This window comes from Candidatus Enterococcus leclercqii, from assembly GCF_009933135.1.
Lineage (GTDB): Bacteria > Bacillota > Bacilli > Lactobacillales > Enterococcaceae > Enterococcus_C > Enterococcus_C leclercqii.
Genome location: NZ_MAEH01000009.1, coordinates 230,685 through 346,027, shown reverse-complemented (window position 1 = coordinate 346,027; position 115,343 = coordinate 230,685). Strand labels below are relative to the sequence as shown.

Here is a 115,343-nt window from a genome sequence, read left to right as displayed (position 1 = left end):
TGTAAAAATGTCCGGTTCAGGGTTATCGATCAGATTATCGAGAAAAAAAGCGGAAAATTTTGAGTTGTTCAGGCTCCCGCATATTGTACCACCGGTTATTTCCCAGTCTGAGTCAGTTGCTGCGAGGGTGTAAACGGGTGCCGACAGAATGTGGAAATGTTTTGAAAGCGACTGCAACAATCAAGGAGGCCTATAGGAATTGAAATTACTGTACATTATTTTGGGGGCAATCACCCTGGCACTAGGGACACTGGGAATCTTTCTGCCGTTTCTACCGACGACCGTTTTTTATCTGCTGACGGGCTTTTTCTGGCTCCGCAGCTCAGAGAAACTGCATCAGCGTTTTGTCAATTCAGCGACGTATAAACAATATGTGGAGGAGCCGTTGGTAAAGAAAAAAATTACCAATAAAGGCATGGTGCGGATGTTTGCAATGATGGCAGTCGTCTTTGCACTGCCGGGAATTCTGGTGGATAATACGCCGATGCGGATCTGTCTGGTGCTGGTCTATGTCGCCCATGTTATCGGGCTGACTTGGTACCTGAGGATTAAAAAAGGCAAAGTGACCATTGAGAAAGTAGGCGGGATACAAGAATGATCGACAAACGTTTATTTGAATTTACTGACAAGAAGCCGCTGATTTTGTTAGTGGCTTTCCGTTTGGGGCAGTTAGGCTTGTCTATCGGGATGTGGTTATTGCTTGCCTGGAGCGTTTCAGGCTTAATGACCGGTAATCTGCCGCAACAAGGACCGTGGTTTTTGGCCGGTGGTATTTTAATGGGGGTAGCGGGAAAGGCCCTCCTGCATTATTTGATGGAACAGCAGTTGTTTGACTCTTCGGCACGTTTGCGCCTCAGTTTACGCCAGCAAGTAATGGAAAAAGCCTTTCGTTTGGGAGATAGCGAAGACCAATTGGCGCCGTCTGTTTTATCTCAGTTAGCCGTGGACGGCATCGAACAAATCGAAATCTATTATGCTAGATTTTTACCACAACTGTTTTATTGTCTTTTGGCGTCACTGATAATCTTTTTCACCTTGCTGCAATTTGCTTGGCAGCCGGCTGTTGTCTTATTGATAGGAATTCCGTTGATTCCGATTGTCATCATGGCAGTCATGAAAATCGCCAAAAAAATTCTCAGCAAATACTGGGGGGATTACACGAATCTCGGCACGCGTTTTTATGAAAACTTGCAGGGCTTTCGAGTACTGAAAGCTTTTAATTATGATGAAATCAAAGAAAAAGAAATGGTCAAAGAAGCAGAGGGATTCCGCAAGATTACCATGAGTCTATTGTCGATGCAGTTGAATTCCATTACAATCATGGATCTGATCAGCTACGGTGGTGCCGGACTGGGAATTGGTTTTGCGCTTAAAGCCTACGCTGCAAGACAGACGGATTTATTGGGCTTATTGGTCTTTTTATTGCTGAGTGCAGAAGTCTTTATTCCCATGCGACAGCTGGGTTCCCTTTTTCACGTCGCGATGAACGGAATCAGTGGAGTCAGCCGTCTTTTTAACTATCTGGAACTTCCCGAGCAGGTGTATGGCGACGAAACGTTGGCCGAGCCTTTGACAGAGATTCGCGGAGTGGGACTGCAGTTTTCTTATGATGGACAGCAGCCAGCTGTATCCGCTATTGATCTAACCTTAACAAAGGGTAGCTTTACAGCCTTTGTTGGCGGCTCCGGTAGTGGGAAAAGTACGCTGGGGCGACTTTTGGCCGGACGCTTTGGAAATTGGCAAGGAGAATTGCTGTGGAACGGCCGCGAGCTGACCGTCTTCACGAGGGCGACGTTGCGGGATAAAGCAGTCATTATTGATAGCCATACGTATTTGTATCCTACGACAATCAAAGAAAATCTGCTCTTGGGCCTCTCGGAAGCTGATCGTACCGAGCTTTCTGCTAATCCAATTGAGCTGGAAGCGCGTTTGTGGCAAGCTTTGGAACAAGTTTCCCTGGCAGCTGAGGTGAAAAAAATGCCCCAACAGTTGGAAACGCCATTGACCGAAAACGGCGGCAACCTTTCCGGGGGACAGCGGCAAAGACTGTTGGTCGCTCAAGGGCTGCTGCGGGAGGCTGATTTTTATCTATTTGATGAAATCACTTCCGGAGTGGATGCTGTCAGTGAGGAACAACTGCTGTTGACCATCCGCCAGTTGGCTAAAGACAAAGTGGTGCTCTTTATTTCTCATCGTCTTTACAATGTGCTGGCTGCAGATCGGGTGTTTGTCTTGAATAACGGATTGTTGCAAGAACAAGGGACGCCGACACAGCTGCAAGAAGCGGCTGGGTTCTTCAAGGATTACTTTGCACAGGAACAAGCCGTGTTAGGAGGTGCAGCGACATATGAAAAGTGAAGGGAAATTATTAAGCTGGCTGCTGCATTTTGTGGCACCACTGAAAGGCCGGATGCTGTTGGCCGTTCTATTAGGCATCATCAGCAATCTGTCGGTAGTGGCAATTCCTGTGATTGGCTTTTATCAAGGCTGGCAGTTGTTCAATCATCAGCCGGTTTCCTTGACCGCGACGATCTGGGTCTTACTTGCTTTGGGGATTTTACGAGGAGTCACGCGATATGGTGAACAGTATTGCAATCACGATATTGCTTTTCGATTACTGGCGTTGTTGCGCCAGCAAATTTTTCACCAACTGCGAAAATTAGGGCCGGCTCGACTAGTCAGCATCAAAAGCGGCGATTTTATTACCGCAGTGACTTCAGATGTGGAAGCACTGGAAGTCTTTTTCGCCCACACAGTCTCACCGTTTTTTATCTTTATCGGGACAACCGTAGCTACTGTGGGATTTCTGGGGAGTCAGGCCTGGCAGTTGGGGCTGCTCTTGTTAGTGGCGCTGTGTATGGTTGGCTTGGTGATTCCGCTGTGGGGGTATCGTCGCTATCAAGCCGTTGCGGATCAACAGCACGCGTTCTTTACTGAGTTGAATCAGCAGGTGACTGAAAGCATTCAGAGCCTAGCGACGATTCAGCAGTTTGATTTGGGAGCCGAGCGGTTGGAAAAATTAACTACAGCCGGCGAGCAGCTCAATGATTCCTATCGTAAAAAATTGCGTCAGGGAACTCAGCTGGCAGTATCAGGAGAAACGGCCATGATGGCCACAGCAGTTTTGATGTTCTTATTGGGTGTAGCGCTGAATTTGGCACCACAAATTATCGGACTCAGCGTGATTTTGACCCTCAGCAGCTTTGGGCCGGCGTTTTCTATGAATGGCTTGGGAGCAGCTTTACTGACGACCTTCGCCAGTGGTCGCCGGCTTTACGATTTGTTCCAGGAAGAACCGCAAGTGGTCTTTCCAACACAAGAGCCAGTGACTGGGGCAACTACTTTTACAGAAGCTTCTTTTCAACAAGTGACTTTCCGGTATCCCGATGGCGCAAAGCCAATTTTGTCAGATATTGATTTGGCCTTGAGCCCGGGACAAACGGTGGGAATCAGCGGTCCTTCAGGAATCGGGAAGAGTACACTGATCAAATTACTGATGCGCTATTGGGATCCTGAGAGGGGCAACTTGCTTTTGAATCAGCGTTCGCTGCGGCGTTTTACGGAAAGTTCTCTGCATCAGACAGAAGGATTTTTCGAACAAACCACCTTCTTGTTTGAAGATACCGTCGCCAATAATATCCGCTTGGGTAAAGCTGCCGCAACTATGGCAGAAATTCAAGCAGCCGCACAAAAGGCCGCAATCCATGAATGGATTAGCCATTTGCCCCAAGGCTACAATACTCCAATCGGCGGTTTGGCTCGCAGCTTGTCTGATGGAGAGCGTCAACGCATCGGCTTGGCCCGGCTCTTTTTACAAGATGCGCCGCTGTTGTTGTTGGATGAGCCGACCAGCAATCTAGATTATTTAAATGAACTGGCAATTTTGGAGACAATCCAGAATTTTGAAGACAAAGCCATTCTACTTGTTTCCCATCGTGACACCACATTGGCAGCTGCCGATGATATCTTCACACTGGAACAAGGCCGTCTGCAGCTTCGTTGAAGGGTTACAGAAAACAGGAACAAAGAAATTTTGACACAAAAAGATCAGTCTTCCTGCAAAAGAATAGCGACCCGCACTGATTTCGATAAGAAGTATCGAAATCAACGGCGCTCTTCTTTTACGTGGGAGGCTTTTTTGTGGCTGTTAAAGGACTGTAAAAAGTCAGAGTAGCATGCGTTTTGCGATACTGAGAATTTCTTATTGGTAGCAACCTTTGCAGAGCGTATAATTTTAGACAGCAGCTGTTTCAACTGGCTCGTGTCTTGAAGAAAGTCGATGTTGCATGGCGGGAAAATGAGGGCAGCCTCAAAGTAAAAACGAAAACGCGATTATTTTGTGGGTGCCCAGTGCAAAATGCTGAAATGACTGGAAGGAACCCCGCAACAGTAAATAAAAGCAAGGAGGGCGCCTGTATGAGACGGATCACCTATACACGCCGCATAATCTTGGAAAAGACCAAACGCTTTATTATTCAAAACGGCTTTGAAAAGCTGACTGTCCGTAATTTGGCGTTCTATATGAATATGAGTACACAGCCGATTTATAAGCAGTTTGGCTCTATTCAGGGCTTGCAAGATGCTTTGGTGAAAGACTTTTTTCAAAGATTGGCAAACGGCATCAGTCTGGAAAATCTTGAACCAGAGCAGCTATTTGAAGAATATGCCTACTACTTTGTCCACTGGGTCCGTAAAGATTATCAGTGGTTTTCGCAATTGTTTCTCTCGGAAAACCGCAATGAGGAAACAACTAAAAAGCTCAGACAAACCTCTTGTCGTCATTTTCAAAAACTGTGGGAACGCGGGTCAGCTTCACTGCCGGAAACTACGCTGCGCTTGGAGCAGCTCCATGATAATTACCTGTATGTGCTGATTGGCGCTGCCGTGATGACAGGAGCCCGGGTGGATAAAGCGCAATTTTGTACAGCTTTGCGGCCCTTGATTGCAACAGCTTTTCAAGGAGAATTGCTTCAGTTGGAAAGTGTCTGAACTATCGAGAATAGAGAAGCCGCAAAATCCGAATATAGGCAAGAAAATATATGTTAGCAAATAGCTGTGGCAATCCTTCTGTCAAAGTTCGCAGCCGGAACGGTACCCTGAGTATATGAAAGCCAGCGTTTAAAATTTTAACACTAAAAAGCCAAGTCACCTCCACAGTTTAATGGAAGTGACTTGGCTTTTCATTGCAGCTCACTTTTGACAGTATTCGCTTTGGAAAACGGGACAGGATTAGTTGGTCTCCTGGTCTCGCTGTTGATGGTTCAGATCCACCAGCTTGTTGACTAGCGCCATTTTTTGTAAGATTGTCTGACAAATTTCATCAATCTGGCTGCCGACAGAATAATCCGCAGGCGCGATAAAATCGACACGTCGATTGGTGAGGAGGCTTGTGACCCGCTCTTTTTCAGTGTAGACAGCGATGGACTGACCACCATTGACTTTCACCAGTTTCATACAAGGAACATCCGTCATCCCGTCTCCGATATAGATCATATTGCGAAAAGGAATGCGGCGATTACGGTCTTCAACAAATTCATTTAACTGTTCGTCATCGTTCATCGGTAAAACCCCTTTGTTGATGCGAAACAGAAATTGGGTTTTATTGGTGTAATTGACCGTGAGGGCGGGCCAGTCGGCAGCACCCGTCTCATCATAGTGGAACTCGCAGGCGTAGATTTTTTTGAACTCGCTATGAATCGCCGTGCCTTCGATGATCTCAGTCAAGCCACTGGAAATGATGTAGTGTTCGATTTCCAAGCCTAAGCTGGCTCCCAGCTCGTTCATCCGGGAAAACCACGTATCGACACCGGCAAAGAGTTGGACATCTTTACCCAGCTCAACGAAATCTTTGCGCCGGATGGGAAGACCCTCAGCTTTGGCAGATTTAATCATGTAATACATATAGGAAATAATCCGATCCATTTTCTCATTTTCGGCGACTTTGGCCACCTCTTTCCAAAATGACGGGGCATCTACACCCAACTCGGGAATAAAGGAATATTCCTGCATATCTTTGGTACACAATGTCCGGTCAAAATCATACATAAAAGCGACAATCGGTTTTTTCATCAGTCAGCACATCCTTTGTTTAGCAATTGATAATATTCCGCAGTTCAAGACGCGGTGAATCTGTTGTGTTTCAGCGTTACCATTATACCCATAAAATAGGTAGGAAATGAAGCTGCAGGACTGAAACCGACGGGATAACAGGAAAAAGTTGGCCTAGAAGGAAGCAACTGTGGAAAAGCACCGAACTTTAAACAAATTAAATAATAACTGTTTTGCCGAATTATGAAAATATTCGAAAATAGAGAGTTACTATTCTTTTAATAAATATGATCCAAATGCTTGCAATCCATGAAAATAAGCGTATACTGACACAGTGTCACATGACGCGGCGTCATTTTCATAAAATGACAATCATGCAAAGATGGGAGGAACCGATATGCCTAAGGAAACTTTTTTTCATTTGACAGATGAAAAGAAGAGCCGGATCATGAGCGCTGCCAAAAAAGAATTTTCCCGTGTTCCTTTGAGTGAAGCCTCAATTGCCAGGATCATCAAAGATGCGGAAATTCCCCGGGGGAGTTTCTACCAGTACTTTGAAGACAAAGAAGACTTGTACTTCTATTATTTTCAAAGTATGCGGCGAAATTCGCAGCAGGAATTGCAACAAGCGATGCAAGAAGCGGCCGGCGACTTATTTAAGGGGATTGAAATCTACTTTTACAAGTTGGTAAAAGAAGTGCTTCATGGCGACAATGCGGCGTTTTATAAGAACTTGTTCATGAATATGGACTATCGTTCGTTTCATAAAGTTGCCCCCCACATGAATCGAAACGTTCATCACCACGACCACCATCATGGCCCGCTTTCGCAAAAAGATGCGCAGGCATTTTACGAAACGATTGATCTTTCCCGATTGAAAGTTGCTAATCAGGAAGAGCTGGCACTGCTGCTCAAGATGCTAATGCATTTGGTTTTCTCGACAATCGCAGAAGATTACCGCCGCTTGATGGGAACAACAGAGCAAGACACTGGCAAGGCCATTCATGATTTCGATTTGAAATTGAGTTGGCTGAAAAACGGCGCTTTAAAAGAGCCCGACGAAAAATCTAATGAGCAAGGAAGGTATGAGCCGTGAAATTATTCAAATACCTGGGAAAATACTGGTATGCCATCGTAGCAGCACTGATCCTTTTGGGGATCCAGGCTCGCAGCGACTTGACGCTGCCGAGCATTACGTCGGATATCGTTGACGTCGGGATCCAACAAGGCGGGCTGGAACAAGTTGCCCCGGATTCTATCCGCGAATCCACTCTCTCGGCCATCGAATTGTTCATGACCGATGAAGAAAAAGATACAATCAAAGACAACTACAAAAAGACTACTGAAAAAGTCGATGGTAAAGAAGTCGCAGTCTACGAACTGCACTTGCAAAAAGGCATGACCAAAGAGAAGTTATCGAAAATCTTTGAATTGCCGATGACTATGCTGGCAACGTCTCAAACAAAAGATGCCAAAGAAGCTTCTGCCAGCAAAGAGATTCTTGACACCTATCAAAAGATGGGAACGGATGGCAAAAAAGCCCAAGAACTTGGCAGCGAAGCCAAAGAATTAGGCGAACAAGCCAAAACAGCCGGTGCCGATGCCCAAACTGCAGCAGCAGCCGGTGACATGGCAACAGCCCAATCCAAAGGTGCTGAAGCCCAAGAATTAGGGGAACAAGCCCAAGCAAAAGGCAATGAAGCTCAAACATTGGCTGATCAAATTCAAAAAACCAATGACGAAATGCCGGCTAAAGTCGCCGCTGCCCGTAAAGAAATGACGGACAGTCTTGGTGACATGGGGACTGACTCCATGAAAACAGTAGGTATCCAATTGACTTTGGCTGAATACAAAGCATTGGACAAAGATACTAAACAGATCCAAACCGATTACATGATCAAAAAAGGTGCGGAAATGTTGAAACTGACCTTGATCTCTGCTGTTGCAGCGATTTTGGTAGGATTGATTGCTGCATTGGTTTCTTCTGCAGTGGGTCGTAACCTGCGGCTGGGACAATTCGATCAAATCTTGAAATTCTCAAATTCTGAGATGGAAAAATTCTCACCAGCTTCTCTGATTACCCGCAGCACCAACGATATTCAACAGATCCAAATGGGTCTGGTGATGACCATCCGGATGGTGCTGTACGCGCCAATCTTAGGGTTTGGTGGGGTTTACGAAGTTTACAAGACGGGGACTGGTATGGGCTGGATCGTAGGCCTGGCAGTTGCGATGGTTTTGGCATTGGTCTTGACCTTGCTGGCCTTTACAATGCCGAAATTCAAGAGCTTGCAAAAACTGGTAGACCGGGTCAACTTGGTCTCCCGCGAAATCATCACGGGGCTGCCGGTTATTCGGGCCTTCTCTCGTGAAAAATACGAAGAAAAACGCTTTGATGGTGCAAACACTGATTTGATGAAAACCCAGTTGTTTGTCAACCGGGCGATGTCCATCATGATGCCAATCATGATGCTGTTAATGAACGGTATCTCTGTGTTGATCGTCTGGATTGGCGGTCACAACATGGAAGCCGGTCAGCTGCAAGTCGGGGATATGATGGCTTTCATCACCTACACGATGCAGATTGTTATGGCGTTCATGATGTTGTCTATGGTTTCAATCATCTTGCCACGGGCGAACGTTTCCGCTAACCGGGTAGATGAAGTATTGAAAACCAAACCGACTATCACTGATCCAAAAGATCCGCAAGACGATCATGACTTTGAAGGAAAAGTTACTTTTGAAGGTGTGACTTTCCGTTATCCAGATGCTGATGAAGATGTCTTGCATCACATCAACTTCACCGCTAAACCGGGAGAAACGACGGCTTTGATCGGATCTACCGGTTCTGGTAAATCGACAGTAGTCAATTTGATTCCACGATTGTTTGACGTGACGACTGGGCGCATCACCATTGATGGCGTCGATATCCGTCAGATGAGCCTGCACAAACTGCATGAACTCATCGGATTTGTGCCGCAAAAAGGCGTACTCTTTTCCGGAGATATCACATCCAACATCAAGTTTGGGAACGTTGATGGCATTTCAGATGAACAGATGAAAAAAGCAGCAGAAATCGCGCAAGCCGAAGAATTCATCGAGTCAAATGAAGACGGCTATGATCGTGCTATTTCTCAAGGCGGGACCAACGTTTCCGGTGGTCAAAAGCAACGTTTGTCAATCGCTCGGGCACTGGCTAAAGATCCGAAGATTTTGATCTTCGACGATTCACTGTCTGCTTTGGATAACAAAACAGATGTAGCGCTGCGTCGGGCACTAGCAGAAAATGTCAAAGAAATCACCCAAATCATCGTGGCTCAAAAGATTTCAACAATCCTCCACGCCGATAACATCATCGTCTTGAATGAAGGTCGGATCGTGGCGCAAGGGACTCACGAAGAGTTGATGGCGACTTCACCAGTTTATCAAGAAATAGCTTCTTCCCAGTTGAGCAATGCCGAATTAGGTCTGGAAGCAGAATAGGGGGGCGCAGAAAATGGCAGAAAATACACAAAAACAACCACGTGGCGGCCGCGGACCAATGGGCGGCGGCATGGGTGGCGGCGAAAAAGCCAAAGATTTCAAAGGAACCATTAAAAAGTTAGTTTCTTACATGGCCAATTATAAAATCGCCGTCTTGTTCGTTATGATCTTTGCGGCAGCATCGACTGTCTTCAATATCTGGGGACCAAAGATTTTGTCCAAAGCCATCACTGAACTTTTCACCGGCCTGATGAAGAAGTATGAAGGCACCGGCGGAATCAATTTTGATAAAATCGGTCAAACGCTGGTATTCTTGCTGGCGTTGTACCTGATTGCTTCCTTGTTCGGAGTGATGCAAGGTTGGATCATGTCCACAGTCACTCAAAAGATTACCTATCGGATGCGAAAAGAAATTTCCGAAAAGATCAACCGGATGCCGATGAACTATTTTGAAAGTCGGACCACCGGTGAAGTCTTGTCACGAATTACCAATGATGTGGACACGCTGGGACAATCGTTGAACCAGTCTGTGACACAGTTGATCACCTCCACGTTTACCATTGTAGGGGTTATCGTGATGATGCTGTCGATTTCCGTACAAATGACAGGTATCTCTGTTTTGATCGTACCCATTTCCTTAGTTTTGATCCTGTTCGTTGTGAAGTTCTCACAAAAACACTTCGCTACTCAACAAAAATTCTTGGGGATTATCAATGGTCAAGTAGAAGAAACTGTTGGCGGGTACAATATCGTTCATTTGTTCAATGACGAAGAAAATGCATTGAATACATTTAAAGAACAAAATGAAGTTCTGTATAAATCTGCTTGGAAATCACAATTTCTGTCAGGTTTGATGCAACCAATCATGAACTTTGTCGGTAACTTGGGTTATGTGGCAGTTGCGATTATCGGTGGGATCATGGCCTTCAACGGGACAATTACCGTCGGGGACATTCAAGCCTTTATCCAATATGTCCGCAACCTGACACAACCAATCGCACAGTTGGCACAAGTTTCCAACATGCTGCAATCCATGGCAGCCGCAGCTGAACGGGTCTTTGAATTCCTCGGTGAAGAAGAAGAAGCCCAAACCGTTGAAAATCCGGTTAAACTGGATCATGTAGAGGGTATGGTAGACTTTGAACACGTTCACTTTGGATACTCTCCAGACAAAATCATCATCAATGACTTCAGCTCCCATGTGGATCCGGGTCAAATGGTGGCAATCGTCGGCCCTACCGGAGCGGGTAAAACCACGATGGTGAAACTGTTGATGCGTTTTTACGATGTCAATTCCGGTGCCATCAAAATTGATGGACACGATATCAGAGACTTTAACCGCGCCGATTTGCGTAAAAATATCGGGATGGTACTGCAAGACACTTGGCTGTTCAAAGGCACCATCATGGACAACTTACGTTACGGGAATTTGGATGCCACAGACGAAGAAGTCTATGAAGCCGCCAAAGCTGCCCACGTCCATCACTTTATCAAGAGCTTGCCTGGCGGTTACAACATGGAACTGAACGAAGAGTCCTCCAATATTTCCCAAGGTCAAAAGCAGTTGTTGACCATTGCCCGGGCAATTTTGGCAGACAAACCGATCCTGATCCTGGATGAAGCTACCTCTTCTGTCGATACCCGTACAGAGGTCTTGATCCAACAAGCCATGAATAACTTAATGGCTGGCCGGACATCCTTTGTTATCGCTCACCGTTTGTCGACAATCAAAGATGCCGACAAGATCTTGTACATGCAAGACGGAGATATCAAAGAACAAGGAACCCACGAAGAATTGCTGGCTCAAAACGGTTACTATGCCGCTTTGTACAATTCTCAATTTGAAGAATTAGCTGGCTGATTATAAAAAAGCAGTGACATCGTCTTGTTATAGACGGTGTCGCTGCTTTTTTTTCGTACTTTTTGCACCAAAAATGCCGGCAGAAAGCGGCTCACAGAATCAAAAGCTTGACGCTGTGAGTGCACGACTGTCGGCAGTTTTATTAATTTGAAGCTTTCATTGCTTTTGCTGTTTCGGGGAAGTTCTCCGAATACGGAGTTGTAATCAGCGCCAGCCTAAACCTGGAGCTACGTCTTTGATAAAGGTTTCCATCAGATGCACGTTATAATCTACTCCCAATGTGTTAGGAATCGTGATTAAAACCGTGTCGGCTTCTTTCAATGCTTCATCTTGTGCCAATTCTTTCACCAATTGATCCGGTTCGCCGGCAAAAGTACGACCGAAAATCGTCGGATTGCGGTGATAAGCCAAGAAACCTACTTGGTCGTATTTGGAATCGTCATCGCCGCCAAACAAACGACGGTCAAAATCAGTGGTGATGGGTTGAATCGAACGAGTAACCAGTGTCCGGGGTTCGAAGTCGTGACCGGCTTCTTTCCAAGCCTGTTTGAAGGCTCGCAATTGTTTTGCTTGTTGGATGTGGAAAGGTTCATTGGATTCGTTATTCACCAAGGTTGAGGATTGCAAGTTCATGCCGTGTTTAGCTGCCCAGATGGCAGTTTCTTGTGAACCGGCACCCCACCAGATTCGTTGTTTTAGACCTTCTGAATAAGGTTCGATGCGTAGTTTACCAGGAGCTTGTGGGAACATCGGCATCGGATTTGGTTCAGCAAAGCGCTTGCCTTGCAAAAGGTCCATGAATTCCAGCGTCCGTTCTCGGGTAACTTCTTTGATTTCTTCTTCGCTGTAGTCATAGCCGAAATACTTCCAGCCGTCTAACACTTGTTCCGGTGACCCACGGCCCACGCCCAATTGCACGCGTCCTTGAGTGATTATATCCGTCAAACCGGCATTTTCTGCCATCATATAAGGATTTTCATAGCGCATGTCGATTAAGCCGGTACCGATTTCAATCTTGCTCGTTTTGGCACCGATAGCTGCCATCAGTGGAAATGGTGATCCAATCTGAGGGGCAAAGTGATGTACCCGGAACCAAGCGCCGTCAATCCCCAACTTTTCAGCTTCAACCGCCAAGTCAATGGATTGCAGATACGCTTCTTCGGCAGTTTTGACTAATGAGCTCTGATCCATCCAATGACCAAAACTCAAAAAACCGATATTTTTCATTGTCGATTTCCTCCTTCTTTATTGGAAAATCACTTACTTTTGATAAGTTACTGCGATTTTACTATGAATCTGAGAAAAAAGCGAATATTTGTGCCGCAAAAAAATGCAGGGTAATGAACAAAATAAAATTTTACACAAAGGTGGTGAGAATGAGGAATTTATCGGGAGTTCAAAGCGTTTTTTTGATGAAAAATATGATAGACCATAAAAATTTCAATCATTAGCGAAAAAAATTCTATGTTTAACTATTTCCGCAATCGCTATACTGACAATAAATAAAGCGCATACAATGCGCTGAAAGAGAGGAAAAAATGAATATGAAAAAGAGAAATGCGTTTGCTGCTTTGGCTTTAGCTTTGGGGTTGACGGTCAGTCTAACAGCCTGCAGTTCCGGTTCTGAAGGTGGGACGGATGCTTCAAAAGGTGGTGGCGATGCAGCCGCTTCAAAAGTTGCCAACAAGGACAAGCCACTGGTTTGGTTCAACCGCCAGCCTTCCAACTCCTCTACTGGTGAACTGGATATGACTGCTCTTAATTTTAATAAAGATACTTACTATGTCGGATTTGATGCTTCCCAGGGGGCAGAAGTACAAGGAACAATGATCAAAGACTATATCGAAAAAAATATCGATAAGATCGATCGCAACGGTGACGGGGTCATCGGTTATGTATTAGCTATCGGTGACGTAGGTCATAACGACTCTATCGCTCGTACCAGAGGGGTGCGTAAAGCATTGGGCACAGGTGTAGATCAAGGTGGCAGTGTGAATAGCGAACCGATTGGGACGAATGTGGATGGCAAATCCAAAGTTGTACAAGATGGTACTCTAGAAGTTAACGGGAAATCCTATAAGATCCGCGAACTGGCTTCACAGGAAATGAAAAATAACTCTGGTGCTACTTGGGATGCAGCGACTGCCGGTAATGCTATCGGGACTTGGGCATCATCTTTTGCTGAGCAGATTGATGTGATCGCTTCCAACAATGATGGGATGGGGATGTCCATCTTTAACTCTTGGTCTAAAGACAACAAAGTACCGACATTTGGCTACGATGCTAACAGTGATGCTGTGGCAGCCATTGGAGAAGGTTATGGTGGAACTATCAGCCAACACGCAGACGTTCAAGCTTACTTGACACTGCGGGTATTGCGTAATGCTTTGGACGGTGTCGATATTGATACCGGTATCGGTACCAAAGACGAAGCGGGCAATGTGTTGAGTTCAGATGTGTACACTTACAATGCCGATCAACGTTCATACTACGCGTTGAATGTCGCTGTTACTGCTGACAACTACAAAGATTTCACCGATTCTACTAAAGTTTACGAACCAGTTTCTCATCAATTGGACAAAACTAAATCGCCTGAAAAGAAAGTTTGGTTGAATATCTACAACTCTTCCGACAATTTCTTAGGTTCTACCTACCAACCCCTGTTGGAAGCTTATGATGATCTGCTGAACTTAAAAGTGGAATATATCGCTGGTGACGGTCAAACAGAATCTAATATCACCAACCGTTTGGGCAACCCAAGTGAGTACGATGCCTTTGCAATCAACATGGTTAAAACAGATAACGGCGCTTCTTACACCTCTATTCTTAACCAATAAGATCAATAAGGGGATTCGGGGTTGCGACAAAAAAGCTGTTGCAGCCCCAATTTTAAGGAAACATCTGGTAACAGCTGATTAGAAAAGTCAAAGAGCTAGCCATTTAGCCGCAGTCTCACCTGATTTGGTGGGCTAGATGCATCAGTCGAATATAGCTACCGACCACCAAACTTACGCCGCCTGTATCGCCATAAAGAATGGCCAGCGACAGAAGTCCAATAGTCGGATTATCTCAAAGTTCTTTACAGGAGTAGACATCATGACAGAAAACAAAGATGATATCGTATTATCGATACGAGGAATGAGCAAGTCTTTTGGCCGCAACCGCGTGTTAGATCGCATCAATCTAGATGTAAAGCGGGGAACGGTTATGGGGCTGATGGGAGAAAACGGTGCCGGTAAGTCGACGATGATGAAGTGCCTCTTTGGTACATATCAAAAAGACGAAGGAACCGTCTTCTTGGAAAATAAAGAAGTCAATTTTACAGGACCTAAGGATGCGCTGGAAAATGGGATTGCAATGGTCCACCAAGAATTGAACCAAGCCCTAGAACGCAATGTAGTCGACAATTTGTTCTTGGGACGCTATCCCCTTAATTCGTTAGGGATGGTGGATGAAAAACGAATGCGTAAAGAAGCCTCCGAGTTGTTTCGGAAGCTGGGAATTACCGTCAACTTGACGCAACCAATGCGTACTATGTCGGTTTCTCAGCGCCAGATGTGCGAAATTGCTAAGGCGATTTCTTACAATTCAAAAGTTATCGTGTTAGATGAACCCACCTCTTCGTTGACCGTGCAAGAAGTGGAAAAATTGTTCGATATGATGCGGATGCTGCGAGAAAAAGGCATCTCCATCGTCTACATCTCCCACAAGATGGACGAAATTTTTGAAATTTGCGACGAAGTATCCATTTTGCGAGACGGGAAATTAGTTGCGACCAAAGCGACCAACGATACCAATATGAATGAATTAATTGCAGCCATGGTGGGACGTTCCTTGGAAAATCGGTTTCCACCGGTAGATAATACACCGGGAACGAGTATTTTGTCTGTGAGACATCTTTCCACTAAATTTGCACCGCAACTTCAAGATGTGACCTTCGATGTCGGCCGTGGTGAAATTTTCGGCTTGTACGGATTAGTGGGTGCGGGCCGGACAGAACTATTAGAGACGATTTTTGGTATTCGGACCCGAGCGGCTGGGCGGGTCTATTTCAACGAAAAACTGATGAACTTCAACAGTCCGAAAGAAGCGATGGAACACGGATTTGCTTTGATTACAGAAGAGCGTAAAGCCAACGGAATTTTTGAAAAAGGGAATTTGGTCTTCAATACGACAATTGCAAATCTGCCGCAATACAAAGCCGGAGTGGCATTGTCCAACCAGAAGATGGAAAAAGCGACGGTCAATGAAATTAAAGTCATGCGGACCAAAGCGATGGGTCCTCACGATGCTATCGCCAGCTTGTCAGGGGGAAACCAGCAAAAGGTGATTTTCGGAAAATGGCTGGAGCGTAATCCGCAAGTTTTCATGATGGATGAACCAACGCGGGGGATCGACGTAGGGGCGAAATATGAGATCTATGAATTGATCATCAATATGGCCAAACAAGGAAAGACGATTATTGTGGTCTCTTCGGAAATGCCGGAAATTTTGGGGATTACCAACCGTATTGGCGTGATGTCAAACGGCCGACTCTCCGGTATCGTCAATACCACCGATACCAATCAAGAAGAATTGTTACGCCTCAGCGCGAAATACTTATAATTTAAGGAGATATCAGAGTATGGCAACGGAAAAAGGAAAACTGCTGACAGCCGAAGCGGAGTTAAAACTACGTCAACCTATCGATGACTATGTTGGTGGCTTACAAAATCAGATCAACGCCCTGCGATTAGAGGGGACCGACCGCGTAATTTCATTATTGAGCCTGATTGAGACGACTAAACGAGACCGCAGCTTGACAAAAGAGGAAAAGAGTCAACAAATCGCCGACTACAAGCAACAGTTGGAGACAGCAAAAAAAGTTGAAGAACAGAATAAACCCCAAGTAGCTGCTTTAATCAGCCAAGCAGAGAATTATTTGAACGAACACTTTGATAAAGAATATTTTCTGCCAGTCAAAGAGAGTGCTCAACAGGAACGAGTCATTGCGAAAAAAAATTACCAAGATCGGATTCGTTCATTAAATGCTGAACGAGAAGCAGCACTTGCCAAACTATCCGATCATCAAGAGATCAAAGAAGAAAAATATGTCTTTAAAAACCGTCTCTTTGACATCAAGATGGATTACCAAGCTGAAAAACAGCGAGTTAAAGATCGGGAACATGAAGCATTTATCCATAAGTATCATCTGTTAGACCTCTTACGAATGTCGAAATTCAGCATCAAAGAAACCATCGAACAACGTTGGGAAAACTATCGCTATACCTTCAACCGACGGGATTTCTTGCTGCGTAATGGTTTGTATTTTGCCATCATTATTGTCTTCATTATCTTGGCAATCATCACGCCGATTGTCAAAGGGACACCTTTATTGACCTATAATAATATCTTGAATATCCTACAACAGGCATCACCGCAAATGTTTCTGGCGCTGGGGGTTGCCGGCTTGATTCTACTGACGGGGACCGACTTGTCCATCGGGCGGATGGTAGGGATGGGGATGACTGCTTCGACTATCATCATGCACCAAGGAATCAATACCGGGGGTGTTTTCGGTCATATCTTCGACTTCAGTAAGATGTCTTTGGGTGCTCGTGTGGTTTTGGCATTAGTGGTGACTATTATCTTATCGACAATTTTTACGACGATTGCCGGATTCTTTACCGCGAAGTTTTTGATGCATCCTTTCATCTCGACCATGGCCAATACGCTGATTATCTTTGGACTGGTGACGTATGCCACTAAAGGGGTTTCTTTTGGGGCAATTGATCCAGCAATTCCCAATATGATTATTCCAAAATTGAACGGATTTCCTTCCATCATTTTGTGGGCAGTAGCTGCTATCGTGATCGTCTGGTTTATCTGGAACAAAACCACTTTTGGTAAAAACTTGTATGCTGTCGGGGGGAATCCTGAAGCTGCAGCCGTTTCAGGGATTTCAGTGTTTGCTGTAACCATCGGCGCCTTTGTTTTGGCAGGCATCCTGTATGGTTTCGGTTCTTGGTTAGAATGTGCCCGCATGGTAGGCTCTGGTTCTGCAGCTTATGGGCAAGGTTGGGAAATGAATGCTATCGCAGCCTGTGTGGTAGGGGGCGTTTCTTTCACTGGTGGGATTGGTAAAATCTCCGGTGTTGTTGTCGGTGTCACGATTTTCACGGCGCTGACTTATGCATTGACTATCTTAGGGATTGATACGAACTTGCAGTTCGTCTTCTCTGGGGTCATTATCCTTGTAGCTGTTACCTTGGACTGCTTGAAATATGTTCAAAAGAAATAGCCGTTGGAACTGAACGGTTCAAAAAGGGGACTATGGCGCATACCATGGTCCTTTTTTGTTAGTGTGGTCAAAGAAAAGGCAGATGACCTCTTCCTATTTTTTATAAAAGGGTCCATAATGAAAGCGCTTCTTAAAATAGTTGCAAAAAAATGTGCAACGATAAACTAAAAAAAGTGGGAAGGTGACAAAATGAGTAACTACACATTACTTTTAGTGGATGATGAAGAGGATGTCTTACGAGTCATCACCAAAAAAGTTGCATGGGAAGCACTGGGTTTTCGCGTAATCGGTACTGCCAATAATGGGGTTCAAGCTTTGGACATCGTGGAAAAAGAACAGCCGGATGTAATCATGACAGATATCAAAATGCCCTATATGAATGGCTTGGAACTATTTCAACAGGTTAAGGCAGACTATCCAGCGACCAAATTGCTGATCTTTTCGGGATTTGATGAATTCGAGTATGTGAAGGAAGCACTGCGTCTGGAAGTGGGGGATTACATATTGAAACCCGCTAGCTCAGTAGAATTGACAGAGGCCTTCACGCAGCTAAAAATAAAATTGGATAAAGAAGCTGCCGAGAGTCGTAATATCGAGACATTACAGCAATACTATCAGGAATCATTGCCGCTGATGCAGGTGAACTTTTATGCCACTCTTTTGGAAGGTCGCGTCAAAGAAGCCGATCTCCCGCGCTTTTTGACTAGCTATCAAATTCCCTTGAAGGGGCCTTTATACTGTTGCTTGGTTTTGCATACGTCATTGAGCCGACTGACTACCGAAATGAATCCGCTTTTGCTGACAGCGGCTGTGCAAAAGCAAGCCACCGATTTTTTTGACGACAAGTGGCAAGGCGTCTATTTTTCTTATTTGGGAGAAACTGTGATGCTGGCCCAACTGGCTGATGAAAAAGCCATTCCAGAGTTGACCGACGAGTGCGACCGCTTTTGTCGCTATGTGCTGCGTAAACTCAATGCAGTAGTGACCATTGGAATGGGACAAGTGTGTACGACGATTTTGGATTTGGGAAATTCATACAGCAGTGGTCGCATGGCGGTGTCCTATCGTTCAATTTACGGCGCCTCTCGTGTGTTGAATATCAATGAGGTGGCTCCCCAGGAAATGCAAAATGTTACCCTCTCCAATGAAGGCGAATTGGGGGAATTGTTGAAAAAGATCCATGTTGGCCCAAAAGCAGCAGTGGAGCAGGCAGCGAGTGTTTACTTGGAGCATTTGAATGAAACCACTATGAGTTTTTCTCAACACACGGTGGTCATCTCAGAACTTATCGGGGCCTTGTATCGCTTCTCGGTAAATAACAACTTGACTGCTGAAGCACTGACAGACAACATCAAAGAGCTCTACACAAGATTGCCGGAAATGGAACCGGTATCATTGCGAAACTGGTTGCTAGAGACGACGGGAATGCTGTATGAACAGCTGAAAACAGCCCGCAGCCATACGACGAAATCACTGGTATTAAAAGCACAAGAATATGTCCGTAGCCACTATAACGATGAGACGCTATCTTTAGATGATATCTGTCACTTTCTCGGTGTTTCCAACTCTTATTTTTCATCGATGTTTAAAAAGGAGACGGGGACGACTTTTATCGGCTATCTGACGGACTATCGTTTAGACCACGCTTCACGCATGCTTTTAGAAACAGCTGAAAAAAGCTACATTATCGGACAAAAAGTCGGATACACAGATCCCAATTATTTCAGTTATGTATTCAAACGACGCTTTGGATTGTCACCACTAAACTATCGGACGGGGAATGTTGAACGTGTGGGAAAAGTATAAGAAAAAGTTCTCTGACATGGGATTACAGTCAATCTTGATGCTCGTCTTTTCCGCCTTGACGATTTTGATTACGTTGATCACTGGTTGGCTTTTGTACACGCGCTTTTCTCGGCTGGCACAGGAAAAGGAAGTCGAAGCTTCCCAGGAATTGATGCGCCAAACCCGGGATTCTATCGAAAGTTATCTAATGCAGATGCGCCAAATTTCTGACATGGTCTACTATGATGTAATCAAAGAAAATGACTTTGCCACTCAAGATCAAATCATCCATAACGGTATGAATCTACTCTACGAAAGCAGTAAAGATAATCTGGCTAGTGTGGCTATTTACAACAACTACGGTAGCTTGATTGCCGCTGAACCAGTCGCTCTTCAAAAAGAAGACCCCAATATTACCAATCAGGAATGGTTTCAACAAGCACTTTCGAAGATGGAGAACATTCATTTTTCCACTCCCCACATCCAGAATCTCTTTGATAATGGTAGCATGCACTATGATTGGGTGATCTCATTAAGTCGCGCTGTGGAACTCAACAACAATGGCGATAGTCAACTAGGTGTGCTGTTGGTGGATATGAATTACTATCGTGTTTCACATATGATGGAGCAGATCAATCTACCGAAGAATTTGAAATATTACTATTTATGTGATGCAAACGGAAAAATTATCTACCATCCGAAACAGATTCAGATTGAAAAAGGGCTGCTGCATGAAGATACGGCCGCCGCTGCAGAATATAAAGAAGGCAGTTACGACAATTCTTTTCAAGGAATCAAACGTACGGTATTGGTCAATGATATCAGTTATACCGGTTGGAAATTGGTGGGGGTCATTCCAAAAGAAACTTTTCTGCAAGATCGTTTTCGGGTGGGCTTAGTTTTGGCCTTTTATGTGGTCTTGATGGCAATGGTTCTTTTACTGGTGAATCGGTTGATTGCCCTGAGAGTATCCAGTCCACTGCGAAAATTGAATGACTCGGTAGTAGAATACGAAGCTGGAGAAAACTCGGCAATTTATATCGGTGGCTCCTCGGAAATCCGTCACTTGGGACATTCGATTCAAATGTCATATGAACAAAACGAATTATTGATGAAGGAAGTGATTTCGGAGCATAATGAGCGACGAAAAAGTGAATTGGATGCCCTGCAAAGCCAGATTAATCCGCATTTTTTATACAATACACTAGAATCTATCACCTGGATGATTGAAGGAGAACGCAACGACAAGGCAGTCTTCATGGTAACGCAATTGGCGAAGCTGTTCAGAATTAGCCTTTCAAAAGGGCGAACGGTGATTAGTGTGGCTGATGAGCTGCAGCATGCCAGAAGCTATCTAAATATCCAGATGGAGCGCTACCAAGAGAGTGTCTCAGTGAGTTTCGATATTGATCCAGAAGTCGAAAACCAAGCAATTGTTAAGCTGGTTTTGCAGCCGATTTTGGAAAATAGTTTGAACTACGCGCTGACAGGTCTTGATGAAGGTGGTGAGATTCGGATCGTTGGTCGTCTGGTAGAAAATGAGATTCGACTTTCGGTAATAGACAATGGAGTAGGTATGACCAAAGAGCAGGTGGCCTCGTTGTTGACTGATGATGAAAAGGTTGCCAAGATGGGCTCCGGTGTTGGGTTAGTAAACGTTAACAGACGTCTGCAACTATTTTTCGGTAAGAGCTATGGATTACGAGTACAAAGCCAACTGGATGAAGGCACGACTGTCACCATTGTGATCCCTGCGGTAGCGTATACCGAAGAAAATCGCAAACGGCTAGAGCAAGGTTTCCGTTTCAATGATGATGTATTGAAAGCTGAAGAAAAAGGACAGGTGGAACCAGATGAAGAACCATAAAATCTTTATTATGCTGGAATTAGTGTTAGGGGGGATGGCTGTTGTCTTAGCGCTTCTGATGCTGACGGCAGATCCTGATGCCAGTGTGGGGAAAGTTGCGGTTATCTTGCCTGATTCTGATAGTAGTCGGTGGGCTTCTCTGCGCTACGGCTTAAAAATGGCTGCTGCTGATTACAATGTAGAAGTAGTCGTTGCAGATACTGGTGAGACCATGACTGCTGCAAAGCAAAAAAAGTTCATTGATCAGGAAGTAGCCAATGGCGCAGACGCAGTTATTGTTGGTCCGGCAGTAGGAGAAGAGGAAACGGCAATGCTTGCCAAGATTGAGCAAGAACGTCCAGTGGTGATGATTGGCAGCGCTCCTACATCTAATAAAAGCTCTGTGACTAGTGTCGCTCCTGATAATTTAGTGATGGGCCAGGCGCTGGCAGAAGAGCTGTTGCAAGACTATGCTGGTGATCTTGAGGGTAAAACTTTAGGAATCATCTGCGAAGAGACAGATGATTCCAAAGAAGAAGGATTTGAAAGGGCGTTGGCGGACAAAGGTGTAGTGATAAAATGGCGCTGCAAAATCAGTGATGAAATGAAAAAAGATGGGGTTCCAGAAGCATTGGCACCAGTAGATTTGGTGGCAGCGTTGGACGATAAAAGCGTGGCTGCTTATGCAGAAAGTCACAAAAACAGTAACCTGAAAAATGCTGTAGCTTATGGTATCGCGCATTCCACGGAAGCTGTCTATTATCTGGATACCGGTTTAGTAAAAGCGCTGATAGTTCCTGATATTTTCAGTATGGGCTATCTGAGTGTCGGTAAGGCAACACAGCTGTTACAATTTCATTTGGGAAAAATCGACAGTAAAACCGTAGCCTATCAAGTCTTGCGTGGAGAAAACCTATTCACTGAGGACAATCAGAAGCTGTTGTTTACTATGAATCAAAATTGAGAAAGGAGCCCTAACTGTGAGAGTCAAAAGGACAGTATGGCTGATATTCAGCCTTTTGGCAGTTTTCTCATTAGCTGCATGTGCCAGCTCACCAACTCCGAATACCCCCAAAATTTATTGACTGCCGTAACTTTTCCGGAAGCAACAAGTAACGATATTTGTATTTCGGTAGAGACAGGCGACGAGTAAGTCTGTCGGGAAACTGGCAGATAGTGATAAGTAATTTCTTATCCAACAAAGAAACTGAATTGCTGGAAAGCCGTAAAGCTCAGCTGGCCACAACGTAAGGATAGCCAAACCTAAGCGTGACGGCGGTGAAAACAGAAAAAACAGCTGAGATGACATAAGGTTAAAACCTACTTGTCAAAAACAATCGGTGATCAGCAGCGAAGCTCAGAAATGAGAACGTTCAACGACTATTCCTCTTGAGGGAAGTACACGGAAAAGCCCGTGGAAGTGGTTTCGCCTAACCCAAAGTAATTTGGTATGGAGAAGAGATAGTCTGTACTTGTATGAAAGTACAAGAAGTTCATCAGAGAACTGCATGTGGGGTAGCGTCTGCATGTGAACGACACCTTCAGTAGCTGGCTGAGGCATAATTATGGTTTTACTGGTGCTTGGTGAATCAATTGAAGAATAACAAGTTCGGTAAACTGTGAGTGACAGCTTGACTGTAATTTGCGGTTTATCACGAGCATCGGGGCCAAGAATTGTGTGGAGCCGTTTCAGAAGGTCTAGGTGGGGGTCACACGATACGACAAAAGTGATCGGTTTATGAATGAGCTAACGGATAGTATGGAAGAAAAGTTAAAGGAGTTGGGTAAAGAAAAAGAAGTTGAGACAGTGATGACCATTCGAGATGCTTCGGATTCTCAGCGACAACAAAACGAGCAGGTTAAGGAATTGCTGGGTGCTGGCTGTAATGTTCTGCTGGTAAACCTGGTGGATCGGACCAACACTTCTTCTATTATCGAACAGGCTAAAGAACGTGACGTACCGGTGATTTTTTTCAATCGTGAGCCGGTAGCTGAGGATTTAAAGCAATGGAATAAATTGTATTATGTGGGAGCGGATGCCCAAGAGTCTGGTAAGATGCAAGGTGAGTTGGCTGCTGCGGCAATCGCTGAAAATCCTAAAATTGATCGCAATCAAGATGGCAAAATCCAGTATGTAATTTTAGAAGGAGAACCCGGACATCAAGATGCCATTATTCGAACCGAAGAGAGTGTCAATACCTTGAAAAATGCCGGTATCAAATTGGAGAAACTGGGGTATGGCATCGCCAATTGGAACCGGGCTCAGGCAGAAAACCGAATGATGCAGCTCATTGGTCAATATCAAAATGATATCGAGCTGGTCCTCTCCAACAATGATGAAATGGCCCTTGGCGGATTAGATGCTTATGCTAAACTCAATCGCACCGAATCTAGCATTCCGGTGTTTTTCGGAATTGATGGGACTAAAATAGGCTTGCAGGCAGTAAAAGATGACTTACTAGCCGGTACCGTCTACAATGATAAGGATGGTCAAGCTACGGCAATGGCTGAACTAGCAGCTGATTTGGCGTTAGGAAAAAAGAGCCGACTCACAGCAGCCGGACCCCAGATTTACCTGCCCTATAAAAAAATTACCAAAGAAAATGTGGCTGATTTTTAAATTTTAAAACTAGTCTGGCTGTGCTACTAGACAATGCCAAATGGTAGGGGGTTCAGGGGGCTGAAGTTGCCAGAATTATTTCATCCAATTATGAGGTAGTCATATTGTGACTATCTCTTTTTTTATAATCAGAATAGACCTGTGGAGTTTGGTAGGCGGCAGGTTTCCAAAAAATTTGCTGTTCGTTGGCAAGTTATTATTGCTTACATAAAGGCATCCAAACGACTAGTCGCCTTTCACTGATGTGCAGGTATAAATGATTATCGGAAAAGAGGAGATTGGATGTTTGAAGCGGCAAGTAAGACGCAAGACACGCTGTCATTGGCAGAATGGATCATAAAGGGCAGTTGGAGTCAGATGAATGACTACAATCCCTTTATGACATTGGTAAAGGGCGCTGATGGTGACACAAAGCCGTTTATCACAGCTGCCTGTGAGTCTTACAAACGTGCAGTTGAGACTGGTATTGAACCTGAGGGAGGATTCTCCTGGGAAGCACCCGGGGATAACTTGAAATCATTACCGAGTTATGCCAAGCAAAGTGTTTCTTATAAATTCGGCATTCCGGCGTTGTACAGTGGTTCGCTTGAGCAGTCTTCAGTGATTCTCGTGCTGCTTAATCCAGGCGGAACTTACAATGATATGGATTTGACAATCTGGTCGGCGATAAAGCAAGACGGTGGAGATCTGGTGCCTCCTAAAACGGTGGCAGAGTTTATGGAAATCTATGATGAAAATGGCAAGTTTCGTGATCCAAATGAAAATTGGACAATTGATTTAGCGCGATTAAAAGCGTATGTGTGGGATGATCAACGGAACAAGCTATATCAAGAGCTGGCTGATGAAACCAATCGCTATGATGAAGTTCCCTTGTTGACCCGTATGAAAACGGACGGAATCGCGGATTTGAAATCAGCAAAGCAGGAATACTATTATTTTGACAAATACTTCCGAGGATTATTTACACCTATTGGGACCCAAGATCACTTCTTTGACGTGGCAGTTGACAGGTTAGCAGATATTGCAAATAAGTCGGAGGCTGAAGGCAAAGAATTCAAAGAGAAAATCCGCGAGTTGAAAATCGCAACGCTGGATTTATTTCCTTACCGCAGTAAGACCATCACCCTTCCTAAAAAGGAGATTGCTTCAGTCTGTAAGCAAGCCTCCAGTCGCTTTGTAATTTCTGTCATCTTGAAACGGATCTATGAGTATGAACACCGAAGTGAAACTGCAGACCTTGTTCCACCGAGATTTATCATCCGCTCCTATAAGGACAGAAAAGGAAATCCAGGCATCTGGGAATCAGCCATCCAGGAATTTTTGCAGCAAGAAGAAAATCAGAAAATCGATCTTTCCATGGCAACCATTGCAAAATACGTGCTGACGTTTTCTTCTTTTCAAAATGTCGTGATGACTGAAAAGAATCTTCGGCAAGTGACTCCGCAAGAAAAGGGAGCTCAAGTCGCGGCAATCGAAACCGCCGAGTACGAACAATTAATCAAAGTTTCCGGAATTGACGCCCTCTTTAGTAAAGAAGCGGTGGCAATGAAAGGCTGAGAATCTTGGCGGGTGGCTGTCAGTGGCCACAAACGGAGGGCTTGTCACTAATAAAACTGTCATAAGACTATGCTGCAATCGCGGCATGGTCTTTTTTGGCAGGCAAAATATATGCGGTGGTCGCCTGTTTTTGACGAATTTGCGTATTTTTGCTACAATCAATTTGCGAACGTATGTTCTGTTGGAGGTGGAAAGATGGAATTATCAAAGAAGATTGAGATCCTGGCTGAATCAGCCAAATATGATGTTTCCTGTTCCAGCAGTGGGGTGACTGAAAACAATCGCCAAGGAACAGTCGGTAGTACGGCGGCGGCCGGTATCTGTCATTCCTTTACTGCGGATGGGCGATGTGTCTCTTTGCTGAAGCTGCTGTTGACCAATGCGTGTATCTTTGACTGTCACTATTGTATCAATCGCAAGTCCAATCACATTCCGCGGGCAGCCTTTACACCAAGAGAAGTTGCCGATTTGACAATGGATTTTTATATGCGCAATTACATTGAAGGCCTGTTTTTGAGTTCTGCTATTATCCAAAATGTGGACTATACTTGCGAACTGCTGATTGAGACATTGCGGATTCTTCGTCATGAAAAGGGCTTTCGAGGCTATATTCACGTCAAGGCTATCCCGGGAGCAGATGAGCGGCTGATCCAGGAGCTGGGCTTTTTAGCGGACCGGATGAGTGTGAATGTGGAATTGCCTTCACGGGAAAGCTTACAATTACTGGCGCCGGACAAAGATCCTTTAGCGCTGTACAAGCCGATGAAACAAATCGCAACAGTCAAACAGCAGCAACGGTTGCTACTAGCACTCCGCAAAAGTCCGACCTTTGTGCCAGCCGGTCAGTCTACTCAGATGATTATCGGAGCAACTCCGGAAACTGATCGGGCCATCGTAAAAATTGCCGCGAATCTTTACGGGAAATATGATTTGAAACGGGTCTATTATTCTGCCTATATTCCGATGAACAATGACTCACTGCTACCGGCGGTGACGACCGATCCGCCATTATTGCGGGAACACCGGTTGTACCAAGCAGACTGGCTGATGCGTTTTTACAAATTTTCTGCCGATGAAATCCTGACAGAAGAGAAGCCCAACTTCAATTTATACCTAGATCCTAAGGCAAACTGGGCGGTGCAACATTATGAGCAGTTCCCTGTTGATGTGCAAACTGCCTCCTATGAGCGGCTATTGCGCATCCCTGGAATCGGGCCGAAAAGTGCCAAAAATATCGTTAAGGCCAGAAAATACTACCAGTTACAATTATCCGACTTAAAACGTTTGGGTGTGGTGGTCAAACGTGCCCAGTATTTTGTTTCCTGCAATCAGCAACAGCTGGCAGGGTTGATCCGCGACCCCGAGTGGATTATCGCGTCTTTGGTCTCCTCCAAGCAATACAATACCTTGAAAAACTTGAATACCCAGACGACAAGTGAACAGTTGAGCCTGTTTGATGTGGAAAAACTGGCACATCATCAGATGAGTGGAAAGGCGGGAAGCTCATGATTCAATTGCAAGAGCAGGATGTCTTGTGGGAATACGACGGCAGTTTCTGGGGGATGATGACTGTCGTGGACCGCGCTTTTTCCCAAAAAATTCTGCCAGCAGAAATTCTAAATCCTGCTACAACTGCCATCAGTCTATTTCCCAGTGAATGGCTGGCCACTGATGAAAGCCGTGGAAAGCAAATCTGGCGACGCCTACAGCAGAAATTGACCCCGGATAATCAGGCTTTTATCCGAGACGGCTTCAACAGCACGTTGTTGGATAAAGAAAGAGCGCTGTTAACAGCAATCGCCATTGCATTGGAGAGTCGGGACTCGTTAACCAATTTTATCGGCCACCCCCAAGTGCTGGCACTGCAAAAAGCGATCCAGTCGCTTTTAGGAGAAGTACATCTGCTGACCGGCTTTGTTCGTTTTGAATATGTCGGGGCTATCCTTTTCAGTAAAATCGCGCCGAAACATCAGTCACTCCCGTATCTTTGTCCACATTTTGCAGAGCGCTATCCCAATGAACAACTGCTGATCTATGATGAAACCCATCGATTGTTAGCAGTCATCGATCACGGGGCGACTTCATTTATTGAGGATCTCGATTGTCCTTTATCACCAGAAGACGCCAATGAAGTACAGGTCCAAGAACATTGGCAGACCTTTTTAGCAGCCGTGACCATCAAGGAACGCAGCAACCCCACTCTCCAGCGCAGTCACCTGCCACTGCGTTTTCGAGAAAATATGGTGGATTTTGGGAGGGGAAAGCAGCAAACCCCACCGCTTGAATGAAAAAAGGACGAAGCTTAGCGCACAAACCCAACCATCGTTGTGTAGGTACTCTGAGCTTCGCCTTTTTTTGTGAAGCGGCTAGCAATGAAATGCTTTATCAAAGAAGAATGAGGTAGAGAAGTCCCCGCGATATTACGATTTTTTTCTAAAAAGTGTCACTAAATAAGATACGCCAGTGGCAGAGATGGTGATGATTCCTGCAAGTAAAAAGAGCATACCAATAGGCAGCAGATAAAAATTTTCGTGCAGAAAACCGGCAGCATCAATATATTCCACCGAGTGCCCTTTAATAAATAAGAGAGCTAGTCCCAACAGTAGTAAAAAAGCACCAATGGCAGTCGTAATCAGGTTAAGCTTGGCCCTTCTTGTAGTACTCCCGTCTTTGATCAGTTTTTCTGTTAAATTATTATTCACATGAGTTCCTCCTAAAATCAATTCATCAAGTGAAAGGTGAAAAACGTCTGCAATTAGAATCAACATTTCTAGGTCAGGAAGATTTCGATCATTCTCCCAGTTTGAAACGGCTTGTCGGGTGACATTCAGGCGAGTACCGAACTGTTCTTGTGTTAAGTTATTTTTAATACGTAGTGTTTTTATTTGTTCTCCAAATTCCATCATCCTTCTCCTTTCCCAGATGTTTGTTTACCTTAGCTGAAGATTCGGCGGTTTCCAAGCAAGCATTGCTTGCCAGCTGTCAAATCAAGGGAAAGAGCTGCTTGCGACATGCAGAAGCTCCGTTGATTTCAGGTTTTGCCGGCCTTGTCTCCACAGAATAAACAAGTCAAACTAACTGATTTTTTGTAGGAATCGTTGTCATTATATCAAGAAAGTCCAAATTGGAACCAAATTGGTGACTAGTATCTTCTAAAGCAAAGAATTCATCTGGTGCGGATGCAAGGGATGTTTAAATAATTGTAGAAAGCATGAATAGAAACTATATATTGGAAGTAGAAAAACCACATTAGCCAGCATTTCCTTGAAACAAGAGGTCGTGTCTTTTCTAGATTTTTTCCTTATAATGGGGGTAACAATAAGCGATAGAGAAGGTGCAAAATGAACGGGCAGCAAAGACTATTGATGATTTTTATCCGACTGCTGAGTGGTCGAAAAATCACCAAGCGAGAGTTAATGGAAGAGTTCGGTAAAAAGGAGTCCACAATTCAAAGGGATATCGCAATTATCGAGGATGTTCTTTCTGAGGATATCGCAGGAAAAACCATTCGGGAGACTGTGTCAATCCAGCGAGACGGAAAAGGAAATTATCAATTAAAGGATCAAGGCGAATTTTTTGATTTAGAAAGGCTGACTGACGAAGAGTTGTTGATTTTATTGAAAATCCTCTATGGCAGCCGGGTATTCAATCGTCACGAATTAGATAGCCTGCGAGGCAAACTGATGTCCATGGCTCACCAGCCGGAAACCTTGCAGCGTTTCTTGCTGAATGAAGAGTTTCATTACAAAGGCGTGGCACAACCCGATTTATTGGATCGCGTCCCGTTGATTTGTGAGGCAATTCAGGAAAATCGCATGGTGGAATTCACCTATTCTAAAAATGGCGCTACCGAAACCCTCAGACGGACTCCGGAGGCTCTTTATTTCTCAGATATGTATTTATACATGATTTCAGACAATCATCGTGGCAAAGACAACGCCACCTTGTCCGATATGAACAAGTTCCGGATCAACAATATGGAGGATCTGAAGAAACTTTCAAGTTCGGCCCAGCACAAAGAATATACCGAACGTTATGAAGGTGGACTGCTCAGAAATCAAACTGGCAGATTTTCATATTTTGGACGTCCTATCACCATGAGAGTGGAATTCTATTTTGATCCGGTGTATGTCCTGGATCGCTTCCCGGATTCCAAAATCATCAGTCAGAAAGGCAATGTGTACACATTGGAAATGCAGGTGAACGACGGCTATGGTACCAAGATGTGGCTGTTGACCCAAGGAGATATGATCAAGGTGCTTTCGCCAGCATCCATGAAGGAATACACCATCAATGAAATGATCGGTGCTCTGGAGTTATATGGGTATGAGGTCTACAAAGACGGTAAACAAGAACATGTAAGAGATTTGGATAGTGATTGAAAAGTGTGTTTGACACAAACCATCAGATCCAAAAAGATAGTGCAATCACAATGACCGCAGCTACATAAAGATAAAAAAACTCTTAGCAGTAGTGTAGTGACCCCCCAAAGTTAGACTTTTGGAGAGCGGTACCTGGCAGCTAAGAGTTTTTTTATGATTATCACGCGAAGACAGGAAAATATGTAAGCACTTTGTTGATACCAAAAGCCTGCAGCTGTCTCAAAAATGGCGGTTGAAATATCCCTTAAAAACAGGACGTTTCATCATCCAAGCAACCAACAAGCAGGACAGTGTTTTATCTACAATACTATCTGTCACTGCGCCCCAATAAGCTGCTGTAATCATCTTTAGTCAAGAGGCTTTCAAACTGAGAATCAGAAAATCCGTAATTGAATTGGAGAATCCACCAAACATAATTAAGCGAATCGGGGCGCTGACCAGTGAACCAAGTAACGCCAGCAATAGGCCAGTGAGAAAAGCACGCTTGTAGCCAAAGCCTTTTTGTGCCATAAGATTTGTGATGATTGCAATCGTGATGCTAACAAAGATAAATGGCAAAAATAACGGCCCGCTCACGACACTGATCACCAGGCTCGTGACAATAGCGGTCAGAACACCATAATACATTTTGAAATTCGCTGCTATAAAAATCGTGCCCACAACATCCAAGAATAAAAAAGGAATTCGCACGTAAGCAATAAACGTCCCAAAAACAATATTAAAACAAACCGCTAATGCACAAATAGCAAAAGTTTTCGTTGCTGAAAGTTCCTTCATAAGCAGCCTCCTATAGAATAGTTAAAAAGTCAGTCGAATAGACGGCTGACTCAGCGGGTATAAAATGGAAAAATTGGTGGTGCGCTTGCCGGCTATGTTTTGTAGCTGAGAGAAATCTCGCAATACTACATATTGTAGCATCTTTATTCTATCTATGCTTCTTAGTCGACGCGCCATATCTCATTTTGTTCAAAGTCAGCAAATGTTTTATCAGGTGCGCCAAATTCACCATCAACTATCACTATATTTTTCAAGCTATTTAGCTCAGCATCACTATGTTCCGAAAGGTCAATTTCCACCTTTTCTGCATGTGATTTATTAGTTGTTTCAAAATTAGCTAGTAATGAAATATATAAAACACTATTCTCAATGAACTCTGTATATCCATGATACTTGAGACCTTGAGGGACATCGAAGGATAAGTCAATGTGCTCGGCATTGGTCAATTTTTCTGGAATACTCGTCGCGGTTACAATCGTCGGGGACAGATACGTGATCCTTTGATTCTTATACTTTTGACCTGCCCAAAAGGAAATGGGGAGACAGATAATCAATACTAGTGCGACAATCCACTTTAGCTTTCTACCCTTCTTGATATTTTTACTCAAATCTTTTGTCATGGTATGGTCCTCCCTTAATAAAGTATCAAGAGAAATTTCAAAAAGATCACTTAGCCGAACAAGGGATTCTAAGTCAGGATATGTACGACCCACCTCCCAACTTGAAATCGTCGAGCGAGACACTTGTAGTTGAGAAGCCACATAATCCTGTGTCCATTTTCTTTGTACCCTTGCCTCTTTCAGCTTAATTCCGATCTTCATGAAAATCCCTCCTGCACTTTATTATCACTAGACACGCATTAAAATCCTAGAGCTGAAATTAAGAATCCCCCATATACCGCGCGACAAATCTACACAAATGCTTTTTTCTTTCGTTTATTACCATGTCTGTTCATTTATACTGGAATCATTCAAATAGGTGGTGCCTCACTTTCTAATCTATCGTATCTGACTTGAATTGAACAGAATAATTCTGAATTCGTCATAAGCTCAGCAGTCCGTCTTCCTAAACTTATGATGAATTCATATGCTAAAAATCCCGTCAGATTTCACTGGCGGGATTTTGGCGGGAAAGCTAGATTAGTTTTACTTTTCAATCGATTCTAGGCAGCTTGCCCCGGTTTTGATGACTAGGTGAGCTGTCTTTATTTTGAGTAATTAGTCAGTAGACATTATATGTTTAAAAATTGGAAACTTATGATAAAAGGTAGAATTTGTGCAACCATTCCCAGCGTGAGATAAATTTGATAGTAAAATGTCAATTCATTTTTCTTCTTAATTTCAAGCATCACTTTAAAAAGTTTATTTCTTCTTGGTACGATAAGATAATGATCCATTTTTATTTTTTTTAAAATATACATGACTCTGGGAAATTGTAGATATATGCTGCAAAGCATTCCTAAGAGTATAGGAAATGCGTTTTTTAAATCCTCAAGATACAAAAAATAGTATGCAGTACCTGCTAAAAGAAAAGTGCTGACAATTCCCAGCACAGACAAAATAGAATATTTACTATATTTTAGTATATCCTCTTGTGACGCTACCAGTAACTCGTGAAATTGCTTTTTGCGGTAGCGTCGGTATACTTCTTTTTTAAAGGGACGCTCTAGAAACTCTATTCTTAACCGAAGAAATAGGATAACAATAACGCTACATATGTAGAAAAAACCCAACGGATATTGACGTAATAACGCTTCAATAATTTGCATTTTCTTTCCTCCAACTTAATAAATATAATGTTAAACTGCCCAAAATAGCCTTTGTAACTATCCTCAGCTTTATGTCATTACTTATATCTTACAATCGTGCCATTTCGTTATAGATATGTAAAAGAAATAATGACTCGCTATCATTTGAAGATTCATTGGATATTTATAATTCAATCTTCAAGGTACTGGAGAATTAAGATGATTATTTACACGAATTGTGGGAAGAAGTAGTAAATTCAGCTTTAGCCTATTCTAAAATGAGAACCGAATGGAATTATTTTTCAAGGGAAGAAAAACAGGAGAAGGATAAATTAAGAACCAGTCTTCATAATACATTTATTATCAATTTAAAGGCATTTCATAAGTTGGTAGAACAAATGGAACTAAACGGTGACTGGATGGAAAAGCTTAAGTTACCGGAAGAAAGAAAACGATGGGGAGATTTTGCGGGGTATGTTGTGTGCTTTGAAAATATTAGGGCTAGGTAATAAAGGAGTGCAAATCGGATAATTTTTAGTGAAATTTAGATAAGGAACGTACGTTCTAAATAGAGGGACGTCTCTCTTTTTTTATGCTATAATTATTTCTGCAGTAAAAAAGAGAGAGGTATATTTTTTATGGAAAAGAATTTAAAACCCATCTTAAAATGGGCGGGTGGTAAAACTCAAATGTTACAGGTATTGCATGAAAATATGCCTAGAAATTATAATAAATATATTGAGCCATTTATCGGTGGAGGTGCACTTTATTTTTCTGAACAGGCAGAGAAAGCAATTATTTCAGATTCCAATGAAGAACTTATTAATCTATATGAAGTAGTAGCTAATGATGTCGAAAAGCTTATATCAGAGCTTGGAAAATACTATTATGATAAAGATTTCTATTATGAAGTTCGATCATTGAATACAAATGGATTGAGCAATATTGAACGTGCAGCAAGAACAGTATTTTTGAATAGAACAGGGTTTAATGGTTTATACAGAGTTAACAAAAAGGGAGAATTTAATGTTCCTTTTGGAAAGTATAAAAATCCTAAGATATTAGACGCGGTTGCTTTAAGAGCTGCAAGTCAACAGTTGCAAAGAACAAATATTTATAATTCTGACTACAAAGAAGTTTTAAGAGAATATGCTGAGCCTGGGGATTTCATCTTTTTGGATCCACCCTACATGCCTATTTCTGAGTATTCTGATTTCAAAAGGTATACTAAAGAACAGTTTGGCTTAAATGACCAACGAGAATTGGCCATTGAGGTGAAAAGATTAACGGAACTTGGATGCTATGTAATGCTTACCAATTCCGCTCATCCATTGATTTTAGATTTGTATAAAGATTTTGATATACAGGTATTTGAAACGAAAAGAATGATTAATAGTAATGCAGCTAAACGAACTGGGCAAGATATTATCGTAAAAAACTATTCTGGGACTCGTAAATTTGCGTCTTCACCAGTTACGATTCCTGAACAAAATAATAAGTTTCCTTCAACTCGATATATGGGCAGCAAAGAAAAATTACTAAGCTCAATTAATGGAGTTGTGTCCAATTTTGATTATGATTCAGTTCTGGATTTGTTTAGTGGAAGTGGTTCTGTGAGTTATTTATTTAAGACTTTGGGAAAACAAGTTTTTTCTAATGACTATATGACATTTTCTTCTAATATGTCTAAAGCTACTGTTGAGAATAATAATGTTACTGTTACAGGTGATGATATTGATAAAATGATCAATACGCTACCTGAAAAATTGGATACATTTGTTTCGGAAACATTTAAAGGGTTATATTTTTCTGATGAGGATAATAATTTTATTGACCTTATCAGAACTAATATGCATCTTGAAGAAAATGAATACAAACGTTCAATAATTCTTGCTGCATTAACGCGAGCTTGCTTGAAAAAGAGACCAAGAGGGATTTTTACTTATACAGGTAACAGATATAATGATGGAAGAAGAGATTTGAAACTAACTCTACAAGACCAATTTTTGGAAGCTGTATATCAAATCAATGAAAGCATATTTGATAACGGGAAAGAGAATAGAATATTCAACGAAGATGCATTGACTTTAGAATGCGATGCGGATTTAGTGTATATTGATCCACCGTATTTTAGTCCTTTGAGTGATAACGAATACGTTAGGAGATATCACTTTGTTGAGGGGTTGGCAAAGAATTGGAAAAACGTTGAAATGCAATGGGATACCAAGACAAAAAAGTTTAAAAATTATCCAACCGCTTTTAGTACTAAAAAGGGAACTTATGAAGCGTTTGACCAATTATTTAAGAAGTACAGCAATAAAATTGTCGTTGTGTCATATTCATCAAATTCTCTTCCTAATAAGCAAGAAATGATGGAAATAATGTCTCGCTATTTCTCCAATTTGAAAATTATTGAAGTGGATTACAAGTATTCTTTTGGAAATCATAAACATAAAGTTGGTAACAATAAAAATGATGTTTTGGAATATTTATTTGTAGGTTATTAAGGGGTGATTAAATGGCTAAAGTAATGTGGGGGTTTGGCAATACTACAGTTAGAAATCCAAATAGAATTTCCAGTGGTTTGAATACGTTACTAAACTCTCAATATAATGGAAACATTATTGGCGTTGAAAACGAAGCTGGATTTGCCAAAGTATTAGGTGATGGTGGAGTTATTGCCTTAAGTGAAAAAAGCGATATTGATTCTTCAGGCAGAAAATGGAGATCTTGTTTTTCTCAATTAGGTTTTATAACACACAAGTTCTCTCGGAAAGTTACAGAGGATAAAAAAGATGGCGTTATTTTAAAGGTTGTCGATCAGCATCCTGAACTTAATTTAAGTGGAAACCCCTATCAAATCACGCCTCAAGGCTATCGTCTTGCTACAATAGAACATGTATCTGAAGCGCAAGATGTTATGCTTAGAGCTTTGCTTTGCTATGAACTGCCCTCTGCAGTCCAATCCCTAAAGGATGTTAAAGGGAAGTTTAAACCATTTGTGTTTGTCTTACAGGTTTTAAAAAGACTAATGGAAACTGATAATGAAACGAGAGGACTTTCCACATCTGAAATGGTTGCTCTACAGGCAGTATATTCTCATGATGAAATAGATAATGTTATAGAAAAAATTATTGAACATCGAAAAAAACGTGATAAAGTTGAAGGAAAAGTAAAAAAAAGTAGGGTGGATAGAGAGTTCAGAGAAAATATACTAAAGACTTACGGCTTAAAGGTAAAAGAAGATAGTGCTAATACTTATGCTGAACGAAATTTTAGATACCTTCGAGCAACAGGGCTCTTTTCCAGAAAAGGAAGAGGTATCACTTTAAATCTTGATAAGAAGTTAATTATTGATTCGATACTGGCTACTGAACCGACATTTGCTGTTAATGAAGAAATGTACTTATACCACTTATGGAACGGATACCCAATTCCTACAGACGATAAAAAAGTTTTGATTGAAGAAATAATTCGTTTAAGTAAGTATTTTGATGAGTCAATAAATAGAAAACAACTTTTAACTGAAGAAGTTCCTCTGCTTCAGCAGAAAAAAATCAGAATGGAATCTCAAAAAGCTGCAATTGATGAAGAAGATTATGCAGTTAGTCAAAAAACCGATGAAAACATAAAAGAAATTATTGACTATCTTGACGTCATTAACGGAAAAAGGAATGAAGATATTCTTGTAGATGATAAACCAGCTTACTTGGAATGGGCAGTTTGGCGCGCTTTTCTTTCCATAAATAATTTACGAAATAAACCTTATCATGCTAGAAGATTCAAAATTGATCAAGATTTTTACCCTGTCGGAACTGCACCAGGAAATGGTCCAGACATAATTTTTGAGTTTGAAGACTATGTATTAGTAGTTGAGGTTACACTGACCTCCTCATCTAGACAGGAAGCAGCAGAAGGAGAACCTGTCAGAAGGCATATAGCTGTAGAAAAAGACAATTATGATAAACCTGTCTATGGTCTTTTTATTGCAGGTTCTATTGATAATAATACAGCAGAAACATTTAGAATCGGAGTTTGGTATCATGGCGATGTTCCTGATTTTATTAACATCGTACCTATGACGCTAGAACAATTTATTGGGATAATGACTAAATTTCAAAGTAATCAATTTTCGAATGAAGAGTTCAGGTTACTCCTTGATCGGTGCTTACTACCTAGGAATGCACACGCCCCTTTATGGAAAAAAGAAATAAACAAAGAAATTTCAAGTTTTGTTGAATTTGTTTAATTAGTGCATTGAGCACTTGAATATGCTTTACAACAAATTGAAAATACCATCTTGATTATGGTAAATAAAAAAATCCCTGCTACGATGATCCTTAGCAGGGATTTTTTTGGTAGGGAAAATGGTAGGGAACCATTTAATTTTTTATGGAAATCAAGCGTTATAGAAGTTGAAAAACGTTGATTTATCGGCATTCCCCATCCATATTCTGTTGGCTCTTTATTCCCACTCGACCGTAGCAGGTGGCTTGCTCGTAATGTCATACACGATGCGGTTGACGTGGGCCACTTCGTTGACGATGCGGACGCTGATCTTTTGCAGCACATCCCAAGGAATGCGAGCGAAATCAGCGGTCATGCCATCGATGGAAGTGACTGCGCGAATACCGACTGTGTAGTCGTACGTGCGGCCGTCGCCCATAACACCAACCGAGCGAATGCCTGGTAGGACGGTGAAGTATTGCCAGATATCGCGGTCGAGGCCGGCTGCAGCGATTTCTTCCCGCAGGATGGCGTCGGATTCCCGAACGACTTCTAGTTTTTCTTCAGTGATTTCCCCTAATACGCGAATACCAAGACCTGGCCCTGGGAAGGGTTGGCGCCAAACGATATCATCTGGCATGCCCAACTGAGTGCCTAATGCGCGAACTTCGTCTTTAAAGAGGGTGTTCAGTGGTTCAATCAGCTTAAACTGCATGTCTTCTGGCAATCCGCCAACATTGTGATGGCTCTTGATGGTTTGGGCGGTTTCTGTTCCGGATTCGATGACGTCGGTATAGAGTGTGCCTTGAGCCAAGAAGGAAATGCCTTCTTTTCCGGCTAATTTTGTAGCTTCGTCATCAAAGAGATACACAAATTCATTACCGATGATTTTACGTTTTTGTTCCGGATCAGAAACACCGGCCAATTTGCCTAAGAAGCGTTCTTTGGCATCTACCCGGATGATGTTCAAGCCGAATTTGCCGCCTAGTGTTTCCATGACTTGGTCGCCTTCGCCTTTGCGCAAGAGACCGTGGTCGACAAAAATCGAAGTCAGTTGATCCCCGATAGCTCTTTGCAGCAAGACGCCGACAACAGAAGAATCGACACCACCGGAAAGGCCTAATAGGACTTTTTTATCGCCGACTTGTTCGCGGATTTTAGCGATTTGCATGTCGATGAAGTTGTCCATGCTCCAGTCGCCTTTGCATTGGCAAACGTCCAGAGCGAAGTGTTTCAAGAGTTCGTTGCCGTATTCCGAGTTGCGGACTTCGGCGTGGAATTGAATCCCAAATTGTTTTTTATCCAGATTTTGGATGGCTGCAATCGGACAGTCAGCGCTTGTGCCGACCACTTCGAAACCAGCAGGTGCTTGTGTTACCAAGTCACCATGGCTCATCCAGACGATTTGTTTTCTTGGTGTGCCTTCAAACAATACTGCGTCATCCGTCAACACTTCCAATTCGGCTTTTCCGTATTCGCGGTTCTTGGCTGGTTCGACTTTCCCACCAGAGCGGTCGGTCATCAGCTGCATCCCGTAACAGATTCCTAAGACTGGGATGCCCAACTCAAAGATTGCTTCATCAATTCCGAATGCACCTTCGTCATATACACTGTTGGGGCCGCCTGACAAGATGATCCCTTTGGGTGCCATGGCTTTCACTTCGTCGGCGGTGATGCGGTGACTCAATAATTCTGAGAAGACACCGAATTCACGGATGCGGCGGGTGATCAGCTGGTTGTACTGGCTGCCGTAGTCTAGTACGATGATTTTTTCAACGTCCGGCATGTTGTCAACGTTTGTCACAGATTATCCCTCTATTCGTTAGATTTTTTATAGTAAAGAGCTGCCGACAACGAAAGTCTTTCAGCCGTCGGTCCTCTCGATACAGCGCGGTTGGTGGAGCAGTTTGCGGAAAAATTGAAGAGCGACTAAGCTTCTCAATACTTTCGCAGGTAAATCTCGTCAATCAGATGGTGCTTTGTTTTATGGAGAATTATATCTGCTCGACCTCGTGTAGGCAAGATATACTCTTTAAGATTCTTTAAATTTACGTTTTCCCATACGCCGCGAGCCATGTCCAGTGCTTCCTGACGGTCCCCAATTGCAAACTTGTAATAGTAATTGGTGGGGTCCAAAAAGGCCGTTCCTAAAAGTGACTCGAAACGTTCCAAGTACCACTGCTCAATTAATTCAGGTTCAGCATCGACGAAGATTGAAAAATCGAAGAAGTCGCTGACGTAAATCTGCTCGTTTTGGGGGAGCTGCAAGGTGTTGATACCTTCTACGATTAGAATATCCGGGCAGTCGATATATTCATATTCGTCTTCAATCACGTCGTATACGGTGTGAGAGTACCGCGGCACTGGGATGTTGGGTCGGCCAGATTTTACTTCATTGAGAAATTGGATCAAATGCTCCATGTCATAGCTTTCTGGGAAGCCTTTGCGATTCATGATGCCCCGTTCTTTTAAGACGTGATTGGGGTACAAGAAACCATCTGTCGTAATCAATTGAACTTTGCGTCTGGGAAACAGGCGGGACAAAAGGGTTTGGACTAGTCGTGCAGTTGTAGATTTTCCTACGGCTACCGAGCCTGCGATTCCAATAACAAAGGGCGGTGTCTTCAAGTAGCGGTGTAAAAAGAGCCCTTTACTCAAAGTCAGTGATTCCGCTTCTTTCATATATAAATGAACCAAATGACACAAGGGAATATAGACATCTTCCACGTCTTGCATCGAAATTCGGTCGTTCAAACTTTTGATACTATCCAGTTCCGTCTGCGTCAATGGATTGCTGCCGCTGGTGTAAAAGCCCTGCCACTCTTTTCTGGGGATCTGATAGTAGTTCATATTTTCAGCCATCTGTTGCTCCTTGGATGAGTGATCTGCAGAAAAAAGCAGTCCGCAGTAGGTGAAATCAATGAATTTCACACGACAACAGTTTAACACAAAACCTGTGGAAATAGTCGCCGAAGGGTAAATAAATGCGTGGAACCGGCGTCTCGTGCTAAGATGAAAACGACGGGGCACAACATCTGTGTCCCAACTGAAAAAAGTAGAAAGCAGGCTGCCAGTGGTCCATAAAAAAGACGGCAGCCATCAGAGAAAGGGGTAGCAACAATGAAAAAAATCGTGATTATCGGTGATTCTATCGCTGCCGGCTTGTATGAAGGGCAACCCAGTAATGTCTTGGATACCTTCATCATCGACGAATTGGCAGGGATGGGTTTTCCCGGCTATGAAATGGTAAATCTGGGGCAACGAGCAGAAGGAACTACTGAGGTTTTAGCGCGAATTGCGGATGCGGTCAAAGAAGAACCGGACTTTGTCGTGATCAATGCGGGAATCAATGATGCGCTGAATCAAAAGGGGATTGAAGCTTTTGCTGCTAATCTCAGTGAGATGATTGAAAAATTTGCACCTGAAAAGGTCATTTTGATAGGACTAGGAATCGTGGATCGGCAAAAACGGCCGGAAGCAGATCCTGTGATTATTCAAGAGTACAATGATCGTGGGAAAAAAGTTGCCCTTCAAGCGGGTGTCAATTTTATTGATATGTATCACCATGAGATGGTTTATCCTGAGCCTTTGGAATTTATTTCTGAGGACGGTTTACATCCTTCGAAATTCGGGTATCATTTGTATGGCGGGTTAATCGCTCGCGACATTAAAAATAAATTGATTGGATGATCTGTATGACCAACCATTATTATTCCGAAAATCCTGATCTGCCTCATGATTATGAAGAATGGGATTTTCAATTGCGGGACCGCCGTTTTCATTTTGTGACTGACAGTGGTGTGTTTTCACGAGATACTGTCGATTATGGTTCCCGGGTATTGATTGATGCCTTTGATTTTGATGAATTGCCGCAAGCAGGGGGCATTTTGGATGTCGGCTGCGGCTATGGGCCCATTGGTCTAGCGCTAGCGGCAGTGGGCGAGCGTTCGGTAGAAATGATCGACGTCAACCAGCGGGCGGTAGATTTGGCTCAGCGAAATGCGCAGCGCAATCAAATCGAAAATGTCACGATTCACGTTTCCAACATCTACGAAGCGCTGACGCAGGCACCTTATGCAGCCATCGTCTCAAATCCGCCAATCCGGGCTGGAAAAGAGGTCGTGCATGAGATTCTTACTGGCGCCTATGAACACCTGCTTGTGGGGGGCACGCTGACTATCGTGATTCAGAAAAAACAAGGGGCGCCCAGTGCCAAAAAGAAGATGCTGGATGTTTTTGGCAATTGCGAGACGGTCATCAAAGACAAAGGCTATTACATTTTGCGTAGTACCAAAGAATAAGCCATTTGAGGCAGCTTTCTCATCTTTGCGGAGAAAGCTGTTTTTTCATTGGGAAATTTGATACACTGGGGCTGAATTACCGGCGAGAGCGAGCAACCAGATGAAGTTGCGTGAGAAAACCTGTTATAAGCAGAAAGGAAGCAGCCCGTCGGTGTGAAGGAGATGTGTCGAAATGAAATTGACGATCAAACAGATTGCTGAAATGGCCGGGGTTTCCGTTACGACGGTTTCCCAAATTTTGAATAACAAAGGAACCCGCTTCAGCCAAGAGACTCGCCAGCGCGTGTGGGAAATCGTCAATAAATACAATTACAAGCCGGATTTTTTTGCTTCCAATTTGATTAATCGACGCTCCAAGACGATTGGTATGATTATTCCAGATATTACCGATTATTTTTTCTCTAAGATTGTGGAAGGTGCCGAGCAGTATGTTAATGCTTTAGGCTACATGGTCGTGATGTGCAACTCGCAACAAAGCCAAGAAAAAGAGCTGGGCTACTTAGAAGAGCTGCGGCACCGTTCTGTGGACGGGGTTTTATTTGCGACGCCTCACCAACTGCCGGAAGCTTATGCATTGGGCAGCGATTTTTATCGGGGCATGCCGATTATTCTTATCGACCGGGGGATCAACCAGCGGGAAAATGGTCGCTTGATTGTAAAAGAATACGAGGGTGCGTATCAGGCAGTCACTTATTTGCTGAGGGAAGGGCATCGAGAGATTGGGATGCTGAAAGAGAGCACGGGATACTATCAGCTAGAAGAGCGTTTCAACGGCTATCGAAATGCTTTGAAAGATGGCGGCATCCCTTTTAAAGGTCGCTATGTTGCTACTGGAGAGTTGACGGTGGAAGGTGGTTACTTGGCTGCGAGAGAGCTGTTGCAGCAAAAGGAACTGACAGCGATTTTTTGTAGCAATGATGCGATGGCAATCGGTTGCTACCAGGCCATTTATGAGCTAGGCAAAAAAGTGCCGGAAGATATCTCGGTTATCGGTTTTGACAATTTGAACCTGGCACAATACATCACGCCACCTTTGACTACTGTAGAACAGCCTAGCTTTGAAATTGGTTTTCACGCGGCAAAATTTTTGATTGATGCCATTGAGTTTCCGGAACGGCGGATTGCCAATAAAGTATTTGATACTAAATTAATTCTTCGTGAGAGTGTGAAGAGGTTGACAAACTAATCATAACGCTGTATATTGCTTTTGTAAGCGCTTAAAGATTAAAGGAGTGCGAGGTAAACTGTTTTACTAAAGTGGTTTACTCAGCGATATTTTCATGTATAATAGCACCGAATCGACTGTGGCTTTGTAATTTAATCAAGTGACGGCTGATATTCGGTCAGCAGAGATTTCGCTTTTGACAAGTTCTGAACTTTGGCAAAAGCATCGTTCAAAACGCTGTAGTTTCAGGTAGCTTTCTCTTTTAGAAGGAAAGGATGAAGCAAGGCGAATGACTGACTAGGAGGAATAGCCATGCGAATGGTGGATTTGATTGAAAAAAAACGTGATGGTCAGGTGTTATCAAAAGAAGAGATACGATTTATCATCGACAAGTATACCGATGGCACGATTCCAGATTACCAGATGAGTGCACTCTTGATGGCTATCTATTTTGAGGATATGACGGATGAAGAAATTACGGAATTGACGTTGGCGATGGCCCATTCTGGAGAGGTCATTGATCTGTCCTCTATCGAAGGAATCAAAGTCGACAAGCATTCAACCGGTGGTGTCGGTGATACGACAACTTTGGTCTTAGCTCCCTTGGTGGCGGCAATCGGTGTACCGGTAGCCAAAATGTCAGGTCGGGGTTTGGGCTTCACCGGAGGCACCTTGGATAAGCTGGAAGCCATTCCGGGTTTCCAGATTGAGATTGCAGATGAGGATTTCATTCGCATCGTTAATGAAAGCAAAGTTGCTGTCATCGGTCAGTCGGGAGATTTAGCACCGGCGGATAAAAAACTGTATGCATTACGAGATGTGACTGCCACTGTCAGCTCGATTCCGCTGATTGCAAGCTCGATCATGAGTAAAAAAATCGCAGCTGGCGCCGATGCAATCGTGCTGGATGTGACTACCGGCGATGGGGCCTTCATGAAAAATATCGAAGACGCCAAACGTCTGGCTCACACCATGGTGCGTATCGGCAAATTAGCAGATCGCCAAGTGATGGCGGTGGTTTCTGATATGTCTCAGCCATTGGGTGAAGCCATCGGAAACAGCCTGGAAGTCGTAGAAGCTATCGAAACACTGCAAGGAAACGGCCCGGCTGACTTGTTGGAAATGTGCTATGCGCTGGGTTCGCAGATGGTTGTCCTAGCCAAAGCAGCTGAGACCTTAGCAGAGGCGCGGCAAATGCTGCAAGAGGCGCTAGAATCCGGTGCTGCCTTAGAAAAATTCAAAGAAATGATCCGCAATCAAGGCGGGGATGACACCGTGGTGGACCAACCGGAGCGACTGCTCACAGCCAATTATGAGATCGAATTGCCGGCCCAAACTGCTGGTGTAGTCACCAAATTGGTAGCCAACGAAATCGGTGTGGCAGCCATGCTTTTGGGTGCCGGCCGCAAAACGAAAGAAGACAGTATCGACTATGCTGTGGGTCTGAAACTTCATAAAAAAGTTGGTGATCCGGTGGCAGCAGGGGAATCACTGTTGACGATTTATGCCAACTCAGAAGACGTGACCGAGGTGAAAGAACTGCTCTATGCCAATATCGAGATTGGGGCTTCTGGTGAGGAGCCTGAGCTGATCCATGATATCATTACAGAGTAGCAGGCAGTGGGAAACGACTGTATTTAACAAATCAAAGGAGCTGTTTTACTAATGGAATTGAACCGCATGATGGACCACACACTTTTAAAAGCAGATGCATCAGAAGAAGCTGTTTTGCGTATCATCGAAGAAGCAAAGAAATATCATTTTTACTCAGTTTGTATCAACCCGACTTGGGTGAAGCTTGCGGCTGAAAAGCTGGCTGGCGAACCCGTCGCTGTTTGTACGGTGATTGGTTTTCCTCTGGGAGCCAACACTTCTGAAGTCAAGGCTTATGAAACGACAGATGCCATCAATAACGGGGCAGATGAAGTGGATATGGTCATCAACATCGGAGCTTTGAAATCAGGGCAATACAAAAAAGTACAACAAGATATCGAAGCTGTGGTCAATGCTGCCAAAGACCGCGCCTTGGTCAAAGTAATCATTGAAACCGCCTTGTTGAACAATGAAGAAATCGTCAAAGCTTGTGAGCTCGCTCAAGCAGCAGGTGCAGACTTTGTGAAAACTTCTACTGGTTTTTCTACCGGCGGTGCCACAGTAGAAGATGTTCGGTTGATGCGTCAAACAGTTGGTCCTAATATGGGCGTCAAAGCTTCCGGCGGGATTCACACGGAAGCAGATGCGATGGCAATGGTAGAAGCCGGTGCCACTCGTTTGGGAACCAGCGCCAGCGTAGCTATCATTACTGGTGGCAAAGGCGCAGGCTATTAAACAAACACGAGGTAATCTTATGAAAGCTGAGCAAGAATGGCTGGACATTGCCATAGCAGCATTGGACAAAGCCTATGTGCCCTATTCTCATTTTCCGGTGGGGGCATGTCTGGTCACTGAAGCAGGCAAGGTCTATCAAGGATTGAATATCGAAAATGCGTCTTATGGACTTTCTAATTGCGCGGAACGGACCGCCTTTTTTAAAGCAGTATCTGAAGGCGAACGGCATTTTCAACACTTGGTGATTGCCGGACATACACCGGACCCAATCTCCCCATGTGGCGCTTGCCGCCAAGTTATGGCAGAGTTTTGTCCGCAAGAGATGCCGGTAACTCTCGTAGGTGACAACGGTGTCATCAAAGAAACGACAGTAGGCGAATTACTGCCTTATTCATTTACAGACAAAGATCTTTAAGCGAAATTGTCGCCGATTTTCATTCATGAAAATTGCGACCACAGAGTCCGCCGAGGCGGCTCTCAAACCACGTTCTTTCAGTTCTCTGATTTATCAGCAGACTGTTGAAGAAAAAAACTAATCAAATTTAGGGGGCTTTACAGAAATGAAAAAAGCGAACAAGTGGCGTTTAGGAGCAGTAGCGTTGGCAAGTGTAATGGTACTCGGCGCATGTGGCAACGGTGGCGGCAACAGTGCCAGCTCAGGATCATCAGCTGGTGAATCTGAAGCAACCGGGTCAAGTGCAGCAGCAACTGGTGACCACAGTGTGGCTCTGATCACCGATACTGGTGGTGTAGATGACAAGTCTTTCAACCAATCAGCTTGGGAAGGTTTGCAAGAGTGGGGCAAGGAAAACAATCTTAAAGAAGGTGCCGGCGGATATGCTTACTTCCAATCACAAGATGCTGCCGACTATGCCAACCACATCAACACAGCCGTAACTAACGGCTTCCACACAGTATTTGGGATTGGCTACCTGTTGAAAAATGATATTGAAGCAGGTGCAGAACAATTTCCTGATACGAACTTCGGTTTGATTGATGATGTAATCGAAGGCAAAGACAACGTTGTTTCCGCAACTTTCAGTGATCACGAAGCTTCTTATTTGGCAGGGATTGCAGCAGCTTATACTACCAAAACTGACAAAGTCGGCTTTGTAGGTGGCGAAGAAGGCGCAGTTATCGATCGTTTTGAAGCCGGCTTTACCAAAGGTGTGGAAGACACTGCTAAAAAACTGAACAAAGAAATCAAAGTAGATGTACAGTACGCAGCTTCTTTCAGCTCACCTGACAAAGGTAAATCAATCGCAGCTTCTATGTATAACAATGGCGTAGACATCATTTTCCACGCTTCCGGCGGTACTGGTGTAGGTGTGTTTGCAGAAGCAATCGCGAAGAATGAACAAAAAACCAAAGCAGAACTGGAAAACGACAAAGTTTGGGTAATCGGCGTTGACCGTGACCAAGATGCTGACGGTAAATTCAAAACAAAAGACGGTTCAGAGGACAATTGTACATTGACATCTACTCTGAAAGGTGTTGGCGCAGCGGTTAAAGACATCTCTACTCGTGCTATGAATGATGACTTCCCTGGTGGCGAACACTTGACTTACGGCTTGAAAGATGGCGGTGTTGATTTGACTGCTGGTTACGTTTCAGATGATGCTAAAAAAGCAGTCGAAACTGCTAAGCAAGAAATCATTGACGGTAAGATCGAAGTTCCGGAAAAACCTTAATCAAGATTTCTCTAAGGTCTTGTCTGTTTGACAGGCAAGACCTTTTCCTTAGGTTTTTGTCTTTATGACAGCAGCTTTTTTCAAAGCCGCTGTCATAAGGAGGGGTGGATTCCCCAACTGAAAACAGCATTACCGCAATCATTGATCATTGGTTAAAAAGCAGTAACAATTTGGTGCAATCAGAGACGCAAAAAAACGGCAGCGCATAAATGTTCGCCGGGCCCTTTCTACTGAGGCTGTGTCTCGCAGAGCAAGAGAAAAGGATGTGAAGAGAGTGGCAGAATCAGAAAAATATGTTATCGAGATGCGGCATATCACGAAGGCCTTTGGAACCTTCAAAGCAAACGATGACATCAATCTGCAAGTTCGTCCGGGAGAGATTCACGCACTGTTGGGGGAAAACGGTGCAGGAAAATCTACTTTGATGAATGTATTGTCCGGACTATTGGAACCGACTTCCGGTGACATTCTAATCAACGGTGAAAAAGTTCGAATGACTAGTCCCACTGCAGCCAATCGTCTAGGAATTGGGATGGTCCACCAACACTTTATGCTGGTAGATGCCTTTACTGTCACTGAGAATATCGTTCTCGGCAGCGAACCCAACCGTCTAGGGGTGTTGAATAAAAAAGCCGCAGCTGCTGAAATCAAGCGATTGTCCGAGCGATACGGGTTGGCTGTCGATCCCAACGCCTATGTCCGAGACATCTCGGTGGGGATGCAACAACGGGTGGAAATCTTGAAAACTTTGTATCGGGGAGCCGATGTCTTGATTTTCGATGAACCGACTGCCGTTTTGACACCACAAGAAATCGAAGAACTCATTAAGATTATGAAAGAACTGGTCGCTGAAGGAAAATCAATCATTTTGATCACCCATAAGTTGGATGAAATCAAAGCAGTAGCAGATCGCTGTACGGTTATCCGCCGTGGTCGCGGGATTGGTACTGTGAACGTGAAAGATGTCAGCTCTCAGGAATTGGCGGATATGATGGTGGGACGGTCAGTTTCATTTAAGACAGAGAAAACACCCGCTCATCCGAAAGAAGTCATCCTTTCTGTGGAAAATATCACCGTTAAAGAAGGTCGCGGCTTAGATGCAGTGAAAAACCTCAGCTTGGAAGTTCGTGCTGGAGAAGTTCTCGGTATTGCGGGAATCGACGGCAACGGTCAATCAGAGTTGATCCAAGCAATCACTGGGTTGCGTAAGGTTGAAAGTGGCCGCATCACAATTGACGGAGATGACGTGACCAACAGACGTCCGCGTTATATCACTGAAAAAGGTGTAGGACATGTACCGGAAGACCGCCACAAATTTGGTTTGATTTTGGAAATGTCTTTGGCAGAAAATATTGCCTTGCAGACGTATTATCAAGTACCGATGAGCAATCACGGTATTTTGAACTATGGTGAGATCAATGAACACGCTCGCGAACTGATTGAAGAATTCGATGTACGTACGACCAATGAGTTGGTACCGGCCAAGGCGCTTTCCGGCGGGAACCAGCAAAAAGCGATTATCGCCCGCGAAGTCGATCGAGACCCGGATCTTTTGATTGTGGCTAACCCGACTCGCGGCTTGGATGTAGGGGCCATTGAGTTTATCCATAAACGTTTGATTGAGCAACGGGATAAGTACAAAGCAGTACTGCTGGTCAGCTTTGAATTGGATGAGATTCTGAATGTTTCCGATCGAATCGCAGTTATTCATGGCGGTGAAATCGTAGGGATTGTGGATCCAAAAGAAACCAGTGAAAATGAACTGGGGCTTTTGATGGCGGGTTATTCATTGGAAGAAGCCCGGGCCCAGTTGTCTCAGAAATCGGAAGAGCCCCAAGCAAACGCCGCTGTGAATCAATCGGCTAAAGAACAGAAGGCAGGTGTCAGCAATGAATAATCGTTCAGAGACGATCCGCAATATTATGGTGCCTATCATTGCTGTGCTGTTAGGATTTATTCTGGGTGGCGTTATCATGGCTGCTTTCGGATATGATCCAGTCAACGGCTATCGGCAAATGTTCAGCACCGTATTTTTGAACCCGCAAACCAAACAGATTAACCCTCGTAATATCGGGGAAATCTTTGTAACTGCGGGCCCATTGATCTTTACTGCATTAGGATTTTCCGTTGCCAATTCCGCGGGTTTCTTCAACATCGGGCTTTCCGGGCAAGCATTGTGCGGTTGGGTGGCAAGTATCTGGGTGGCCCTCTCGATGCCAAATGCACCAAAAGCTGTGGTAGTTCCAGCAGCATTGATTGTAGGAGCATTGGCTGGCGCTGCGGCTGCGGCTGTACCGGGGATTCTCAGAGCATTCTTTGGTACAAGTGAAGTAATCGTTACTATTATGATGAACTATATCTTGCTGTACACGGCGAACCATATCGTGACCCATGTGATGTCTAAAGATTTGATTTCAAATACCGGCGTTTCCAATCGTGTGGGAGCTAACGGGACTTTGCAGACTGAATTTTTGCGAAGCATCTCCAATAACTCTCGCTTAAATATCGGTATTTTCCTGGCCGTTGCTTTTCTAGTGCTGGTTTGGTTCCTGATGAAGAAAACAACTTTAGGATACGAGATTCGCGCAGTAGGTTTGAACCCGGATGCTTCCGAGTATGCCGGTATGAGCAGCAAGCGGACCATCATCGTTTCCATGATTATCTCGGGTTTTTTGGCAGGACTGGGCGGCGTTGTTTACGGCTTGGGAACTTTCCAAAACTACTTTACGCAAGGGGCCTCATTGAGTATCGGTTTTGACGGGATGGCCGTTTCCTTGTTGGGGAGTGGCTCATCTGTCGGTATTTTACTGTCAGCCTTGTTATTCAGTATTTTGAAACTTGGCGGTCCCGGGATGCAGATGGTCAACATTCCTTCAGAATTAGTGGATGTGGATATTGCCATCATCATCTTCTTTGTCGGAATCAGCTTTGTTATTCGCTTCCTGCTGGCCAAAATTTTTGGCGGCAAAAAAGAAGTAGCAGTTGTTGAAGATGTCGAAAGTAAACCTGCTGACCAAGATGAAGAAGGGGGGACGTTGTAATGGATCTCAATCAAATCGCCTCGATTTTTACACAAACGTTGATTTACTCTACACCGTTGATTTTGACGGCATTAGGCGGTGTTTTCTCTGAGCGCAGCGGGATCGTAAACGTCGGCTTGGAAGGAATCATGGTCATGGGGGCCTTTACATCGGTGGTCTTCAACTTGGAATTTGCCAACCAGTTTGGCGCGATGACACCATGGCTGGGAATGCTTGTCGGTGGATTGGCGGGCGTCTTGTTCGCCTTACTACATGCAGTGGCTACCATCAATTTCCGTGCCGATCATATCATCAGTGGTACCGTGATGAATATGCTGGCACCATCACTAGCTATCTTCTTGGTAAAAGTGCTGTACAATAAAGGGCAGACAGATGGTATTGAACGTCGCCTGGGGTATTTTAGTTTTCCAGTTTTGGAAGACATTCCAGTGATCGGGCCAATCTTATTCAAGGATACCTTCTTGCCGGCCTATTTTGCCATTTTAGTGGCAATCTTGGCTTGGTTCGTTATTTTCAAAACAAAATTTGGCTTGCGCTTGCGTTCAGTTGGTGAACATCCGCAGGCAGCCGATACATTGGGAATCAACGTCTATGTCATGCGTTATGCCGGCGTCTTAATTTCTGGTTTTCTTGGAGGTATGGGGGGTGCAGTCTTCGCACAGTCCATCTCCGGACGGTTTGCCATTACCACTATCGCCGGTCAGGGGTTCATTTCCATGGCAGCTATGATTTTTGGTAAATGGAATCCACTAGGTGCCATGGGTGCGGCGATCTTCTTCGGCTTTGCTCAGAACATCAGTATCGCCGGCAAAAACATCCCTGTGATTTCTTCTATCCCGGATGTATACTTGCAAGCAGCGCCATACGCTTTGACCATTTTGGTGCTGGTTCTCTTCCTCGGAAAAGCTTCAGGACCAAAAGCTAACGGTACCAACTATATCAAAACTAAATAGAGTCTTGTTCAGAGAAACAAGACGTTGCCTAGCTACTTGCAGAAGCAATCTGTGAGTAGCTGGACTGTAAAAAGGGCGGGACTAAGGGACAGTGTTTCTTTGTCTTGCTCTTTATTTTTGCAGAACTGTTGCTGGAGCATGTCTTGTCTGTTTTCAGAGAGGAGCATTCTGAAAACGCGATGAGTAGTCAATGACGAAAGCTGGACGTGGACGCGTTGCTGCAAAAATATTTATTTTGCAGAACTGTTGCTGGAGCGTGGCTTGTCTGTTTTTAGAGAGGAACGTTCTGAAAACGTGATGAGTAGTCTGTGACGAAAGCTGGGCGTAGACGCGTTGCTGCAAAAATATTTATTTTGGCAGGATTGTTGGGCTGCAACGTGGCTTGTCTGTTTTTCTTAATGGTATGTTCAAGTTTGGTATCAAAGACTTTGCAAATGAGACTGCTTGGCGCAGAGATTTTGGATAGCTGAGACGGGTCATTTTGAGAGTTTTTTTGTAAGATAAGAGTGTAGAAAATGTCTGGTTTAACAAAAAAGGAAAGAGGTTTTTAATGATGTTTAAACGTGTACATTTAATCGTAATGGATTCAGTAGGGATTGGCGAAGCACCAGATGCCGAAAAATTCGGTGATAAGGGTTCCGATACGTTGGGACATATTGCCAAAGAAGCTGGGCTGAACATCCCGCATCTGGAACAATTGGGCTTGGGGACCATTCGTCCTCTAGAAGGTGTGACAGCAATCAATGGTCATGACGGCTATGCTACGAAGTTAGAAGAAATCTCGGTGGGTAAAGATACGATGACTGGCCACTGGGAAATCATGGGCTTGAATATTCAAAAGCCCTTCCGAGTTTTTCCTGATGGCTTCCCGGAAGAACTGCTAAAACAGATTGAAGACTTTTCCGGTCGCAAAATAGTCTGCAACAAACCATATTCCGGCACTGAAGTTATCAATGACTACGGCGAACATCAGATGAAAACCGGCGACTTGATTGTCTATACATCTGCCGATCCAGTCTTGCAGATTGCAGCCCACGAGGAAATCATTCCATTGGAAGAACTGTATCGTATTTGCCAATTCACCCGGGATATTACAAAAGATGAACCTTATATGATTGGCCGTATTATCGCTCGTCCTTATGTGGGTGAACCAGGCAACTTTACCCGGACGCCAAATCGTCACGACTATGCGTTGGATCCTTTTGGTAAAACGGTTTTGGATTCACTGAAAGACAATGGCAAAGATGTGATTGCCGTCGGAAAAATCAACGATATCTTTAACGGTCAAGGCATCACAGCGGCAGTCCGAACCAAGAGCAATATGGATGGTGTTGATAAATTGCTGGATGTGATGAAGCAAGACTTTACGGGTCTGAGTTTTACCAATTTGGTAGATTTTGATGCACTTTATGGCCATCGCCGCGATGTGGTGGGGTATGCCCATGCTATCGAAGACTTCGACTTGCGGATTCCTGAATTGTTGGCAGCTATGGCGGAAGATGACCTGCTATTGATCACGGCCGATCACGGCAATGACCCCACCTTCCCAGGAACAGACCACACGCGGGAATATGTGCCACTTTTGGCTTACAGCAAGAAATTCAGCGGCCAAGGCGCACTGCCACAAGGGTACTATTCTGATATTGCTGCAACGATTGCTGAAAACTTCAGCGTACCGGCAACTGAAAATGGCAAGAGCTTTTTGGCAGATTTGAAATAAGCATCATTTGCAAAGAGGATTTTACTACTTGAAATACGAGAGCCTATCCCGCATGGATAAGTGGAGCAATGTGGGTTAGGCTTTCGATATGTGGATAAAAGTTGTGACAAAAGAAAAAAATCTGGAGGACATTATGACTGAATTAAAATTAGCCATCAAGGAAACCACAGAATTTATTAAGAGCCAAGGTGTTGGCGAAGTTACTTTCGGACTGATTCTGGGTTCAGGATTGGGAGAGTTAGCCGAAGAAATCGAAGACAAAGTAGTGGTTCCTTACAATGAAATCCCCCACTTTCCGGTATCAACGGTAGTGGGTCATGCAGGACAACTCGTTTACGGGACACTTTCTGGTAAAAAAGTATTGGCGATGCAAGGTCGTTTCCATTTTTACGAAGGGCATTCCATGCAGACCGTGACTTATCCAGTGCGGGTGATGAAAGCATTAGGCGCCCATTCATTGATTGTGACCAATGCCTGTGGCGGGGTCAATGAAAACTTTGAGCCAGGAGACTTGATGCTGATCACGGATCAAATCAACTTTACTGGAACAAATCCATTGATCGGACCAAATGATGAAGAATTGGGACCGCGCTTTCCTGACATGAGTAATGCTTATACTCCAGCGTATCAAGAAGTTGCTAAAAAAGTTGGTCAAAAAAGCGGCTTGCATCTAAAAGAAGGCGTCTATATGGGCTTTTCAGGTCCAACTTATGAAACGCCGGCTGAGATTCGGATGGCTCGGACTATCGGTGCAGATGCTGTGGGGATGTCCACTGTTCCGGAAGTTATCGTGGCCGCCCACAGTGGTTTGAAAGTTTTGGGAATCTCTTGTATCACCAATCTGGCTGCCGGTATGCAAGCCAACCTCAATCATGAAGAGGTAGTTGCGACTACTGAACGGGTGAAAGGTGAATTCAAAGACCTGGTGAAAAAGACATTAGCTGAACTATAAAAAAGAAAAGAGGTCATGACAATGAGCGTACACATCGGCGCCAAAGAAGGCGAAATTGCAGATAAAATCTTACTCCCAGGTGATCCATTGCGAGCAAAATACATTGCGGAAACCTTCCTGGAAGACCCCATTTGTTACAATGAAGTCCGCGGCATGCTGGGCTACACGGGTATCTACAAAGGGGAACGAGTTTCAGTACAAGGAACTGGGATGGGGATGCCCTCTGCCAGTATCTATGTCCATGAGCTGATTAACTCTTACGGCGTGAAAAAGCTGATTCGTGTGGGAACTTGCGGCGCCATCTCAGAAGATGTTCATGTGCGAGATTTGGTGATTGGTCAAGCAGCGGCAACCAGTTCCTCCATCGTGCAAAAGAATTTCCAAACCTTCAACTATCCGCCTATCGCTGATTTTGATCTGTTGTTGAAGGCCTATGAAATTGCCAAAGCAAAAGGCTTCACGACCCATGTGGGCAACCTTTTATCAGAAGACAGTTTTTACAAAGATGATATGACAGAGACGTTGAAGTTGGCTGATCTAGGCGTGCTGGGAGTAGAAATGGAAGCTGCTGCGATGTATTACATTGCTGCCAAATACCATGTGCAGGCGTTGGCGATTTGTACGGTGAGTGATCACATCATCACCGGCGAAGAAACCACGGCAGAAGAACGGCAAACAACATTTAACGAGATGATTGAAGTCGGACTGGAGACGGCAATCGCCGAATAAAAAGCAAGGGGCTGCGACAATCGTCAATCTTCCGGTCACTGTCCTTCGAAGCGAGGGATACTACAGGTGAGCTCCGAAAAGCCAAGGCATTTCCATTAAAAACAGTGGAAGGGCCTTGGCTTTTTAGTGTCAAAAATTTCAAACACAGGCTTTCCTTATTTACTATTTAAAAATGAGTCTCCCTACAGGAAAAAAGGAGGCAGCTTGCAGCTGACCTATCCGCAGGTGGGCTTTCAGTGGAAAACCTAAAGAAATCCTTAACTGATGCGTTTTTCATGAAAGTTACATTGTAGAAAGCATTGACAGAAACAGTTTCTCTCTATATAATAGGGAGATGCAAAAACTATCTGATTGACACAAGGAAGCAGGAACGATCTATTGTCCGTTCCGGCTCCAGCACAGGAAAACAAAAGTTGCAAGACGAAAATTTCGCTTTCTGCTTTTGTGTTTTTTTGTGCCCAAAAGCCGCAAAAAATGCTTTTTGTTACAGTAAATTAATATTTGTAAAAAAACTGTAACGAAATCCGATAGCCTTTTTGAAAGAAATTTTGAGGGGTGAAGAGCTTGGCTGGACACGTAGTAAAATACGGGAAACACCGCGAACGCAGAAGTTTCGCACGTATCAGTGAAGTATTGGAATTACCGAATCTGATCGAGATTCAAACGGACTCTTACCAATGGTTCTTAGACGAGGGCTTGCGGGAAATGTTTGAAGACATTTTGCCGATCGACGACTTCAACGGCAACCTGTCTCTGGAATTTGTGGATTATGAACTGAAGGAACCGAAGTATACGGTAGAAGAAGCACGGGCTCACGATGCCAACTACTCGGCACCATTGCACGTTACATTGCGTTTGACTAACCGGGAAACCGGCGAAATCAAAGCACAGGAAGTCTTCTTCGGCGATTTCCCACTGATGACTGAGCAAGGGACATTCATCATCAACGGGGCTGAACGGGTTATCGTATCCCAGTTGGTACGTTCTCCTGGGGTGTACTTCCATGGCAAAGTCGACAAAAACGGTAAAGAAGGTTTTGGTTCAACTGTTATCCCTAACCGGGGAGCATGGTTGGAAATGGAAACCGACGCCAAAGATATTTCTTACGTGCGGATTGACCGTACCCGTAAGATTCCTTTGACTGTTTTGGTACGGGCATTGGGCTTTGGTTCCGATGACACGATTTTTGAAATTTTCGGCGAAAGCGAATCATTGCGCAATACGGTCGAAAAAGATCTGCATAAAAATGCTAGTGATTCCCGCACAGAAGAAGGCTTGAAAGATGTCTACGAACGGCTGCGTCCAGGGGAACCTAAAACCGCCGACAGCTCTCGTAACTTGTTGAACGCGCGCTTCTTCGATCCAAAACGTTACGACTTGGCAAATGTTGGTCGTTACAAAGTTAACAAAAAGCTTGATCTGAAGACTCGTCTGTTGAATTTGACATTGGCGGAAACGCTGGTGGATCCGGAAACTGGTGAGATCCTTGTTGAAAAAGGCACTGTTTTGGGTCACGCTGAAATGGACAAGTTGGCACCATTCTTGGAAGCCGGCTTGAACGCAGTAACTTACTACCCTTCAGAAGATGGTGTAGTGACAGAACCAATGACTGTTCAAGTCATCAAAGTCTTCTCACCAAAAGATCCTGAACGGGAAATCAATGTGATCGGCAACGGCTATCCGGATGCTTCCGTGAAAACTGTTCGCCCTGCAGATATTATCGCCTCTATGAGCTACTTCCTGAACTTGATGGAAGGCATCGGCAATGTGGATGATATCGATCACTTGGGTAACCGCCGGATCCGTTCCGTAGGTGAATTGTTGCAAAACCAATTCCGTATCGGCTTGGCTCGTATGGAACGGGTAGTTCGTGAACGGATGTCAATTCAAGACACCGAAACATTGACACCGCAACAATTGATCAATATCCGTCCGGTAGTGGCAAGTATCAAAGAATTCTTTGGTTCTTCCCAGTTGTCCCAGTTCATGGATCAAACCAATCCACTGGGTGAATTGACGCATAAACGTCGTCTGTCTGCCTTAGGGCCTGGCGGTTTGACTCGTGACCGTGCCGGTTATGAAGTCCGCGACGTTCACTATTCTCACTATGGCCGTATGTGTCCAATCGAAACCCCTGAAGGTCCGAATATCGGGCTGATCAACTCGCTGGCGTCTTATGCGAAGGTCAACAAATACGGGTTTATCGAAACACCTTATCGCCGTGTCGATCGTGCCAATGGTCGGGTTACTGATATTATTGACTACTTGACTGCTGACATCGAAGACCATTACGTTGTCGCCCAAGCAAACAGCCCATTAAACGATGACGGCAGTTTTGCTGAAGAGGTCGTAATGGCGCGTGCAACTTCTGAGAATATCGAAGTATCCATCGATAAAGTCGATTACATGGATGTTTCTCCTAAACAGGTAGTGGCAGTAGCGACTGCATGTATTCCTTTCTTGGAAAACGATGATAGTAACCGGGCCTTGATGGGTGCCAACATGCAGCGGCAAGCGGTGCCTTTGATTAACCCTAAATCACCTTGGGTTGGTACCGGTATGGAATACAAATCCGCCCATGACTCAGGTGCTGCCCTGTTGTGTAAGAACCCAGGTGTGGTTGAATACGTGGATGCATCTGAAGTTCGCATTCGTCGTGAAGATGGTGCGTTGGATGTCTACTCTGTTACTAAATTCCGTCGTTCCAACTCCGGGACTTCTTACAACCAACGTCCAATCGTGACGTTGGGTGAAAAAGTTGATAAAGGCGATACGTTGGCAGACGGTCCTTCCATGGAACAAGGGGAATTGGCATTGGGTCAAAACGTGCTGGTTGCCTTTATGACTTGGGAAGGCTACAACTATGAAGATGCCATCATCATGAGCCGTCGTTTGGTCAAAGATGATGTGTACACTTCTGTCCACATTGAAGAATATGAATCAGAAGCCCGCGATACTAAATTGGGGCCTGAAGAAATCACTCGCGAAATCCCGAACGTCGGGGAAGATGCGTTGAAAGACTTGGACGAAATGGGGATCATCCGCATTGGTGCCGAAGTCAAAGACGGTGACTTGCTGGTAGGGAAAGTCACTCCAAAAGGGGTAACTGAACTGTCTGCTGAAGAACGTTTGCTCCATGCAATCTTCGGTGAAAAAGCCCGCGAAGTTCGCGACACTTCTCTGCGTGTGCCTCACGGCGGTGGCGGGATTGTCCACGACGTGAAGATCTTTACCCGTGAAGCCGGCGATGAATTGTCACCTGGTGTCAATATGCTGGTGCGGGTCTATATCGTGCAAAAACGTAAGATTCATGAAGGGGATAAAATGGCCGGACGTCACGGGAACAAGGGTGTTGTTTCTCGGATTATGCCGGAAGAAGATATGCCTTTCTTGCCAGACGGCACACCAGTGGATATCATGCTGAATCCATTAGGGGTACCTTCTCGTATGAATATCGGGCAAGTATTGGAATTGCACTTGGGGATGGCCGCTCGTCAGCTGGGCATCCACGTGGCAACACCAGTATTTGACGGTGCCAACGATGAGGATGTCTGGGCAACAGTGAAAGAAGCCGGGATGGCGGCTGACGCGAAGACTGTCTTGTACGATGGTCGGACCGGGGAACCATTTGACGGCCGGATCTCTGTCGGTGTCATGTATATGATCAAACTGGCCCACATGGTTGATGACAAACTCCATGCGCGTTCCATTGGACCATACTCACTGGTTACACAACAACCGTTGGGTGGTAAAGCACAATTTGGTGGACAACGTTTCGGGGAAATGGAAGTTTGGGCACTGGAAGCTTACGGTGCGGCTTATACCCTGCAAGAAATCCTGACTTACAAGTCAGATGACGTTGTTGGACGTGTGAAGACCTACGAAGCTATCGTGAAGGGCGAACCAATTCCTAAACCAGGTGTTCCGGAATCCTTCCGCGTATTAGTGAAAGAATTGCAATCTCTTGGTTTGGATATGCGGGTCTTGGATATCGACAACGAAGAGATCGAGCTGCGGGATATGGACGACGATGACGATGATTTGATCACTGTCGATGCGTTGGAAAAATTCGCACAGCAACGCCAGTCCGCTAAAGAGCTGGAAGAACAAGCCGCACAACAAGTCAAAGAAGATGAAAATGAGCTGAACGATCAGATCGAAACAGTCGAAGATCGTCAAGACATCGAAGACTGATAACGTGCGCTAAAGAGACACCGCTCGGAAAAACATGGTACTGCTCGTCTTTTTCAGATAGGAAAGATGCGACAGTACCGGAAGCTTTCCGCGTCTCATCATTGATCCGCTCTCTTTACACAGTGACGGGCCGTTGTTTTCTTAGGAAAATAGCGGCAAAGGGGCACTGTTTGTAGATACGGGTCTTGCGGCCATGAAATGAAATGGAGGGAACCCCTTTTGATCGATGTAAATAAATTCGAAAGTATGCAAATAGGTCTGGCTTCTCCCGAAAAAATCAGAAGCTGGTCATACGGGGAAGTCAAAAAACCCGAGACCATCAACTATCGTACGTTGAAACCTGAACGGGAAGGTTTGTTTGACGAGCGTATTTTCGGCCCTACCAAAGACTGGGAATGTGCTTGTGGGAAGTACAAACGGATCCGTTACAAAGGCATCGTCTGCGACCGCTGCGGTGTAGAAGTAACCCGTGCCAAAGTTCGTCGTGAACGGATGGGCCATATCGAATTGGCAGCACCGGTTTCTCATATCTGGTACTTCAAAGGTATCCCATCTCGGATGGGTCTGGTTTTGGATATGAGCCCACGGGCCTTGGAAGAAGTGATCTACTTTGCTTCTTACGTGGTCATTGAACCAGGCGATACGAGCTTGGAGAAAAAACAATTGCTTACAGAACGGGAATACCGTGAAAAACGTGAACAGTACGGTCAAGGCTTCAATGCAGCCATGGGTGCCGAAGCCATCAAGCAATTGTTGGATTCTGTCGACTTGGATGCAGAAGTTGCTGAACTGAAAGAAGAATTGAAAACTGCTTCCGGCCAAAAACGGACCCGCGCGATTCGTCGTTTGGATATTTTGGAAGCTTTCCGTAAATCTGGCAATAAACCTGGCTGGATGGTCATGGATGTTATTCCTGTCATTCCTCCAGACTTGCGGCCAATGGTCCAATTGGAAGGTGGGCGTTTTGCGACATCTGACTTGAACGACCTTTACCGTCGTGTCATCAACCGTAACAACCGGTTGAAACGCTTGTTGGACTTGAACGCACCAAACATTATCGTCCAAAACGAAAAACGGATGCTGCAAGAAGCCGTAGATGCGTTGATTGACAATGGTCGTCGTGGCCGTCCGGTAACTGGTCCTGGTAACCGTCCGTTGAAATCTTTGTCTCACATGTTGAAAGGGAAACAAGGTCGTTTCCGTCAAAACTTGCTGGGTAAACGTGTTGACTATTCCGGTCGTTCCGTTATCGTCGTTGGTCCTTTCTTGAAAATGTACCAATGTGGTCTGCCAAAAGAAATGGCCATTGAATTGTTCAAACCTTTCGTAATGAAAGAATTGGTTCAACGCGAGATTGCATCAAATATCAAAAATGCCAAACGCAAAATCGAACGTATGGAAGATGAAGTTTGGGATGTTTTGGAAGATGTCATCAAAGAACACCCTGTTCTGTTGAACCGGGCACCGACTTTGCACCGCCTGGGTATCCAAGCTTTCGAACCTGTTTTGGTAGAAGGCCGGGCAATCCGTTTGCACCCATTGGTTTGTGAAGCCTACAACGCCGACTTTGACGGTGACCAAATGGCGGTTCACGTACCATTGAATGAAGAAGCACAAGCGGAAGCACGGATGCTGATGCTGGCTGCTCAAAACATCTTGAACCCGAAAGACGGCAAACCAGTCGTTACACCATCTCAAGATATGGTCTTGGGTAACTATTACCTGACGATGGAAGAAGATGGTCGTGAAGGGGAAGGCATGCTTTTCCGTGACATGGACGAAGCAGTAACCGCATGGCGCAATGGCTATGTCCATCTGCATTCACGAATCGCTGTCGATCCTAAGAAATTAGGTGACAAACCATTCACTGACGAACAACGTTCTAAATTGATGGTAACCACAGTAGGTAAGGTGATCTTCAACTCCATCATGCCATCTGAGTTCCCTTACTTGAACGAACCGACTGACTTTAACTTGACTGTTCAAACACCTGACAAATACTTTGTGGAAGCCGGAACAGATATTCCTGCCTTTATCAAAGAACAGGAATTAGTTGGACCATTCAAGAAGAAAAATCTCGGAAATATTATTTCTGAAGTCTTCAAACGTTTCAAAGTCACTGAAACTTCTCACATGTTGGACCGTATGAAAGACTTGGGTTACAGCCATTCAACAATGGCGGGTATCACTGTGGGGATCGCCGATATCATGGTTTTGGCTGAAAAACATGACATTATCGATACAGCCCATGGGCAAGTGGCCAACATTACTAAACAGTTCCGTCGCGGGTTGATTACTGACGACGAACGGTACGAACGAGTTATCGGTGTCTGGAACGCTGCCAAAGACGAAATCCAACAAAAACTGATGGAATCCTTAGATGCTAAAAACCCAATCTTCATGATGTCCGATTCCGGAGCCCGTGGTAACATCTCCAACTTTACTCAGTTGGCAGGGATGCGTGGGTTGATGGCCGCGCCAAATGGCCGAATCATGGAATTGCCAATCATCTCTAACTTCCGTGAAGGTTTGACTGTCTTGGAAATGTTTATCTCTACTCACGGGGCTCGTAAAGGGATGACCGATACCGCCTTGAAGACTGCCGATTCAGGTTATCTGACTCGTCGTCTGGTAGACGTGGCCCAAGATGTCATCATCCGTGAAGAAGATTGTGGTACGGATCGTGGTTTGGAAATCGCAGCTATTCGTGAAGGAAACGAAATCATCGAATCGTTGGAAGAACGTTTGGTGGGTCGTTACACACACAAATCTGTGATCAATCCGCAATCTGGCGAAGCAATCATGGGTAAAGATCAATTGATTACCGAAGACTTGGCAAAACAAATCGTGGACGCTGGAATTGAAACTGTTTCAATTCGTTCCGTCTTCACATGTAATACCAAACACGGTGTATGTAAACATTGTTATGGCCGTAACTTGGCAACTGGTTCAGAAGTTGAAGTTGGTGAAGCAGTCGGTACAATCGCTGCCCAATCTATCGGTGAACCAGGGACTCAGTTGACCATGCGTACCTTCCATACCGGGGGGGTTGCCGGTGATGATATCACTCAAGGTTTGCCTCGTGTCCAAGAAATTTTCGAAGCTCGTAATCCGAAAGGGCAAGCAGTCATTACAGAAGTTACCGGTGAAGTCATCGATATCTCCGAAGATGCTGCAACTCGTTCTAAAGAAGTAACTATCAAAGGAACCACCGATACCCGGACGTATACCGTACCATTTACTGCCCGCATGAAAGTGGCAGAAGGGGACTATATTCACCGGGGTGCGCCATTGACAGAAGGTTCAATCGATCCGAAACAACTGCTGCAAGTTCGCGACGTCTTGTCCGTTGAAAACTACTTGCTGCGAGAAGTTCAACGGGTCTACCGGATGCAAGGGGTAGAAATCGGTGACAAGCATATCGAAGTAATGGTTCGTCAAATGCTGCGTAAAGTCCGCGTCATGGATCCAGGGGATTCTGATATTCTGCCAGGAACATTGATGGATATCGCAGACTTTAAAGACCGTAACTACACTACGCTGGTTTCCGGCGGTGTACCTGCAACGTCTCGTCCGGTTCTTTTGGGGATCACTAAAGCCTCATTGGAAACCAATTCCTTCTTGTCAGCTGCTTCCTTCCAGGAAACAACTCGTGTCTTGACCGATGCAGCAATCCGCGGCAAGAAAGATCCACTGTTGGGTCTGAAGGAAAATGTTATCATCGGGAAGATTATTCCTGCTGGTACCGGTATGGCTCATTACCGCAACATGGAGCCAAAAGAAGTGACTGTAGCCAGCGAAAATGTTTACAGCATTTCCGACATCGAAGCCCAAATGGCGGCAGAAGATGCATTGAACGAACAAAACTGATTTTGAGAACAACTAAAAAGGCCTGTTTTCCGACACTTGTTGGAAGACAGGCCTTTTTTTGAATGGAAGTAAGACGGCATTCACAGCAACTAGCTGTCATCAGAAGTTGGTGGTTCAGGGAAGCCGGGGTTAGGATGGGCTCACCAGTTGAACTGTAAAACGAGCCACAAGCCAACTGCTAAAAAGGGGATGAAGGGCAGTTCTTTTTTTGCTAGTGGCTGTGTAGTGACTGCTGACAGTTGAAAAAAGCCGTATGCAACTAAGCCAGTGCCACTAGCAAGGATTAGTAGTAGGCAAAATTGCCGCAGCTCTAGCCAAGGACTCCAAGAAAGCAGCAATAAAACGTCTCCGGCACCAAAGCGTCCTCTGAGAAAAAGCGTCAGAAACAGTAAAATCCCACTACAATACAGCAGTGTCTCCCAGTGAAACAACTGGCCCAGCCCCAGCTTCCCGCCCCAAAGAATCACCAGGCTGGGATAAAAAATTTTCGGCTCTAAAATCAGATAGAAACAATCCGCCAATGCCAACAAAAACGCGGCTGTCAGCCAAAAAAAGTTTAGCGACGCTGCCCCTGTGAAAGTCAGTGGAAAAGACAACAGGAACAAGGTGCCGCACAAAAATTCTGCAGCAAAACTGCTGTAAGAAAAATGCTTGTGACAATAACGACAGCGAAAGCGCAGTCGCAAAGCCGAAACCAATGGAATCAGATCCCGCCATTTCAAAAATTCTCCGCAGCTGGTACAGTGAGAAGCCGGTGTCAGGATTGATTTGTCTTGTGGCCAACGCTGAGCGACTACGCAAAAAAAGGAACCCAGGCAGGTCCCCAATAGGAACAAAAGTACGTTTATGGTCATATCTCATCACCCCTTTCTTAAAAAATTACGCAATTTGATTGCAAAAGTAGACAATTGCCGGATTTTTTCTGATAATGGAACAAGGAAAAGGCAATGCCTCTTTTGCCAAAAGATGCTGCTAGTGTGTGAAGTTAAAGGAGAACAAGATGAAAAAAATGATTTTACCGATCATATTCGGTCTTTTGCTGTTGGCGGGCTGTGCCCCGAAAGCTATTCCAGTGGAGGAGGCTGCCGACTTATTTGTAGAGCAGCTCGTCTATCAAAAAGAAGATACTGATTTTGAAGACAATTTCCAAAATGGAGCAGATCTAAAAAAAGGCTTTGAAAAAAATACGACAGCTTTTCGTGACACGTTTGCTACCGGTCTAGTGGCGGCAGATGGGGATGTCAGTGAAGAGACGGCTAATGAGATTACCGCTTTGTTAATGGATAAGGTAAAAAGCGCCACGGATTATCAGATCAAAGTCGGTGAGGCAGAAGACGGCGATAGTATCCGTAACGTGACCTATCAAGTCCACGGCTTGGATTTGGTGACCGTGATGAAGCAAACGACGCAATTAGTGACGGCTGAAATGCTGAAAAACACCGCGTTGGCCAAAGATGAAGCCAAGTTGCAAACAGAAACTGTCAAACAGTTAAAGCATGTACTGGAAGCTCCGCCGGTCAAAGCAGAAGCGGTAAATGTCATGTTGGAGATGAAGCCGGAAAAAGGCCAGTGGGTCATTGTCGGCGGACAGCAGGCCCAATTAGAGGGGCTTTACTTGGCTTTTGTGGCAGGAGTCAAGGATGCGGACACCTTATCGACAAATTGGCAGGCGGCACAAGCAGAGCTGACCAAAGAGCTGGAAAAACAATTGCAGAAGTAAGCGGTGGTGGATCACAAGTGGGAAACTCTTGTGATCCGTTATTTTTATTGCAGGAGAACGCCTTTCTCTTACAAATTGTCAGTGTGGTGCAGATTATTGTACTTTTTATCACATTCATACTAACATAGGTAATGGAAGCCGGTGAGGTGGGGCAAGACCCACAGCTTACCGACAAAAAACCGATGTAGGAGGACTTGAAATGAAATACGAAAAGACCAAAGAAGTACTGAACCAATTAGTAGCCGACTTGAGCCAAATGGCAATGGTCATCCACCAAACCCACTGGTATATGCGTGGCCCTGGTTTCTTGACTCTGCATCCATTGATGGACACCTATATGGATGATATCAACGACCAATTAGACGAAGTATCCGAACGCTTGATCACATTGGATGGTTCACCATTTTCAACGTTGAAAGAAATGGCTGAAAATACTAAGATCAAAGACGAAATCGGCAGCTGGGATCGCTCAATGGAAGAACGCTTGGCAACTTTGGTAGAAGGCTACCGTTACTTGGCTGACTTGTATCAAAAAGGGATCGAAGTAAGTGGCGAAGAAGGCGATGATCCAACACAAGACATGTTCATCGAATTCAAAACAGCAACTGAAAAACGTATCTGGATGGTCCAAGCACACCTTGGTAAAGCACCAGAAATCGACAAATAAGCAAAAACAAATACCCGTAGAACCGCTTTTAGCAGCGGTTCTGCGGGTATTTTCGTTTGCCGTAAAATAAAGAGCTGTACTACCTTGAGCTTTTTTCCAGGTAATGATGAGGTACTGCTGATGTCGACAAAAGGAGCAGCACTCGAATTGCTGGTTAACAAGTGCCGGTAAAGTCAGCTAGCTCATTATTCTGCTGCCAGCTGTGCTTTAGCGAGCTGAATCTGGTGTGCCACCTGATCAAATCCAGTACCACCGAGAGAATGGCGGTTTTTGACAGCGTTGAAAGAATCCAGTTTCTCGTAGACATCGGCTTCGATAACTGGCGTGATGGCTTGGTATTCGTCCAGGGGAATATCTTGGAGGTAGCGCCCTTTGTGGATGCCGTCAATCACCAGCTTGCCGACGATTTCATGGGCTTCTCGGAAAGGGATACCTTTACTCGCCAGATAATCAGCCAGCTCAGTCGCATTGGAGAAGTCTTTTTCAGTGGACTCCAGCATGTGTTCTTTGTGTACTGTCATGGTATGGATCATCCCCGCCATGATTTCTAGGCTGGTGAGCAGGGTTTCGGCAGTGTCAAACATGCCTTCTTTATCTTCTTGGAAATCCTTGTTATAAGCTAGCGGCAGGCCTTTCATCACCGTCAAAAGGCCGAAGAGATTTCCATAGACACGCCCGGTTTTTCCGCGAATCAGTTCGGCCATGTCAGGGTTTTTCTTTTGAGGCATGATTGAACTGCCGGTAGAGAAGGTATCGGTGAGCGTAACGAATTGAAACTCATGGCTGCACCAGAGAATCAGCTCTTCACAAAAGCGTGAAAGATGCATCATCAAGATCGATCCGTTGCTGAGAAATTCCAAAATAAAATCCCGATCACTGACTGCGTCCATGCTGTTGGCATAAACGCCGGCAAAGCCTAATTCCTGTGCGGAAAACTCTCGATCAATGGGAAAAGTAGTTCCGGCTAAAGCAGCTGCCCCCAGCGGTGAAAGGTCAGTGCGTTTGAGACTTTCTGTGAAGCGTTCTTGATCTCTGGTCAGCATGCTGTAATAAGCCAGCAAATGTTGCCCGAAGCTGATGGGTTGTGCGTGTTGCAGATGGGTATAACCTGGCATCACGGTATGGATATTTTCTTCGGCTTTTGCCACCAGTACACTGCGGAAAGTCTGGATTTTGTCGATTACCTGATGCAAGGTATCCTTCAAATACAGATGCATATCTGTTGCTACTTGATCGTTGCGGCTGCGGGCCGTGTGCAGCTTGCCGGCGACAGCTCCGATTTCTTCGTGCAAATACGTCTCGATATTCATGTGGATATCTTCGTTTTCAATGGTAAAAGTCAGTTCACCGGCATCTAGTTTGGCTTTGATTGCCTCCAGTCCGGCGATGATCTGATCGGCATCAGCTTGTGGAATGATTCCGGTGTGAGCCAGCATTTTTACATGGGCTAGACTGCCGAAAATGTCCTGTTGTGCCATCTTTTGATCGAAGGGGATAGAGGCTCCAAATGCATCAATCCACGCTTCATTTTTGCCGTCAAAACGGCCGCCCCATAATTTTGCCATAATCGCTTCACCTCTAAATAGAATTGTCACGGGCTGCAATTTGAGAACAGCTCCCGCTTGTCGTATTACTTCAAGTATACCAAATCCAGTACTAATAGACAGAAAAGGCATAAGCAAGCAAGACCCGCTTATGCCTTTTCTTATGATCTCCCCAAGCACGGCTCGCTGTACGCGTCATCAGGAAATGTGATTATTTAATCCTCACCTGCGGCTCACTGTACGCAGCATCAGGAAAAATCCCTATTTATTTGACGAGGTTCTTTTCGTTGACCTTGCTTTGGACTTCGGCATGAACCTTAGTTGGCAGACCGAAAAGCTTGATAAAGCCGACTGCCGCATGTTGGTCAAAGGTATCCGCAGAAGTATAGGTGGCCAAGTTTTCATTGTAGAGGCTGTTTTCTGATTTCCGTCCTTCTACAATGGCGTTACCTTTGAAAAGTTTTACCCGAACAACGCCGTTCACGTATTTTTGGGTCTCTTTCAAAAAAGCAATCAGGGCATCTGTCAATGGATTGAACCACAAGGCATTGTAGATGACATCGCTCAACTGATTTTCAATCGTTGGCTTGAAGTGAGCCAACTCAGTCACGAAAGTCAGATCTTCCAACTCTTTGTGAGCTTTCATCAAAGTAATGGCTCCTGGACATTCGTAGACTTCCCGGGATTTAATCCCCACCAACCGGTTTTCCACATGGTCGATCCGGCCGATACCGTGCTTGCCAGCGACGACGTTCAACTCGTCAATAATCTCATAGAAGGACAGCGCTTCGCCATTCAAAGCCACAGGCACACCCTTATCAAAAGTGATTTCCACGATATCCGCGGTATCCGGAGTATCTTCCAACTCCGCTGTAATGGCATACGCTTCTTTAGGCGGCGCAGCCCAAGGGTCTTCCAAAATCCCACATTCGCAGGCCCGGCCCCAGACATTTTGGTCGATAGAATAAGGGTTATCCAGATTCGCCGGGATCGGCACACCTTTTTCAGCGGCATAGGCAATTTCTTCTTCCCGGGACCATTTCCACTCCCGAACTGGAGCGATGACTTTCAAATGCGGATCCAGAGAAGCAATCGCAACTTCGAAGCGTACTTGGTCATTGCCCTTGCCGGTACAGCCATGGGCCACAGTCGTTGCGCCGGCTGCGTGAGCCACTTCCACCAGTTTTTTAGCGATCAGCGGGCGAGAAAGAGCCGAAACCAATGGGTAGGATTGTTCATAGAAAGTATGTCCTTGTAAAGCAATCAACGCATACTCGTTGGCAAACTCATCTTTGCAATCCAAAGCATAAGACTCAATTGCGCCGACCTGCAACGCTTTGTCTTTGATGAACTGCATATCGCGGCCTTCTCCGATATCCAAGCAACAAGCCACGACATCATATCCTTCATCTACCAACCATTTGATAGCAACGGAAGTATCCAAACCTCCGGAATAAGCCAATACTACTTTCTCTTTCATAGTTATACACCCTCGCTTTAAGTCGTTTGTCGATTAACTGATGCCATCGTAACAAATATTCATACAGGTTGCAAGGGAAAAATAAATAAATATACATAAAAAGTTGAAGAAAGACAGAAAATATACAAAGACGAGCGGTTATTCATAGTTTTTTGTATAATCAGGTAAAATTATCCGTGCACTTCTTAAGAAAGAGTGAACACTCGAAAATTGTTTCTCGCTGGAAACAGCGGCATGCAAAATGAAAAAGGAAGGGCAGTAAAACGAGTAAAAACTATACAATAGAAACAAATTTTTAGAAGACGGCCTGTGGTTAGAACAAACAAATGCGTGGCTTACCTTAACGCCAAAATCCAAAGCGCCTGCAGCTAACCTGTTCCAGAAGACAGTAGTAAACACCAAGCCCAGAATCAGTGTGAGATTGTGAAAATGGCTTTTAGACTCCAAAAATTGGCGGTAATATTCACCACTGACAGAACTTGATCTGACAAGTTTTCCATTGGTTCACGATGGTTTTTAGCCGTGGAGTTCGATTTAAAAGAAATCGTGAAAGATTTTCCGAAAGCTAGGGAAAACTTAGAGATTTTCGTTGACTTTGACTGGCGCAGAAGGTATTATGTTAAATGGTATTGTTTACCCCACAAAGAGCCCCGGAAACTCACGTGATTGTAAACATTCGAAATCGAAATTGGAGGAAAAAATCTTGCGTACAACATATATGGCCAAAGCTGGCGAAGTAGAACGTAAATGGTATGTCGTTGACGCGACAGATGTCCCTATGGGTCGTTTGTCTGCAGTTGTAGCATCTGTATTGCGCGGTAAAAACAAACCAACATTCACCCCTCATGTGGATACTGGCGACTTTGTGATCGTGATCAATGCGGACAAAGTAAAATTGACTGGTAACAAAGCAAGTGACAAGATCTACTACCGTCACTCAAACTTCCCTGGCGGATTGAAACAAATCTCTGCTGGCGAATTGCGTGCTAAAAATTCTCGTCGTCTGATCGAAACTTCTGTAAAAGGCATGCTTCCTAAAAACACTTTGGGCCGTGCTCAAGGCATGAAGCTGCACGTTTACGGTGGCGCTGAACATCCACATGCTGCTCAAAAACCAGAAGTTTTGGACATCACAAACTTAATCTAATAGGAGGGAATTTCATTGGCACAAGCACAATATACCGGCACAGGCCGTCGTAAAAATGCAGTAGCTCGCGTACGTTTGGTACCGGGTACTGGTAAAATCACTGTTAACAACAAAGCTGTTGAAGAATACATCCCACACGCTGACTTGCGTGAAGTTATCAACCAACCATTTGGCGTTACCGAAACCAAAGGCGCTTACGACGTATTCGTAAACGTAAACGGCGGTGGCTACGCTGGACAATCAGGCGCGATCCGTCATGGTATCGCCCGCGCATTGCTGGAAGTAGACCCTGACTTCCGTTTGGCTCTGAAACGCGCTGGTCTGTTGACCCGTGACGCTCGTATGGTCGAACGTAAGAAACCAGGTCTTAAGAAAGCTCGTAAAGCTTCTCAATTTTCAAAGCGTTAATATCCCTTGTATATCAACGTTTCTGGCACTTTCCAATTTTTGGAAAGTGTCTTTTTTTTTGTACGCTTAGGTACGAAAAAATGTACGAGATTTTGAATCGGCTGTTTTTAAGACCTAGGTTAGACACTATATAATCGTTCTTTTTAGGATGCTTGAGTGTTATTTTAATTTGTTGTTTATTTTGCTTGTCGCGCTTCATCCAGGCGTTTCTCGAATTTCTCATAAGTGGAAAGATCGACAACATTTGAAGTATTAACATATATTTCTGTCGTTTTAATATCCGAGTGAGTTAGGGCTTGAGAAATTTGAGCCATTGTTGCACCACCTTCACGAGATAACGTACTAAAGGTATGCCGTAGCTTGTGTGGATTTGTCTGAATCAGTTCCTCATGTCTTCGCCGGATGGATTTTAGCCGATAATTTAAGTAATCCACATGAACCGGAATATTTATTTCGCTCACATGTACTAGAGGTTGGATTGAATAAAAATTTAAAACGATATATGTGATTACGTTGATGCCGGGCTCAAGCATTGTATGATTAATTGACATGTATGTTAGAATATATGAGAACATATTTTCTTTTTTGGAGGGTAAAATAGTGATGGAAAAAGATGTGATTCAGAAAGTTAAATTTAAAACACTCGATATTAATGATCCTTTTTTTACGTCTCTTCGCCAAGCTTACGCACCAAACTTTGAACAATGGTTTCAGAAAAAAGATAATGAAGATGCCTATATTTTCATAAATAATGGCGTTCTTGATGGATTCCTGTATCTCAAGGATGAAGATGAAGGAGACTCAAGTGTCCAACCTCCTTTGATTAAAAAAAGAAGATTAAAAATTGGTACTTTCAAAATCAATTCCCATGGGACCGTTTTAGGGCAAAGATTTATTAGTATCATTTTGTCCAGAATGATTCAAGAGGATTTTTCTGAAGTTTATGTCACATTTTTTCCAAATCAGAAAGGTTTGATTAAACTTTTTGAAAAATTTGGTTTTAAATTGCACGGGAAAAAAAACAATGGAGAGCTAGTATATGTGAAACTGCTTGATTTTAGCGATGACCCTCACTTGGATTATCCAAGAATAAAGATTGACGGCTGTAAAAAGGTTTTGATGAGTATTTATCCTAAATTCCATACAAAAATGTTTCCCGATGCTCGTCTCAATACTGAACGAAATCATATCGTAGAAGACTTATCTTTTACAAATACTGTAGAAAAAATTTATTTATCTAAAATGAGAGGTATTTCTGATTTAAATAAAGGAGATCTTATTGTAATTTATAGAACAAAGGATAATCAAGCACAGTCTGCTGAATATAGTTCTGTTGCAACAGCTGTTTGTACAGTTTTAGATGTGAAAAATATGGCTGACTTTAAGGATATAGATGAGTACCTTATGTACTGCGGCAGAGGTTCAATTTTCACAGAAGAGGAGTTGAGAAGATTTTATTTAAATAAACAGTATCCTTATATCATTAAGATGTTGTACAATTTTCCTTTAAGAAAACGAGTGATTCGCCAAAAACTTATTGAAAATGCCGGAATAGATAGAAATGCTTATCCTGGATTTATGCCATTAAATGAACAACAATTTAGAAAAATTATTGAATTAGGTGAGGTTAATGAAAGTTTTATTATCGATTAAACCGGAATTTGTGGAAGAAATAGTAGAGGGCAGAAAAAAATTCGAGTATAGAAAAAGTATATTCAAACGTAATGATATTTCTTCAGTAATAATCTATGCGACAAAGCCATACGGAAAAGTGGTTGGGGAGTTTGAGATAGAGAAAATTATTCAGGATCGGCCTTCAACCATTTGGAAGCAGACAAGTGAATTTTCCGGAATATCAAAGGATTTCTTTAATGAATATTTTTCAGGTAGAGATATTGGGTTTGCGATAGGGATAAAGAAATTTATTGCTTATGATACACCAATGGATTTGAATCAAATAGATAGTAGTATAAAGGCTGCGCCTCAATCATTTTGTTATATAAGAGGGTGAAAAAACTGAATTATATTTTTTTATCAGGTATACATGGAGTTGGAAAATCAACATTGCTCAGAAGAATCAAGGAAATAATACCAATTGATTATTCTTCAGTTAGTGATTTGATAAGGCAAGCTGGGGAAAATATTGACTCAAGAGATAAATATACTAAAAAAATTTCAGAAAATCAGAATTTATGGAAAAAAGAATTGAAAAAGCTAAGTGTTCCACCGGAAAATTTGCTGGTGCTAGATGGTCATTTTGCACTAATAAACAAGAAAGGTGAGATAACTATATTACCTAGTGATACCTTTTCTGAGACTGAAATGACAAAAATAATTTTAAAAAAGGAAATTCCAACAATTATTCAACAGAGATTACTAGATAGAGATGGCATTCTGTGGGACATTGAACAATTGACTGCATTTCAAGATGTTGAGGAACGGGAAGCAAAAAAATTTGCATCAGATAAATCTCTGCCGTTGTTTGTTTATGAAAGTGATGATCAATTTCATAAATTATTAGATTTCATAGGTAGAGGTGATGATTATGAATCATGACCTTAAAATTGATGAAAAATATTTTAACGACGTAAAAAAAGGATTAAAGAAATTTGAAATACGCTTTAATGATCGGAACTATCGTGTAGGAGATACTATCAATTTGTTCGAGATAACACAAGAAAGAAAATATACTGGTAGAAAAGTTTCTGGTGTTATTACTTATATAACAGATTATGAACAAAAAACAGGTTATATAGTTTTTGGATTTAGTTTACTTGAAGACTGATTATTTTGATGCCAAAAATTTTTCAAAGAATATGAAGAGTATAGCTTTAAGTATATAGTCAGAGCTGAAAGAGAGAAATCTTTTTCAGCCTTTTAGTTTTCTTAAATCTGAAAAAAGAGTGATATGAGACTAGTCCATTGCTGGTGCGAGTACCCCAAGTCGTCCTCCTTCGTAAAGAGTTCGTTTTGAATGTGAGTGGGCGCAACTCGCGATGGAAACTGGTAATTTAGTATTAGAAGATTATAGCTTTAGGTTTCCGATAGAACGGACTCTAACGTGTATGGAAGCGGTATAGTAGTAACTAGAATGTTGGATAAGGGGTTGAGCTATATGTCTGATTATAAATATTCTATAAAAAATACCACAAAAATTGAGCGGGAAAAACTACAAAATATTGCTTTGAGTTACTCAACTTTAGATGCTGCGGCACCCTCAGAAGATACGATGAAATTAGTAGAAGAGTATGTTGTTGGAAACATTGAAATTGCGGATGCTTTAGAATCGGTTATTGAAAAATACCGAGACATGGGTTTACAAAATGTTTGATCCCTATGTAACTCTTGGTACAACTTGCTAAGCCGTTGTTGATTCATCCTTTTCGAGAAGGGAACACGCGGACAATCATTCAGTTCGCTGGATTGTTTGCAAACGCGAAAGGCTTTCCGATAAACTCCAAATTTTTACGAGACCATTCAAACTATGTAAGAAAATCATTAGTTCTATATTGTGTTGAAGAGGCTCCAGAAAAGGGCTGTTTCTTAAAAATCATGGTTGAAGCAATTAATAGTTTTTAGAATAATTATCTGTTATTTATGAATAGTAGCCATGTTCTGGTTTGCGTATTTTTTTGATGTGCGTTTTAATGTACGAGTTGCTTAAAATCGATTGAAATTGATTGATATAAAGATTTTTAAAAAATCTATAGAAACCTTGAAATAAAACGATAAACAACCGTTTTATGTTATTTATAAGCAAAACCAGGTCTTAAGAAAGCTCGTAAAGCTTCACAATTCTCAAAACGTTAATCAGTTCTTTATTGTATCAACGTTTACAAGAGTTTTTTGGTTCAAGTTGGTTCAAATTATCAATTTGACAAAGAATTTAAGAGGTTTAAAGCATCAGCATCTTGCTGGTGCTTTTTTTCTGGCATCAATTCAAGATAATAGTTCTGCGTTGTTTGAATATTGATATGACCTAAGCGTTTTGATACATAGGCAATATCAATATCTTGTGAAAATAGAAAAGAAGCATGAGTATCTCTTAGGCCGTGGAAGGTAGTTTTTGGAATATCTAGTTTTTTCAGTAATCTGGCGAGCTTAGCAGATTGTTGAAAGCCGTCAGGATCAAAAAAATATCCATTATCCTTAACCGGGACAGATTTTAGAATATCGTAGACTTCTTGATTAATGGAAATATCTCGTCTTGAATTTTTAGTTTTTAACGAAGTATCTTCAGAAGTTGGACTAAGAGAACGTCTGACATGGATACCATATTCAAAGAGGTCTTCGGGACGTATACCTAAAAGTTCTCCGCGTCTCATACCAGTTTCTAATGCAAGGAGTACAAGAATGTTAAACTCATTTTCTCGATGATTAATGACATAAGTACGCAGTTTCTTTAATTCGGTAATGGAAAGTGCACGGTTTCTCTTATCCAAAACTTTCCCTCGTGTTTTGACTAAATTTGCAAAATCGGTAGCAAGATAGCCACGAGCATAAGCATCACGTAATGCCGTTTTGATTTTCAATAGTACTTCATGAGTGGTTTTACGAGAATGAGTCTCCGCATACTTATCTATTTTTCGTTGTACTACAATATCGTTCAAATCCTTTAACTGTATATCGCCAAATAATTTCTTCACCACTTGAGCAGTCCTTTGATAATTTTGAAAAGTCGTTTCTTTTACATCATTTTTCTTTATGATATGAATCCAGTTTTCAAAGAAGTCAGCAAATGTTGTTGTACGCTCTGCTAATTGTTTTCCATTTCCTTTCTCCAATTCATTTTCTAAGGCCCAACGAGTTGCTTCTTTCTTAGAGCTAAATGATTTTGTCAATTTCTTATGTTGACCATGGTTGTAAAGTGAAATCTGAGCTCTATATGAGTTACCACGTTTAATTATACTAGGCATTTATAACAAATCCTTTCACTGAAAGATGGTTGATAAATGCTAGTTGAATACACCGCCATTCTACATGGCACAGAGCACCTAATCAACCATCCTACGATATTTTAGCTAGATAGAGTGCGTCTTAATAAAATTAATGAGGGAAGTGACAGTGTATCGTTCTTGTCTTCCTATCATAAAACGCTCTAATTCATCGTTTGCGCGAACGAATTTATCAAAAGATTTTGGATCAATCCCTAAAAACTGAGAAGCTTGTTCTCTAGTAAGTAGATAGGGCAATTCATAAGTAGTTATTGTATTTTTCATAGGTTATTTCCTTTCCAAAAATGTTTTTTGGCTGACACAAGGAAATGTGCTATACTCAACTTGTCTAGGGCGGAGTACGTTTATACATTTTAATGTGTAAGCTGTGCTTTGCTTTTTTTGTGTATTTTTTCTGCCTTCATATTTTGAAGACACTGGATATAAAATTCTACTTCTTCCTGATAATAATCAGGCTCAGCAATCAAATTTTCTAATGTTTTTTGCTGTCGTGAACTAAGCTCCCCGCAGCTAATAATCTCGTTAATCAAATTTGAATCAAAATGATTATCTACCTCTTGAATAAATGCGAGGGTGGGAGAAACGCTGTGAATTAACCAATTCATACTTTTTTCAAAGCTTTGAGGAGTGGTCTCTAAAGAAATGGTGATTGCGCCATGATTGCCAATAAAGGCTGCCCATTTTTTATCGACTTTTGCACCTGGCTCATTTGGATCACGGTCATAAAAACAAATTGCGCCATTAAGTAACTCAAAGAACAGTTTGGTTAAATCATGGGTTCTTGAAATAATCTTTGCCAAGCTTTGCGCTTTCTCTTTTCGATACCGTAGTTCAAAGCGATTTTTCACTTCTGCCTCCTCTAAAGGAATTCCTCGTCTTTTGCGTTGTTCATAATCCTTCTGATAAAAACAAAAGCGACACTGACTCTTCTTTGAGCCTAAATACAAGGTCTCACCATTTGACTCATTGTTTATGATATCCGTCCCGCCATGGGATTCACTCACTTGAAAAGTGGTCCACACATGGCCTAGCGTTACCTTACACTTCAGTTCTGGAATACTGAGACTCCCCACAAAATCATCTAAAGTAAAATCAATCCGTGTAAAGTTTCCCTGATAAGCTAATACCTTACGGAAGAACTCTTGCCAGTTTGATTTTGCGGTATTCAAACGCATGGCAAGATGTTTACAGCCTTGACCTGAAAACTCCATCACGGTTCCTTTTACCGTATCGTCAATGGAATACCGAATTGTGATTACTTGATTCCACACGTATTGGCCAATATAGCCCTTTGGCGCATAATCCAGTTCCTCAAAGCGTTCAATAGGCATGCCAATAATCTCTTCAATCAACTTTAAATGTTGATTCGAGAAAAAGTGAATGGTTAGATAATCAATCAAAACACGATTAACGGGAACAACTGCTTCTTGCAAACTATCCAGTATAAGATTCAATTTTTCTTCACTTAATTGTCTCGTTCCTTTTTCTACCTTTGATAATAACGATCTCGAAATCCCTACTTTTTCTGCTAAATATCGCTGGGTCCACCCCCTTTCTTCTCGAGAAACTCGAATCGATTCCCCGAGATCATGTTGATTCACTTGATTCATAGAAAAACCTCCTTCTGCTATTTACTTGTCAAAGAACCGTATGACTTATTTTAAGTACATATTAATTGTACGCTTGTATTTATTTTAAGTCAATATGTTTTGACTTTTTTTAAGTACGCTCGTATACTAAATTTAAGAATTCATCCTGAGGAGGAGTTTTCATGGAGATAGACAAGCAAGCAGTGGGCAATCGAATTCGGCAGATTCGCCAAGAGTTAAAGTTGAGTATGGAGAAATTTGGCAAACTAATTGGTGATTTACCACGAAGTACAGTCAATAACTGGGAACGTGGGATTAACCTTCCAAAAACCGAAACACTTCACCAAATTGCAGAAATAGGCCATGTCACCAACGAATATCTTTTGTATGGTGAGCAAGAAAACCAATACATTTTAGAAATGCTTCAAAAGAAGGCAGGTAAGCTTGATCCTGAGATTGAAGGACTGATAGTAGACGAACTGAACCAAGCTGGTCTTGTTAGTGAAAAAGAAATGGATCGAATGATTGAATTTTTTATTACAAACCTCATTCCACCAACTGAACAAGATCAGTTTACTTTTCAATGTATCGATGAGAAAAAGCAGCTTTACCTTGGTTCAACCAATTTTGGTAAAGAAGCGCAGCTCTATTTACAACATGATAATCAAAATCATATTCTGCACATGATGCCCTTTACCTTCTCCAACTTTAGTGTGGATCGCTTACTCGTCTATTTAGCAAATCAAGAATCCTATTCCTATTTTGGGAAGCACTTGCCAAAGAAACTTCTTGAAAAAGCCATCCTTCTATACTCGATCAATCAATCAACCGGTGATGTGCGAATTGCCCCGTTGGTCTATTCAAAAGAAACAGCTTCTTATCAGTACACAGAGGACAATCAATATCTACTAGAACAACAATATCTTTATCTACCATTCGTGATGGAAGTCGAGAAAGAACGTCTGTTAAACGCAGCGTATCCATCATCAAAATAAGGTGACAAGATTGATAAGCACGTGACAAAGAAAATACTGCCAGGACACTCCCCAATGGGTAGTTGTCACAGTTTCCTGTGCTTTGTTAGCCCCCTGTTAGAACCGGGGGCTTTATTCACGCATAGCGGCTGCGCCGTTATGCAATAGGCAAAATCACCACGAAGGGTAAGTTCGCCTTGGGCGAAACCCTTCGTGGTGATTGCCTAATAATAGAATAAAGTAGTTGTAAATTATCATTACTGCTGTTAGCCTCAGTTAAATAAGTAATTCAGTATATTTTAGAAATTTTTTCTAGTTTACTTATTACTTTTTCTTAAATGTTTAGGCAACATTTTGTCTAATTCTTCTTCTTCAAAAAATTGCTCCTCTTCATTTTTCAAAGCATTCTGAGCTTCAGAATAACTATTACTATCTGTTTTTGGTGATTCCATGTAAATCACATGGGTTTCATCTCTTAATTGGTTTCTTTCTAGAGAAATCTCATCTAAAGATAAAGTTTCTAAATCTGTTAATAAAGTGATGTACTTTTCTCTAATAAGCCAAAGCTTATCAGAAGCGATTTGATGTTGCTTAGCTTCCTCAGCCAGTTTAAAGTCCTTAAAATAGAGGTTTAAGCCGAGAGAAATTGCGGATACCAGTCCAGCAATAAAAGTTAATATCCTTTCATCAAAAATAAGAGTACCTAAAAAACCGCCAGTGGTAATTGCAGACAGAGTAATTTGTACAGACTTTAAACATTTATTTTTTTTTTCAAGTCTGTTCATGAGTTTTAGATGAGCGGTATAGGTATATGTTACACGGCCATAGGCCTCTCGAAGTTGGACTTCCAAGCTGTGTTTTTGTTGTATGGTATCCATATTAGCCCTCCAAATAATTATAGCGCTATTTTTTTAATGACTTTTTCTAAGCATTCAATACTACTAGAAGCATCTACAAGTTGATTACCACCAGGAGATAATAAGTTTATTTTCCCCCAAGTTCGATTGCTATTGTAGTAATTCAACAAAACATTTTCATAGTCGCCTCTATTGGAAGCCGAGTTATTTCCTTCGTCAAGATATTTCCAGTTTCCCATGGCGGTGTAAACAAAACTATCTATTACAATTCCAGAAAGGTGGTAGCTGCTAAAATAAGTATCTCTGACATAACGGAAATGTTTGCATGTTGCATACAAAAGTCCGTTGCTGTAGTTCGAACCATTTTTTGTCTTCATTGCGTTTTGTTCAATTTTTGGATTTGTGGCTTTCCAGTTCCCACCCATATTTGAATCTGGATAGATGTATCCTTCGGGATTCCCCCAAAAATCAGACTTTAAAAATGCTGGTAAAATTTCAAATTTAATTCCATCATGGAAATTAATTTTGACTACTTGACCATCGGCTCGAACATCACTTCTAGGATAAACAGTTTTAATTGTATTTCTGATGGACTGTAATAAACGTGAAGGTCCGTTTCCAGTTGATGATTTGAATTTATCGTACTCAGTTAAAGGAATTTCAACTAAAATATCTATATCACTAGTACTAATCGCAGTCCCCCGTCCATAAGAACCAACATAGAAGCTATGAGCGGAATCACTAACGGAATTCCAGAATTCTTTATTAATGGCTTTAGTTATCACATGGTATCTTCCAGAAATCTTTTTTCTAATTTCTAATGGAATAAAGTATGAATTAGTTACGAAAATGCTCATATTAATGATACCCCTTTACATTGTAAAATTTTCCGTTCCTTTAATTATTCATTATAGCATAATTAGGGAACGCTTGTTTGTTATGTTTTTAAAAATTTTCTTTGTAAGGATTAATGTCAAGGATAAAGAATTTTAAATATTTAATGTTTTCAAAATACAGTTATAATATTATTTAATAAAAGTTATACAAACAGGAGGGTTAATATGGATGAAATTATGGAAGAGTTACTTGTTTCAGAGACACCTTGGGAAGTTTTTAAAGATAACTATTACTTAGCACAAGATATTAGATTAATTTGTTTTGATAATAACTCTAATAATCTTGGATCAGATTTTATGAAACAAGACATTGAAAAATATGTGGTTCAAAGCTTTTCTAATATGGAAAACACGTTATTAATTGATAAATACAATTTCGAGTCCTATTTGAGAAGAATAGAAGTATATAGATGTTTTGATTTCGATTCAAATATTGTTGGCTATCTCAGAGATTTTCTTTTGTATAAAAGAGCAAGCGACTCTTTTAAAAAGTTTTTATCTTATATAAAAGAAAAGGAAGTTCAAATAAGTTGTGGACCGTATATTTTGGAAGTTGTAGCCAATAAACATGAGATAGATAAAAATTATGTTCGTGAAAGCTTGGTGTCTTTTTTTGCATTTGATAAGTCACGAACTTTAGAGGAATTCGAGAGCTTTGAACTAGAGACCCTAGCAAAAGACAGTGATATTGAAAATAAGGTCAGTCAAGCATTGAGGACTATTCGTGAAGGTATTGCAGATAAAGACTTGAATCAGTATTATTTAATATACTGTATTCTGTTAAAAATGTATGAGATCAATTTTAAATCTAACAAAAATAGTAAAAACAAAATGATGGAACTTATCCAATGCGTGAATAAAGAATTATATGCCTATGCTGAACAAGAACTATTTTTAGCATATTTACTTTTTTCAAAAGATAGTAGAGTGAATTCTTTTTTTGGAGCAATTCAAGCTAATTCTAAAAATGTTATCTCAAAAATAAGAGGCATGGCTTGGGATTTATTTCATCTTCGTAGCTTGGAATCTCAAGTAGCAGACAGAAATAGCAACACTAAACAAATGTATATGCATTATTTTTGTTCTAGAGATAATGGGATTAACGATATTTTATCATTGAATCCAATAAAGCGAATGATTATTAAGGATGGAAGATGTTATCCGCTACATGAGCAGAATATTTTTCAAACTGAATTTGGGAATGCTATTTATGAAAGTCTAAATGAATATAAGCGTTTTAGAAAAGATAATAGTAAAAATGCTAAATTGTTTAAAGTAGCATCCAGATATGAACAATCATTAATTAATCAACTTGGAAAATAACTAACTGACCATTCAATTGAGCTTAATGTTCAATTTGAATGGACTGAGATTAGTGTGGAAGATATGACTCCTTTATTCTCAGATTTAGTTGCTCGATTATGGTTGACTCATCCGTTTAGAGAAGGAAATACTAGGACAGTTATGCGGTTTGCAGGGCTATTTGCAAATGCAAAAGGGATCCTGCTGAATTCAAAACTTTTACGTGACCATGCGAATTATGTAAGAAATTCATTGGTACTCTATTGTGTTGATGAAGCACCGGAGAAAGAACACTTTTTACAAATTATGACCGATGCGATCAATGATTTTTAGATCAAGATTTACTAACAGAAATTGTATTCAACTATCATCTATCTTGGTTCAAATTGGTTCAACTACTGCCTATAGGAATCCTTTTTTATCAATTTGGATGTAGGATGCATACTACTGAAACCTTTATATAAAAGGATTCCTATGGATTGAGATTCATAATTATTACATTTTTCTCTTTTCAAAACGTTAATCGTTGTTACGTCAACGATTTCAAGCACTTTCCATTCAGTTGGAAGGTGCTTTTTTTATTGACCAAAACAGGTTAGTAGGCAGCGTCTAGTAATCAAGAAAAGTAAAAGTGAAAGGTACAGGCATCTAGCCCAGTCATTGAATAGTGGTATAATGGGACACCTACATTATCAGATAAAGGCGGTTAATTATGAGAAAATGGCAGAAAATCTTACTAAGTGTACTGGGAACGATTATTGGAATACTCCTACTGATAGTCCTTGTGTTTCAGCTTTCGCCACGGCCGGGAGCAATGGTGATTGGGCACTTGTTCAATGGTCCGATAGAGATTATGGATGCAGCTACCTATGAGAAAGCTAAGCCTCAGGTAGAAGTGAAACGTGATATTGGCTATCAATCTCAGTATAGTAAGGCTAACTATGATCTCTATTTTCCTAAAGCACAAAAAGGAAAGAAAATACCTGTTTTGGTCTGGGTCCATGGTGGTGGGTACGTTGCTGGGAGTAAAGAGGGTGTCAAAGAATTTGCTACCCGTATTGCAGCAGATGCACAGATTGCGGTGGTAGCGATGAACTATCAAACGGCTCCCGATTTACAATATCCGGGGCAGGTGATCCAGACCGAGGAATTGATTGCTGACTTGAAAAATCATGATCAAGGACTGGATTTGAAGCGTTTGTTTTTTGGAGGGGACAGCGCAGGGGCACAAATTGCTTTACAATATACAGCGACTCAAACAAACCAAAAATATGCAAACGAGGTGGGAATCTCGCAGCAATTGTCGCCAAAGGTGCTCAAAGGTGTAATCTCTTATTGTGGGCCAGTGGATCTTCAACAGATGGCTACGCAGCAGTCAGATAGTTTGTTTATGAAATTTTTCGTTAGGACAGTGGCGTGGTCGCTAATTGGTACTAAGAATTGGCAAAATAGTCCACTGTTGCGCCAAGCTAGCCTGGTAAAGCAATTGACAACCGACTTTCCGCCAGCCTATGTGACAGATGGCAATGCTTTTTCCTTTCAAAATCAGGGGATTGCTTTGGTGAAACGCTTGAAGAAATTGAATGTGCCCGCTCAAGGTCTGTTTTTTGATCAAGTGGAAAAAGAAGTGACCCATGAATATCAGTTTAACTATCAGACTGCCGAAGCCAAACGATGTTATGAGGAGACGTTGGCATTCTTGCTGGCACAACTTGGCTCTTGATAAGCAACGTTAAAAAAAGACCTTCAAAAGTGGATGAAAATCCCAATTTGAAGGTCTTTTTTATTGAGCAGTGGCTCTATCAAGAATGATAACGAAATTTCTCAGAAACTACCCCTGCAATCACACCATGTCCGGCTGCTGTTGGGTGGACGCCGTCGATACCTGTCAGATATTGTGGTCCGGTGATGGCAGCTGTCTCGTTCAAGCGACCATCCAAGCAGAGCAGTTCACAACGAAATTCAGAGGCCAGGTTGCGCAGAATTTGAATTTTAGGATCAAGATCACTGCGCCACGACTGCCGGTCTTCGGGAAAAGGTAGGACAAAGGGTTCCAGCAACAAGATTCGTTTGATTCCAGCTGCGGTTACTCGGTTTAAAAATTCCCGATAGCTTTTTTCAAAGGCTTCTGCTGCAGCAACTTTACCAAATTCAGGGCCACCGACATTGTGCCAAGTGTCGTTGATACCAATCATGAAGATCAAAATATCTGGTTGTAGGGACAGGCAGTCTTCATCTAGCCGATTTAAGACATCTTGAATTTTATTGCCACCGATGCCGCGATTCAAGAAAGTGAGCTGTGCCTCCGGATGACGAGCGGCCAATATGCCGGCAGTCATCAAGACATAACCTTTACCTAAGTCGGTGGGGTTTGTGCGATCCCGGTCGCAATCTGTAACGCTGTCTCCTAAAAACAAGAGTCGGTCATTTTTACGAAGTTCCATTGTTTCACCTCACAAAAGTTGTAAACGATTTCTTTTTTGTTGCTAAAAGAAACCAGTCGCAATGACTGGTTTCGGTAAAGCTGTGTGGGATTGTGGACGGATCTTACAAGTAGTATTTTTTAGCTACAGTCAAATCGTCGTTCAATTCGTAGACCAATGGTTGGCCGGTAGGAATTTCCAAGTCCATGATATCGTCGTCGGAGATACCTTCGATGTGTTTAGCCAATGCCCGCAGTGAATTGCCGTGTGCAGCAACCAGAACAGTTTTGTTGTCCCGCAAAGCCGGAGCGATTTCATCTTGCCAGAAAGGCAGTGCTCGTTCCAAAGTTACTTTCAGGTTTTCGCCGCCAGGGATATCACGAGGATCCAAGTCAGCGTAACGACGGTCTTTTGCTGCAGAACCTTCGTCGTCAACACTCAACAATGGAGGCAATGTGTCATAAGAACGACGCCAAATGTGTACTTGTTCGTCGCCGTATTTTTCAGCAGTTTCTTTTTTGTTCAACCCTTGCAGAGCGCCGTAATGACGTTCGTTTAAGCGCCAAGATTTAACAGTTGGTACCCACAATTGGTCAGATTCTTCCAAGATGTAGTTACAAGTTTTGATGGCACGTTTCAAGACAGAAGTGTAGGCAACATCGAATTCGATGCCCGCTTCTTTGATTTTACGGCCGCCTTCTTTGGCTTCTTCCACACCTTCTGGAGCCAGATCAACGTCGACCCAACCGGTGAATTGGTTCAAAGCGTTCCATTCGCTTAAACCGTGACGAGAGAAAACTAATTTTGGCATGTAAAACTCTCCTTTGTGGTTTCAGATTTCTGAAATTTTCAATTTCTTGTTTATTGTACAATGTTTTCCAGTATTTTTCCATTGTTACAAAGAAAAAAGTCGCTGACAAAAGCGGGAATCCTTTTGAAAAATGCCCAAGATGCAAGTGTTTGAAACAGCCGGATAAAACGAGGCGTACTCTGCGAAAAAGCGACTGAAAATCGGCTTTTTATTTACAAGATAGATCTTGTCAAAATACAAAACAGCTGTTGCAAGTAACTAGACTCTGATTATAGTCTCAATAGTTTATGGTTGTTTGACGAAGACTATGTTGTGGCAGTAAGGCGTATCTTCAAAAATGAAAAAGTCCCGGAGTCAGCTCCAGGACTTTACGACTATTTGGTCAAAATTTTAGCAACATCTTCTTCCGGCAGGTTGATGTATTTGTAGCAGGTGCCGACAGAAACACCACACTTGGAAGAAATGTACTGAATCGTTTCTTTCTTTTCAAAATACAGTTGGCGAATGCGTCGGACAACTTTAGGGTCAATCTTAGGGCGACCGCCAATTTTGCCTTTTTTACGAGCGTTGTTTAAGCCTACAAGGGTCCGTTCCTTGATCAAAACGCTTTCCATCTCCGCCAGGCCATCCATCAATTTAAAGTAAAATTTGCCTGAAGGTTCGCGAGTATCGATGCCTTCTGCCAAACTCACTAAGTGGATGTTGCGGGCTGCCAACAGGCCAGTGAGATCTGTCAATTGCCGAGTGGAGCGTCCCAAACGTGACAGGTCGGTCACAACCAGAGTGTCTTCTGGTTGCATTTGAGCCACGACGGTATCTAGTTCTCCTGGCTGCAACGGGCAGTCGGTCTTGTCGAAGGAATCAAAAAAAATCTCATCGCAACCAAAGTCTGTCAACTGTCCCTGTTGGCAGAGGTAATCATTGTCCGTAATCGTCGTCCGTACATATCCAATCTTTTTCATCGGTATTCCTCTCTGTCCATTTAGGTTATTAACAAAAATTTAGCACAAAACATACAGAAATGATACCATTTTTTTCATTTGAAATTATTAAATTGACGTAATATGAACAAAAGTCGACAATTGGCACATGTGAAAAAAGTATCAAAGTTGAGGATTCTCAAGGATTTGCGGCCCGTTTTCGTATCCTACAATAACACGCTTAACCATATTTAAAAACAAGCCGTGTTCTACGACGCCTACCATTTTTGTGAGTTCTGCGGCCAATTGTTCGGGATTTGGTATAGTTTGCAAGTGCAAGTCGATGATCAGATTGTTGCTGTCTGTTCGAAGGTACTCGCCGTCAGTATTTTTACGAATCACAGGTCGGTAGCCTTTTTCTTGAAAGCGGTTGAAGACCTGCTGACTGCCAAAGCGAATGACTTCGACTGGCAGCGGAAAGGCGCCCAGAGTCTCTACCATTTTGGATGAGTCCACAATCCAGATGACTTCTTTGGAGTAAGTGGCGACGATTTTCTCGTAAAGAAGGGCAGCACCGCCACCTTTGATACCTTGAAAGTCTTTGCTGATTTCGTCAGCACCGTCGATTGTCAGATCCACATAAGGGACTTCGTCGATGCTGCGCAGGGGAATACCAAGTTTTCGGGCATGGATTTCAGTTGCGTTGGAGGTAGTAACCCCAGTGATCTTTAGGCCTTCCTCTTTGATTTTCCGTGCGACTTCTTCTACCATATAGTAGGCTGTCGATCCGGTCCCCAATCCGACAATCATATCGTCTTTGATAAATTTTGCAGATTCGACTCCTACCAGTTGCTTCAAATTCATCTTCGTCACCTCATCATTAGTTTCAGCAGCCTTCGATCTTCAAAGAGAAAAGAAATCTACCGTTTCGGCTTTATTGTAATGGGTTTTGTTATGAAATGGTAGTGTTTCTCCCTTTATAGTATAGATAACTGAAATCTGACAGGCCCTTCCGAAAACAGCTGCAACGAACAGAAATTGTATCTATTATAATGTAGCAATCATTTCAGATGAGTACTGCGAATCAGTTGAAAAAAAGAAATTGTTGACTTGCCGCACCAAATTTAAACAGTCTGAGGGTTGACACTGGCATTTAGCCATGATATTCTATCAAAGGTGCTTTGTGTACAGGTCTCTCTTACGGGACGTGCTGACTGACAGATCGCACACCTGATAAGGATGCAGTAATGCATTATTTTTTATCGCAAAAAAAGAACCACCTGGATGTGTGGAACTAGAAAGCGAATCAAGGAAGGAGGAGATTAGGGGATGCCTACAATTAACCAATTAGTACGGAAACCTCGTAAATCCAAGGTTGAAAAATCAAATTCACCTGCATTGAACAAAGGATATAACAGTTTCAAAAAGACTCAAACGAACGTGAACTCACCTCAAAAGCGTGGGGTTGCAACTCGTGTGGGGACAATGACACCGAAAAAACCAAACTCAGCTTTACGTAAATTTGCTCGTGTTCGTTTGTCGAACTTGATCGAAGTAACAGCTTATATCCCAGGGATCGGCCACAACTTGCAAGAACACAGTGTTGTCTTGCTGCGCGGGGGCCGTGTAAAAGACTTGCCAGGGGTACGTTACCATATCGTTCGTGGTGCGTTGGATACTGCCGGTGTGAACGATCGTAAACAATCTCGTTCTAAATACGGTACAAAACGTCCTAAAGGATAAGAACACTAACAAACTAACATATCGTAAAGGAGGAGTTACGGATGCCTCGTAAAGGTCCTGTTGCAAAACGTGATGTTTTACCAGATCCTATTTATAACTCAAAATTAGTGACTCGCTTAATCAACCGCGTCATGGTTGACGGAAAACGCGGAATCGCTGCAAGCATTATCTATGATGCTTTTGAAAATATTAAAGAATCTACAGGGAATGATCCATTGGAAGTTTTCGAACAAGCAATGAAAAATATCATGCCTGTATTGGAAGTAAAAGCTCGCCGTGTCGGTGGGTCAAACTACCAAGTTCCAGTTGAAGTGCGCCCTGAACGTCGTACGACTTTGGGTCTGCGTTGGTTAGTGAACTATGCTCGTCTGCGTGGCGAACACACTATGGATCAACGTTTGGCTAAAGAAATCATGGATGCTGCCAACAACACTGGTGCCTCTGTGAAAAAACGCGAAGACACACACAAAATGGCAGAAGCCAACCGTGCGTTCGCACACTATCGTTGGTAAGATCTGCAGCGTTCATTTCATTGAGCGTATAGCAGTCTACTGATCCGGATAGACCTACGACAGAGAGGAGTACAAAGCAGCATGGCTAGAGAATTTTCCTTAGAAAAAACTCGTAATATCGGTATCATGGCCCACGTCGATGCTGGTAAAACTACCACTACCGAACGTATCCTGTATTATACCGGTAAAATCCATAAAATCGGTGAAACCCACGAAGGTGCTTCACAGATGGACTGGATGGAACAAGAACAAGAACGTGGGATTACCATCACTTCTGCAGCAACAACTGCACAGTGGAAAGGCTACCGCGTAAACATCATCGATACACCAGGACACGTAGACTTCACAATCGAAGTACAACGTTCTCTGCGGGTATTGGATGGTGCAGTTACAGTTTTGGACTCACAATCAGGGGTTGAACCTCAAACTGAAACAGTTTGGCGTCAGGCAACTGAATACCGTGTTCCACGTATTGTATTCTGTAACAAGATGGACAAAATCGGTGCAGACTTCTTGTATTCAGTACAAACTTTGCACGACCGTTTGGGCGCTAACGCTCATCCAATCCAATTGCCGATTGGTGCAGAAGATGACTTCACTGGTATCATTGACTTGGTAACGATGAAAGCTGAAATCTACACTAACGACCTTGGTACAGAAATCCAAGAAACTGAAATTCCTGAAGATTATCAAGAACTCGCTGAAGAATGGCGTGACAAATTGGTAGAAGCAGTTGCTGAAACTGATGAAGACTTGATGATGAAATATCTGGAAGGCGAAGAAATCACTCAAGATGAGTTGAAAGCGGGTATCCGTCAAGCAACAATCAGCGTAGACTTCTTCCCAGTATTGGCTGGTTCAGCCTTCAAAAACAAAGGTGTTCAATTGATGTTGGATGCGGTCCTTGACTACTTGCCTTCACCATTGGATATCGAAGCAATTAAAGGGATCGACTCAAAAACTGACGAAGAAGTTACTCGTCCGGCTGATGACGAAGCACCATTTGCGTCTCTGGCCTTCAAAGTAATGACTGACCCGTTTGTTGGTCGTCTGACTTTCTTCCGTGTTTATTCCGGTGTCCTTGAAAGTGGTTCATACGTATTGAACGCTTCTAAAGACAAGAAGGAACGTATCGGTCGTATCCTGCAAATGCACGCCAACAGCCGTACTGAAATCGATAAGGTTTACTCCGGCGATATCGCTGCTGCTGTCGGTTTGAAAGACACGACTACTGGTGACACCTTGTGTGCACTGGAATCTCCGGTTATTTTGGAATCTATTGAATTCCCTGATCCGGTTATTCAAGTAGCCGTTGAACCAAAATCAAAAGCTGACCAAGATAAGATGGGTGTGGCACTGCAAAAACTTGCAGAAGAAGATCCTTCATTCCGTGTTGAAACCAACGTTGAAACTGGTGAAACAGTTATCTCCGGTATGGGTGAATTGCACTTGGATGTCTTGGTTGACCGGATGCGTCGTGAATTCAAAGTTGAAGCAAACGTTGGTGCGCCTCAAGTATCTTACCGTGAAACATTCCGTGCTCCTGTAACACAAGCTGAAGGTAAATTTGTCCGTCAGTCTGGTGGTAAAGGTCAATACGGTCACGTTTGGGTGGAATTCACTCCAAACGAAGAAGGTAAAGGCTTCGAATTCGAAAACGCAATCGTCGGTGGTGTGGTTCCTCGTGAATACATCCCAGCGGTTGAAAAAGGTTTGGCAGAATCTATGGATAACGGTGTCTTGGCCGGCTATCCATTGGTAGATATCAAGGCAAAACTGTATGACGGTTCTTACCACGATGTCGATTCCAATGAAACTGCCTTCCGTGTCGCAGCTTCTATGGCTTTGAAAGCCGCTGCGAAAAAAGCCAACCCAGTAATCTTGGAACCAATGATGAAAGTTACTATCACTGTTCCAGAAGACTATCTTGGCGATATCATGGGCCACGTTACTGCTCGTCGCGGACGCGTCGAAGGTATGGAAGCACATGGTAATTCACAGATCGTTAATGCGATCGTTCCATTGGCTGAAATGTTCGGTTACGCAACAACTTTGCGTTCTGCAACACAAGGTCGCGGTACCTTCATGATGGTATTTGACCACTACGAAGATGTACCGAAATCTATCCAAGAAGAAATCATCAAGAAAAACGGCGGTAAAGCTGAATAATCTTGTGGCTTCTAAGGATGCTCCATACGAACTTCTGAAAAGGCTGGTTTTTTTCAGAGATTCGTGTAAAATAAACTCGATGATAAGGGCTGGGAGTCGTTTTGACGGCTTCCTACCTATCAAAAAATAAACTAAACTGAACTTTAGGAGGAACATTCTAAAATGGCTAAAGAAAAATTTGACCGTTCGAAACCACACGTAAACATTGGTACAATCGGACACGTTGACCATGGTAAAACAACTTTGACTGCTGCTATCACTACAGTTTTGTCTAAAAAAGGTTTGGCTCAAGCATCTGCTTACGACCAAATCGACGGTGCTCCTGAAGAGCGTGAACGTGGGATCACTATCTCAACTGCTCACGTTGAATACGAAACAGAAGCTCGCCACTACGCTCACGTGGACTGCCCAGGACACGCGGACTACGTTAAAAACATGATCACTGGTGCTGCTCAAATGGACGGCGCGATCTTGGTAGTATCTGCTGCTGATGGTCCTATGCCTCAAACTCGTGAACACATCCTGTTGTCTCGTAACGTTGGTGTACCTTACATCGTCGTATTCTTGAACAAAATGGATATGGTTGACGACGAAGAATTGCTGGAATTGGTAGAAATGGAAGTTCGCGACTTGTTGAGCGAATACGACTTCCCAGGCGATGACACTCCAGTTGTTGCTGGTTCTGCTTTGAAAGCTTTGGAAGGCGACCCTGTCTACGAAGAAAAAATCTTGGAATTGATGGCTGCAGTTGACGAATACATCCCAACTCCAGTTCGTGACACTGACAAACCATTCATGATGCCAGTGGAAGACGTATTCTCAATCACAGGCCGTGGTACTGTTGCTACAGGTCGTGTTGAACGTGGACAAGTCCGCGTCGGCGACGAAGTAGAAATCGTTGGTATCGCAGAAGAAACTGCTAAAACTACTGTAACTGGTGTTGAAATGTTCCGTAAATTGTTGGATTACGCTGAAGCAGGCGACAACATCGGCGCATTGTTGCGTGGTGTGGCTCGTGAAGACATCCAACGTGGTCAAGTATTGGCTAAACCAGGTTCAATCACTCCACATACAAAATTCTCTGCAGAAGTTTACGTTTTGACTAAAGAAGAAGGCGGACGTCACACTCCTTTCTTCACTAACTACCGTCCTCAGTTCTACTTCCGTACAACTGACGTAACCGGTGTTGTTGAATTGCCAGAAGGTACTGAAATGGTAATGCCTGGCGATAACGTAACTATCCAAGTTGAATTGATCCACCCAATCGCGATCGAAGACGGTACTCGTTTCTCTATCCGTGAAGGCGGACGTACTGTTGGTTCAGGCGTTGTAACAGCTATCCAAGCTTAATTGGAAAGACTTACGACTATCTGAGCAAATCAGAACTCAAAAAAGCAGTCGCAATTGCGGCTGCTTTTTTTGCTTTATCCAGCTCTTTAACGTGAGCGGTATGGCAAAATCATCTTAGCGCTATCCTCTAAGTCTGCTCACGTGTATGTTGCTCAAAAAAGAAGCGACTTCTGTTTTTTAACGGAAGCCGCTTCTTTTTTCAAACAGTCATTGCCGCATTTGAGTTGTTAAACTGTTCGCAAGTTACTATTCAGAAATAATTGAGGTCAGCGCGCGTTCTTAAATCGTTGGGGGGAGTGTTAGAAAACGAATCTGAAACTGGAAAGGTTGTCCGTGTTAATCCAGCAGTTTTTGCTTTTTGAGAAAGGCGTCGACTTTTTTGCTAGTTGGACGGCTGAAAGTATCTGCGAATTTTTGGGTCCAATTTTTGGTTTCTCTGAGTTCGCCGAATTTCTTCATCGTAGCATCGTAGTCTTCAATCAAGGAATAATCATAATCTTGATACGTATCGAAATGAACGACGGCTGCTTGTGGCAATCGCGGCTTGATCTGCATGTCCACGATAGGTTTACCGATGCTTAGACCAGCCACTGGAAAAACATAGTCTGGCAAGTGGAGCAGTTCGGCAATTTCATCAATATTGTTGCGAATGCTGCCGACAACAACACTGCCTAAACCCAGCGCTTCTACCGCAGTAACCGCGTTTTGCAAAGCGAAGACGGCGTCAGCAGTAGCTACCAATAGCGGGTCGATGCTTTCGCCCACTCGGTAAGGGACTTTTTTGTCTTCGGCAACTTTTTGTGTCCGTTTCAGATCTGCTAAAAAGATCAAGAAGACGGAGCTGTCCTTCATGTGGGGATTGCCGGGATTCCAAGAAACCAGTTGTTCCCGAATCTGAGGGTCTTTGATTACTAAAATCGAATACAGCTGTCCGTTCATCCAAGTCGGGGCTTGGCGGGCGCTGTCTAAGATCTGTTGCAGCTGCAGATCAGAGAGCTGGTAATCTTTATCAAATTGTCGATAGGTGCGGTGGTTTTGCAATAAGTCGATGGTTTCCTGTGTCATGGGGTTACTCCTTTTGTTTTAGTTTTTCAGTGACGGTGATAAATCGGCGGGCAAAAACCTGCAATTGGTCGGGGTCCATCCGGGTATAGTTGATTCTCATAGACATTGTATCATTACTGAAGAGAAACGACGGGGCAACTAGTAGTTTTTCTTGCAAAAAGTATTCCCAGTCCCGGCGAGTTAATGGCTGGTGCCGCCAAGTGAGCCAAGTGTAAAGGCCGCCTCTGATTTTGCGCAATTGCCAGTCTGCTGTCGCAAAAGAGAGAGCCTCAGAAAAGGCTACTCTCCGCCGTTTTAGTTCGGTCATCAGCTGTGCGTGATTGGTGGTATATTCTGGTGAGCGAAGGGCACTGTCAGCGAGCAGCTGCGGGAAGATATTGGTTTCGACGTCCATCCGCTGTTTGGCGGCTGCCAGATTGTGAATCAAATCTTTCGGACCTAATAACCAGCCAATTTTGATGGAAGGACCAAAGATTTTGGAGAGAGACCCCAGATAGATGACTTGATCGGCAGCTAACGTTTTTAGTTTTGGCAACGGAGAACTAAAATCTAATTCACCAAAGACATCATCTTCAATAATGGGAATGTAGTGTTTGCGACAGACGGCGATGATCGCTTGCCTGCGCACCAGACTCATCAAGCGGCCGGTAGGATTTTGAAACGTAGGATTGAGGTACAAAAAGCGAATCTTCTTTTGAATAATACAGCGCTCCAAAGCTTCAGGTAAGATGCCTTCTTCATCACAGGCAATTCCTTCCAGATGAATCCCCAGTGGTTGAAACAAGGGCAGTGAGAATAGAAAGGAAGGTTCTTCAGTGGCGATAGTTTCTCCGGGGGCCAATAAGGTCTGCAAAATCAAGGAAATCCCTTGGGAAGAGCCGGAAGTAATCAACAGGTCTTGTCCGGTGCTGTCGATCCCATAATTTTCAAAAAGCCGTTGAAGGATAATCTCTTTTAGCGGGGCATAACCAGTAGGGCCGGTGCGACGTTCGGCTGCCAGAATATTTTCCCAGCGCATTGCTGGAAAGCGAAAGTCCGGAATCAATGAAGCGGGCAATTCCCCCGTGTAGAGATCCAATGCATCCGGCTCTGCCTTCCAAGTATTCAGCCCTGAGAGATAAGGATCCGGCGCAAAAGGAGTTTGGCGGAGCAGCAGCTGCCATTGGTATTGAGGTGCTTGACGACTGCCCCAACGTCCTTTGGCTACTTCGGTTCCGCTGCCTTGACGACGGGTGATCCAGCCCAGACTGACCAGCTCCTCCAATGCGTGGTTGACGGTTGAACGATTGACCCCATAGAGGGCAGCCAATTTGCGTTCCGGCGGCAGCTTATCTCCAGGGGTGAGTTGGCCCTCTTGAATATAACGGATAATCTGGGCGATGATTTGTTGGAACAAAGGAGCTTTGTCGCTGCGATCCAATTGCCACATGAGCATTCCTCCTTAAATCGTCAGAAAATTTAATTGGTTGGTTTCAAAATAAACCAATTGGTTGTTTTCGTCAAGCTTTCAGTGAACTATACTTCTTAAAAGAAGGGTGTAAGTACAAAGTTGTCCTTTGAATGAGAGGACGGCTTATCAAGAAAGGCAGAGGTGTTGGGAATGAAAAAAGTATTGACCATTGCAGGTTCGGACTCTACCGGTGGTGCCGGTTTACAAGCGGACTTGAAAACATTTGAAGAGTACGGAGTCTTTGGCTTCTCCAGCTTGACGTCGGTGGTAACAATGGATCCAGATTCTGGTTGGTCCCATGAAGTTACTGAAATGCCGGTAGATCTGCTGGAAAAACAGCTGATCTCAGTTTTTGCCGGTGGTCCTGTGGCGGCGTTAAAAACCGGAATGATGGGCAACGAGGCCAATATTGCCCTCGCCAGCGAATACATTGGCAAGTATCCTGAAACCAAAGTAGTGATTGACCCCGTAATTGCTTGTAAGGGGACGGCTCAGATTCTACAGCCGAAAAGTGTTGCAGCGATTAAAGAATACCTTTTGCCGCAAGCTTTGGTGACTACACCTAATTTAGTAGAAGCGGGAATCCTTTCAGAGTTGGGTGACCTGACCTCTGTGGCAGATATGAAAAAGGCCGCACGCAGCATTTTTCAACAAGGTGCTAAACATGTCGTGGTTAAAGGCGGCCATCGTTTAGGCTCAGAAAAAGCGGTGGACTTGTTGTATGACGGTCAAGATTTTATTGTGCTAGAAAACGAACTCTATCAAACCGATCGCAATCATGGTGCCGGCTGTACATTTGCTGCAGCAATCACGGCAGGTTTGGCAAAAGGACTCTCGGTAACGGCAGCGGTGAAGCTTGCTAAAGACTTTGTCGCGGCAGCTATCAAAAATGGTGTCGAGGTCAATCCTTATGTGGGCCACGTTTGGCACGGTGCCTACAACGCTGCTGAACATCGCATCACACCGGAACATCAGTGATTTTTTTCTATCGAGAGTTGGCGTAGTAGTAGTTTTATTCAAAGGTGCCGCAAACTGAGGTGTGGCAGCAGCTGTAATTTTGCTCACTTGCTGCTGGTGTCAGTTCGGCAGCCCCTCTTGATGGCTTATTATAATAGAAGGAAGTGTAAAAATGAAAAAAGAAATCAGTATCCAAAGTATCGTATTGGTGGCGCTGTTCACTGCGTTGACGGTAATCGGTACGACAATCAAGATTCCCTTGCCGACGGGGGCTTTCGTGCATTTGGGGAATGCAGTTTTGCTGCTGTCTGTTTTGTTGTTAGGCTACTTTAAAGGCTCACTGGCAGGGGGATTGGGCTTTTTCATCTTTGACATCATGAATGGCTATGCGACAGAAGCCCCTTATTTTATTTTGGAAAGCTTTATCGTTGGTGCAGCTGCTTATGCCGCGTTTCGTTTTTTCAAGAAAAATCCTACGCATATCTGGCAGGTTATCGTTATCGGCATTGCTACCGGGATTGCTAAAATCATCATGACACAAGTCAAAAACACGGTGATGAATTTAATCGCTGGCGCTAGCTTTGGTCCGGCATTTGCCGGGGCATTTGCCAAATTGCCGGCAACGCTGATCAATGTCAGCTTGACGGTTTTGATTGTTGCTTTGGTGTACTTCCCCTTGAAAGCAGCGATGCATCGAACGTTCAGAAGAGAATTTGTCTGAGATTATCCATTTGAGCATCTGAGCCACAAAGCGGTTATTGCCCTTTGTGGCTCTTTTTGTAGGAAAAGACTGGCTGTATCTCCGTGGGTTTCTGGCTCTGGGGGGCTGGCTATTATATAATGAAAGAAAATAGCGGAAAAAGGAGGAAAGAAAATTTGGAGATTTTACAAGATGAGCAGCTTAGTGTGCGTCCGGCGACGACATCAGATAGTCAACTGCTGGCCGATTGGTGGAACGATGGCAAGGTGATGGCTCATGCCGGGTTTCCAGACGGTGTACATACTTCAGCAGCAGAAGTGGCTGGCAAGTTGACAGCAGACAGCGATGAAACAGGGCGGCGCCTGATTCTCATGAAAGAGACCGAAGCCATTGGTGAAATGGACTATCAAATAGTCGCTTTTGGTGTGGCGGAGATTGGCATCAAAATCTGTCGCGAGGATCTTCGGGAAAAAGGTTATGGTCGCCGGTTTCTGACGCTTTTAATCGATTATCTAATCGCTGCAGGCAATCAGAAGATTCAGCTGAGTACTATGATCGAGAATAAACGGGCACAGCACGTCTATGAGCGTCTGGGTTTCCAACAAGTTGCAACCCGAGAAGCGGTTTGGCAAGGCCCCACTGGCATCTGGCATACCGCGGTGTATTATGAACTGACCGCTGAAAAATGGTTGACGCAAAAAATTACGATTGAATAGAGTCTAATTCTAATTACAGGATAGTAGAACAATCGTGATAACTCGCGGGCATCAAAATCTCAAAAGCCGTTCAAAAAAATCCCGACTAAGTCTGGGATTTTTTTTGTGCTTAAAAGAAAATTTAACTTGTCAAAGAGTGAAAACGATTACCCCCGGGAGTTGCGAAAAACCTTGTAAAACCAACAAAAAATGCTTGCCATCAAGGTTAGGATGTACTATAATCAGAAAGGTGCTGTTTACGGAAACGTGAAAAGTACTGGTGGGATAAGGTTTTATTCTGCCGGCTGTGAAATGAGAGGTTGCGACACGCCCGGACGCTTTGCCACGGAAAGGCGTGACGGAAATTTTCATGGAGCCATGTCTACTTTTAAAATAGGCGAAGGAGGGAAAATAATGGCAAAACAAAAAATTCGTATCCGATTAAAAGCGTATGAACACCGTATTCTGGATCAATCCGCGGACAAGATCGTTGAAACGGCAAAGAGAACTGGGGCTTCTGTGTCAGGTCCAATTCCGTTGCCAACTGAACGCAGCTTGTACACTGTTATCCGCGCGACTCACAAATACAAAGATTCACGCGAACAATTCGAAATGCGTACTCACAAACGTCTGATTGACATTGTGAATCCTACACCAAAAACAGTTGATGCTTTGATGAAGCTTGACTTGCCAAGCGGTGTAAACATTGAAATCAAACTATAATCATTAAAACAAAGATGGAGGTGTAATCATGACCAAAGGAATCTTAGGGAAAAAAGTGGGAATGACTCAAATCTTCACTGAATCTGGCGAATTGATCCCAGTTACTGTTGTTGAAGCTACGCCAAACGTAGTGCTGCAAGTTAAAACTGTAGCAAACGACGGTTACGAAGCGATCCAAATCGGTTACCAAGATATGCGTGAAATTTTGTCTAACAAACCTGCGAAAGGTCATGTTGCAAAAGCAAACACGGCTCCTAAGCGCTTCATTCGCGAATTCAAGAATGTAGAGCTTGAGGGCTTGGAAGTCGGTTCAGAAATCAAAGTTGACACATTCGCTGCAGGCGATATTGTTGACGTTACAGGTACTTCGAAAGGTAAAGGATTCCAAGGCGTTATCAAACGTCACGGACAAAGCCGCGGCCCAATGGCACACGGTTCTCGTTACCACCGTCGTCCTGGTTCAATGGGTCCAGTAGCACCTAACCGGGTCTTCAAAAATAAACACTTGGCTGGTCGTATGGGCGGCAACCGCGTAACGATGCAAAACCTTGAAATCGTACGTGTTGATGCTGAACGTAATGTTATCTTGATCAAAGGTAACGTACCAGGCGCGAAAAAATCATTGATTACGATCAAATCTGCTGTTAAAGCGAAATAATCGAGAGAGGGAAGGAGGAACTAAGGAATGCCAAACGTAGCATTATTCAAACAAGATGGTAGCCAAAACGGCGAAATCACATTGAACGAAGAAATTTTCGGTATTGAACCAAATGAAACAGTTGTCTATGATGCAATCATCATGCAACGGGCTTCATTGCGTCAAGGCACACACGCGGTAAGAAACCGCAGTGCAGTACGTGGCGGTGGCCGTAAACCATGGCGCCAAAAAGGTACTGGTCGTGCCCGTCAAGGTTCAATCCGTTCACCACAATGGCGCGGAGGTGGCGTTGTCTTCGGACCAACTCCACGTTCTTACAGCTACAAGCTGCCTAAGAAAGTCCGTCGCTTAGCTATGAAATCTGTATTGTCTGAAAAAGTTGCTTCAAACAACTTGGTAGCAGTTGATGCTTTGAGCTTCGACGCACCTAAGACAAAAGAATTCAAACAAGTGCTTGCTAACTTGGATATCGATGCCAAAGTATTGGTAGTTGTAGAAGCCGGCAACGACTTCGCAGCATTGTCTGCCCGCAACTTGCCAAACGTTTCTGTTGTTACTTCTGACAACATCAGCGTATTGGATATCGTTTCCGCAGCTAAAATGTTAGCAACTCAAACTGCTCTTACTCAGATCGAGGAGGTGCTTGCATAATGAACTTACTAGACGTTATCAAACGCCCAGTGATCACTGAAAAATCCATGCTTGCTATGGATGAAAAGAAATACACTTTCGAAGTGGACACTAAAGCGAACAAAACATTAGTAAAACAAGCTGTTGAAGCAGCTTTTGATGGTGTGAAGGTAGCAAACGTGAACATCGTCAACGTGCGTCCGAAATTCAAACGCATGGGCAAATATGCAGGATATACAAAAAAACGTCGTAAAGCTATTGTGACGTTGACTGAAAGCTCAAAAGAAATCCAACTGTTTGACGCTGCTGAATAAGCGGTTGTTCAAAACATTACTATAGGAGGGAATAAGACGTGGCGATTAAAAAGTACAAACCTACCTCAAATGGTCGTCGTAACATGACAAGCTCTGACTTCGCTGAAATCACTACTTCAACGCCAGAGAAAACACTGTTGGCACCATTGAAAAACAACGCCGGTCGTAACAACAACGGACGCATCACTGTTCGTCATCAAGGTGGCGGCCACAAACGTCAATACCGTTTGATCGACTTCAAACGTAATAAAGACAACGTTGTAGCGGTAGTTAAAACTATCGAATACGATCCAAACCGTTCAGCTAACATCGCGTTATTACATTATACTGATGGGGTTAAAGCATATATCTTGGCTCCTAAAGGTTTGGAAGTTGGCATGACCGTTGTTTCCGGTCCAGATGCCGATATCAAAGTGGGGAACGCATTGCCATTGGAAAATATTCCAGTCGGTACTGTTATCCACAACATCGAAATGAAACCTGGCAAAGGCGGACAATTAATCCGTTCAGCTGGTACTTCTGCTCAAGTATTGGGTAAAGAAGGCAAATACGTATTGATCCGTTTGAACTCCGGTGAAGTACGCATGATCTTGGCAACTTGCCGTGCAACAGTTGGTGCTGTCGGTAACGAACAACACGAACTGATCAATATTGGTAAAGCCGGCCGTTCTCGTTGGATGCGCAAACGTCCTACTGTCCGCGGTAGCGTAATGAACCCTAACGATCACCCACACGGTGGTGGTGAAGGCAAAGCTCCAATCGGGCGTAAAGCTCCTGTATCTCCATGGGGTCAACCTGCATTGGGTTACAAGACACGTAACAAAAAAGCCAAATCTGACAAACTTATTGTTCGTCGTAAAACTAAATAATTTTATTGACCATGTGTCAACATTTTGTAAAGGAGGTTCACCATGGGTCGTAGTTTGAAGAAGGGGCCTTTCATTGACGAGCACTTGATGAAAAAGGTCGAAGCACAACAAGGCGCAGAAAAGAAAAAAGTGATCAAGACTTGGTCACGTCGTTCCACGATTTTCCCGAATTTCATCGGCTTTACTATCGCTGTCTATGATGGACGTAAACACGTTCCTGTTTACATCCAAGAAGACATGGTAGGACATAAACTAGGTGAATTCGCACCAACAAGAACTTACCGTGGGCACGCTGCCGACGATAAGAAAACAAGACGCTAATCTTGAGAGGAGGATTTTACAATGGCTGAACAAATCACATCAGCAAAAGCAACTGCCAAAACAGTTCGCGTGTCTCCTCGCAAATCTCGTCTAGTGATCGATTTGATCCGAGGAAAAAGCGTTGCTGACGCAATTGCAATCTTGAAATTCACACCAAATAAAGCTGCCGGAATCATCGAAAAAGTTTTGATGTCAGCAGTAGCGAATGCAGAAAATAACTTTGACTTAGATGTTGAAAACCTGTTCGTTTCTGAAGCCTTCGTCAATGAAGGACCTACTATGAAACGTTTCCGTCCACGGGCGAAAGGGTCAGCTTCACCAATCAACAAACGTACAAGTCATATTACTGTAGTCGTATCAGAAAAATAAGGAGGGACAATCAGTGGGTCAAAAAGTAAATCCTATTGGAATGCGTGTAGGCATCATCCGCGACTGGGATGCAAAGTGGTATGCTGAAAAAGAATATGCCGACTTCCTGCACGAAGATTTGAGAATCCGTAAATTTATCGCGACTAAACTTGCTGATGCTGCTGTGTCTAAAGTTGAGATCGAACGTGCGGCTAACCGCGTGAACGTTTCAATCCATACAGCTAAGCCAGGCATGGTCATCGGTAAAGGTGGATCTGAAGTCGAAAACCTGAGAAAAGAATTGAACAACCTGACCGGCAAACGTGTCCACATCAACATCGTGGAAATCAAAAAACCGGATCTGGATGCTAAATTAGTAGGCGAAGGGATCGCACGTCAGCTGGAAGCTCGTGTTGCATTCCGTCGTGCCCAAAAACAAGCAATCCAACGCACAATGCGCTCTGGCGCTAAAGGTATCAAAACAATGGTATCTGGCCGTTTGAACGGTGCGGATATCGCGCGTTCTGAAGGTTATTCAGAAGGCACTGTTCCTCTTCATACATTGCGTGCCGACATCGACTACGCATGGGAAGAAGCAAACACTACCTACGGAAAACTGGGAGTGAAAGTGTGGATCTATCGCGGCGAAGTATTGCCTGTGAAGAAGAACGCTCAAAACACTGAGAAAGGAGGGAAATAAACATGTTAGTACCTAAACGTGTTAAACACCGTCGTGAGTTCCGCGGAAAAATGCGCGGCGAAGCTAAAGGCGGTAAAGAAATCGCATTTGGTGAATTCGGTTTGCAAGCTGTTGAATCTCATTGGATTACCAACCGTCAAATCGAAGCATCTCGTATCGCCATGACTCGTTACATGAAACGTGGCGGGAAAGTATGGATCAAAATTTTCCCTCACAAATCATACACATCTAAAGCCATCGGCGTACGTATGGGTAAAGGTAAAGGGGCTCCTGAAGGTTGGGTTTCTCCAGTTAAACGCGGCAAGATCATGTTTGAAATCGCCGGTGTACCTGAAGACGTAGCTCGCGAAGCATTGCGTCTTGCCTCTCATAAATTACCCATGAAAACTAAAATCGTGAAACGCGAAGAAATGGGTGGTGAATCGAATGAAGGTTAAAGATATCCGAGAATTAACCACTGCCGAAATGCTTGATCAAGAAAAGCAATTGAAGGAAGAGTTGTTCAACCTGCGATTCCAACTTGCAACTGGTCAATTAGAAAACACTGCACGTATCAATGAAGTACGTAAATCGATTGCACGCATCAAAACTGTATTGCGTGAACAAGCGAACTAATATTGGAAGGAGGCCATTAAGCGTATGACTGAAGAAAGAAATCAACGCAAAGTTTACCAAGGACGCGTGGTATCTGACAAAATGGATAAAACCATCTCTGTAGTGGTTGAAACCAAAAAGAATCACCCAATCTACGGCAAACGCATGAACTACTCTAAGAAATACAAAGCCCACGATGAAAACAACGAAGCAAAAGTTGGCGATATCGTGCGCATTATGGAAACTCGTCCATTATCAGCTACTAAACGTTTCCGCTTGCTGGAAATCGTTGAAAAAGCAGTGATTATCTAATCACACGAGATTTTCCTATATAGATTGGTATTGAAAATCTGAAAGGAGGATACACATCGTGATCCAACAAGAAAGCCGCTTAAAAGTTGCTGACAACTCAGGTGCCCGCGAAATCTTGACGATTAAAGTTCTTGGTGGCTCTGGCCGCAAGACTGCGAACATCGGTGATGTGATCGTTGCTACGGTTAAACAAGCAACGCCAGGTGGGGTTGTCAAAAAAGGTGACGTCGTAAAAGCCGTTATCGTTCGTACAAAAACAGGAGCACGTCGTACAGACGGTTCATATATCAAATTTGATGAAAATGCTGCGGTAATTATCCGTGACGATAAGAGCCCTCGTGGTACTCGTATCTTTGGCCCAGTTGCCCGCGAATTGCGTGAAAACAACTTCATGAAGATCGTTTCCCTGGCACCGGAAGTACTGTAACAGCCACTTATTCCCAAAGGAGGTGCGAAACAAAAATGTTTGTTAAAAAAGGCGATAAAGTTAAAGTTATCACTGGTAAAGACAAAAACAAGGAAGGCGTCGTATTAGAAGCTTTCCCTAAAAAAGACAAAGTGATCGTCGAAGGTGTCAACGTTGTGAAGAAACACCAAAAACCTTCACAGGCTGCTCCTCAAGGCGGGATCCTTGAAATCGAAGCACCAATCCATGTTTCCAACGTGATGGTGATCGATCCTTCAAACGGTCAAGCTACCCGTGTCGGCTACAAAGAAGTTGACGGCAAAAAAGTCCGCGTTTCTAAAAAAACCGGCGAAGTTCTGGATAAATAATCAGCTAGGAAAGGAGGAGCAAACGAATGAACCGCCTGAAAGAAAAATACTCTAAAGAAGTTGTTCCAGCTTTAATGGAAAAATTCAACTATTCTTCTATTATGCAAGCACCGAAAGTTGACAAGATTGTAATCAACATGGGTGTGGGTGATGCAGTATCCAATGCTAAAAACTTGGATAAAGCAGTTGAAGAATTGGCTTTGATCTCTGGTCAAAAACCATTGATCACTAAAGCAAAAAAATCTATCGCAGGTTTCCGTCTGCGTGAAGGAATGCCAATCGGTGCCAAAGTTACTTTGCGTGGCGACCGGATGTACGAATTCCTTGATAAATTGGTCAGCGTTTCACTGCCTCGTGTCCGTGACTTCCACGGCGTCAGCAAAAAGGCATTTGACGGTCGCGGCAACTACACTTTGGGTATCAAAGAACAATTGATCTTCCCTGAAGTCGATTATGATTTGGTAGACAAAGTCCGCGGGATGGATATCGTAATTGTGACAACTGCACAAACAGACGAAGAATCTCGTGAATTGTTGACCCAACTCGGCATGCCATTTGCAAAATAATAAAAGGAGGCGAACTACGTGGCTAAAAAATCAATGATTGCTAAAAACAAACGCCCTGCTAAGTTCTCAACTCAAGAATACACTCGTTGCGAACGTTGCGGACGTCCACATTCAGTTTATCGTAAATTTCATCTTTGCCGTATTTGCTTCCGCGAACTTGCCTATAAAGGTCAAATTCCCGGCGTGAAGAAAGCTAGCTGGTAAACCAGAAAACTCGCATAAAGGAGGTAAATCATCCAATGGTCATGACAGATCCAATCGCAGACTTTCTGACACGTATTCGTAACGCCAACATGGTGAAACACGAATCCCTGGAAGTGCCTGCATCAAAAATCAAACGTGACATCGCTGAGATCCTGAAAAAAGAAGGATTTGTTCGCGATGTTGAGTATATCGAAGATGACAAACAAGGCGTGATCCGCGTTTTCTTGAAATATGGGAAAAACGGCGAACGCGTCATCACCAACTTGAAACGTATCTCCAAACCAGGCTTGCGGGCTTATGTCAAAGCTGACGAAGTGCCAAAAGTATTGAACGGTTTGGGTATCGCGATCTTGTCTACTTCTGAAGGTGTTATCACTGATAAAGAAGCTCGGGCGAAAAATATCGGCGGCGAAGTTGTCGCTTACGTATGGTAATCCAATAATTACACAAGGAGGTGTCTTCAAGTGAGTCGTATCGGTAATAAAATCGTTGTGCTTCCTGCTGGCGTCGAAGTCAAGCAAGACGGCAACAACATCACTGTCAAGGGTCCTAAAGGTGAATTGACTCGTCCTTTCTCTTCTGATATCAAAATGAATATCGAAGGAAACGAAGTAACATTCACTCGTCCTAACGACAGCAAAGAAATGAAAACAATCCACGGAACAACTCGTGCCAACTTCAACAACATGGTCGTAGGTGTTTCCGAAGGTTTCCAAAAAGCATTGGAACTCCAAGGTGTCGGTTATCGTGCTCAATTGCAAGGTAAAAAACTTGTATTGGCAGTCGGTTACTCTCATCCAGTAGAAATCGATGCACCAGCTGGGATCGAGATTGAAGTACCAAGTAACACTTCAATCATCGTGAAAGGAATCAATAAAGAAGTTGTCGGCGAATTGGCTGCCAACATCCGTGGCGTTCGTCCGCCAGAACCTTATAAAGGCAAAGGGATCCGCTATGTTGGCGAATTCGTGCGTCGTAAAGAAGGTAAAACCGGTAAATAATCGTTTGCATAAAAGTCCGTTTTCGTTTGGCGGCCAACTGGTCACAGACGGGGACTTTTGCTGTGAGCGAATCGCGGCTTAGGCCAGCAAATACAAAGAGGTGACAATTGTGATTACAAAACCAGATAAAAACAAAACACGTCAAAAGCGTCATAGTCGTGTACGTAACAAAATCTCTGGTACTGCTGAGTGCCCACGCTTGAACGTTTTCCGTTCTAACAAAAACATCTACGCGCAAGTAATTGATGACGTAGCGGGTGTGACGCTAGCAAGTGCCTCTACCTTGGATAAAGAAATTTCAGGTAGCACAAAAACCGAACAAGCACAAGCTGTCGGAAAATTAGTTGCAGAACGTGCTGCAGCCAAAAATGTTAAAGTCGTTGTCTTTGACCGTGGTGGGTACCTTTACCATGGCCGTGTGCAAGCTTTGGCTGAAGCTGCACGCGAAAATGGACTTGAATTTTAAGAGAAGGAGGAACACCATTCATGACTTACATTGATCCAAAGCATTTGGAATTGGAAGATCGCGTTGTTGCCATCAACCGCGTTACTAAAGTAGTTAAAGGTGGACGTCGTCTGCGTTTTGCGGCTCTGGTAGTCGTTGGTGACAAAAACGGTCATGTGGGCTTTGGTACCGGTAAAGCACAAGAAGTACCAGAAGCAATCCGCAAAGCTATCGAAGCTGCGAAGAAAAACCTGGTCGAAGTGCCAATGGTCGGTTCTACTATCCCTCACGAAGTCATCGGCGTATTCGGCGGCGGTCGCATCTTGATGAAACCAGCAGTAGAAGGTTCTGGAGTTGCAGCCGGCGGACCAGTTCGTGCGGTCTTGGAATTGGCCGGTGTTGTGGATATTACATCCAAATCACTTGGCTCCAACACACCAATCAACGTAGTACGTGCCACTGTTGAAGGTTTGAAACAATTGAAACGGGCTGAAGAAGTTGCAGAACTTCGCGGCAAATCCGTTGAAGAATTGATCGGATAAGGAGGACAAGTATAATGGCTGAATTGAAAATTACTTTGAAGCGCAGCATTATCGGTCGTCCTCAAAACCAACGGGACACCGCTAAAGCATTGGGCTTGAACAAAATCAACGCTACTGTAGTGAAACCTGCCAATGAAGCAATCAAAGGCATGGTTAACACTATTTCCCACTTGGTAGAAGTCGAAGAAGTTTGATTCTTTGCTTCACGCTATTTTGATTAAGGAGGTGCCAACCTATGAAACTTCATGAATTGAAACCTGCAGAAGGTTCTCGTCAAGTACGTAATCGTGTCGGTCGCGGAACTTCATCCGGTAACGGTAAAACTTCCGGACGCGGACAAAAAGGTCAAAAATCCCGTTCAGGCGGTGGTGTACGTTTAGGCTTTGAAGGGGGACAAACTCCATTGTTCCGTCGTTTGCCAAAACGCGGCTTTACTAACATCAACCGTAAAGAATACGCAGTGATTAACTTGGATGTCTTGAACCGATTTGAAGACGGAACTGAAGTAACCCCTGTTACTTTGGTAGAAGCTGGAATCGTGAAATCCGAAAAAGCTGGAATTAAAGTTCTTGCTAACGGCGAATTGACTAAGAAATTGACTGTGAAAGCAGCTAAATTCTCAAAAGCAGCTGAAGAAGCTATCGTCGCTGCCGGCGGATCTATCGAGGTGATCTGATGATTAAGCTGTTGCGGGACTCGTTTAAAGTCAAAGAGATCCGTTCGAAGATTTTCTTTACGATCTTTGCCTTGTTCGTCTTTCGTCTTGGTGCCCACATTACGGTACCGGGCGTAGACGCCAGCCGTCTGCAAAGCATCTCAGAACTGCCTTTTTTGAACATGTTGAATATCGTAAGTGGTAGCGCAATGCAAAACTTCTCGATCTTCGCCATGGGGGTTTCACCTTACATTACGGCTTCGATTGTAATCCAACTCTTGCAGATGGATATCATTCCGAAGTTTGTAGAATGGTCGAAACAAGGGGAAGTCGGTCGTCGCAAGTTAAATCAGGCGACACGGATCTTGACCCTGATCCTGGGCTTTATCCAGTCTATCGGGATCACATTTGGTTTTAATTCCTTCACTCAGTTGGGCTTTGTCAAAGACACAACGGTTACGAATTTTGCTGTGATCGGACTGATTTTGACTGCCGGGACGATGTTCGTTACCTGGCTGGGGGAACAAATTACTGAAAAAGGCGTCGGAAACGGCGTATCTATGATCATCTTTGCCGGGATTATCTCTCGGGTGCCAACAGACGTCAAGACACTGATTGAAGATTACTTCATTAACATTGAGTCTTCTGAAATCTGGAAATCGGCGATCTTTATGGCAGTTTTGATCATTGCGATCTTGGTTATCGTGACCTTGGTGACATATGTGCAGCAAGCGGAACGCAAGATCCCAATCCAATATACAAAACGGGTGCAAGGTGCGCCAACTAGCAGCTATCTGCCAATCAAGGTGAATGCTGCCGGCGTTATCCCGGTCATTTTTGCCAGCTCTTTCATCGCTACTCCGAATGCAATTTTGCAAGCAGTGGCGACTAACCATCAAGGTGAAGGTTGGTATGAAGTGATGACCCAAATCTTCAGCTACAACACGGTTCCCGGTGCTATTATTTACACCGTACTAATCGTTGCGTTTACTTTCTTCTACGCGTTTGTACAGGTTAACCCTGAGAAATTAGCGGAAAATCTGCAGAAACAAGGCAGCTACATTCCAAGTGTGCGGCCAGGGAAAGGAACTGAAGATTATGTCTCCGGACTGTTGATGCGTTTGAGCGCTGTTGGTGCTGTATTCCTCGGTATGGTAGCTTTGCTGCCAATCGTGGCGCAGATGGTTTGGAATCTGCCTCAATCCATTGGTTTGGGGGGAACAAGTTTATTGATCGTTATCGGTGTCGCGTTGGAAACTGCTAAACAGTTGGAAGGCTTGATGTTGAAACGGAAATATACTGGTTTTATCAATTAACGTTGCAGCGGGTTGAGGAATCTTCCTCAACGCCGTTACACCGCTACAGGAGGAGTTAGCATGAACCTTGTATTGATGGGTCTGCCAGGTGCTGGCAAAGGGACTCAGGCAGAACGGATCGTTGCTGAATTTAAAATTCCCCAAATTTCAACTGGCGATATGTTTCGGGCGGCAATGGCCAACGAAACTAAGCTAGGTATGGAAGCTAAGTCATACATGGACAAAGGTGAGCTGGTTCCAGACGATGTCACTAATGGTATCGTGAAGGAACGCTTAGCACAACCGGATACAGAGAACGGCTTTTTGCTGGACGGGTTTCCGCGAACATTGGATCAAGCACAAGCGCTGGATCAAATGCTCACAGACCTGGGTAAAAAACTGGACGCTGTTATCGAAATCCATGTCCCTGAAGAGATCCTCGTTGAGCGTTTAGCCGGACGCTATATTTGTCGCAACTGCGGCGCTACCTATCACAAGATCTTCAATCCTACCAAGGTAGAAGGCACTTGCGATCGCTGCGGTGGCCATGAATTTTACCAACGGGAAGATGATAAGCCTGAGACGGTCAAAAATCGTCTCGCTGTCAATATCAAAAGTAGTGAACCGATCTTGAGTTATTATAAAGACCAAGGTTTATTGCAGTCTATTGATGGCGATCGTGAAATCGATGCTGTATTTAACGATGTTAAAAAAATCATCGAGTAACGAATGCTGCCACAGCCGACTTGCAACCCTAAAACTTTCTCTTGCGAAGTTTGACATAGTGTGATAAAATATGTCAGTCCGACTTCTAGCGTTTGTTAGAAGCAACTTTTTTGAGAATCTCAGGTGGGAACCCCGGTGTTTCCGCCATTTTATCGTGTGAAAATCACAAGTACAAGGAGGTACTGTGCGTGGCAAAAGAAGATGTGATCGAAATCGAAGGTACAGTCGTCGAAACTTTGCCGAATGCAATGTTTAAAGTGGAGTTGGAAAACGGACACCAAGTGCTGGCTACAGTTTCCGGAAAGATTCGGATGCACTACATCCGTATTCTGCCTGGTGACAAAGTGACTGTGGAGTTGTCTCCATATGATCTTTCCCGCGGCCGAATCACTTACCGCTTTAAGTAATTGTACTCCGTAAAACTACAGGAGGTATTATCATGAAAGTAAGACCATCAGTAAAACCAATGTGCGAACATTGTAAAGTGATCCGTCGTAAAGGTCGGGTCATGGTGATTTGCCCAGCAAATCCAAAACATAAACAACGTCAAGGATAATCGGAGGTGTAACAAAGTATGGCTCGTATTGCAGGAGTAGATATTCCTCGTGATAAACGCGTAGTCGTTTCCCTTACTTATATTTACGGTATTGGTAACACTACTGCGAAACAAGTTTTAGCTAATGTTGGTGTTTCTGAAGACGTACGTGTTCGTGATTTGACTAACGAACAAACAGACGCTATCCGTGCTGAAATTGATAAATTAAAAGTTGAAGGTGACCTTCGTCGTGAAGTCAACCTGAACATCAAACGATTGATGGAAATCGGTTCATACCGTGGTATCCGTCACCGTCGCGGCCTGCCTGTTCGTGGTCAAAACACTAAGAACAACGCACGTACCCGCAAAGGCCCTTCTAAAACAGTGGCTGGTAAGAAAAAATAATTCCTAAGTGAAGGAGGTTAAAACTTCATGGCAGCAAAAAAAGTGAGTCGCAAACGCCGTGTGAAAAAGAATATTGAAGCGGGTATCGCGCATATCCACTCAACATTCAACAATACAATCGTTATGATCACTGATGTTCACGGAAATGCATTAGCATGGTCATCAGCTGGTTCTCTGGGCTTCAAGGGTTCTAAAAAATCTACGCCTTTCGCAGCACAAATGGCAGCAGAAACTGCTACTAAAGCCGCAATGGAACATGGTTTGAGAACTGTAGAAGTAACCGTTAAAGGACCTGGTTCAGGACGTGAAGCAGCAATTCGTTCTTTACAAGCAGCAGGTTTGGAAGTATCTGCTATCCGTGACGTAACTCCAGTTCCTCATAATGGATGCCGCCCTCCAAAACGCCGTCGTGTTTAATGAGTGCTGCTCATCTTGAGTGCAACAAAGTAACGTCATTAAGCAGGACACTTTTCGTTTTGAAAGGGGTAAAAGATAAGAATGATTGAATTCGAAAAACCAAGAATCGCTAAGATTGATGAAGAAAAAGATTATGGCAAGTTCGTTGTAGAACCTCTGGAAAGAGGCTACGGGACTACTTTAGGCAATTCCCTGCGTCGTATTTTACTTTCTTCTTTGCCAGGTGCAGCAATCACAAGCATCCAGATCGATGGTGTTTTACACGAATTCTCAACTGTCAAAGGTGTACGGGAAGACGTGGCACAGATCATCTTGAACATCAAAGGCCTCGCCCTGAAGATGTACACGCAAGAAGAAAAAACCCTTGAAATCGACATTACCGGACCAGCAACCGTAACTGCCGGCGATATTATTGTCGACAGCGATGTAGAAATCTTGAATAAAGATATGTACATCTGTTCTGTTTCCGAAGGTGCGACTTTCCATGCTCGTTTGACTGTCAAACCGGGACGTGGCTATGTTCAAGCTGACGAAAACAAAAAAGAAGATATGCCTATTGGCGTTCTTCCGGTTGATTCAATCTATACCCCCGTTCATCGTGTTAACTATCAAGTTGAAAATACACGGGTCGGACGTCGGGATGATTTCGATAAATTAACGATGGAAATCTGGACAGACGGATCCATTTTGCCATTAGAAGCTATGAGTCTGGCTGCGAAGATCATGACTGAGCATTTGGATATTTTTGTGAATCTGACGGATGAAGCGAAAAACGCTGAAATCATGATTGAAAAAGAAGAAACACAAAAAGAAAAAATGCTGGAGATGACCATCGAAGAACTGGACTTGTCCGTTCGTTCCTATAACTGTCTGAAACGTGCCGGAATCAACACCGTTCAAGAATTGACCAACAAGTCTGAACCGGAAATGATCAAAGTACGTAACCTGGGCCGTAAATCTCTTGAAGAAGTCAAAGCAAAACTGCATGACTTGGGACTTGGTCTGCGTAAAGACGACTAGGAAAGTAATTTGGAATAGGAGGAAACCCACGTGAGTTACCGCAAATTAGGACGCACATCCAGCCAACGTAAAGCGATGTTGCGTGATTTGACTACTGATTTAATCATCAACGAACGCATCGTGACGACAGAAGCTCGCGCGAAAGAAGTTCGCTCAACTGCTGAAAAAATGATCACTCTTGGGAAACGTGGAGATCTGCATGCTCGTCGCCAAGCTGCTGCTTTCGTACGTAACGAAGTCGCAAGCATTCGCGAAGAAAACGAAGAAATCGTTATCGAATCTGCTTTGCAAAAGCTGTTCAATGACGTTGCCCCTCGTTATGCAGAACGCCAAGGTGGATACACTCGTATCTTGAAAACTGAACCACGTCGCGGCGATGCTGCACCAATGGTTATTTTGGAACTGGTTTAAAATCACACTTAACATCACTTTATGGATGAACTTTCAGAGTGTTATGATGTTGGAAGGCTTGATATCTTTCCGAGTCTAGCTCAGCGCTGCATCCCGGCTTTTGTCGGGATGTATGCACTCATCATAAAGTGCTTTTTTTTTGCTCTCAATCTGTGTCAAGACAGCTGTTCTTTGTAAGATACCTGTCTGCTGAAACTTGTTTTGAGCTGTCCGATGTTTGCCGTTTCTTTAAACATTTTGGTGGCTGCCTACATCGGAGAGCTTAAAAAGGGCAGATATATTTGAAATGAACGACTTTTTTTGGTAGATTGATGAAGTATGTAAGTGGTTGTGAAAAAGTGGCGGAAGGTTACGAAAATCACCGTCAAAAGTGTATCTAAATATAGGAGAATGACTATGGATCCGATCATCGAATTAGCAGATATCACATTTAAATATGATCCCGAAGATACTCGACCAGCCTTGAATGGGGTCTCACTGACGATTGAAAAAGGCGAGTGGGTTGCGATTATCGGCCACAACGGCTCTGGTAAATCGACGTTGGCAAAGACGATCAACGGACTATTGCTGCCGCAAGCCGGTACGGTAAAAGTCGGGGGACTAGCCCTCAACGAAGAAAATATTTGGGAAATCCGTAAAATGGTAGGGATGGTGTTCCAAAATCCCGACAATCAGTTTGTCGGCTCCACTGTTGAAGATGATGTCGCCTTTGGGATGGAAAATCAAGGAATCCCACGAGAAGATATGCTTCTGCGGGTCCAACAAGCCTTGGAACAGGTGAAGATGACTGATTTCAAAACACGGGAACCAGCCCGGCTATCCGGTGGTCAAAAACAGCGGGTCGCGATTGCCGGTGTGGTGGCACTTAGCCCAGATATTATCATTTTGGACGAAGCGACCAGCATGTTGGATCCTGAAGGGCGAGAAGAAGTCATCGCTACGATTCAAAAAATCAAGGAACAAAACGATTTGACCGTGCTTTCCATCACCCACGATATCGACGAAGCAGCCAATGCCAGCCGTGTCCTGGTGATGAAAGAAGGCGAGTTAATTGATGGAGGAACGCCGGAAAAAATCTTTTCTGCCGGACCGAAGCTGATTGAATTGGGCTTAGACCTGCCGTTTCCTGAAAAATTAAAAGCGGCCCTGAAAGCTCGCGGCATACAAGTTCCTCAAGAGTATTTGACAGAAGAAAGGATGGTGGACTGGTTATGGACATCCGTTTTGAAAAAGTAGACTATACTTACCAGCCCGGTACACCTTTTGAAACGCGGGCGTTGTTTGATATCGATTTGACGGTTCTGGAAGGCTCCTACACGGCTTTGGTGGGTCATACCGGCAGTGGCAAGTCTACATTGCTGCAACACCTTAATGCGCTGTTAAAGCCGACTTCTGGTGTTGTTAAGATTGGTGATCGGACCATTACACCAGACACGGACAATAAAAATCTGAAACCAATCCGTAAAAAAGTCGGAATCGTCTTCCAGTTTCCGGAAGCGCAGTTGTTTGAAGAGACAGTCGCCAAAGATATCGCTTTTGGCCCTAAAAACTTCGGTGTCTCTGAGGAAGAGGCTGTCAAATTGGCAGAAGAATATCTGGGGCTGGTAGGATTGGATGCTAGTTATATGGACCGCTCCCCCTTTGATCTTTCCGGTGGACAGATGCGACGGGTAGCGATTGCCGGTGTTCTGGCGATGGAACCAGAAGTGTTGGTTTTGGACGAGCCGACAGCGGGTCTTGATCCCCAAGGCCGTAAAGAAATGATGGAGATGTTTTGGCGGCTGCATGAGGAAAAGCAGATGACTATCGTCTTGGTCACCCATCTGATGGATGATGTGGCAGATTATGCAGACTATGTCTACGTTTTGGAAAAAGGCCGTATCGCCAAATGCGGTACCCCTCAGGAAGTCTTTGAAGATGTCCGCTGGGTAGAAGAAAAACAGATTGGCGTGCCGACCGCAACAGCCTTTGCTGAAAAATTGCAGGAAAAAGGGCTGACTTTTGACCATTTGCCGTTGACTGCAGATGCGTTGGCGGACCAATTGCTGCGAATGGGAGGACTGTCCCATGATGAATAAACTGATTTTTGGCCGCTATATCCCTGGAGATTCTGTTATCCATAAACTGGATCCCCGGGCCAAGCTGGTTGCCAGTTTTTACTTTATTGGTATTATTTTTCTGGCGAATAACTGGCAGACCTATTTGTTTGCGGCAGTCTTTACGCTGGTTTGTGTGTTGTTATCCAAGATTAGCCTCAGCTTCTTTATTCGCGGCGTGCGACCGCTAATTTGGTTGATTCTCTTCACAGTGGCGCTACAGATGTTCTTTACTGTCGGTGGCACCGTTTATTGGAGCTGGTGGATCTTTACACTGACTGAATTTGGTTTGAAAAATGGGATTTTCATCTTCTGTCGTTTCATTCTGATCATCTTCATGTCAACCTTGCTGACGTTGACGACAGCGCCATTGGAATTGTCAGATGCGATTGAGTACATCTTGCGGCCATTGAAAGTGATTCGTTTTCCGGTTCATGAGATTTCTTTGATGCTGTCAATTGCGTTGCGTTTTGTACCGACCTTGATGGATGAAACAGAGAAGATCATGAATGCACAGCGAGCACGGGGGGTAGATTTTGGTGAAGGCAATCTGATCCAAAAAATGAAGGCAGTTATCCCGCTGTTGATTCCGTTGTTTGTATCTAGCTTCAATCGGGCAGAAGACCTGGCAACTGCCATGGAAGCGCGGGGGTATAACGGCGGTGAGGGGCGGACAAAATATCGCAAGCTGGATTGGCATCTGCGAGACAGCGTGACGATTTTACTGTTTGCGGCCTTTACAGCAGTGCTGGTCTTTTTACGAAATTAACCAATCGGATAGCACGCAGTCGGTTGCTTTTGGGCCGGCTGCGTTTTTTGCAAGATGAAAACTATTTCTTGTGATGAATCATGCTCAAGGGCTGACTGGACTATTTTGCGGTAATCCAATTGTTAGAGAGCACAAATCACGCAGGTATACTTTGATAGGAGGGAAAAATAAATGGTACGCTATAAAGCAATCATCATGTATGATGGGACAAATTTCAGCGGATTTCAGCGGCAACCCAACGGACGAACCGTACAAGAAGAGTTGGAGAAACTGCTGACAAAGATGGCAGATGGGACGCCGATTATGGTGCATGGTTCCGGTCGAACCGATGCAGGGGTCCATGCCTTGGGTCAGGTGATTCATTTTGATTTTCCTTATGAACGGCCACTGGAGAGGATGCGCTTTGCATTGGATACCCAGTCACCGGAAGACATCGCTGTCAGACAGGTGGAGCTGGTGGATGAGAATTTCCACGCCCGCTACTTAGTGACGGAAAAAACGTACCAGTTTAAGGTAGATATCGGTAAGCCTCGGAGCCCTTTTCGGCGAAATTATGCGAGTTACTACTCTTATCCACTAGATTTAGAGTTGATTCGTCGCGCGTTGCCGGATCTTTTGGGAACCCATGATTTCACCTCTTTTTGTGCTAGCGGCAGCTCAGTAGAAGACAAGGTGCGAACCATTCATGAAGCGAGCATGTCGGTAAATGAGGCCGGCGATCAGTTGACGTTTACTTTTCGTGGGGACGGCTTTTTGTATAAGATGATCCGGATTCTGGTGGGAACTTTGCTGAAGATTGGCAATGGTCGTCTAGCAGCAGACAGTCTGCCGGCAATTCTTGCTGCGAAGGATCGTAATTTGGCAGGACCAACGGCGCATCCAGAGGGGTTGTATTTGGTAGAAGTGCGTTATGATGGTGTAAAAGGGATTGACCGCCAGATGCTGTCAGATCGCAAATAAGAAGTCTCAGGCAGTCTATAGTCTTGAAAAAATCTGCTGCCGGCAAAAAATCTTTTGCAGTAGCAAGATGCGCTCATTTACAATGGCAGTTTTACGGAGAGCTGCCCCACGAGAAAGTGTCATAAATAATTTTAAAGTGCTAAACAGCGGATGTTAACCACAATTAATAAAAAGGATACGGATGAGGAACATTTGTGACAATTTTCATGTCCTAGTCTGAAATGAGAACATCACCGTACGTGTCAAGAGAAGTGAATGACGCTGACCTCCCTTGATGAAATCAAGGTTAGTAGCTTTTGAAATTTTTAGCAAAGAAAAGCCGACGCTCTTCCACTGCGTTTAATGGAAGAGCGTCGGCTTTTGGAGTCTCACAGTTGGTAGTGTTCGCTTTAGAAGACGGTGAATCAGCTATTGTCACAGCCCCAGGTTGTTTAGTAACAGATTTAAAGTCAATGCTTTGCAGTCGTGTCTGTCACTAATTCTAAAGTTTTTTTTCGTCTGCTGCGCCATTTGCTATAGCCCAGATCAAAGAGGCCAAACAAGAGGGTGCAACCAAAGAATAGAGCGACGCCAGCTTTGAAGCCTTGTGGTGCATAATGAAAGGCGATGTCGTGTTTACCCGCAGGCACCGTGACGGAGACAAAGGCATCCTGAAAGGCGGTTACAGTTGCAGGTTTGCCGTCTACAGTAACGCTCCAGCCTTTTTCATAAGGGATGGTAGTCACCAGCAGCTGTTCTTTATCAGCAGTGACTGTACCGGTAGCGTCTTGTTTACCGACTTTTAAGTCAACCCCTTTGGCCTGTAATGTATCCATTGCCTCTTGATAAGCTGTGGTATCCAGGAAAAGGGCTTGCGGGTTTTGGAAGCTGATCTCAGAAGTACCGTAAAAGCTGGCGGTGAAGGTGACGGTCGTTTCTTTGTCATAATAGCCCAGATCGTAATATTGACCGGTGATATTGATCTGGCTTTTTCTTTGGGTGCCGTTGACAAAGAGTGTAACTGTCGAACTTTTTAACTGGCCAAAATCTTTCGGATACAAGCTGAGGTAGGCCTGTTTGTGAGCGGGTACTGTGACTTCCCAAGTAACATCTTTGGCAGCATTCGGATTTTCTTCCTTGATGCTTGTGTAAATTCCGCTAGTGGTGACGGTGGCATTGGCAGTCTCCTTTAAAACCAGCGGCTGGAAGGTAAAATACTGCAGTTCTAGCCCGGATAAACCGTTCAAGAGGTTGGTTTGACAGGTCAGGTTATCATTTTCCGGTTGCAAAATATCGGCTGCGTTAGGATCGGTCAGCAGCCCCAACGGCAGCGCATTTGTATTTTCGTAAGACAAGTAGTTTTTAGTCTCGCCGTTTTTGGTAAAGCCGTATTTAGACAGGGCTTCTTTAGTTAAATTGTACTTGATCCCCAGCAAGCTGTCGCCAATCAGTGTGTTGTTGGCATAGCGGATATTCAGATTAGTTCCCCGTGAACGAAAACCCAGCTTGTCCAGATAGCCGGAGGAGTGTCGGTTACGGATGGAAGAAAACATGCTGATGCCACTATAGCCATAGTTCAAGCCGTCATTTGAGGAAACGCCGTCGAGGTTTTCCATTCGAAAGAAGCTGTCATTGGCGGCGGTATTCTTATCTACCAGCGCTTTGATTTCGGGATAAGGTTCGGTATATAAGCTGCGAGAGGCATAGTTCCAATCTTGCAAAATCCCTCGTACCATGCCGCCGGTGTTCAACGCCACTTCGCCACAGACCGTTACTAACAGCACAATGGTAAAGACCTTTTGACTCATAGCGCCGATTTTTTGACAGGTGAATAAGGCTAGATACAGCAATACAAAACAAAGCGTCAAAAGGAAAGAAGAAAATTTTAGATAGTCGTAACTGCCTTGCGGGCGCATCCCAAAAGCCAGGCAAAATGCTGCTGCTAATAAGAGGAGCAAAGCCGCAAAAGTTTGCCAGTCTTTCAGCTTCAATTGTTCCCAACCGTAACCTGCCAACATCACCACCAAAAAAGAAAAGAGAAAAGCGTAGCGGAATAAAAACATGTTGGGGGCATGCATGCCGTGCCAGAACAGATTCAAAGGTGCCAGATAAAAACTGGCAATCAAAACAGCAAAGATTCCGGCATACAATAGCTTGTCACGTAAGCGGATTTTGCGACTGATGAAATAAAACAGACACAGCGCCAACGGTAAAAGGCCGGCATAAATAAAAGGGATGGAACCGTATTTGGTCGTGTCGTAAACCCCAATCATATTTTTGATCAAAAGATCCAGTGGAGCCGTCGCTTCGGTTTTCAGCTTGGTAATGGAAGACAGCGTTTCACCGTTTGCCGCCAAATCCATAACTGCCGGCAAAATCATAATCATAGAAGCACCGCCAGACAAAAGGGCGGTCAGACCATAAGGGAGTACGTAGCGTAAGTTGTGCTTAGGAGCCATAAAGAAGTGGGCGATGAAATACAGCGCCGAGAAGATTGCAATCATAAAGCCGGTATAAAAACTGGTAACAAACATCAGCAAGTAGCTGAAAAACAGCAGCCGGGGGCCTTTGCCGGCTAAGATGCGGTCGATGCCCCAGATAATTAGTGGCAACCAGACAAAAGCATCTAGCCACATAATCAATTCCGAGTGGGCGGTGACAAAGGACATCAAGCTGTAAAAAATAGCGAGAATCACATGATAGGCTCGCGGCAGCTTAAAGGTGTGTTTTGCGTAAAACCAGAAAGCCAAACCAGCCGAACCGATCTTGATCAATGTTAAAAAGTAAAGAGCGTCTGGCATCATGCGATTGGGAAAGAAGATTACAAGGGGGGTGAACAAGCCTCCCAGATAATAAGAGACCAAAGACAGGTAATTTAATCCCAAAGAAGCATTCCAAGTATAGAGGGCCCCTTGCTTGCCCAATAACATATTGCGATAGCTGGCATGAAAGTTAGAAAACTGGGAGAAGGCATCGCTAGCCAGGACACTGCGGGAGCTGCCGGGATAAATGCCGATGGTCAGATAGACCAATGCCATAATAGCAAAAGGAATAAAAAAGCTGGCCGCCAGATAGCGGCGGTTGTCTTTAATGAAGCGTCGTTGTTTGGAAAACATATCGTCACCCTTTGTGTATGATTGCAGGCATTGACAGGAAAAAGTTCGTCACCCCTGCTTGTTGTGG

112 protein-coding genes and 1 pseudogene are annotated in these 115,343 nt (G+C 43.6%); 89 read left to right on the top strand and 24 right to left on the bottom strand.

Going from position 1 to position 115,343, the window contains the following annotated elements; translation table 11 throughout:
* The first annotated feature begins 199 nt into the window (after nucleotides 1–199).
* The 4 genes from BAU14_RS03850 to BAU14_RS03835 all read left to right on the top strand — a co-directional run bounded on the left by BAU14_RS03850 (nucleotide 200) and on the right by BAU14_RS03835 (nucleotide 4,989).
* Nucleotides 200–598 carry a YbaN family protein gene (locus BAU14_RS03850; protein ID WP_161898751.1) on the top strand — a complete coding sequence of 133 codons (399 nt, stop codon included), beginning with the start codon at nucleotides 200–202 and terminating at the stop codon, nucleotides 596–598.
* Complete coding sequence (locus BAU14_RS03845; RefSeq protein WP_161898750.1) at nucleotides 595–2,358, top strand: ABC transporter ATP-binding protein/permease; 1,764 nt, start codon at nucleotides 595–597, stop codon at nucleotides 2,356–2,358. The genes BAU14_RS03850 and BAU14_RS03845 overlap by 4 nt, the downstream gene beginning before the upstream one ends.
* Nucleotides 2,348–4,003: an amino acid ABC transporter ATP-binding/permease protein gene (locus BAU14_RS03840; RefSeq protein WP_161898749.1), complete on the top strand. Its 1,656-nt coding sequence runs from the start codon at nucleotides 2,348–2,350 to the stop codon at nucleotides 4,001–4,003. Before BAU14_RS03845 ends, BAU14_RS03840 begins: the two co-directional genes overlap by 11 nt.
* Nucleotides 4,004–4,416: 413 nt before the next feature.
* Complete coding sequence (locus tag BAU14_RS03835) at nucleotides 4,417–4,989, top strand: TetR/AcrR family transcriptional regulator (protein WP_161898748.1); 573 nt, start codon at nucleotides 4,417–4,419, stop codon at nucleotides 4,987–4,989.
* Nucleotides 4,990–5,229: 240 nt separating this feature from the next.
* Here BAU14_RS03835 and BAU14_RS03830 read toward each other — a convergent pair whose 3' ends face one another.
* Entirely contained in the window at nucleotides 5,230–6,069 is an 840-nt protein-coding gene (locus BAU14_RS03830) for an HAD family hydrolase (RefSeq protein ID WP_161898747.1), read from the bottom strand.
* Between the two features lie 376 nt (nucleotides 6,070–6,445).
* On the opposite strand from BAU14_RS03830, the gene BAU14_RS03825 reads away from it, so the two are divergent.
* The 3 genes from BAU14_RS03825 to BAU14_RS03815 are packed head-to-tail and all read left to right on the top strand — an operon-like array spanning nucleotide 6,446 to nucleotide 11,392.
* Nucleotides 6,446–7,144: a TetR/AcrR family transcriptional regulator gene (locus tag BAU14_RS03825; RefSeq protein WP_161898746.1), complete on the top strand. Its 699-nt coding sequence runs from the start codon at nucleotides 6,446–6,448 to the stop codon at nucleotides 7,142–7,144.
* Nucleotides 7,141–9,531, top strand: coding sequence for an ABC transporter ATP-binding protein (locus BAU14_RS03820; RefSeq protein WP_161898745.1), 2,391 nt, complete (start codon nucleotides 7,141–7,143; stop codon nucleotides 9,529–9,531). The genes BAU14_RS03825 and BAU14_RS03820 overlap by 4 nt, the downstream gene beginning before the upstream one ends.
* A 13-nt stretch (nucleotides 9,532–9,544) precedes the next feature.
* Nucleotides 9,545–11,392, top strand: a complete 1,848-nt coding sequence (locus BAU14_RS03815; protein WP_161898744.1) for an ABC transporter ATP-binding protein — start codon at nucleotides 9,545–9,547, stop codon at nucleotides 11,390–11,392.
* A 204-nt stretch (nucleotides 11,393–11,596) separates the two neighbouring features.
* On the opposite strand, the gene BAU14_RS03810 is transcribed toward BAU14_RS03815, so the two are convergent.
* Nucleotides 11,597–12,619, bottom strand: coding sequence for an LLM class flavin-dependent oxidoreductase (locus BAU14_RS03810; RefSeq protein WP_161898743.1), 1,023 nt, complete (start codon nucleotides 12,617–12,619; stop codon nucleotides 11,597–11,599).
* Between the two features lie 317 nt (nucleotides 12,620–12,936).
* Here BAU14_RS03810 and BAU14_RS03805 point away from each other — a divergent pair, with 317 nt between their 5' ends.
* From BAU14_RS03805 to BAU14_RS03760, 10 genes are all read left to right on the top strand, one after another.
* A complete protein-coding gene (locus tag BAU14_RS03805; RefSeq protein WP_161898742.1) occupies nucleotides 12,937–14,229 on the top strand; it encodes a substrate-binding domain-containing protein in 1,293 nt (430 codons plus the stop codon).
* 259 nt (nucleotides 14,230–14,488) lie between these two features.
* Complete coding sequence (locus BAU14_RS03800) at nucleotides 14,489–15,997, top strand: sugar ABC transporter ATP-binding protein (RefSeq protein ID WP_161898741.1); 1,509 nt, start codon at nucleotides 14,489–14,491, stop codon at nucleotides 15,995–15,997.
* Between the two features lie 19 nt (nucleotides 15,998–16,016).
* Entirely contained in the window at nucleotides 16,017–17,672 is a 1,656-nt protein-coding gene (locus tag BAU14_RS03795) for an ABC transporter permease subunit (protein WP_161898740.1), read from the top strand.
* 189 nt (nucleotides 17,673–17,861) lie between these two features.
* On the top strand, nucleotides 17,862–19,478 hold the full coding sequence (locus BAU14_RS03790; protein WP_161898739.1) for a response regulator transcription factor: 1,617 nt from the start codon (nucleotides 17,862–17,864) through the stop codon (nucleotides 19,476–19,478).
* Between the two features lie 16 nt (nucleotides 19,479–19,494).
* A complete protein-coding gene (locus tag BAU14_RS03785; RefSeq protein WP_202622153.1) occupies nucleotides 19,495–21,324 on the top strand; it encodes a cache domain-containing sensor histidine kinase in 1,830 nt (609 codons plus the stop codon).
* On the top strand, nucleotides 21,311–22,267 hold the full coding sequence (locus BAU14_RS03780; RefSeq protein WP_161898737.1) for a substrate-binding domain-containing protein: 957 nt from the start codon (nucleotides 21,311–21,313) through the stop codon (nucleotides 22,265–22,267). Before BAU14_RS03785 ends, BAU14_RS03780 begins: the two co-directional genes overlap by 14 nt.
* A gap of 738 nt (nucleotides 22,268–23,005) precedes the next feature.
* Nucleotides 23,006–23,923 (top strand): galactose ABC transporter substrate-binding protein, encoded by a 918-nt coding sequence (locus tag BAU14_RS03775; protein WP_202622152.1) that lies wholly within the window; start codon nucleotides 23,006–23,008, stop codon nucleotides 23,921–23,923.
* Between the two features lie 282 nt (nucleotides 23,924–24,205).
* Nucleotides 24,206–25,480 carry a hypothetical protein gene (locus tag BAU14_RS03770; RefSeq protein ID WP_161898736.1) on the top strand — a complete coding sequence of 425 codons (1,275 nt, stop codon included), beginning with the start codon at nucleotides 24,206–24,208 and terminating at the stop codon, nucleotides 25,478–25,480.
* A 195-nt stretch (nucleotides 25,481–25,675) separates the two neighbouring features.
* Complete coding sequence (locus BAU14_RS03765; RefSeq protein WP_161898735.1) at nucleotides 25,676–26,989, top strand: putative DNA modification/repair radical SAM protein; 1,314 nt, start codon at nucleotides 25,676–25,678, stop codon at nucleotides 26,987–26,989.
* Nucleotides 26,986–27,768, top strand: a complete 783-nt coding sequence (locus BAU14_RS03760; protein WP_161898734.1) for a TIGR03915 family putative DNA repair protein — start codon at nucleotides 26,986–26,988, stop codon at nucleotides 27,766–27,768. Before BAU14_RS03765 ends, BAU14_RS03760 begins: the two co-directional genes overlap by 4 nt.
* Before the next feature lie 132 nt (nucleotides 27,769–27,900).
* On the opposite strand, the gene BAU14_RS03755 is transcribed toward BAU14_RS03760, so the two are convergent.
* A complete protein-coding gene (locus tag BAU14_RS03755; RefSeq protein ID WP_161898733.1) occupies nucleotides 27,901–28,383 on the bottom strand; it encodes a DUF3955 domain-containing protein in 483 nt (160 codons plus the stop codon).
* Between the two features lie 438 nt (nucleotides 28,384–28,821).
* Between BAU14_RS03755 and BAU14_RS03750 the strand changes: the two genes are divergently transcribed.
* Nucleotides 28,822–29,862, top strand: coding sequence for a helix-turn-helix transcriptional regulator (locus tag BAU14_RS03750; RefSeq protein ID WP_161898732.1), 1,041 nt, complete (start codon nucleotides 28,822–28,824; stop codon nucleotides 29,860–29,862).
* Between the two features lie 351 nt (nucleotides 29,863–30,213).
* Here the strand turns inward: BAU14_RS03750 and BAU14_RS03745 are convergent, their stop codons facing one another.
* The 3 genes from BAU14_RS03745 to BAU14_RS03735 all read right to left on the bottom strand — a co-directional run bounded on the left by BAU14_RS03745 (nucleotide 30,214) and on the right by BAU14_RS03735 (nucleotide 32,407).
* Nucleotides 30,214–30,639 (bottom strand): ECF transporter S component, encoded by a 426-nt coding sequence (locus tag BAU14_RS03745; protein WP_237580399.1) that lies wholly within the window; start codon nucleotides 30,637–30,639, stop codon nucleotides 30,214–30,216.
* Between the two features lie 161 nt (nucleotides 30,640–30,800).
* Nucleotides 30,801–31,460 (bottom strand): helix-turn-helix domain-containing protein, encoded by a 660-nt coding sequence (locus BAU14_RS03740; RefSeq protein WP_161898731.1) that lies wholly within the window; start codon nucleotides 31,458–31,460, stop codon nucleotides 30,801–30,803.
* Between the two features lie 410 nt (nucleotides 31,461–31,870).
* On the bottom strand, nucleotides 31,871–32,407 hold the full coding sequence (locus tag BAU14_RS03735) for a hypothetical protein (RefSeq protein WP_161898730.1): 537 nt from the start codon (nucleotides 32,405–32,407) through the stop codon (nucleotides 31,871–31,873).
* A 215-nt stretch (nucleotides 32,408–32,622) separates the two neighbouring features.
* On the opposite strand from BAU14_RS03735, the gene BAU14_RS14200 reads away from it, so the two are divergent.
* From BAU14_RS14200 to BAU14_RS03720, 3 genes are all read left to right on the top strand, one after another.
* A complete protein-coding gene (locus BAU14_RS14200; RefSeq protein WP_237580398.1) occupies nucleotides 32,623–32,895 on the top strand; it encodes a hypothetical protein in 273 nt (90 codons plus the stop codon).
* Between the two features lie 129 nt (nucleotides 32,896–33,024).
* Nucleotides 33,025–34,893, top strand: coding sequence for a Dam family site-specific DNA-(adenine-N6)-methyltransferase (locus BAU14_RS03725; RefSeq protein WP_161898729.1), 1,869 nt, complete (start codon nucleotides 33,025–33,027; stop codon nucleotides 34,891–34,893).
* Between the two features lie 11 nt (nucleotides 34,894–34,904).
* Nucleotides 34,905–36,635 (top strand): AlwI family type II restriction endonuclease, encoded by a 1,731-nt coding sequence (locus tag BAU14_RS03720; RefSeq protein ID WP_161898728.1) that lies wholly within the window; start codon nucleotides 34,905–34,907, stop codon nucleotides 36,633–36,635.
* Between the two features lie 216 nt (nucleotides 36,636–36,851).
* Here BAU14_RS03720 and guaA read toward each other — a convergent pair whose 3' ends face one another.
* Nucleotides 36,852–38,417 (bottom strand): glutamine-hydrolyzing GMP synthase, encoded by a 1,566-nt coding sequence (gene guaA, locus BAU14_RS03715; RefSeq protein ID WP_161898727.1) that lies wholly within the window; start codon nucleotides 38,415–38,417, stop codon nucleotides 36,852–36,854.
* A 134-nt stretch (nucleotides 38,418–38,551) separates the two neighbouring features.
* Nucleotides 38,552–39,475, bottom strand: coding sequence for a type I pantothenate kinase (gene coaA / locus BAU14_RS03710; RefSeq protein WP_161898726.1), 924 nt, complete (start codon nucleotides 39,473–39,475; stop codon nucleotides 38,552–38,554).
* 258 nt (nucleotides 39,476–39,733) lie between these two features.
* Here coaA and BAU14_RS03705 point away from each other — a divergent pair, with 258 nt between their 5' ends.
* The 15 genes from BAU14_RS03705 (at nucleotide 39,734) to rpoC (ending at nucleotide 61,557) form a co-directional block, all read left to right on the top strand.
* Nucleotides 39,734–40,303 (top strand): SGNH/GDSL hydrolase family protein, encoded by a 570-nt coding sequence (locus tag BAU14_RS03705; protein ID WP_161898725.1) that lies wholly within the window; start codon nucleotides 39,734–39,736, stop codon nucleotides 40,301–40,303.
* A 5-nt stretch (nucleotides 40,304–40,308) separates the two neighbouring features.
* On the top strand, nucleotides 40,309–40,914 hold the full coding sequence (locus BAU14_RS03700; RefSeq protein ID WP_161898724.1) for a class I SAM-dependent methyltransferase: 606 nt from the start codon (nucleotides 40,309–40,311) through the stop codon (nucleotides 40,912–40,914).
* A 172-nt stretch (nucleotides 40,915–41,086) separates the two neighbouring features.
* A complete protein-coding gene (locus tag BAU14_RS03695) occupies nucleotides 41,087–42,100 on the top strand; it encodes a LacI family DNA-binding transcriptional regulator (protein WP_161898723.1) in 1,014 nt (337 codons plus the stop codon).
* Between the two features lie 291 nt (nucleotides 42,101–42,391).
* Entirely contained in the window at nucleotides 42,392–43,693 is a 1,302-nt protein-coding gene (locus tag BAU14_RS03690) for a pyrimidine-nucleoside phosphorylase (protein ID WP_161898722.1), read from the top strand.
* A 51-nt stretch (nucleotides 43,694–43,744) separates the two neighbouring features.
* Complete coding sequence (deoC, locus tag BAU14_RS03685) at nucleotides 43,745–44,407, top strand: deoxyribose-phosphate aldolase (protein WP_161898721.1); 663 nt, start codon at nucleotides 43,745–43,747, stop codon at nucleotides 44,405–44,407.
* Between the two features lie 19 nt (nucleotides 44,408–44,426).
* Complete coding sequence (locus tag BAU14_RS03680) at nucleotides 44,427–44,822, top strand: cytidine deaminase (protein ID WP_161898720.1); 396 nt, start codon at nucleotides 44,427–44,429, stop codon at nucleotides 44,820–44,822.
* A 145-nt stretch (nucleotides 44,823–44,967) separates the two neighbouring features.
* Nucleotides 44,968–46,098, top strand: coding sequence for a BMP family lipoprotein (locus BAU14_RS03675; protein ID WP_161898719.1), 1,131 nt, complete (start codon nucleotides 44,968–44,970; stop codon nucleotides 46,096–46,098).
* A gap of 304 nt (nucleotides 46,099–46,402) precedes the next feature.
* Nucleotides 46,403–47,995, top strand: a complete 1,593-nt coding sequence (locus BAU14_RS03670) for an ABC transporter ATP-binding protein (protein ID WP_161898799.1) — start codon at nucleotides 46,403–46,405, stop codon at nucleotides 47,993–47,995.
* Nucleotides 47,988–49,139 (top strand): ABC transporter permease, encoded by a 1,152-nt coding sequence (locus tag BAU14_RS03665; protein WP_161898718.1) that lies wholly within the window; start codon nucleotides 47,988–47,990, stop codon nucleotides 49,137–49,139. Before BAU14_RS03670 ends, BAU14_RS03665 begins: the two co-directional genes overlap by 8 nt.
* Nucleotides 49,139–50,092, top strand: a complete 954-nt coding sequence (locus tag BAU14_RS03660) for an ABC transporter permease (protein ID WP_161898717.1) — start codon at nucleotides 49,139–49,141, stop codon at nucleotides 50,090–50,092. The genes BAU14_RS03665 and BAU14_RS03660 overlap by 1 nt, the downstream gene beginning before the upstream one ends.
* A 553-nt stretch (nucleotides 50,093–50,645) precedes the next feature.
* Complete coding sequence (deoB, locus tag BAU14_RS03655) at nucleotides 50,646–51,812, top strand: phosphopentomutase (RefSeq protein WP_161898716.1); 1,167 nt, start codon at nucleotides 50,646–50,648, stop codon at nucleotides 51,810–51,812.
* A gap of 133 nt (nucleotides 51,813–51,945) precedes the next feature.
* Nucleotides 51,946–52,764, top strand: a complete 819-nt coding sequence (locus tag BAU14_RS03650; protein WP_161898715.1) for a purine-nucleoside phosphorylase — start codon at nucleotides 51,946–51,948, stop codon at nucleotides 52,762–52,764.
* Nucleotides 52,765–52,785: 21 nt separating this feature from the next.
* A complete protein-coding gene (deoD, locus tag BAU14_RS03645; protein ID WP_161898714.1) occupies nucleotides 52,786–53,493 on the top strand; it encodes a purine-nucleoside phosphorylase in 708 nt (235 codons plus the stop codon).
* A gap of 564 nt (nucleotides 53,494–54,057) precedes the next feature.
* Nucleotides 54,058–57,687: a DNA-directed RNA polymerase subunit beta gene (gene rpoB / locus BAU14_RS03640; RefSeq protein ID WP_161898713.1), complete on the top strand. Its 3,630-nt coding sequence runs from the start codon at nucleotides 54,058–54,060 to the stop codon at nucleotides 57,685–57,687.
* Nucleotides 57,688–57,906: 219 nt separating this feature from the next.
* Nucleotides 57,907–61,557 carry a DNA-directed RNA polymerase subunit beta' gene (gene rpoC, locus BAU14_RS03635; RefSeq protein WP_161898712.1) on the top strand — a complete coding sequence of 1,217 codons (3,651 nt, stop codon included), beginning with the start codon at nucleotides 57,907–57,909 and terminating at the stop codon, nucleotides 61,555–61,557.
* A gap of 140 nt (nucleotides 61,558–61,697) precedes the next feature.
* Here rpoC and BAU14_RS03630 read toward each other — a convergent pair whose 3' ends face one another.
* A complete protein-coding gene (locus tag BAU14_RS03630) occupies nucleotides 61,698–62,411 on the bottom strand; it encodes a prepilin peptidase (protein ID WP_161898711.1) in 714 nt (237 codons plus the stop codon).
* A 146-nt stretch (nucleotides 62,412–62,557) separates the two neighbouring features.
* Between BAU14_RS03630 and BAU14_RS03625 the strand changes: the two genes are divergently transcribed.
* Nucleotides 62,558–63,277 (top strand): DUF5105 domain-containing protein, encoded by a 720-nt coding sequence (locus BAU14_RS03625; protein WP_161898710.1) that lies wholly within the window; start codon nucleotides 62,558–62,560, stop codon nucleotides 63,275–63,277.
* A 199-nt stretch (nucleotides 63,278–63,476) separates the two neighbouring features.
* The gene (locus BAU14_RS03620) at nucleotides 63,477–63,944 is read left to right on the top strand and encodes a Dps family protein (RefSeq protein WP_161898709.1); all 468 of its coding nucleotides are present in this window, start codon (nucleotides 63,477–63,479) and stop codon (nucleotides 63,942–63,944) included.
* Between the two features lie 185 nt (nucleotides 63,945–64,129).
* Here the strand turns inward: BAU14_RS03620 and argH are convergent, their stop codons facing one another.
* Both argH and BAU14_RS03610 read right to left on the bottom strand, forming a co-directional pair.
* Nucleotides 64,130–65,509 carry an argininosuccinate lyase gene (gene argH, locus BAU14_RS03615; RefSeq protein ID WP_161898708.1) on the bottom strand — a complete coding sequence of 460 codons (1,380 nt, stop codon included), beginning with the start codon at nucleotides 65,507–65,509 and terminating at the stop codon, nucleotides 64,130–64,132.
* A 244-nt stretch (nucleotides 65,510–65,753) separates the two neighbouring features.
* Nucleotides 65,754–66,968 carry an argininosuccinate synthase gene (locus BAU14_RS03610; protein WP_161898707.1) on the bottom strand — a complete coding sequence of 405 codons (1,215 nt, stop codon included), beginning with the start codon at nucleotides 66,966–66,968 and terminating at the stop codon, nucleotides 65,754–65,756.
* Nucleotides 66,969–67,668: 700 nt separating this feature from the next.
* Between BAU14_RS03610 and rplM the strand changes: the two genes are divergently transcribed.
* Together rplM and rpsI are read left to right on the top strand one after the other, a co-directional pair.
* Entirely contained in the window at nucleotides 67,669–68,115 is a 447-nt protein-coding gene (gene rplM / locus BAU14_RS03605; protein ID WP_337248032.1) for a 50S ribosomal protein L13, read from the top strand.
* A gap of 15 nt (nucleotides 68,116–68,130) precedes the next feature.
* Nucleotides 68,131–68,523 carry a 30S ribosomal protein S9 gene (gene rpsI / locus BAU14_RS03600; RefSeq protein WP_161898705.1) on the top strand — a complete coding sequence of 131 codons (393 nt, stop codon included), beginning with the start codon at nucleotides 68,131–68,133 and terminating at the stop codon, nucleotides 68,521–68,523.
* 176 nt (nucleotides 68,524–68,699) lie between these two features.
* Here rpsI and BAU14_RS03595 read toward each other — a convergent pair.
* A pseudogene (locus BAU14_RS03595) lies at nucleotides 68,700–68,978 on the bottom strand (tyrosine-type recombinase/integrase); the annotation flags it as partial.
* Nucleotides 68,979–69,126: 148 nt separating this feature from the next.
* Here BAU14_RS03595 and BAU14_RS03590 point away from each other — a divergent pair.
* The 5 genes from BAU14_RS03590 to BAU14_RS03570 all read left to right on the top strand — a co-directional run bounded on the left by BAU14_RS03590 (nucleotide 69,127) and on the right by BAU14_RS03570 (nucleotide 71,854).
* Nucleotides 69,127–70,176, top strand: a complete 1,050-nt coding sequence (locus tag BAU14_RS03590) for a hypothetical protein (protein WP_161898798.1) — start codon at nucleotides 69,127–69,129, stop codon at nucleotides 70,174–70,176.
* Nucleotides 70,154–70,534 (top strand): ASCH domain-containing protein, encoded by a 381-nt coding sequence (locus BAU14_RS03585; RefSeq protein ID WP_161898704.1) that lies wholly within the window; start codon nucleotides 70,154–70,156, stop codon nucleotides 70,532–70,534. The genes BAU14_RS03590 and BAU14_RS03585 overlap by 23 nt, the downstream gene beginning before the upstream one ends.
* A complete protein-coding gene (locus tag BAU14_RS03580; RefSeq protein ID WP_161898703.1) occupies nucleotides 70,531–71,079 on the top strand; it encodes an ATP-binding protein in 549 nt (182 codons plus the stop codon). The genes BAU14_RS03585 and BAU14_RS03580 overlap by 4 nt, the downstream gene beginning before the upstream one ends.
* Nucleotides 71,069–71,308, top strand: coding sequence for a DUF3850 domain-containing protein (locus BAU14_RS03575; protein ID WP_161898702.1), 240 nt, complete (start codon nucleotides 71,069–71,071; stop codon nucleotides 71,306–71,308). The genes BAU14_RS03580 and BAU14_RS03575 overlap by 11 nt, the downstream gene beginning before the upstream one ends.
* A 330-nt stretch (nucleotides 71,309–71,638) precedes the next feature.
* Nucleotides 71,639–71,854: a hypothetical protein gene (locus tag BAU14_RS03570; protein ID WP_161898701.1), complete on the top strand. Its 216-nt coding sequence runs from the start codon at nucleotides 71,639–71,641 to the stop codon at nucleotides 71,852–71,854.
* A 538-nt stretch (nucleotides 71,855–72,392) separates the two neighbouring features.
* On the opposite strand, the gene BAU14_RS03565 is transcribed toward BAU14_RS03570, so the two are convergent.
* The 3 genes from BAU14_RS03565 to BAU14_RS03555 all read right to left on the bottom strand — a co-directional run bounded on the left by BAU14_RS03565 (nucleotide 72,393) and on the right by BAU14_RS03555 (nucleotide 75,088).
* Nucleotides 72,393–73,439: a tyrosine-type recombinase/integrase gene (locus BAU14_RS03565; RefSeq protein WP_161898700.1), complete on the bottom strand. Its 1,047-nt coding sequence runs from the start codon at nucleotides 73,437–73,439 to the stop codon at nucleotides 72,393–72,395.
* Nucleotides 73,440–73,544: 105 nt separating this feature from the next.
* A complete protein-coding gene (locus BAU14_RS03560; RefSeq protein WP_067626993.1) occupies nucleotides 73,545–73,742 on the bottom strand; it encodes a DNA-binding protein in 198 nt (65 codons plus the stop codon).
* Between the two features lie 89 nt (nucleotides 73,743–73,831).
* A complete protein-coding gene (locus BAU14_RS03555) occupies nucleotides 73,832–75,088 on the bottom strand; it encodes a replication initiation factor domain-containing protein (protein ID WP_161898699.1) in 1,257 nt (418 codons plus the stop codon).
* Nucleotides 75,089–75,249: 161 nt separating this feature from the next.
* On the opposite strand from BAU14_RS03555, the gene BAU14_RS03550 reads away from it, so the two are divergent.
* Nucleotides 75,250–76,062 (top strand): helix-turn-helix domain-containing protein, encoded by an 813-nt coding sequence (locus BAU14_RS03550; protein WP_161898698.1) that lies wholly within the window; start codon nucleotides 75,250–75,252, stop codon nucleotides 76,060–76,062.
* A gap of 296 nt (nucleotides 76,063–76,358) precedes the next feature.
* Here BAU14_RS03550 and BAU14_RS03545 read toward each other — a convergent pair whose 3' ends face one another.
* Together BAU14_RS03545 and BAU14_RS03540 are read right to left on the bottom strand one after the other, a co-directional pair.
* On the bottom strand, nucleotides 76,359–76,919 hold the full coding sequence (locus tag BAU14_RS03545) for an SLATT domain-containing protein (protein ID WP_161898697.1): 561 nt from the start codon (nucleotides 76,917–76,919) through the stop codon (nucleotides 76,359–76,361).
* A gap of 17 nt (nucleotides 76,920–76,936) precedes the next feature.
* Nucleotides 76,937–77,755 (bottom strand): SMODS domain-containing nucleotidyltransferase, encoded by an 819-nt coding sequence (locus BAU14_RS03540; protein WP_161898696.1) that lies wholly within the window; start codon nucleotides 77,753–77,755, stop codon nucleotides 76,937–76,939.
* Nucleotides 77,756–77,959: 204 nt separating this feature from the next.
* Between BAU14_RS03540 and BAU14_RS03535 the strand changes: the two genes are divergently transcribed.
* From BAU14_RS03535 to BAU14_RS03525, 3 genes are all read left to right on the top strand, one after another.
* Nucleotides 77,960–79,117 carry a hypothetical protein gene (locus BAU14_RS03535; RefSeq protein ID WP_161898695.1) on the top strand — a complete coding sequence of 386 codons (1,158 nt, stop codon included), beginning with the start codon at nucleotides 77,960–77,962 and terminating at the stop codon, nucleotides 79,115–79,117.
* Nucleotides 79,118–79,171: 54 nt separating this feature from the next.
* A complete protein-coding gene (locus tag BAU14_RS03530) occupies nucleotides 79,172–79,429 on the top strand; it encodes a hypothetical protein (protein ID WP_161898694.1) in 258 nt (85 codons plus the stop codon).
* Nucleotides 79,430–79,805: 376 nt separating this feature from the next.
* Nucleotides 79,806–80,819 carry an alpha/beta hydrolase gene (locus BAU14_RS03525; protein ID WP_420022075.1) on the top strand — a complete coding sequence of 338 codons (1,014 nt, stop codon included), beginning with the start codon at nucleotides 79,806–79,808 and terminating at the stop codon, nucleotides 80,817–80,819.
* Between the two features lie 79 nt (nucleotides 80,820–80,898).
* On the opposite strand, the gene BAU14_RS03520 is transcribed toward BAU14_RS03525, so the two are convergent.
* The 4 genes from BAU14_RS03520 to rpiA all read right to left on the bottom strand — a co-directional run bounded on the left by BAU14_RS03520 (nucleotide 80,899) and on the right by rpiA (nucleotide 84,114).
* Nucleotides 80,899–81,540 carry an SGNH/GDSL hydrolase family protein gene (locus tag BAU14_RS03520; protein ID WP_161898692.1) on the bottom strand — a complete coding sequence of 214 codons (642 nt, stop codon included), beginning with the start codon at nucleotides 81,538–81,540 and terminating at the stop codon, nucleotides 80,899–80,901.
* A 103-nt stretch (nucleotides 81,541–81,643) separates the two neighbouring features.
* On the bottom strand, nucleotides 81,644–82,330 hold the full coding sequence (locus tag BAU14_RS03515; RefSeq protein ID WP_161898691.1) for a 2,3-diphosphoglycerate-dependent phosphoglycerate mutase: 687 nt from the start codon (nucleotides 82,328–82,330) through the stop codon (nucleotides 81,644–81,646).
* 374 nt (nucleotides 82,331–82,704) lie between these two features.
* The gene (locus tag BAU14_RS03510) at nucleotides 82,705–83,292 is read right to left on the bottom strand and encodes a recombinase family protein (RefSeq protein WP_161898690.1); all 588 of its coding nucleotides are present in this window, start codon (nucleotides 83,290–83,292) and stop codon (nucleotides 82,705–82,707) included.
* A 141-nt stretch (nucleotides 83,293–83,433) separates the two neighbouring features.
* Nucleotides 83,434–84,114, bottom strand: coding sequence for a ribose-5-phosphate isomerase RpiA (gene rpiA, locus BAU14_RS03505; protein WP_161898689.1), 681 nt, complete (start codon nucleotides 84,112–84,114; stop codon nucleotides 83,434–83,436).
* A 465-nt stretch (nucleotides 84,115–84,579) separates the two neighbouring features.
* On the opposite strand from rpiA, the gene rpsL reads away from it, so the two are divergent.
* From rpsL to tuf, 4 genes are all read left to right on the top strand, one after another.
* A complete protein-coding gene (rpsL, locus tag BAU14_RS03500) occupies nucleotides 84,580–84,993 on the top strand; it encodes a 30S ribosomal protein S12 (protein WP_161870242.1) in 414 nt (137 codons plus the stop codon).
* Between the two features lie 41 nt (nucleotides 84,994–85,034).
* Nucleotides 85,035–85,505, top strand: coding sequence for a 30S ribosomal protein S7 (rpsG, locus tag BAU14_RS03495; RefSeq protein WP_161898688.1), 471 nt, complete (start codon nucleotides 85,035–85,037; stop codon nucleotides 85,503–85,505).
* Nucleotides 85,506–85,586: 81 nt separating this feature from the next.
* Nucleotides 85,587–87,674, top strand: coding sequence for an elongation factor G (gene fusA / locus BAU14_RS03490; RefSeq protein WP_161898687.1), 2,088 nt, complete (start codon nucleotides 85,587–85,589; stop codon nucleotides 87,672–87,674).
* A gap of 162 nt (nucleotides 87,675–87,836) precedes the next feature.
* On the top strand, nucleotides 87,837–89,024 hold the full coding sequence (tuf, locus tag BAU14_RS03485; RefSeq protein ID WP_161898686.1) for an elongation factor Tu: 1,188 nt from the start codon (nucleotides 87,837–87,839) through the stop codon (nucleotides 89,022–89,024).
* A gap of 336 nt (nucleotides 89,025–89,360) precedes the next feature.
* On the opposite strand, the gene BAU14_RS03480 is transcribed toward tuf, so the two are convergent.
* Together BAU14_RS03480 and BAU14_RS03475 are read right to left on the bottom strand one after the other, a co-directional pair.
* Complete coding sequence (locus BAU14_RS03480) at nucleotides 89,361–90,089, bottom strand: NADPH-dependent oxidoreductase (RefSeq protein ID WP_161898685.1); 729 nt, start codon at nucleotides 90,087–90,089, stop codon at nucleotides 89,361–89,363.
* A 4-nt stretch (nucleotides 90,090–90,093) separates the two neighbouring features.
* Nucleotides 90,094–91,518 (bottom strand): PLP-dependent aminotransferase family protein, encoded by a 1,425-nt coding sequence (locus tag BAU14_RS03475; RefSeq protein ID WP_161898684.1) that lies wholly within the window; start codon nucleotides 91,516–91,518, stop codon nucleotides 90,094–90,096.
* Nucleotides 91,519–91,689: 171 nt separating this feature from the next.
* Here BAU14_RS03475 and thiD point away from each other — a divergent pair, with 171 nt between their 5' ends.
* The 36 genes from thiD to truA all read left to right on the top strand — a co-directional run bounded on the left by thiD (nucleotide 91,690) and on the right by truA (nucleotide 112,181).
* On the top strand, nucleotides 91,690–92,517 hold the full coding sequence (gene thiD, locus BAU14_RS03470) for a bifunctional hydroxymethylpyrimidine kinase/phosphomethylpyrimidine kinase (RefSeq protein WP_161898683.1): 828 nt from the start codon (nucleotides 91,690–91,692) through the stop codon (nucleotides 92,515–92,517).
* Between the two features lie 151 nt (nucleotides 92,518–92,668).
* Nucleotides 92,669–93,217, top strand: a complete 549-nt coding sequence (locus BAU14_RS03465) for an ECF transporter S component (protein ID WP_161898682.1) — start codon at nucleotides 92,669–92,671, stop codon at nucleotides 93,215–93,217.
* Between the two features lie 155 nt (nucleotides 93,218–93,372).
* The gene (locus BAU14_RS03460; protein WP_161898681.1) at nucleotides 93,373–93,912 is read left to right on the top strand and encodes a GNAT family N-acetyltransferase; all 540 of its coding nucleotides are present in this window, start codon (nucleotides 93,373–93,375) and stop codon (nucleotides 93,910–93,912) included.
* Nucleotides 93,913–94,305: 393 nt separating this feature from the next.
* Complete coding sequence (gene rpsJ / locus BAU14_RS03455) at nucleotides 94,306–94,614, top strand: 30S ribosomal protein S10 (protein WP_005880808.1); 309 nt, start codon at nucleotides 94,306–94,308, stop codon at nucleotides 94,612–94,614.
* 28 nt (nucleotides 94,615–94,642) lie between these two features.
* The gene (gene rplC, locus BAU14_RS03450; protein WP_161898680.1) at nucleotides 94,643–95,272 is read left to right on the top strand and encodes a 50S ribosomal protein L3; all 630 of its coding nucleotides are present in this window, start codon (nucleotides 94,643–94,645) and stop codon (nucleotides 95,270–95,272) included.
* Nucleotides 95,273–95,299: 27 nt separating this feature from the next.
* Nucleotides 95,300–95,923 (top strand): 50S ribosomal protein L4, encoded by a 624-nt coding sequence (gene rplD, locus BAU14_RS03445; protein ID WP_161898679.1) that lies wholly within the window; start codon nucleotides 95,300–95,302, stop codon nucleotides 95,921–95,923.
* Nucleotides 95,923–96,216, top strand: coding sequence for a 50S ribosomal protein L23 (locus BAU14_RS03440; protein WP_161898678.1), 294 nt, complete (start codon nucleotides 95,923–95,925; stop codon nucleotides 96,214–96,216). Before rplD ends, BAU14_RS03440 begins: the two co-directional genes overlap by 1 nt.
* Nucleotides 96,217–96,254: 38 nt before the next feature.
* Nucleotides 96,255–97,085 (top strand): 50S ribosomal protein L2, encoded by an 831-nt coding sequence (gene rplB, locus BAU14_RS03435; protein WP_161898677.1) that lies wholly within the window; start codon nucleotides 96,255–96,257, stop codon nucleotides 97,083–97,085.
* Nucleotides 97,086–97,127: 42 nt separating this feature from the next.
* Nucleotides 97,128–97,406, top strand: a complete 279-nt coding sequence (rpsS, locus tag BAU14_RS03430; RefSeq protein ID WP_161898676.1) for a 30S ribosomal protein S19 — start codon at nucleotides 97,128–97,130, stop codon at nucleotides 97,404–97,406.
* Between the two features lie 21 nt (nucleotides 97,407–97,427).
* Nucleotides 97,428–97,775 (top strand): 50S ribosomal protein L22, encoded by a 348-nt coding sequence (gene rplV, locus BAU14_RS03425; RefSeq protein ID WP_161898675.1) that lies wholly within the window; start codon nucleotides 97,428–97,430, stop codon nucleotides 97,773–97,775.
* Between the two features lie 13 nt (nucleotides 97,776–97,788).
* Nucleotides 97,789–98,454: a 30S ribosomal protein S3 gene (gene rpsC, locus BAU14_RS03420; protein ID WP_161898674.1), complete on the top strand. Its 666-nt coding sequence runs from the start codon at nucleotides 97,789–97,791 to the stop codon at nucleotides 98,452–98,454.
* Nucleotides 98,455–98,456: 2 nt separating this feature from the next.
* Nucleotides 98,457–98,891: a 50S ribosomal protein L16 gene (gene rplP / locus BAU14_RS03415; RefSeq protein WP_161898673.1), complete on the top strand. Its 435-nt coding sequence runs from the start codon at nucleotides 98,457–98,459 to the stop codon at nucleotides 98,889–98,891.
* Nucleotides 98,881–99,069, top strand: a complete 189-nt coding sequence (rpmC, locus tag BAU14_RS03410; protein ID WP_161898672.1) for a 50S ribosomal protein L29 — start codon at nucleotides 98,881–98,883, stop codon at nucleotides 99,067–99,069. Before rplP ends, rpmC begins: the two co-directional genes overlap by 11 nt.
* A gap of 24 nt (nucleotides 99,070–99,093) precedes the next feature.
* Nucleotides 99,094–99,360 carry a 30S ribosomal protein S17 gene (gene rpsQ, locus BAU14_RS03405; protein WP_161898671.1) on the top strand — a complete coding sequence of 89 codons (267 nt, stop codon included), beginning with the start codon at nucleotides 99,094–99,096 and terminating at the stop codon, nucleotides 99,358–99,360.
* Nucleotides 99,361–99,418: 58 nt separating this feature from the next.
* On the top strand, nucleotides 99,419–99,787 hold the full coding sequence (gene rplN, locus BAU14_RS03400) for a 50S ribosomal protein L14 (protein ID WP_161898670.1): 369 nt from the start codon (nucleotides 99,419–99,421) through the stop codon (nucleotides 99,785–99,787).
* A 35-nt stretch (nucleotides 99,788–99,822) separates the two neighbouring features.
* Nucleotides 99,823–100,134 carry a 50S ribosomal protein L24 gene (gene rplX / locus BAU14_RS03395; protein ID WP_161898669.1) on the top strand — a complete coding sequence of 104 codons (312 nt, stop codon included), beginning with the start codon at nucleotides 99,823–99,825 and terminating at the stop codon, nucleotides 100,132–100,134.
* A 26-nt stretch (nucleotides 100,135–100,160) separates the two neighbouring features.
* Complete coding sequence (gene rplE / locus BAU14_RS03390; protein ID WP_161898668.1) at nucleotides 100,161–100,700, top strand: 50S ribosomal protein L5; 540 nt, start codon at nucleotides 100,161–100,163, stop codon at nucleotides 100,698–100,700.
* 18 nt (nucleotides 100,701–100,718) lie between these two features.
* Complete coding sequence (locus BAU14_RS03385; protein WP_003128010.1) at nucleotides 100,719–100,904, top strand: type Z 30S ribosomal protein S14; 186 nt, start codon at nucleotides 100,719–100,721, stop codon at nucleotides 100,902–100,904.
* Between the two features lie 35 nt (nucleotides 100,905–100,939).
* Nucleotides 100,940–101,338, top strand: a complete 399-nt coding sequence (gene rpsH / locus BAU14_RS03380) for a 30S ribosomal protein S8 (RefSeq protein WP_161870267.1) — start codon at nucleotides 100,940–100,942, stop codon at nucleotides 101,336–101,338.
* Nucleotides 101,339–101,368: 30 nt separating this feature from the next.
* Nucleotides 101,369–101,905 (top strand): 50S ribosomal protein L6, encoded by a 537-nt coding sequence (rplF, locus tag BAU14_RS03375; RefSeq protein ID WP_161898667.1) that lies wholly within the window; start codon nucleotides 101,369–101,371, stop codon nucleotides 101,903–101,905.
* A gap of 109 nt (nucleotides 101,906–102,014) precedes the next feature.
* A complete protein-coding gene (gene rplR / locus BAU14_RS03370) occupies nucleotides 102,015–102,371 on the top strand; it encodes a 50S ribosomal protein L18 (RefSeq protein ID WP_161898666.1) in 357 nt (118 codons plus the stop codon).
* 20 nt (nucleotides 102,372–102,391) lie between these two features.
* Nucleotides 102,392–102,892: a 30S ribosomal protein S5 gene (gene rpsE / locus BAU14_RS03365; RefSeq protein ID WP_161898665.1), complete on the top strand. Its 501-nt coding sequence runs from the start codon at nucleotides 102,392–102,394 to the stop codon at nucleotides 102,890–102,892.
* A 14-nt stretch (nucleotides 102,893–102,906) separates the two neighbouring features.
* Nucleotides 102,907–103,086: a 50S ribosomal protein L30 gene (rpmD, locus tag BAU14_RS03360; RefSeq protein WP_161898664.1), complete on the top strand. Its 180-nt coding sequence runs from the start codon at nucleotides 102,907–102,909 to the stop codon at nucleotides 103,084–103,086.
* 41 nt (nucleotides 103,087–103,127) lie between these two features.
* Nucleotides 103,128–103,568, top strand: coding sequence for a 50S ribosomal protein L15 (gene rplO, locus BAU14_RS03355; RefSeq protein ID WP_161898663.1), 441 nt, complete (start codon nucleotides 103,128–103,130; stop codon nucleotides 103,566–103,568).
* Entirely contained in the window at nucleotides 103,568–104,863 is a 1,296-nt protein-coding gene (gene secY / locus BAU14_RS03350) for a preprotein translocase subunit SecY (protein WP_161898662.1), read from the top strand. Before rplO ends, secY begins: the two co-directional genes overlap by 1 nt.
* Before the next feature lie 60 nt (nucleotides 104,864–104,923).
* Nucleotides 104,924–105,568 (top strand): adenylate kinase, encoded by a 645-nt coding sequence (locus tag BAU14_RS03345; RefSeq protein ID WP_161898661.1) that lies wholly within the window; start codon nucleotides 104,924–104,926, stop codon nucleotides 105,566–105,568.
* Between the two features lie 188 nt (nucleotides 105,569–105,756).
* Nucleotides 105,757–105,975 carry a translation initiation factor IF-1 gene (infA, locus tag BAU14_RS03340; protein ID WP_010754744.1) on the top strand — a complete coding sequence of 73 codons (219 nt, stop codon included), beginning with the start codon at nucleotides 105,757–105,759 and terminating at the stop codon, nucleotides 105,973–105,975.
* Nucleotides 105,976–106,007: 32 nt separating this feature from the next.
* Nucleotides 106,008–106,124 (top strand): 50S ribosomal protein L36, encoded by a 117-nt coding sequence (gene rpmJ, locus BAU14_RS03335; protein ID WP_002288710.1) that lies wholly within the window; start codon nucleotides 106,008–106,010, stop codon nucleotides 106,122–106,124.
* 18 nt (nucleotides 106,125–106,142) lie between these two features.
* Nucleotides 106,143–106,508, top strand: coding sequence for a 30S ribosomal protein S13 (gene rpsM / locus BAU14_RS03330; protein WP_161898660.1), 366 nt, complete (start codon nucleotides 106,143–106,145; stop codon nucleotides 106,506–106,508).
* Between the two features lie 27 nt (nucleotides 106,509–106,535).
* Entirely contained in the window at nucleotides 106,536–106,925 is a 390-nt protein-coding gene (gene rpsK / locus BAU14_RS03325; protein ID WP_161898659.1) for a 30S ribosomal protein S11, read from the top strand.
* A gap of 81 nt (nucleotides 106,926–107,006) precedes the next feature.
* A complete protein-coding gene (locus tag BAU14_RS03320) occupies nucleotides 107,007–107,945 on the top strand; it encodes a DNA-directed RNA polymerase subunit alpha (RefSeq protein WP_161898658.1) in 939 nt (312 codons plus the stop codon).
* Between the two features lie 30 nt (nucleotides 107,946–107,975).
* The gene (gene rplQ / locus BAU14_RS03315; RefSeq protein ID WP_161898657.1) at nucleotides 107,976–108,356 is read left to right on the top strand and encodes a 50S ribosomal protein L17; all 381 of its coding nucleotides are present in this window, start codon (nucleotides 107,976–107,978) and stop codon (nucleotides 108,354–108,356) included.
* A gap of 396 nt (nucleotides 108,357–108,752) precedes the next feature.
* Nucleotides 108,753–109,592 (top strand): energy-coupling factor ABC transporter ATP-binding protein, encoded by an 840-nt coding sequence (locus BAU14_RS03310; protein ID WP_161898656.1) that lies wholly within the window; start codon nucleotides 108,753–108,755, stop codon nucleotides 109,590–109,592.
* Entirely contained in the window at nucleotides 109,568–110,434 is an 867-nt protein-coding gene (locus BAU14_RS03305; protein WP_161898655.1) for an energy-coupling factor ABC transporter ATP-binding protein, read from the top strand. Before BAU14_RS03310 ends, BAU14_RS03305 begins: the two co-directional genes overlap by 25 nt.
* On the top strand, nucleotides 110,424–111,221 hold the full coding sequence (locus tag BAU14_RS03300; RefSeq protein ID WP_161898654.1) for an energy-coupling factor transporter transmembrane component T family protein: 798 nt from the start codon (nucleotides 110,424–110,426) through the stop codon (nucleotides 111,219–111,221). Before BAU14_RS03305 ends, BAU14_RS03300 begins: the two co-directional genes overlap by 11 nt.
* Before the next feature lie 171 nt (nucleotides 111,222–111,392).
* A complete protein-coding gene (truA, locus tag BAU14_RS03295; RefSeq protein ID WP_161898653.1) occupies nucleotides 111,393–112,181 on the top strand; it encodes a tRNA pseudouridine(38-40) synthase TruA in 789 nt (262 codons plus the stop codon).
* Between the two features lie 449 nt (nucleotides 112,182–112,630).
* Here the strand turns inward: truA and BAU14_RS03290 are convergent, their stop codons facing one another.
* A complete protein-coding gene (locus BAU14_RS03290) occupies nucleotides 112,631–115,276 on the bottom strand; it encodes a YfhO family protein (protein WP_161898652.1) in 2,646 nt (881 codons plus the stop codon).
* Between the last annotated feature and the right edge of the window lie 67 nt (nucleotides 115,277–115,343).

Excerpts from the sequence above, each read along its gene's own strand:
- rpsE (WP_161898665.1), top strand. The coding sequence starts at position 102,392 with ATGACTTACATTGATCCAAAGCATTTGGAATTGGAAGATCGCGTTGTT.
- BAU14_RS03750 (WP_161898732.1), top strand. The coding sequence starts at position 28,822 with ATGAACGGGCAGCAAAGACTATTGATGATTTTTATCCGACTGCTGAGT.
- rplD (WP_161898679.1), top strand. The coding sequence starts at position 95,300 with ATGCCAAACGTAGCATTATTCAAACAAGATGGTAGCCAAAACGGCGAA.
- tuf (WP_161898686.1), top strand. The coding sequence starts at position 87,837 with ATGGCTAAAGAAAAATTTGACCGTTCGAAACCACACGTAAACATTGGT.
- fusA (WP_161898687.1), top strand. The coding sequence starts at position 85,587 with ATGGCTAGAGAATTTTCCTTAGAAAAAACTCGTAATATCGGTATCATG.
- BAU14_RS03510 (WP_161898690.1), bottom strand. The coding sequence starts at position 83,292 with ATGAAAAAGATTGGATATGTACGGACGACGATTACGGACAATGATTAC.
- BAU14_RS03480 (WP_161898685.1), bottom strand. The coding sequence starts at position 90,089 with ATGACACAGGAAACCATCGACTTATTGCAAAACCACCGCACCTATCGA.
- BAU14_RS03825 (WP_161898746.1), top strand. The coding sequence starts at position 6,446 with ATGCCTAAGGAAACTTTTTTTCATTTGACAGATGAAAAGAAGAGCCGG.
- BAU14_RS03555 (WP_161898699.1), bottom strand. The coding sequence starts at position 75,088 with ATGAATCAAGTGAATCAACATGATCTCGGGGAATCGATTCGAGTTTCT.
- BAU14_RS03755 (WP_161898733.1), bottom strand. The coding sequence starts at position 28,383 with ATGGAATTTGGAGAACAAATAAAAACACTACGTATTAAAAATAACTTA.
- BAU14_RS03290 (WP_161898652.1), bottom strand. The coding sequence starts at position 115,276 with ATGTTTTCCAAACAACGACGCTTCATTAAAGACAACCGCCGCTATCTG.
- BAU14_RS03540 (WP_161898696.1), bottom strand. The coding sequence starts at position 77,755 with ATGAGCATTTTCGTAACTAATTCATACTTTATTCCATTAGAAATTAGA.
- BAU14_RS03320 (WP_161898658.1), top strand. The coding sequence starts at position 107,007 with ATGATTGAATTCGAAAAACCAAGAATCGCTAAGATTGATGAAGAAAAA.
- BAU14_RS03345 (WP_161898661.1), top strand. The coding sequence starts at position 104,924 with ATGAACCTTGTATTGATGGGTCTGCCAGGTGCTGGCAAAGGGACTCAG.
- BAU14_RS03545 (WP_161898697.1), bottom strand. The coding sequence starts at position 76,919 with ATGGATACCATACAACAAAAACACAGCTTGGAAGTCCAACTTCGAGAG.
- BAU14_RS03625 (WP_161898710.1), top strand. The coding sequence starts at position 62,558 with ATGAAAAAAATGATTTTACCGATCATATTCGGTCTTTTGCTGTTGGCG.
- BAU14_RS03725 (WP_161898729.1), top strand. The coding sequence starts at position 33,025 with ATGGAAAAGAATTTAAAACCCATCTTAAAATGGGCGGGTGGTAAAACT.
- BAU14_RS03790 (WP_161898739.1), top strand. The coding sequence starts at position 17,862 with ATGAGTAACTACACATTACTTTTAGTGGATGATGAAGAGGATGTCTTA.
- rpmD (WP_161898664.1), top strand. The coding sequence starts at position 102,907 with ATGGCTGAATTGAAAATTACTTTGAAGCGCAGCATTATCGGTCGTCCT.
- BAU14_RS03550 (WP_161898698.1), top strand. The coding sequence starts at position 75,250 with ATGGAGATAGACAAGCAAGCAGTGGGCAATCGAATTCGGCAGATTCGC.
- rplC (WP_161898680.1), top strand. The coding sequence starts at position 94,643 with ATGACCAAAGGAATCTTAGGGAAAAAAGTGGGAATGACTCAAATCTTC.
- BAU14_RS03840 (WP_161898749.1), top strand. The coding sequence starts at position 2,348 with ATGAAAAGTGAAGGGAAATTATTAAGCTGGCTGCTGCATTTTGTGGCA.
- BAU14_RS03440 (WP_161898678.1), top strand. The coding sequence starts at position 95,923 with ATGAACTTACTAGACGTTATCAAACGCCCAGTGATCACTGAAAAATCC.
- BAU14_RS03535 (WP_161898695.1), top strand. The coding sequence starts at position 77,960 with ATGGATGAAATTATGGAAGAGTTACTTGTTTCAGAGACACCTTGGGAA.
- BAU14_RS03520 (WP_161898692.1), bottom strand. The coding sequence starts at position 81,540 with ATGGAACTTCGTAAAAATGACCGACTCTTGTTTTTAGGAGACAGCGTT.
- BAU14_RS03575 (WP_161898702.1), top strand. The coding sequence starts at position 71,069 with ATGAATCATGACCTTAAAATTGATGAAAAATATTTTAACGACGTAAAA.
- rpsK (WP_161898659.1), top strand. The coding sequence starts at position 106,536 with ATGGCAGCAAAAAAAGTGAGTCGCAAACGCCGTGTGAAAAAGAATATT.
- rplX (WP_161898669.1), top strand. The coding sequence starts at position 99,823 with ATGTTTGTTAAAAAAGGCGATAAAGTTAAAGTTATCACTGGTAAAGAC.
- deoB (WP_161898716.1), top strand. The coding sequence starts at position 50,646 with ATGTTTAAACGTGTACATTTAATCGTAATGGATTCAGTAGGGATTGGC.
- coaA (WP_161898726.1), bottom strand. The coding sequence starts at position 39,475 with ATGGCTGAAAATATGAACTACTATCAGATCCCCAGAAAAGAGTGGCAG.
- BAU14_RS03630 (WP_161898711.1), bottom strand. The coding sequence starts at position 62,411 with ATGACCATAAACGTACTTTTGTTCCTATTGGGGACCTGCCTGGGTTCC.
- BAU14_RS03675 (WP_161898719.1), top strand. The coding sequence starts at position 44,968 with ATGAAAAAAGCGAACAAGTGGCGTTTAGGAGCAGTAGCGTTGGCAAGT.
- deoD (WP_161898714.1), top strand. The coding sequence starts at position 52,786 with ATGAGCGTACACATCGGCGCCAAAGAAGGCGAAATTGCAGATAAAATC.
- BAU14_RS03810 (WP_161898743.1), bottom strand. The coding sequence starts at position 12,619 with ATGAAAAATATCGGTTTTTTGAGTTTTGGTCATTGGATGGATCAGAGC.
- rplP (WP_161898673.1), top strand. The coding sequence starts at position 98,457 with ATGTTAGTACCTAAACGTGTTAAACACCGTCGTGAGTTCCGCGGAAAA.
- truA (WP_161898653.1), top strand. The coding sequence starts at position 111,393 with ATGGTACGCTATAAAGCAATCATCATGTATGATGGGACAAATTTCAGC.
- BAU14_RS03650 (WP_161898715.1), top strand. The coding sequence starts at position 51,946 with ATGACTGAATTAAAATTAGCCATCAAGGAAACCACAGAATTTATTAAG.
- BAU14_RS03720 (WP_161898728.1), top strand. The coding sequence starts at position 34,905 with ATGGCTAAAGTAATGTGGGGGTTTGGCAATACTACAGTTAGAAATCCA.
- rpsH (WP_161870267.1), top strand. The coding sequence starts at position 100,940 with ATGGTCATGACAGATCCAATCGCAGACTTTCTGACACGTATTCGTAAC.
- rpsQ (WP_161898671.1), top strand. The coding sequence starts at position 99,094 with ATGACTGAAGAAAGAAATCAACGCAAAGTTTACCAAGGACGCGTGGTA.
- BAU14_RS03795 (WP_161898740.1), top strand. The coding sequence starts at position 16,017 with ATGGCAACGGAAAAAGGAAAACTGCTGACAGCCGAAGCGGAGTTAAAA.
- BAU14_RS03835 (WP_161898748.1), top strand. The coding sequence starts at position 4,417 with ATGAGACGGATCACCTATACACGCCGCATAATCTTGGAAAAGACCAAA.
- BAU14_RS03310 (WP_161898656.1), top strand. The coding sequence starts at position 108,753 with ATGGATCCGATCATCGAATTAGCAGATATCACATTTAAATATGATCCC.
- BAU14_RS03735 (WP_161898730.1), bottom strand. The coding sequence starts at position 32,407 with ATGCAAATTATTGAAGCGTTATTACGTCAATATCCGTTGGGTTTTTTC.
- rpmC (WP_161898672.1), top strand. The coding sequence starts at position 98,881 with ATGAAGGTTAAAGATATCCGAGAATTAACCACTGCCGAAATGCTTGAT.
- rpmJ (WP_002288710.1), top strand. The coding sequence starts at position 106,008 with ATGAAAGTAAGACCATCAGTAAAACCAATGTGCGAACATTGTAAAGTG.
- rpsG (WP_161898688.1), top strand. The coding sequence starts at position 85,035 with ATGCCTCGTAAAGGTCCTGTTGCAAAACGTGATGTTTTACCAGATCCT.
- BAU14_RS03300 (WP_161898654.1), top strand. The coding sequence starts at position 110,424 with ATGATGAATAAACTGATTTTTGGCCGCTATATCCCTGGAGATTCTGTT.
- BAU14_RS03695 (WP_161898723.1), top strand. The coding sequence starts at position 41,087 with ATGAAATTGACGATCAAACAGATTGCTGAAATGGCCGGGGTTTCCGTT.
- BAU14_RS03690 (WP_161898722.1), top strand. The coding sequence starts at position 42,392 with ATGCGAATGGTGGATTTGATTGAAAAAAAACGTGATGGTCAGGTGTTA.
- BAU14_RS03515 (WP_161898691.1), bottom strand. The coding sequence starts at position 82,330 with ATGCCAAAATTAGTTTTCTCTCGTCACGGTTTAAGCGAATGGAACGCT.
- rpsJ (WP_005880808.1), top strand. The coding sequence starts at position 94,306 with ATGGCAAAACAAAAAATTCGTATCCGATTAAAAGCGTATGAACACCGT.
- BAU14_RS03845 (WP_161898750.1), top strand. The coding sequence starts at position 595 with ATGATCGACAAACGTTTATTTGAATTTACTGACAAGAAGCCGCTGATT.
- BAU14_RS03610 (WP_161898707.1), bottom strand. The coding sequence starts at position 66,968 with ATGAAAGAGAAAGTAGTATTGGCTTATTCCGGAGGTTTGGATACTTCC.
- BAU14_RS03780 (WP_161898737.1), top strand. The coding sequence starts at position 21,311 with ATGAAGAACCATAAAATCTTTATTATGCTGGAATTAGTGTTAGGGGGG.
- BAU14_RS03585 (WP_161898704.1), top strand. The coding sequence starts at position 70,154 with ATGAAAGTTTTATTATCGATTAAACCGGAATTTGTGGAAGAAATAGTA.
- BAU14_RS03560 (WP_067626993.1), bottom strand. The coding sequence starts at position 73,742 with ATGAAAAATACAATAACTACTTATGAATTGCCCTATCTACTTACTAGA.
- BAU14_RS03770 (WP_161898736.1), top strand. The coding sequence starts at position 24,206 with ATGTTTGAAGCGGCAAGTAAGACGCAAGACACGCTGTCATTGGCAGAA.
- BAU14_RS03785 (WP_202622153.1), top strand. The coding sequence starts at position 19,495 with ATGGGATTACAGTCAATCTTGATGCTCGTCTTTTCCGCCTTGACGATT.
- BAU14_RS03700 (WP_161898724.1), top strand. The coding sequence starts at position 40,309 with ATGACCAACCATTATTATTCCGAAAATCCTGATCTGCCTCATGATTAT.
- BAU14_RS03805 (WP_161898742.1), top strand. The coding sequence starts at position 12,937 with ATGAAAAAGAGAAATGCGTTTGCTGCTTTGGCTTTAGCTTTGGGGTTG.
- BAU14_RS03745 (WP_237580399.1), bottom strand. The coding sequence starts at position 30,639 with ATGAAGGAACTTTCAGCAACGAAAACTTTTGCTATTTGTGCATTAGCG.
- BAU14_RS03660 (WP_161898717.1), top strand. The coding sequence starts at position 49,139 with ATGGATCTCAATCAAATCGCCTCGATTTTTACACAAACGTTGATTTAC.
- BAU14_RS03465 (WP_161898682.1), top strand. The coding sequence starts at position 92,669 with ATGAAAAAAGAAATCAGTATCCAAAGTATCGTATTGGTGGCGCTGTTC.
- BAU14_RS03570 (WP_161898701.1), top strand. The coding sequence starts at position 71,639 with ATGTCTGATTATAAATATTCTATAAAAAATACCACAAAAATTGAGCGG.
- BAU14_RS03590 (WP_161898798.1), top strand. The coding sequence starts at position 69,127 with ATGGAAAAAGATGTGATTCAGAAAGTTAAATTTAAAACACTCGATATT.
- BAU14_RS03565 (WP_161898700.1), bottom strand. The coding sequence starts at position 73,439 with ATGCCTAGTATAATTAAACGTGGTAACTCATATAGAGCTCAGATTTCA.
- rpsS (WP_161898676.1), top strand. The coding sequence starts at position 97,128 with ATGGGTCGTAGTTTGAAGAAGGGGCCTTTCATTGACGAGCACTTGATG.
- BAU14_RS03620 (WP_161898709.1), top strand. The coding sequence starts at position 63,477 with ATGAAATACGAAAAGACCAAAGAAGTACTGAACCAATTAGTAGCCGAC.
- BAU14_RS03665 (WP_161898718.1), top strand. The coding sequence starts at position 47,988 with ATGAATAATCGTTCAGAGACGATCCGCAATATTATGGTGCCTATCATT.
- BAU14_RS03760 (WP_161898734.1), top strand. The coding sequence starts at position 26,986 with ATGATTCAATTGCAAGAGCAGGATGTCTTGTGGGAATACGACGGCAGT.
- BAU14_RS03305 (WP_161898655.1), top strand. The coding sequence starts at position 109,568 with ATGGACATCCGTTTTGAAAAAGTAGACTATACTTACCAGCCCGGTACA.
- BAU14_RS03705 (WP_161898725.1), top strand. The coding sequence starts at position 39,734 with ATGAAAAAAATCGTGATTATCGGTGATTCTATCGCTGCCGGCTTGTAT.
- BAU14_RS03670 (WP_161898799.1), top strand. The coding sequence starts at position 46,403 with ATGCGGCATATCACGAAGGCCTTTGGAACCTTCAAAGCAAACGATGAC.
- rpsL (WP_161870242.1), top strand. The coding sequence starts at position 84,580 with ATGCCTACAATTAACCAATTAGTACGGAAACCTCGTAAATCCAAGGTT.
- BAU14_RS03740 (WP_161898731.1), bottom strand. The coding sequence starts at position 31,460 with ATGAAGATCGGAATTAAGCTGAAAGAGGCAAGGGTACAAAGAAAATGG.
- rpsM (WP_161898660.1), top strand. The coding sequence starts at position 106,143 with ATGGCTCGTATTGCAGGAGTAGATATTCCTCGTGATAAACGCGTAGTC.
- BAU14_RS03830 (WP_161898747.1), bottom strand. The coding sequence starts at position 6,069 with ATGAAAAAACCGATTGTCGCTTTTATGTATGATTTTGACCGGACATTG.
- argH (WP_161898708.1), bottom strand. The coding sequence starts at position 65,509 with ATGGCAAAATTATGGGGCGGCCGTTTTGACGGCAAAAATGAAGCGTGG.
- rplO (WP_161898663.1), top strand. The coding sequence starts at position 103,128 with ATGAAACTTCATGAATTGAAACCTGCAGAAGGTTCTCGTCAAGTACGT.
- thiD (WP_161898683.1), top strand. The coding sequence starts at position 91,690 with ATGAAAAAAGTATTGACCATTGCAGGTTCGGACTCTACCGGTGGTGCC.
- rpiA (WP_161898689.1), bottom strand. The coding sequence starts at position 84,114 with ATGAATTTGAAGCAACTGGTAGGAGTCGAATCTGCAAAATTTATCAAA.
- BAU14_RS03765 (WP_161898735.1), top strand. The coding sequence starts at position 25,676 with ATGGAATTATCAAAGAAGATTGAGATCCTGGCTGAATCAGCCAAATAT.
- secY (WP_161898662.1), top strand. The coding sequence starts at position 103,568 with ATGATTAAGCTGTTGCGGGACTCGTTTAAAGTCAAAGAGATCCGTTCG.
- rplV (WP_161898675.1), top strand. The coding sequence starts at position 97,428 with ATGGCTGAACAAATCACATCAGCAAAAGCAACTGCCAAAACAGTTCGC.
- BAU14_RS03680 (WP_161898720.1), top strand. The coding sequence starts at position 44,427 with ATGAAAGCTGAGCAAGAATGGCTGGACATTGCCATAGCAGCATTGGAC.
- BAU14_RS03800 (WP_161898741.1), top strand. The coding sequence starts at position 14,489 with ATGACAGAAAACAAAGATGATATCGTATTATCGATACGAGGAATGAGC.
- BAU14_RS03815 (WP_161898744.1), top strand. The coding sequence starts at position 9,545 with ATGGCAGAAAATACACAAAAACAACCACGTGGCGGCCGCGGACCAATG.
- deoC (WP_161898721.1), top strand. The coding sequence starts at position 43,745 with ATGGAATTGAACCGCATGATGGACCACACACTTTTAAAAGCAGATGCA.
- rplE (WP_161898668.1), top strand. The coding sequence starts at position 100,161 with ATGAACCGCCTGAAAGAAAAATACTCTAAAGAAGTTGTTCCAGCTTTA.
- BAU14_RS03475 (WP_161898684.1), bottom strand. The coding sequence starts at position 91,518 with ATGTGGCAATTGGATCGCAGCGACAAAGCTCCTTTGTTCCAACAAATC.